Origin of the sequence: Frankia sp. R43, from assembly GCF_001306465.1 — a bacterium.
Lineage (GTDB): Bacteria > Actinomycetota > Actinomycetes > Frankiales > Frankiaceae > Parafrankia > Parafrankia irregularis.
On sequence record NZ_LFCW01000004.1, the window covers coordinates 346030 to 461372 of the forward strand.

Below are 115343 nucleotides of genomic sequence, written 5' to 3' on the forward strand. Positions count from 1 at the left end.
CGGCTCCGACCCGGTCCGGCTGCTGTCGAACATGAGCAGGGACAGCAGCCAGCGCACGATCGTCTCCACGATCTCGTCCAGATGCTGCTCGAGCCGGGGGTCGTAGTCCACCACCGGCGCGATGATCGGCCTGGCGATCGCCAGCGCCTCCACGGACAGCGCGTCGGTCGCGTCCCACGCCGGGCCGATGCCCATGATCGGCCGCAGCGCCGGCTCCGCGCGGAACTCCCGGCGGACGGCGACCAGCGCCTCGACCGCGAACTCGCCCGCCGTCGTGGCGCGACCGCGCGCGGTGACGGCGACCCGCTCGGCGATCTGCGCGCCGACCCGGCCCAGTGCCGCCGAGACCAACGCCTCGCGGGTGTCGAAGTAGGCGTAGACAGTCGGCCGGGACACCCCCGCGATCGTCGCGACCGCGCTGATCGACGTCCGCTCGACGCCACGGCGGCGGATACACGCCACCGTGGCGTCGAGAATCTTCTCCCGGGCCGGGACGGACCGGTCCACCGGCGACGCGGAGTGGTCGACGGGAACGGGCGCACGGCCGGACCAGGGCGCGCGCCGTGCACCGGCGGCGGCCTGGGTCTCGGTCTTGGATTCGGTCTCGTGCGCGGGTTCCACCCGTCTCCTCCCAGGCTCCGGCGAGCCTATCGCGCGGGGCGCAGCGTCGGGGGGCGCTACTAGGCCGGCGCTCGTCAGCCGGCGTCGGCCGGGTCCGCGGGCTTCGGCTCGGCGGTCAGCAGCGGCGAGTGGGTGTTCGACGGCCACTGCGGCCGGTAGTAGCCGCGGAAGTGCAGTTCGCCACCGCGCAGCTCACGGATCGTCAGGAAGTCGCCCTTGTAGCCGCGGTGGTCGTACGGCGCGAAGGTGATGTAGGCGCCCGGGCCACCGTTCGTGCACGGCATCCACTTGATCTTCTCGAGCCCGAGCCGGACCTCGCTCGGGATGGGGATCATCGCGTTCGCGATGCCGTGGATGCCGGCGCGGGCCGTGTCGTAGCCCAGCGCGACGACGACGTTGCGGGTCACCCGCCCGAACCTCGCCTCGAACCGGCGGACCATCGCCTCGTAGTTCGGGTTCGCGCCGTCCTCACCGAGCTGGTCGACGCCGTGCCAGCCCTCCAGCCCCTCCGCCCAGGCGTTGGAGTTGGAGTAGAACATGAACGCGGTGCCCATGAAGCGGGGCGGGTCCCAGTCCAGGGCCTTGAACGCGGCCGCGAAGTGGAACGTCGAGTAGCCGTAGCCCATGTAGACGATCGCCTCGGCGCCCTGCTCGCGCATCGTCGCCAGCTTCTCCTGGAAGCCGCGCGGGTTCGGCCCGAGGCTGACCTCCTTGACGATCTCCACGCCGACGTTCTGCGCGGCGAGCCGGAAGTAGTCCGAGTAGTGGTCTCCGGAGGAGCCCTTCTCCCAGAAGAAACCGACCTTGGTGTATCCCTGCTGCGCGCACCAGTTGGCGCCCATCACGGACTCGGTCGGGATGTCCCCGTTGGCGACCGTGAAGCAGTAGTCCCCCGCGAACTTCACGCTGCCGGTCCAGCCGATGCAGGCCACGCCGGTGGCGTTGACGACGTCCTGCAGGTTCAGCGAGTTGTCGGAGATCATCGGGCCGAGCACCACCACACAGCCTCGCTCGACCAGGCTCAGGTAGCCTTCGCGGACCTTGCGGTAGTTCTCCCGCGGCAGGCCGCGCGCGTCGACGGTGATGATCTCGACCGGCCGGTCGTAGACCCCCTCGTTCAGCGCGTCCTCGATCGCCAGGATGGTCGAGTCGATCCAGTCCGACAGCAACTGGCCGAGGTCCATGTCGACCAGGATGCCGATCTTGACGGGCTCGAACGGGTCCCCCTGGCCGACCACGCCGCGGGTCGGCGGGTAGACGACGATCGACTCGACCGCCTTCTCCCCGACCTGGCCGCCGCCCTCGTACCAGCGGCCCTGCGGGTCGTTGTAGGTGACCGCGTCCGTCCCGCGCTCCACCGTCGACACCGCCCGGTCGGTCCGGGCGATCCCATGGTCGATCGGCGCCGGGAACATCCGGTGCGCGTACTGCACGGGCTTTTCCTCGCTCATCAGCGCGACTCCTTATTTCCAAGGCCCGCCGCGACGGACCAGATCTTCATAACCGAAAGGGCTCGGACCAGCTCAGGATCGACACAGCAGCAGCTCAGGACCGATGGAGCAAGGTCATCACCTCGGTCACGACAAGCTCGCCGGCCTCGTCGCGGAACTCCGAGCGGACCCGGACGAACGTCCGGCGCCGGTCGTCGCGACCGGTCTTCACCTGGACGTCCTCGACAACACCGGTGAGGGTCAGGACGGCGCCGACGAGAACCGGCGCGTGGTAGGTGAACTCCTGCTCCGCGTGCAGGATCAGCCCACCGCCCGCGCGCAGCTCGCCGATCAGCTCGGTGAGATCCACCGCGCCCGGCGGCTGCTCCGGGCTCAGCTCCTCGTAGGCGGCGAGCAGGCGGGCGGCGAAGGTGAACGTGGGGGGCGCGGGAATGCCGGCGAAGCCGGCCTCGGCCGCCGCGTCCGGGCGCCGGTAGACGGGCGAGGTGTCGGTGACCGCGGTGGCGAACGCGGACACCTGCCCGCGTTCCACCACGACCGTGGACGACCGCAGCGCGCGGCCGGTCACATCAGGTGCACTCATGATCAGAACTCCCGGGGAAGGCGAGACGCGGTTCAGGCGGGCCGGAACACCGGCAGGGTGACCTCGCCGACGTCGGAGAAGTCGACCTTGAGGCGCATGCCGATGGTCAGGTCGGCCTCGGTCACGCCGACGATGGTGGTCTCCATCCGCGGTCCCTCGTCGAGGTCGACGATGGCCGCGAGGTAGGGAACCCGGTCCCGGAAGGGCGGGAGGTCGTTGGCATGGACCTGCGACCAGGTGTAGAGCGTCGCGGTGCCGGCGGCCTGCTCCCAGCTGACGTCCTCGCTCCAGCAGGTCGGGCAGAACGGCCGCGGGTACAGGTGCGCCCGCCCGCAGCCGCCGCACCGGCGCACCAGCAGCTCGCCGCGGCGCGCCGCCTCCCACCACGGCGCGGTCTCCGCCTCGATCGTCGGCAGGTCGTATCGTGCTCCGCCGCTCATGCCGACCGCCGCCGCGGTGCCGCGACCGCCGAACCGGTGAGGACGACCGCACCCTTCTCGGTGACCACCCGGCAGTCGAGCTCGACGAGGTGGGTGGCCTCGTCCTTGCCGCGCACCGTGATCTCGGTGGTCAGGATGTCGTCCGGCCAGGCCTGCTCGGTGAAGCGGACCTTGTAGCCGCGCAGGTTCCCGATGCCGACGAAGTCGGTGAGCGCGGTGGCCAGGAAGCCCGCGGTGAACATCCCGTGGCCGAACACCGAGCGCATGCCCGCGGCCTGGGCCTTCACCTCGTCGTGGTGCATCGGGTTGAAGTCGTGCGACGCACCCGCGTACCGCACCAGGTCGGTGCGGGTGAGCCGATGGCTGCGCGCCGGTGCCTGTTCACCCTCCCCGAGATCCTCGAAGAAGACTCCACCTTCGTCCATGTGCTCTCCTGACGGCGCTCCACCGGCCCCGGCACGGATCAGGCCCGGCCCGACGAGCGGAAGATTGGATAGTAAATACAGTCTGGCGGACCGGCCGGCTACCGGCGCGGGATCACGAGCGCGTCGACCGCGACGACACCCCGGCCGGCCGGCCGCACCATGATCGGGTTGATGTCGAGCTCGGAGATCTGATCGCCGAGGTCGACGGCGAGAGCCTGCAGACACATGATCGTCTCGACGAGCGCGTCGATGTCGCCAGCCGGGCGGCCGCGCGCGCCCCGTAGCAGCCGCACGCCCCGGGTGGACTCGATGACCGCCCGGGCCCGGTCCGCGTCGAACGGCGGCACCGCGAAGGCGACATCGGCGAACACCTCGGTGAACACACCACCGAGCCCGAAGGTGATCGTCGGGCCGAACGGCGGCTGGTGCGACAGGCCCAGAATCACCTCGGCGACCGCGTCGGTCACCATCTCGGCGACGACGACCCCGTCGATCCGGGCGTCCGGGGCCGCCGAGCGGGCGGTGGACGTCAGCCGGGTGTAGGTCGCCCGCACCTCGTCGGCGTCCCCGACACCCACGGCCACCAGGCCCAGGTCGGACTTGTGCGCGATGTCGGCGGAGGCGATCTTCAGCACCACCGGGAAGCCCAGCTCCGTCGCGGTCGCGACCGCCTCGTCCGGGGAGGTGGTGAGCCGCTCCGTCACCACCGGGATGCCGTAGGCCGCCAGCAGCTGCTTGGAGTCGACCTCGTTGAGCGCGCCGGAGCGGGTCGCCAGCAGCGCCCGCGCCCGTGTGGTGGCCCCCGCGGACGCCCGCGGCACGCTGCCCTCGGCCTCCGCGGTGAACGGACTGCGGTACTCACGGACCAGCCGGGAGAACCGCCCGAGCTCGCCGAGCCCGCGCACCGCGGCGCCGAACGAGTGGAACAGCGGCACACCGGCCGCGCACAGCGCGCGGTACGCGTCGTCGTCGCGGATCGGCGACGTCCAGGCGGCGACCACCGGCTTGCCCTGCCCGGCCTGCGCGCGCTCGTGCAACGCGATCAGGTCGCGGGCCAGCGCGTCGCTCATGCCCGGGAACACGCCGGTGATCGGCGCGAACAGCACGTCCACGTTCGGGTCGTCGAGCATGATCTCGAGTACCCGGCGATTCTCCGGACGCGCGGTGATCACACCGCCGGAGTCGACCGGGTTGTCGCGCTTGAGGTACCAGGGGATGTACTCGCCGAGGGCGGCGACCGTCTCGGGCGTGAAGTGCGGCACCGGCACGCCCGCCAGGCCACACAGGTCGGCGACGTGCGACGCGGTGCCACCGGACATCGCGTAGACGGCGACCCCACCGGCCCCCGGGAGCAGGCCGGCGTGGCAGAACAGGCCGGAGATCTCGATGACCTCGTCGATGTCGTCGACCCGGATCACGCCGTACTGCTCGAACACCGCGTCGTGCACGGCATCCGGCCCGGTCAGGTGGCCGGTGTGGGCGGCGGCCATGGCCCGGCCCTCCTCGCTGCGCCCGACCTTGATCGCGACGATGGGGATGCCGGCCCGCACACAGGCGTCGGCGGCCAGCATGAACGCGCGCCCGTCCTGGAAGCCCTCGACGTAGGTCGCGATCGCGCCGACGCCGGGCCGGGTGGCGAGATGGCCGGCGACGTCGGCCCATTCGATGTCGGTCTCGTTGCCCAGCGTCGCCCACATCTCGATGCCGATCCCGAGCACCTGGCCCTGGGTGATCGGCCGCCCCTGGTAGCCGGACTGCGTGATGATCGCGAGCTTGCGTCCAGGTAAACCCTGCTTCCAGGGCTCGAAGATGTTGAGGTTGGTGTTGGGGCCGATGATGCGGGTGGAGCCCGCGGCCAGCTCACGCAGCCGGGCCTCGGCCGCGTCGCCCTCGGCGGTGCCGAGCTCGGAGAAGCCGGCGGAGAAGACGATGACGAAGCCGGCCCCGCGGGCCACCGCCTCCTCGACGGCCGGCAGCGGGTCACGGACGAGCACGACCACCACGTCCGGGTCCGCGGGCAGCTCGGCGACGGACGGATAGGCCCGAACGCCGAGGATGTCGTTCTTCTTCGGGTGCACCGGGACGACGTCGGCGCCGAGCGCGCCGAGGCGCTCGCGGACCTGTGTCCACTGGGCCCGCTGCGGGCTACCCTCGGTGTCGGTCGCGCCGACGACGGCGACGACCCGCGGCGAGAACAGCCGCGACCAGTCGATCTGCCGCAGCGCCGGCGCCGCGGGCGAGGCCGAGTCCACGTCTGGTTCCGGCAAGGCCGACCTCCTCGAATCCGCACTCGAACGCTGCGGCCAGACCGTCTGACCTGCGACAGTTGGCTATCGATATCATATACATTATCCTCTCTGCAGCCGAGGCGATTCCTTGTTTCGCCGGCCCGGCACAGGCAGCAGCAGGCGAACCGGTCGACATGGCGAGGCGATCTTGACAGATCAGATGACGCATGACCTGACGCAGGCACCGGCCCAGGAGCCGGTCGACGAGACGTCGGTGGCCCGGATCCCGCGGCTCATCGACATGGACGCACATGTGGTCGAGCCTCCCGACGTGTGGAGCTCCCGGCTTCCGCAGCGCTACCGCGAGGCCGGCCCGCACGTCGTCCACGCACCGGCCGGCGAGGTGAAGCTGGTCGGGTCGAGCTACATCGAGGCACCCGGCACCGAGGGCCCGGACGTGGCCTGGTGGGTCTACGAAGGCCGCCACACCAGCCTCAAGCGCTACATCGCGGCCGCCGGCGTCCCGGCCGACGAGGTGACCATGGACGGCATCACCTTCGACGAGATGCGCCCCGGCTGCTGGAAGGTTCCCGACCGGCTGGCCGACATGGACCTCAACGGGGTCGAGGCACAGCTCAGCTTCCCGAACTACCCGCGGTTCTGCGGCCAGATGTTCCTGTGGGGCAAGGACAAGGAGCTGGCGCTGCTGTCCGTCCAGGCCTACAACGACTGGATGGTCGAGGAGTGGTGCGGCACCTCGGGCGGCCGGCTCATCCCGCTGTGCATCGTGCCGCTGTGGGACGTCGACCTGGCCGTCGCCGAGGTGCGCCGCAACGCCGCCCGCGGGGTGCGAGCCGTCGCGTTCAGTGAGCTGCCCGCCTACCTGGACCTGCCCAGCCTGCACTCCCGGTACTGGGACCCGTTCTTCGCCGCCTGCGCCGAGACCGGCACGGTCGTGTCGATGCACATCGGCTCGGGCACGAAGACCCCGCAGACCTCGGCGGACGCACCCGAGGCCGTCGCGGCCACCATCCTGTTCGGCAACAGCGCGGCCAGCCTGGTCGACTTCCTGTTCTCCGGGGTGCTGCACCGCCACCCGGCGCTGAAGCTGATGTACGCCGAGGCGCAGATCGGCTGGATCCCCTACGTGCTCGACCGCGCCGACGACGTCTGGCTCACCCACCGCGGCTGGGCGCACGGCCAGCAGAACTGCCCCGAGCCGCCGTCGACGTACTACCGCCGGCAGGTCTACAGCTGCTTCTTCAAGGACCCGGTCGGTGTCGGCCTGCTCGACCGGATCGGCATCGACAACGTGGTCTTCGAGACCGACTACCCGCACCAGGACGGCACCTGGCCGCGGTCCCGTGCCGCCGCGGCGAGCCAGTTCGGTCACCTGTCGGCGACCGACATTCACAAGATCGCGCGGGGGAACGCGGCCGGCCTGCTCGGGCTGACCATTCCCGGGCCCGAGACCGCCGGCGGTACCCGCCCATGAGGCTGGTCGACCTGCTCGAACCACGGCCGGACGACGAGACCACACCCGCTGTCTTCGTCGAAGAGCAGGTGGTCACCCGGGCGGCGCTGCGCACCGGCTCGGACGCGTTGGCCGAGCGCCTGCGCGCGGTCGGGGTGCGACCGGGCCACCCGGTCGCGGTGATGCTGCCGAACACCGCCGAGGTGGTCGCCGCGATGTTCGGCGTGTGGTCGGCCGAGGCGGTGTACGTGCCGCTCAACCCGCGCAGCTCCGACGCGGAGATCGGCCACCTGGTGGATGCCGTCCAGCCGGCGGCCGTCGTCACCCTGGCACCCTGGGCCGAGCGGCTCCAGGACACCACCCGGCCGGTGATCGTGGCCGTCGACGACGAGGCCGCCGGATCGATCGGATGGCGTAACGAGACGGGCACGCTCCAGGCTCCGGACGTGCCGGCCCACGACGCCGACATCGCGCTCGTGCAGTTCACCTCCGGCACGACCGGGCGGCCCAAGCCCGTTCTGCTGCGGCACTCCGGCTACCTGGCGCTGCTGGAACCGGTGCTGCGCAAGCTGGTCGGCGACGCCGCGGCCGGCGACCTCGCGCGGCGCAAGGCGCCGATGCCGAACCTCATCCCGACGTCGATGTCGCTGTCGGCCGGCATCTACAACGTACTGTTCGCGTTCCGGGTCGGGGCGCCGGTCGTGATCATGCCGACGTTCACGACGGCGGCCTTCGCCGCGGCCGTGGCCCGGCACGGGATCCGCTCGACGGTGCTCCCGCCGGCGGCGATGAACATGCTGACCGACGACCCGGCGATCACCTCGCTGGCGCCGCTGCGCTACGTGCGGGGCATCACCGCCCCGCTGTCCCCGCTGCGGGCCCGGATGTTCCGGGACCGCTTCGGCGTCATGGTGCTCAACTGCTACGGCCAGACCGAGATCGGCGGGGAGATCATCGGCTGGAACGCCGCCGACTCCCGCGAGTTCGGCGAGTCCAAGCTCGGTTCGATCGGCCGCCCCCACGCCGGTGTCACCCCGCGGATCGTCGGGGCGGACGGTGCCGAGCTTCCCGTCGACGAGCCCGGTGAGCTGCATGTCCGCACCCCCGCGGTGTCGGCCGGCTACGCCGACGGCTCGGCGCTGGGCGACCGGCTCACCGCCGACGGCTGGTTCCGCACCGGTGACATCGCCCGCATCGACCCGGACGGCTTCATCTGGATCGAGGGCCGGGTCTCCGACATGATCAACCGCGGCGGGCTCAAGGTCTTCCCCGGCGAGGTCGAGGAGGTGCTGCGCCTGGTCCCGGAGGTCGCCGACTGCGCGGTCGTCGGCGTGCCCGACGACCGGCTCGGCGAAGTGCCCTGGGCCTTCGTCGTGCCCCGCCCCGGCGCGGCGTTGGACCCCGACGCGCTGCGCGCCGCCGCCCGCGAGCGGCTCCTGCCCTACAAGGTCCCCGTCCGGTTCGTGCCGCTGGACGAGCTCCCCCGCACCGAGGTCGGCAAGGTCAGAGCGGGCGACCTGGTGCGCGCCGCCGAACAGGTGGCGGCCGAGACGACCGTCGACGCCGTCGCGCACCAGACCTGAGCTCCCCGGCTGGCATGGCCTCCGTGGTCCCACGCGGTTCCGCCGTTCTCAGCACCGTGTAGGTCAGTGATCGAACAGCCAGCCGCGGGCGGCGCGGGCGCCGGCCGCCGCGATCGTGGACGAGAAGGGAACCCGGGACCGGATCAGCCGTCCGGCCCGGCGTTCCACGGCCGGCGTGGTGGAAGCCCGGCCGACCGGCTGAGACCGGACGCCACCGAGACACGAATCAGCGGGTCAGCGCCGGCAGCACCTCCGCCAGCAGCCGGCGGCGGGTCTGCGGCGCACGGGCACAGGGCACCAGGACGAGGTGCTCGGCGCCGGCATCGACGAACGCGCGCAGCCGTGCGGTCACCTGCTCCGCCGTGCCGACGCAGGCGACGCGCTGCAGCATGGCCGAGAAGTCGCCCCGATACGTGCCGCCGAGGAACTGTTCCGCCTCCGCTCGGGCCTGCGCCTCGTCGTCGTCCAGGCTGACGAAGACGTACGCGTACCAGCCGAAGTCGCGCAGATCGCGGCCGGCGCGTTCGGCCTGGGCCCGGATCTCGGCCACCGAGGCCGCGTAACGCTCCGGCGAGTACAGGTAGGGCATCCATCCGTCGCCGAGCTGGGCCGCGCGGCGCATCGCCGGGTCACGGCGGCCGGTCACCACGATCGGCGGACCACCCGGCTGGGCGGGAGCGGGGTGGATCCGCACCTGGTCGTGACGGTGGTGGCGGCCGGCATGCGTGACCGGTTCAGCGGTCCAGAAGGCACGCAACAGCCCGATCGCCTCGTTGGCGCGGCTGCCACGCTCCTCGCGCGGAACCCCGCAGGCATCGAAGTCGGACGGGTACTCCCCGCCGACTCCCACTCCGACCGTGAGCCGCCCGGCCGATGCCTCGTCCAGGTCGGCGAGCTGCTTGGCAAGCAGGCCAGGCGGATACAGCGGCAGGATCAGGGTGGCGGTGCCGATGCGGACGGTGCGGGTCTGCTCGACCAGCCTCGCCAGCCAGACCAGGGGCTCCCGAGTCGGGTTCAGCGACGCGACATGCCCACCCACCCACAGCGAATGCGCGCCCAGGGCCTCCAGCTCCGCGACCTCCTCTCGGGACGTCGGCGCCAGAAACCCCATCCGGACAGGTTCGGCCATCCTGCGGATCACCTCATCTCATGACCACGGTCATTCTCCGTTGGCGCACATCCGCTCGCGAACGGGCTGGAACGCGTCGCCCGTCGGGTTCACCTGCACGAACGCGTAGCACTCCAGCAGGACATCGGAGTTGTTCCTCATGTTCACCGGGCTGACCAGGCCGCCGGCGTCGTAGCCGGTGAGATCGCGCAGGGCGCTGACGACACCGGCGCGGGTCGGGCAGGCACCGGCCCTCTCCAGCCCCTGCAGGAACAGGTCGGTGTAGATGTAGGCGTTCATCGAGTACTCCTGCTCGGCCCGGACGGCCTGCGGAGCGAAGCGGCTCATCGCCTCGCGATAGCGGTCGATGGCGGGACCGCCGGCCTCGAACGGCCGGAAGTAGACGGGAAACGACACACCGGCGAGCGCCGGCCCGAGCCTGGCCAGCCGCGCATGGTCGTACCCGCTCAGCGCGACGGTGACCACGAGGCGTGGCACGGTGGTTCGGATGGCGGGCAGGATCTCGGCGAGGTCCTCCGCCGTGGTCAGGCCGACGATGGAGTCCGCACCCAGGGCGGCGATCTTGTGGGCGATCTGCGCGGGGCTGTCGGCCAGGCGTGCGTAGGAGACCGCTCCCACCACCTTCAGTCCCACCGACTGCAGCGCCTGGGTGTAGCGATCGGCGGCTCCGGTGGTGTTGCCCGCGATCCCGGAGAGCACGAGGGCGACTTTCCTACCTGAACTGGCCTGGATGTAACGCCCGATCGTCACCGGTGACGCGTCATAGGCGTAGGAGAACATGTTCGGGTGCTCGGCCCAGTCCGGGCTCCCGGGCAGGCCCACGACGGGCACATCCTGCTCGGTGAGCGCGTCCGTCGACTCCTCGAGTGCCGTGGTGACGGTCACCAGGCCGATCACCTGTCTCGACCCGACGAGTTCCCTGGTCACCAGCGCGTTGCGGCTCTGCAGGTCCTCGTCGTCGCGCCACTCGTAGACGACCTGACGGCCGTGCACGCCACCCTCGGCGTTGGCCAGGCCCAGCCTCGCCTCCACCCCGGACCGGGCCGGGGAGAAGACGTCACCGGACGGGCCGGAGTCGGAGAGGACGAGCCCGAGCCGCACCTGGGTGCTGGTCACCCCGGGACTGGTGCAGGCGTTCGCCTCGACGCCGCCTGATCCGGACCCCGAACACCCCGCGGCGGCGGCGAGGACCAGCACGGAGGCCGACCCCAGCGACATCCGTCGCAGCAGACGATCGCGTACCCGGGTACCGCGCGGCGGGGGCGACGACTCGTCGGGTGGGGCGCATCGACGCGAAGGCTGACTCACACCAAATCACTCCACACGTCCCATGGTGAAACACAAGAGGGCGAGTGTCTCACCTCCACGAGAAGTCCCGGCGACAGGGTTGCCGACGCCACCCCTTCACGCATGTCTTCATTCGATGACATCATGCGATGACAAACCTGCTTCAGACGTTGGGACGCTACGTGCACGCGAAGCCGAACCCCGCCCGACCAGCACGAACCGACCGCACACGCCGCGACGAGCGGTCCGGAGCCCACCAGCAGCCGGGTGCGGTCGCCGCGCACACCCACCCCCGTCCCGGCCTGCTGCTCGGGGTCCTCATCTACTGCGGACTCGTGATCGCGGTCATCGGCACGCTGGGCACACCACTGATCCCGCTGATCGCGGACGCCCAGCACGTGTCGCTTTCCGACGCCCAGTGGTTGCTCACCCTGACCCTGCTGACCGGCGCGGCCTCCACTCCCCTGCTCGGCCGGCTCGGCGACGGGCCGCACCGGCGCACCGTGCTGCTCGCCGGGCTCGGCACCGTCGCGGCGGGCTCCCTCCTCGCCGCCACCGCGAACGGATTCACGCAGCTTCTGGTCGGGCGCGGCCTCATGGGCGTCGGCGTGGGCCTGATGCCGCTGGCGCTGGCGATCGCGCGCGACCTGCTGCCACCGCGCCAGCTGGCCGCGGGCATCGGCGCACTGTCGATCACGGTCGCGACCGGCGCGGGCCTCGGCTACCCGCTCAGCGGGCTGATCGCGGAATCGTTCGACTACCACGCCGGGTTCTGGGTGGCGGCCGTGCTCACGGCGGCAGCGATGGCCGCGGTGCTCGCCGTCGTGCCGGGCAGGGCGAGCACCCGAGCCGCCCGCGGGCCGGTCGACCTGGTGGGCGCGCTGCTGTTCGCCGCCGGGCTCAGCCCGCTGCTGGTCGCGCTGAGCGAGGGCGAATCGTGGGGCTGGACGTCGCCGCGGATCATCGCGCTGTTCGGCGCCGGAATCGTCTGCCTGGTTGCGTGGATCATGCTGGAGCTGCACAGCGCGCATCCGCTGGTCGAGCTGAAGTACCTTGCCGCCCGGCCGGTCCTCATCGCCGACGTCTGCGCGATTCTCGCCGGGTTCGGCATGTTCAACGCGATGACCTTGATCAACCGGCTCGCGCAGGCCCCGACGTCGACCGGCTACGGGTTCGGCGCGTCACCGGCCGTGCTCGGCCTGGTGATCCTGCCGCTGGCGGTCGGGACGGTGCTGGCCAGCCGGTGGTCACGTTGGCTGGGCCCACGCACCGGCGGCGGCCGTGGCCTGCTGCTGGTCGGCCTGTTCGCGGTCGCCCTCGCCGAGTTCGGCCTGGCCGTCCGGCACGACCATCTCGTCGAGCTGGGCGGGGCCACCTTCCTGTTCGGAGTGGGTATCGGGCTCGCCTTCGCGGCCATGCCCGGCCTCATCATCGGCTCCGTACCGCCGCATGAGACGGGCAGCGCCACCAGCTTCAACCAGGTGCTGCGCACCGTCGGCGGCTCGGTCGGCAGCGCGCTCGGAGCGGCGATGCTCGCCGCCCATACCCCAGCTGGTGCCACCGAACCCAGCAACAGCGGCTACACGGTGGCGTTCGTCATCGCCGGCGGCGTCGGCGTGCTGGCGATGCTCGCCGCACTGGCTCTGCCCAGCTCACCGCGCGCCGGCGAGCCCGCGGTGCCCGCCTCCCGGCAGGCGGAGCTGGAGACTCTGCAGGAGGAGGCAGCGGACGCCGCCGCCTCCGGACTCGTCATGGCCGATGATGTCGAACCATGAACACCACCCGACGGCGCGACGCGGCGCGTAGCCGTCAGGCTCTGCTGGCCGCGGCGGCCGATCTGTTCGCCGAACGTGGCTACGCGGGCACCGCCATCCGGTCGGTCGGGGATCGGGCGGGCGTCGACCCGGCCCTGATCGCCCGCTACTTCGGCGGCAAGGAGGGGCTGTACCAGGCCGTCCTGGCGGCCGATCCGCTCCTTGGCCAGAGCTCCGGGGATCATCCGGGCCCGCCAGCCCCCCCGTCCCCGGCGCAGTCGGGGAATGGCACCAGCGAATCCGCCGCGGGATCCGTCGCCCAGGCCGGCGACACCGCGACCAGCACGACTGGGACCGTTGGCACAGTCGGTACGGCTGGCACGACCCGAACCACCAGCGCAGTCGGCATGGCTGGCGCGGCTGGCTCCGCGAGGCCGAACGATGGGGAGCCGGTGGAGCCCCTGGCCGCGGTCAGCGCTCTGGTGGACCGAGCGATCACCAGGTGGACGTCCACCGGCGTGAGCGCCGCCGCCCAGAACGTGTTCCGACGCGAGGTGGACGCCGCCGCGCGCGAGGCGACCCGCGAACGGCTCGACACCGTGCTCCTGCCCCTGCGCGACACGATCACCGGCCCCGATCCGGAGCTTGCGGCCGAGCTCGCGGTGGCGCTGCTGTTCGGCGTCGGCGTCGCCAGGGACGCCGGCACCCTCCCCCGGCTGTCCACCGCCTCCGCCGACGAGCTGCGCGAACCCCTGATCGCCGTGCTCGCCACCGCCCTCGGCCTCACGGACGCCCCGCAGGCGTAACTGCCGCGTCACGACTCAGATGACGAGTCCGCTGCGAGCGCTGGAGGCGCTTATGCCTGCGGATATCCTCGGGGACCAGGGCTGTATATTTTATCCATCCAGTGACGCCCATCCTACGGCCGGCCCCGTTCCAACGGCCAGTGGCCGATGACGGGCTCGTCACCGGGCGGCGCCACCCGAGGGCCTGATGCGGGGCGGGCGGGCGGCGCCCGCCTCGACCATCGGCGTAGTGAGGCACACATGCGTCCAGCTCTGCCGTTCGTTCATCCAGCACCGTCGTTCGTTCGCCGGGCGGCGGGCCACCGTGCGGATCTCGGCCGGCCAGCACACATCCAGCGGGTGCGCTGGCTGGTACTCGTGGTGCTGTGCGCGAACCTCGCGCTGATCGCGCTGGACGCCACGATCCTGAACGTGGCGTTACCGACCCTGCGTGCCCCCGGCGCCGATGGTGGTCTTTCCGCTTCAGTGCGCCAGCTTCAATGGATCAACGAGGGCTACATCATCGTCTTCGCCGGGCTCCTGCTGACCACCGGCAGCCTTGGCGACCGCTTCGGAAGGGCACGCCTTCTCACCTGCGGCCTCGCCGCCTTCGCCGCGGGCTCGCTGCTGTCGGCGCTGGCCTCGTCACCTGACCAGCTGGTCGCGGGCCGGTGCGTGATGGGTCTCGGTGCCGCGCTCATCATGCCCGCCACGCTGTCGATCCTGTCGAACGTCTTCACCGACGACCGGGAACGCCGGGTGGCGGTCGGAATCTGGTCGGGGGTCTCGGCGATCGGCTCGGTGAGCGGGCCGATCGTCGGCGGGCTCCTGCTGTCCCGCTTCTGGTGGGGGTCGGTCTTCCTGGTCAACCTGCCGATCGTCGCCGTGGTCCTGGCGCTGGTGTTTCTGTACGTCCCCGAATCGCGGGACCCGTCGGCCCGACGGCTGGATCCCCTCGGAGCCGCGCTCTCGATACTCACCCTGGTCGCCCTGCTCTTCGCGATCATCGAGGCACCGACCCACGGCTGGCTCTCCCCCGCCGTCCTCGCCGCCTTCGCTGTCAGCGCCGTACTTCTCATCGCGTTCATAGCCTGGGAATTCCGCACCGGAGCTCCCATGCTCGATCTGGGCTTCTTCCGCGACCCGCGGTTCAGCGTCGCGAGCCTCGCGATCGCGTTGACATTCTTCGGCATGTACGGGACGTCGTTCATCCTGACGCAGTACCTGCAGGAGGTTCTCGGCCTCACCCCGCTCGGTGCCGGCACGCTGGTGGCACCGCAGGCCGTCGTCTTCTTCCTGGTCGCCACCCGGGTCGCGACGCCGCTGGCCGAGCGGGCCGGCGCCCGCGCGGTCATCACCGCCGGTCTCGGCGCACTCTCCGTCTTCTTCGCCGCGCTCGCGCTCTGCGACAGCGGGACGTCACTCGGCGTCGTCGTCGCGATCACCTGCGGGGTGGGGGTGGGAATGGGACTGACCCTCGGCCCGGCGACCTCGTCGATCATGTCGTCCGTGCCCCGCGAGCGGGCCGGCGTCGGTTCGGCGATGAACGACACCACCCGGCAGGTCGGCGGCGCGCTCGGCGTCGCGGTGCTCGGTACGATTCTCAGCAGCCGCCCGACGGACGACGAGTCGGTGACGACCGTGGCGAGCACACCTTCGCTGAGCGGCCTGCACGCCGCCGCCCTCACCGCCGGCATCGTCGTCGCCTGCGCGATCCCCCTGGTGGCGCGCTACCTGCCCGCCCGCCAACGAGCTCATCCAAGGACACACCTGATGAGGGACGCACATGGCCAGTCCTCCGCGGAATAGCAAGAACGCCAGGGTCGCCCTGGTCACGGGGGCGTCCTCGGGCATCGGCGCGGCCGTCGCCGAAGCTCTGGTCAGGCGGGGATTGCGCGTTGTCGGCACCAGCCGTGACCCGGCGGCGGTCGGCAGCCCGCCCGCGGGGGTGGAGCTCATCGCGCTCGACCTCACCGACGAGGCGTCCATCGAGCGCTGCGCCGCCGCGGTGGGGCGGGTCGACGTCCTGGTGAACAATGCGGGCGAAAGCCAGAGCGGCCCGTTGGAGGAGCTTCCGATCGAGGCGGTCAGGCGCCTCTTCGAGCTCAACGTCTTCGGCGCCATCCGGCTGACCCAGCTCGTGCTCCCCGGCATGCGTGAACGCGGCTCCGGCTGTGTGATCATGATCGGTTCGATGCTCGCGAGCTTCCCGCTGGCGTACCGCTCGTCCTATGTGGCATCCAAGGCGGCCATCAAGGGATTCGCGAACGCCGCCCGCCGCGAGGTCGCCCCCTACGGGGTCAGGATCAGCACGGTCGAACCGGGCTCGATCAACACCGGGATCAGCCAGCGGCGCACCCAGTACCTGGCCGCGGGCTCCCCCTTCACGGCGGAGTACCACACGATGCTCGCCGCCCTCGACGCGAACGAGGCGGGCGGGATCTCGGCCGCCGAGGTCGCCCGCACCGTGCTCCGGGCGATCGAGGCGCGCCATCCCAGGCCGCTCTACGCGGTCGGCAGCAACGCCGGGCTGGTTTTCGCGCTGCGTCGCCTGCTGCCCCGTGCCGTGGTCGAGAAGGCCGTCGCCCGCCGCCACGGCCTACGCTGACCCCGCCGTACACGGCCTACGTCCGCTGACGTCAGCTCAGCCTGTTCGGGAGGCAACATGTCCGGGTCCCGGCCCGTTCTGCTCGTCATGGACTTCCAGCACGGCATCGTCGAGCGCCTGGGCGCGGCGGGTGCACCGCCCGTGCTCGAGGCCGCCGGGCGCGCGGTCGGTGCCGCCCGGGACCGGGGGATTCCGGTCATCTTCGTCCGGGTCGCCTTCCGCGCCGGTTTTCCCGAGATCGCCGAAACCAATGCGAGATTCGACACGCTGCGCCGGGCTGGCGGCGCGCCGGTCGAGGACCAGCCCGCCGCCCAGATCCACACCTCGCTCGCACCCGGGCCCGACGAGCCGGTCGTCACCAAGCGCCGGGTGAGTGCGTTCAGCGGAAGCGACCTCGACGTACTGCTGCGCGCCACCAAGGCCGACACACTGGTCCTGGCCGGCATTTCCACCAGCGGCGTGGTCCTCTCCACCGTGCGCCAGGCCGCCGACCTCGACTACCGGCTGGTCGTCCTCCCCGATGCCTGCGCAGACCCCGACCCGCAGATGCACGGCTTCCTGACCGAGAAGGTCTTCCCCCCGCAGGCCCTGGTCACCACGGTCGACGACTGGGCCCGCACCGGCTGACGACCACCCGCGCCAGGCGTTCTCCAGCATTATTAGCCTTCGACGCCACCAGAGAGGGAAGCGATGTCGCGACTGTGCCAGACCGAGGGACTCACCGAGGACCAGATCGAGATCCTGAAGACCGTGCGGACCTTCGTGGACGAGCAGATCATCCCGGTCGCCCAGGAGCTGGAGCACGCGGACGAGTACCCGCAGGAGATCGTCGACGGGCTCAAGGAGCTCGGCGTGTTCGGGCTGATGATCCCCGAGGAGTACGGCGGCCTGGGTGAGTCGCTGCTGACCTACGCGCTGTGCGTGGAGGAGATCGCGCGCGGCTGGATGAGCGTGTCGGGCGTGATCAACACCCACTTCATCATGGCCTACATGCTCATGCAGCACGGCACCCCGGAGCAGAAGAAGAAGTACCTCCCGCGGATGGCGACCGGCGAGGTCCGCGGCGCCTTCTCGATGTCCGAGCCGGGCCTGGGCTCCGACGTGTCGGCGGTCTCGACCAAGGCGACGAAGCAGGCCGACGGGTCGTACTCGATCACGGGCCAGAAGATGTGGCTGACCAACGGCGCCACCTCGACGCTGGTGGCGTTGCTGTGCAAGACCGACGAGGGCGCGGAGTCGGTCTACAAGAACATGACGACGTTCCTCCTCGAGAAGGAGGCCGGGTTCGGCGAGACCGCGCAGGGCGTCACCGTGCCCGGCAAGATCGACAAGATGGGCTACAAGGGCGTCGAGACCACCGAGCTCCTCCTGGATGGCCACCAGATCGCGGCCGAGCAGATCCTGGGCGGGGAGCCCGGCAAGGGCTTCTTCCACGTGATGGACGGGGTCGAGGTCGGCCGGGTCAACGTGGCCGCCCGGGCCTGCGGCCTGGCCTGGCGCGGTTTCGAGCTGGCCGTCGCCTACGCCCAGCAGCGCAGGACGTTCGGCAAGGTCATCGCCGACCATCAGGCGGTGTTGTTCCGGATCGCGGACATGGCGACCAAGGTCGAGACCGCGCACACGATGATGGTGCGGGCCGCCCGGCTGAAGGAGACCGGCCGGCGCATGGACGTCGAGGCCGGGATGGCGAAGATGGTGGCCTCGGAGTACGCCAACGAGGTCGTCGAGGACTCCTTCCGGATCCACGGCGGCTACGGCTACTCCAAGGAGTACGAGATCGAGCGTCTCATGCGCGAGGTCAAGTTCATGCTCATCGGCGAGGGCACCAGCGACATCCAGAAGATGATCATCGGTCGTGCCCTGCTCAAGGACTACCAGCTCCGCTGAGCGGACGGCGGGCCGTCTCCCACGGCTCGGCGAACCCGTCGCGCCTCAGTAGACCCATCTGTAGGCCGCTGCCACCGCGGCGGGTTCGGCGTCCGCCATCCGGGCCGCCTCGCCGCGGCGGACCGCGACGATCGCCTCGGTCAGGGTCGGGCCGAGGCAGGCCTGCAGGTCGGGGCGGCGGGCGAACTCGTCCAGCGCGTGCGTCATCGTGGTCGGAAGGCGGCGGATCTCGTCGCGGGCCAGTTCTTCGTGGCTCAGGCAGGCAGGGTCGACGGTGACCTCCGCCGGCAGCTTCAGGCCTCGGGTCAGGCCGTCGCGGGCGGCGAACAGCAGCCCCGCCAGCAGCAGATACGGATTGGCCGCGAGATCGGCGCACTTCACCTCGATGTTCGCCGCGTCGGCCTGCTGCCCGATGCTCCCGCGGACCAGGCGGAGCGCGGCCTCCCGGTTCTCATAGCCCCAACAGCCGTAGGCGCCCGACCAGCGGGTGGGGCCCAGGCGCAGAAAGCTGGACGGGCTCGGCGTGGCGAGAACGGCCAGCGCCGGCAATGCCTCGAGAACACCCGCGGCCATTCCTTCCCCCGCGCCGGTCAGGCCGTACCTGCCGCTTCCGCCGGCGAACAGGTTGACCCCGTCGCGCCAGGCCGAGAGGTGGACATGCCCGCCGTTGCCGACCTCACCGGCCACCACCGACGGAGCGAAGGAAACACGCAGCGCATGCCGGCCGGCGATGGCCCGGACAGTCTGCCGGACGACGACGCTGCGATCCGCGGCGCGCACCGGGTCGAGTGCTCCCACCGACAGTTCGAACTGCCCCGGTGCATATTCCGGGTGCAGCTGGTGCACTTCTGTTCCCTGCGTGGCGAGGGCGGCCAACAGGTCCTCGGTGAACGCGGTCATCTCGATCATCCGCGTCATTCCGTACGCGGGTCCGCCACAGGCGGGGACGAATTCGTCGGCCGGCGTGTCGCCGCGGGCCAGCACGAACTCGATCTCGATGGCGGCCTGGAAGTCCAGGCCTTCGTCCTGCAGGCGGGACTGGAGGTGCCGCAGCAGCGTTCGGCTGCACCCGGGATGAACGGAGCCGCCCTGCTCGATCCGGTCGAGGGGGGCCCACGCCCATCCCGGCTGGCCTGCCAGCGCGGTGAGCTGGCCGAGGTCCGGATAGAGCCGGAGATCCCCGACCGGTCCACCAAGGCGATCCGCCGGCGGGATCGACCCGTCCGCGAGCATGATGTCGAAGATCGGGGACATGCCGACACCCCACCTCGCCGCCGCTGCCAGCGCGGCCGTGGCAACCCCTTTCACCCGGGTTATTCCCGCGGTGTCGACATAGCAGAAGGCGATCCCTTTCACGCCGGCACCGGCCAGCCGGGCGGACAGTTCTTCGGCGAGTTCGACGTCGCCGGGGCGGCCGCCGGGAACCGGATCGGCCAGCCCACCCGGACCCCCAGATTCCGACCGCACATCGCCTCCAGCCCAGGTCATGGCGCGAATCCAAATTTCGCATCCCGCGGCTGACACGAGGCGGCGACGGGATCGGGTGATCCTACCGTGACGGCGAGTGTTCTTTGCCTGCTCCGAACCATGTCCCGGCCGGACCCGACTGCCGGCAGACCGCCGTGCCCGATTTCTGGACAGATGGTGGGCAGTCTCGGCCTCGGCGATCCGGAGCATCGGCTGCGCGGGCCGAACCACGGCAGGCTGCAGGCTTATCCGCGTTCCCCAGGTTCTTCTGCATGTTCCTTAAGCTCCCGTTAGGGCTGCGGGCCTTTGCTGAGATGACGGGGACGACGGTCGCTCGGCGGCCATGCGGGGACAGGAGCCGGTGTGGGTATCAGGGACCGTTGGCTGCTGTGGCGGCACGCCGAACGGCGAACCGTCCTGGATCGCGAGGCGACCATCGGTGACCTCGCGGACCTGCGCCGCTTCGCATGCGAGCGGCTCGGAGTCGAGTTCTACGCGGAACCGGAGACGACCGCCACCGACGCGACGGTCGTGGCCGTCGACAGTGACGGCGCCTGGATCCGGCGCCGGGTGGGCGGGCCTGCCGTCGCCCGCCGGCTCGCCCGCGATCTCGCGCTCCCCGTGTACGACGCGGCGGTTGTCGGCTATCCCCGACGCATGCGGGAGTGGGACCGGCGGAACCGGACGTAGATCTCACCGGAACCCCTGCCGGCCATCGGGGGATTCCGCACCCGGTCGCCGGCTCCAGGCGGGACCATTGCCGAATGGACGCCCAGCGGGTTCTGGTTGTCGGTAGCGGCGGGGCGGGAAAGAGCACACTGAGCCGACGGCTCGGTGAGCTCTGGGAGCTTCCGGTGGTCCATCTCGACCAGCATTTCTGGAGCCCGGGATGGGTCGAGATGCCCGACGACGCCTGGCGCGAGGTTCTCACGCGGCTCCTCGGCGCACCACAGTGGATCATGGATGGCAACTACGCCGGCACGCTGGACCTCCGGCTCCCCGCCGCCGACCTGATTCTCTTCCTCGACCTGCCACGTCGCGTCACCGTCCCACGGGTGCTGTGGCGGCGGATCAGATGGCACGGCCGGACTCGCCCGGACGTGCGGCCAGGCTGCCCCGAGCATGTCACCGGGGAGTTCCTGGCCTGGCTGTGGACCTACCCCCGAAGCGGGCGGGTCCGCCTCGTCACCGCGATCACCGAGGCTGACGCCTGGTCACGCGTCGTCCGGCTGCGCAGCCCACGCCAGGTGCGCCGGTGGCTGGCGCTGGAGGCCCAACCGGGCCGCCAGGACCGCCAGGACGGGTGTTGACCCGCGCGGCGCCGATCTAGCCGACCTGATCGGCCCCGGCCCGCTGCTCCGCCGCGCGGACCCGGTCGCGCAGCTCGTATTTGACGATCTTGCCGGTGGCGTTCAGCGGGAGGGCGTCCACGACCTCGACCCGGCGGGGCACCTTGTAGTTCGCCATCCGCTCCCGGCTCCACGCGATCACCTCGGCCGGGTCGACGGTCACTCCCGCCCGGGGGATCACGAAGGCCATGCCGACCTCGCCGAGCCGTTCGTCGGGCACCCCGATCACGGCGACCTGCGCGATCCCGCCGTGTTCCAGCAGCATCGCCTCGATCTCCGCCGGGTAGGCGTTGAAGCCACCGACGATGAACATGTCCTTCTTGCGGTCGGTGATCCGGATGTTGCCGGCCTCGTCCTGGACCCCGATGTCGCCGGAGTGCAGCCACCCGTCGGCGTCGATCGCCTCGGCGGTCGCCTCTGGGTTGTCGAAGTAGCCGCGCATCACGTTGTAGCCCCGGATGACGATCTCCCCGGGCTCCCCCGGCGGCAGCGGGGCGCCGGTGTCGTCGACGACCCGGACCTCCACCCCCGGAATGGCCCGGCCGGACGTCAGTGCGATCGTCTCCGGGTCGTCGTTCTGCCGGCACGCGGTGGCGGTGCCGGTGGTCTCGGTGAGGCCGTACGCGGTGAGCACCGTCTGCAGGCCGAGCTCCGAGCGCAGACGGCGGACCAGCTCGACGGGTACCGCGGCCGCGCCGGTGACGGCCAGGCGAAGGCTGGACAGGTCGTAGCCGGCCAGGTCGGTGTTGAGGATGCTCTGGTAGATCGCCGGCGGGCCGGGCAGCATCGTGATCCGCTCCTGCTCGACGCGCCGCAGCACGCTCGGGACGTCGAACACCGGGTGCGGCACCAGTGTCGCGCCGACGAGCAGGCAGGCGAGCAGCCCCGACTTGAGTCCCGCGGCGTGGAAGAAGGGGTAGACGAGCAGGTAGCGGTCGCCGTGGCGCAGCCCGACGAGCTGTGACCAGGAGGTGTAGACACCGGTCGACGCGCCGTGGGTGAGCATGGCGCCCTTCGGCGCGCCGGTCGTCCCCGAGGTGAACACGATGTCGGACAGGTCGTCGCCGCTCAGCGCCGCCAACCGTTCCGCCACCTCGGCGTCGAGGGCTCCGCGCTGCCCCTCGGCGCGGGCGAGGAAGTCCGGCCAGCCGGTCGCCCCCGCCCTGCCTGCGGCTGAACCCATGAGCACGATTTCCGCCAACGCCGGCGGGGCCGGCTGCTCGGCGAGCATCGCCAGGTAGTCCGTGTCGAGGAAGCCGTCGACGACGAACAGGAGCCGGGAGCCGGCGGTACTCAGGATCCGGGCCGCCTCGGCGCCCTTGAAGCGGGAGTTGATCGGCGCGAGGACCGCCCCGGCCCGGTAGACACCCAGGGCGACCAGCGCCCACTCGCAGGTGTTCGGCGCCCACACCGAGACCCGGTCACCGGCGCGGACGCCCGAGGCCACCAGCGCGCGGGCCACCTCGGCCGTGCGCGCGTCGAGATCGGCGAAGGTGAGCCGCTGGTCACCGTCGACGATCGCCTCGTCGTGTGGCCACCGCGCCGCCGCCCGGGTCAGCGCCGCCGGGATCGTCGCCGGCACCTGCTCTGGACTGCCCGCGGTCTCCGGCGACGCCACTTCCGCCGAGGCCTGGTGCGCCGACGCCATGCCCCCCGGCGCCGGGTCCGCCGACGTGGTCACCGTTGTCGTCGCCGTGGTGTCTGCCGTCGTCACCGCAGCCTGTGGTCGCGTGCTCATGTGGCACCCTTCGCCGTCGGGAGGGCCGGCCCGGCTTCGAGCACCGATGTACGGCCCGGTGCCGCGGCCGCCGGGACGGGCGGTATCACCCACAACGCGACACGCGACAGTCGCAGATTATATAAGTTATTCAATCGAGTCCGGAAGAACGGAGTGCTGGGATGCCCGACGCGACAGCGCCGCTCGCCGGCGTCCGGGTTGTCGACGTGTCGATGCTCGGGCCCGGCGCGCTCACGACACACCTCGCCGACCTGGGCGCGGACGTCATCAAGGTGGAGCCGCCCGGCGGCGACTACGTACGGCGCATGGTCTGGCCCTTCGTCGACGGGGTGTCCCTGCTGCACCTGCACATCTCCCGGGGCAAGCGCAGCATCGTCCTCGACCTGCGCACGCCCGAGGGGGTCGCGGTGTTCCACGACCTGGTCCGCGGCGCGGACGCGGTGGTCGAGGCGATGCGCCCCGGTGCGCTGGAGCGACGCGGCCTCGGCTTCGCCGCCCTGCGGGAGCTGAACCCGCGGATCGTGCTGGCGTCGATCTCCGGCTACGGGGCGAGCGGTCCATACCGTGACCTGCCCAGCCACGGGATCGCCTACGACACCTGGGCCGGGGTGGTCGCCCCCGCCGTCGACGAGGACGGCTTCACCTACCTGCCCGACCACGCCTCGATCGGCATCCACGCGGGGCCCCTGTACGGGGCGCTGACGCTGGTCGCCGCGGTGCTCTCCGCCCGCGAGACCGGGCAGGGCCGGCACGTCGAGGTCGGCCAGTCCGATGCCGCGGCCGCGATGGACTGGCTGCGGATCGAGACGTACCGGGCCTACCAGCGCCCCGAGGACGAGGTCACCGGCAACCCGTCCGACAACTACGAGCGCCGCCCCCCGGGCACCGGCGGGATGCGCGACGCCGTGCGCTACCAGGTGTACGCGACGTCCGACGGCCACGTGCTGTTCATGGCCTCGGAGCGGCGGTTCTGGCGCAACTTCTGCGCCGGGGTCGGCCGGATGGACCTGTACGAGGCCCGGCCCGGCGCCGAGTACGCCGACCACGCCCGCGGTGACGTGGAGCTGCGCGACGAGCTGCGCAAGATCTTCGCCACCCGCACGACCGCCGAGTGGGTGCGCTTCGGTGGCGAGGTCGACACCACGCTGTCGCCGGTGAACTCACCCGAGGCGATCGACACCGACCCGCAGTTCGCCGACCGGCTGCCCTGGCTGCCGGCCGCCGACCTCGGGGTGGACGAGCTGCCGTTCCCGGTGCGCCTCGACGGCCGCAACCCGGTGCCGGCACGGCGGGCCCCGACCCCCGGGCAGCAGACCGCCGAGATCCTCGGCGAACTCGGCTACGACGACGAGCGGATCGCCGCCGCGCGCGCCGCCGGCGCGTTCGGGCCGATCGAAACACCAGACATCTGATCATCTGATCCTGTAGGCGAGAAGCCGACCGGGGTGGCGTTCCCACCCCGGTCGGCGCGGATGGGAGGGCACGCCATGGGGCTGCTCGACGGCAAGGTCGCGATCATCACCGGCGCCGGCCACGGCATCGGGCGCGGGCACGCGCTCGAACTGGCCCGCCACGGGGCGAAGGTCGTCGTCAACGACCTCGGTGGATCGGTGCGCGGCGAGGGGCAGGGGCGGGCGGCCGACGAGACCGTCGCGCTGATCGAGAAGCGCGGCGGCACCGCGGTCGCCGACTACTCCGACGTGGGTGACCACGAGCAGTGCGGCACGCTGATCAAGCGGGCCATCGACGCCTTCGGCCGGCTCGACATCCTCGTGAACAACGCCGGCATCGTGCGTGACGCGGCGATCTGGAACATGCCTCCGGAGGACTTCGACGCGGTCATCCGCGTCCACGTCCGCGGCACCTGGTCGACCTGCCACCACGCGGCGCGTTACTGGCGGGCGGCCGCCAAGAGCGGCGAGACCGTGCACGGACGGATCATCAACACCACCTCGGGCGCGGGCCTCGGCGGCAACTTCGGCCAGACCAGCTACGCCGCCGCCAAGGCGGCGATCGTCGCGATCACCCAGACGCTCGCGATGGAGCTGTACCGCTCAGGTGTCACGGTGAACGCGGTCGGCCCGTCCGGACTCACCCGGATCACCGCCAGCATCCCCGGCATGGGCGACTCGTTCGAGCCGGACGCGGTGGCCGACGACGAGTGGCACGCGATGGACCCGTCCAACAGCTCGCCGCTGGTCGCCTGGCTGGCCAGCGACGAGGCGGACCACGTGACCGGCCAGGTCATCCGCTCGATCGAGGACCGGATCATCTGGATGCAGGGCTGGAAGGAGCGCAAGGTCATCGCCGCCGGCCAGAAGCGGTGGGACGCGACGAAGCTCAGCGAGGTCATCAACCAGGACCTGTTCGAGACCCGCGCCCCCGGCATGCGTTTCTGACCCCAGGAACCGAGGAGCCGAGAGATGCCCGTCGACCTCGCCGAGCTGCTGCGCCCGGCGCACACGGTCCTGCTCACCCAGGAATGCCAGAACGGCGTGGTCGGGGCCCAGAGCTCGCTGCCGGCGCTCGCCGCGGCGGCCCGGGACAGCGGCATGCTGGCCAACGCCGGCCGGCTCGCCGCCGCCGCCCGGGCCGCCGGGGCGGGCGTGCTGCACGCCATCGCGGCCCGCCGGCCGGACGGCCGCGGCGCCAGCCACAACGCCAGGCTGTTCGCCGCGGTGGAACGCGCACCGGTCCAGCAGCTGCTCGGCACCCCGGCGGTCGAGGTCGTCGACGAGATCGGGCACGCCCCGTCCGATCTCGTCTCCACCCGGCTGGCGGGCCTGTCCCCCATCGCCGGCACGGACGCCGACACCCTGCTGCGCAACCTCGGCACCCGCACCCTGGTCATCGTCGGCGTGTCCGCCAACATCGCGATTCCCAACGCGGTGTTCGACGCGGTGAACCTCGGCTACCAGGTCGTCCTCCCCCGCGACGCGATCTGCGGGGTGCCCGCCGACTACGCCGACGTCCTCATCGCCAACACCCTCTCGCTGGTCGCGACGATCACCACCACAGCCGAGATCCTCGGAATCTGGCAGCCCTGACCCGCGTGGTCGGACGTCTCCAGGCGAGGTACATCCAGTCAGGAGATGGTCGGCCGACCGTCAGGGCACGCACGCGGCTGCGATCATTGCCGTTCCCACCCCCATCCAGAGAGATCGCTACTACGATCCGACACTGTGGTGGTTACGATGACCCGCCTGAGCGCAGCGTTGTGGGCCGGAGCAGCGGTGGCCCTGGCCATGCTCGCGGTCTGGGTAACCGCCCAGCTGGTGCAGGGCGTGCGTCTTGACGGCTCCACCGGAAGGCAGCTGCAGGCGCTCCTCATCGCCGGCGTCTTCGTCGCGGCCGCCGTGTGGCTCTGCGGGCTGGCGCTGCTGGGTGACTATCTGCTCACCGCAGTCGCGCTCGCGCTGCTGCCGTTGCTGCTCGAGGTCTCAGTGGTTATCTGCCGCTGGCTGGAGCTGCCACTGAATGTGTCCGGATTCTGGCCGCTCCTCCTCGCGGCCGCCGTCATCTACGTCGTGACCGTCGTCGTCCAGAGTGCGTTGATCGCGGTCACATCGATCGGACGGTTCTACGGGGTATCGACGAAAGCACTCCGTGTCGTGACCTCCTTCGGTGTTCTCGCACTCACCACTACCGTGTTCGACGATGTGTGTGTTGAAGCCGGGCCGATATGGCGCCAGCTGCTCACACTGGCAGTTCTTGCCGTCTTGTTCATCCTGCCCGATATACACCTGAAACTCCCGGGAAGCATCACAAGCAGCCGTACGACGAGTACGACGAGCTCCAATGGGATTAACATTTCAGGCTACGGCGGCAGGGTCCATTCGACCACCGCTTCCCGGACCGTGACGCACGGGACATCGGCGAACATGTTTCCTGGCCTGCTACCTCTCGGGGTGTACGCGGTCATCGCCAACGCACTGACACTATGGCTGGTCTCCTGGGCCAGCACCGCTATGGAAATCACCTTCAGCGTGGCAGGCTTCGACACATTCCTCCTTGCCTCACTGCTGGCGACGGCTGTGATGTGGCTGTCGGGCTTACCGTTCCTGCTCTACGGCGGAGAAAACTCAGTCACGCTAAAGACCAGCAGATTCGGCTTCGGGTGGCTCAGCGCCGCGGAGGAAGAGCAGGAGAGCCCGGAAGCACCGCGTTCGACAGCACGCTTCCGCCATATGGACATAGATTTACGGCGAGGCCGCATAGTGAGGCGTGGCCGGTCGGTGTCAAACGACATCGACGTGTCGTCGAGTTGGTGGTGAACCCGCAACCGGACCGCCGGTAGGTAGGTAGGTAGGAGAATCGATCCGGGTATGGCCAGGGATCCCTGGCCATACCCGCGCCCCCGCCGGGCGATCGGCGACCGACACCTCTCGGCCGGAGTCCGTGTCAGGCGGTGGCGTTGCTCGCGAGGGCGGACAGGTCGGTGCCGGCGCCGGTGCGCTCGAAGCGGCCCTTGTCGAAGGAGCGAGTCGAGACATCGTGCCCGGCGACCTCCGCGCGCAGCGCTCCGACCGTGGAGCGCTCGCGCGGGCGGTGCGCGAACGGGTCGAACGAGTACCAGCGCATCGCGTTCTCAAACGTGATCTTGTTGAGCTCGTCGTCGGGGACGTCGGCGGCGACCACGGCCAGCTCCTCGCCCGCGTTCGGCCAGGACGAGTCCGAGTGCGGGTAGTCGCACTCCCAGGCGATGTTGTCCAGGCCGATCATGTCCCGCAGCTTGATGCCCACCGGGTCGGCGATGAAGCAGGTCAGGAAGTGCTCGCGGAACACCTCGCTGGGCAGCTTCCCGCCGAAGTCCTGGCCCGTCCACAGGTGGTGCATGTCGTAGGTGCGGTCGATGCGGTCGAGGAAGTACGGAATCCAGCCGGTTCCGCCCTCGGACAGCGCGATCCGGATCCCCGGGAACTTCTTGATCACACGCGACCACAGCAGGTCGGCGGCGGCCTGGCAGATGTTCATCGGCTGCAGGGTGATCATGACGTCGACCGGGGCGTCGGCCGCGGTCACCGACAGCTTGCCCGAGGAGCCCAGGTGGATGGAGAGCACCACGTTCTCGTCGACCAGCGCCTGCCACAGCGGGTCCCAGTGCTCGTCGTGGAAGCTGGGCAGCCCGAGGGTCGCCGGGTTCTCGGTGAAGGTGATCGAGTGGCAGCCCTTGGCCGCGAGGCGGCGCACCTCCGCGGCAGCCAGGTGTGGATCCCACAGGATCGGCAGCGCCATCGGGATGAACCGGCCCGGGTAGGCCCCGCACCACTCGTCGATGTGCCAGTCGTTGTAGGCCCGCACGACCGCCAGGGCGAGATCCTTGTCGTCCGCCGCGGAGAACACCCGGGCGCTGAAGCCGGGGAACGACGGGAAGCACATCGAGCCCAGCACCCCGCCGGCGCTCATGTCCTTCACCCGCTCGTGGATGTCGAAACAGCCCGGGCGCATCTCGTCGAAGGCCGTCGGCTCGACGCCGTACTCCTCCTTGGGCCGCCCGGCCACCGCGTTCAGCCCGATGTTCGGGATGACCGACCCGTTGAAGGTCCACACATCGGAGCCGTCGTCGAGCCGGCGCACCCGCGGCGCCACGTCGGCGAACCGGGCCGGCAGCCGGCCCTCGAACATGTTCGGCGGCTCGACCAGATGGTCGTCCACGCTGATGAGAATGAGATCGTCCGCTTTCATGCCGAGCCTCCGCTCCTCGGTATGACATCACTGTCACACTTTTTCGCTGACTGTCTAGCGACCGGTCACCCGCTGCGGGCGGCTCGCAGCCGGTCACGTATTCCTCGGACGTGATCGGCGAAGCCGGGCCGGTCGACGGACCACTGCTGCACGACGAGCTCTGCCGCGACCGCCTCGTCCGCGTCCGCGAGCGCGGCCGTGGTCCGCAGCGTCTCCTTGGTGCGGGCCACCAGGTCGTGCTGGCGCCCGGCGGCCCGCCGGGCCAGCCGGGTCGCGGCCGCGGTCAGCTCGTCGTCGGGAACGCATCGCCAGGCCAGCCCGCTGCGGGCGGCCTCCGCACCGGTCAGCCTGTCCCCGCAGAGCACGAGCGCGGCGGCGCCCTGGGTGCCGATCCGCCCGGCGAGGCGCCACAGATGACCACCGCCGGGAGCGATACCGACGTCGAGGAAGCGCGGGTCGAACGACGCCGACTCCCCGGCGATGATGATGTCGCAGGCCAGCGGCAGGTTCACCCCCGCGCCGATGGCCGCCCCGCCGACGGCCGCGATCGTCGGCACCGGGGCGTGCGCGAGCGCGAGCATGCCCGCGTAGGTGTCGGCGAGCGGGACGCGCGGCGCGATCAGGTCGTCCAGGTTGCCGCCGGCGCAGAACACCGGCGGGGCCGCGGTGAGCACGATCGCACCGGCGTCCGCGGCGAGCACCAGCTCGACCGCCTCGGCGATCGCGCAGCTCATCTCGTACGACAGCGCGTTGCGATGCGCCGGGTCGTTCAGCGTGAGCACCGCGAACCCGTCCACCTGCTCGACGGTCACCAGCGGCCCCGGGGCCGGCGCCCCGCCCATCAGCCGGTGCTCCACTGGCCGGTCGTCCCGTCAGGCCGCTCGCCGGTGGCCGCGTGCGCGCCCAGTTCCTGCAGCGCCGCCGGATCGAGCGGAGCGCTGGCCGGGTTGAGCGTCACGTCGTCGAGTGCGATCCCGCCATACATGAGCGCGAGGGCCGTGCTCTGCGCGACCGCCGCGCCGACGTCGTCCACGTGCATGAAGTCGGCGGTGACCAGGCCGGAGGACGCCCATTTCGGCAGGAGCTCACCGAGGATGTCGTCGCCGAACTCCCGGTGGATCTCGGTGGGCATCGTCGCCCCGACCGAGAGGCGCAGGAACCGGTGCTCGGGGTGTTCGCGGCGCCAGCTGCGGATGGTGTGCTCGAGCGCGGCCTTGCTCGCCGTGTAGGCGCCGAGCCCGTGCACCGGGTTCCCGACCGAGTTGGACGACAGGTAGACGAACAGGCCCGGCTCGTCGCCCCGGGCGGTGACCGCGGCCGCGGTGACCAGCGCCGGTGCGGTCACGTTCGTGGCGAAGACGTCGGACCAGGTGGCCGCGTCCGTCCTCGTCAGCAGGCTCAGCGGCGAGTACCCGATCGGGAACAGCACCGCGTCCAGGCCGCCGAAGGCCTCGGTCGCCGCCACCACGGCACGCTCGCATTCGGCGTCCACGCGCAGGTCTGCGGGTAACGCGAGCCCGCCGTCCAGGGTGGCGACGACCTCGTCGAGCTGCGCGGCACGCCGCCCGACCACAGCGACCCGCCCGCCGGCGCGGCCCAGGGCCAGAGCGGTCGCCCGCCCGATGCCGGACGACGCCCCCACCACCAGGAAGCGCCGGCCGGTCAGATCGATCGTGATGCCCATCAGATTCCCGTCAGTAGGCCGGTGAACAGAGGAGAGGGCGCAGCGCCGGCGGCGTCAGCCACGCGGCAGGCCGAGGATGCGTTCGGCGATCACGTTCAGCTGGATCTCGACGGTCCCGCCGCCGATCAGCTTCGGCGGCACCGTGAGATAGCCCTGCGCACGGGCCCCGGCCGGGCCGTCGGCGACGGCGGCGCCGGGCCCGGTCCAGCGCATCGCCCGTTCGGCCACCCGGGTGGCCAGGGTGCCCGCCAGCACCTTGGAGACGCTCGACTCCGCACCGGGGCGCAGCCCCGACAGGCTGCGCAGTGTGGTGCGCAGCGCCAGCGCGGCGAGCGCGTGCGCCGGCCCGAAGGTCTCCCCCAGCTCCCGCAGGACGTCCGACTGCTCCGCCGCGAGGCCCGGCTCGCCGGCGAGCTCCACCAGACCGACCGGGATGTGCTGCATGCCGCTGATGCTGACCCGCTCGTTGCCGAGCGTGGTTCGGGCCAGCGTCCAGCCCTGGTTCACCTCGCCGACCAGCCGGTCGTCCGGCACGAACACGTCGTTGAGGAACACCTCGTTGAACAGGAACCCGCCGTTGGCCTCCTGCAGCGGGCGGATCTCCAGCCCGGGGGCGGCCATGTCGACCAGGAAGTAGGAGATGCCCTTGTGCTTGGGGGCGTCCGGGTCGGTGCGGGCCAGGCAGATGCCGTACTGCGCCTCGTGCGCCTTCGACGTCCAGACCTTCTGCCCGTTGAGCCGCCAGCCGCCGTCGACCTTCTCGGCGCGGGTGGACAGCGCGGCGAGGTCGGAGCCGGCGCCGGGCTCGCTGAACAGCTGGCACCATTCGATGTCGCCGCGCAGCGTCGCCGGGACGAAGAAGTCCCGCTGGGCGTCGGTGCCGTGGGCGAGGACCGTCGGCAGCGCCCAGTCACCGACGATGAGCATCGGCGGCGTCAGGCCGGCACGCTCGTACTCACGCTGGATGACGAGCTGCTCGATCGGGCTCGCGCCGAGGCCGTACGGCCGCGGGTAGTGCGGCACGACCAGCCCTTCCTCGGCCAGGCGCAGGCGCCGGGCGGGGCCGTCGGCGGGCAGCGCCGCGACCTCGGCGAGGATGCCGGCGATCCGCTCCCGGAACGCGGGGTCGGCGTCGGAGAGGTCGACGTCGAAGTCGCGGGACGTCGTCCGGACCCGCTCGCCGAGCTCACGCTGCCAGCGGCTGGCCGGGCCGAGCAGGTTCTCCAGCACCATCGCCCGGCGCCAGTAGAAGTGGGCGTCGTGCTCCCAGGTGTAGCCGATGCCGCCGAGCAGGGTGATCGTCGCGAGCCCGAGGTCGGTGGCACCGGGCAGGCAGACCGCCGCCGCCCCGGCCGCCGCGACCGCGAGCTGCTCGTCGCTCTCGTCGAGCGCCCGGGCACCGTCCCACGCGGCGGCGGCCATGGTCTGGACGTCGACGAACATCCGGGCGCACTTGTGCTTGATCGCCTGGAAGGAGCCGACGGGCCGGCCGAACTGCTCCCGCACCTTGACGTAGGCGACGCCGGTGTCGACGCACCACTGGGCGAGACCGGTCGCCTCGGCGGCGAAGAGCACCGCGGCGACGGCCCGCACCTGCGAGGAACCGACCGCGACACACCGGTCGGCGCTGATCAGCACGTCGTCCAGCGTCACCGGGCCGACCGCCCGGGTGTGGTCGACCGGCTCGCCGGCGCGGACGTCCACCCCCGGGCCGGGCTCCACGACGAACCAGATCTCGTCACCGGCCGGTGCGGTCGCGCCCAGCAGCAGCAGGGAGGCGCCGGGCGCGCCGAGCACCGGATCGGTCGTGCCGCTCACCCGGTAGCCGCCGTCACCGGCCGGCTTCGCCGCGAGCCCGGCCGCGGAGAGGGCGGTGGCCCCGACGGACCCTTCCGCCAGTGCCGGCAGGGTCCGCTTGCGCAGGTCGTCATCCCCGTAGCGGGCCAGCACCGAGCTGGTCAGCAGGGATGGCAGCAGCGGCCCGGGCAGCAGGCCGCGCGCGGCCTCCTCGACCACGACGGCCAGCGCCACCGGCCCGGCGCCGGCCCCGCCGTGCTCCTCGGGCAGGTGCAGGGCGGTCAGCCCCTGTTCGACGACGCCCGGCCAGTAGTCGGGCAGTGCGCCGCCGACCCACTCCGGCATCGCCGCCCGGACCACGGCGGACGGCGCGTGGCGGGCCACGAACCCCCGCACCGAGTCGGCGAGTGCCGCGTGGTCGTCGTCAAGACCGATGGACACGTCTGTCTCTCCTAGCTGCCGTCAGCTGCCGTGCCGCTGCCGGCTCAGGCGTCCAGTTTCAGAACTCGGCGGGCGTTCTCATGCAGGAACTTCGGCCACACCTCGTCGCGGAACGGGACGTCCTGCATGTCCCGCATGATGCGCTCGAGGGTCAGCCCCATGGGGAAGTAGCCCGCGTAGATGACCTTGTCGGCCCCGCGCCTGTTCGCGAAGTCGATGATGTCCTTCGGGTAGTACTTCGGCGCGAAGGCGGACGTCGAGTAGTAGAGGTTCGGCCACTTGAGCAGCAGCTTCACCGCCAGCTCCGTCCACGGCTCGCAGCCGTGCCGGGTGACGAACACCAGGTCCGGGAAGTCGTACATCACCTGGTCGATGAGCTCGACCTTCTGCGGAGCGAACGGCAGCCGCGGGCCGGGCACGCCGGCGCAGACGAAGATGGGAATCCCCAGCTCGACGCACTTGGCGTAGATCGGGTACATCTTCTCGTCGTTGATCGCGACCTGCGGGAAGGTGCCGGCGGGGAAGACACCCACCGCCTTCACCCCATGGGTCTCGTAATCGGCGACCAGACCGCGAACACTGCCCATGACATCGGACGGGTTCTCGATCGTCGCGCTCGGCACGAACCGGTCCGGGAAGGTACGCAGAGCCACCTGGGCGGCTTCACCGCGGCAGCCGATCAGGCCCTTCTCGACGTTGTAGCGGTCCATCTCGCCCAGGGTGACGCTGACCGGGTCATCCGTTGGCAGATCGTGCGGCACGCTCTTGAACATGTACTCGGCCGGGAACGCGAACGCCCTCGACTCGGAGTCCTTGAGCTGACGCCGGATGAAGTCGTACTGGGAGGAGTCCTTGGTCGGAAAGGCGATCATCGTGTCGATGACCGGGACTCCCAGGGGAAACGCCATGGCTTCATGATCCTTCGGAGGTCGGGAGGTGGTGGCGGGCAGGGCCGGCGGGCGTCGACCGGCGGGTCAGGTCCAGATCAGCTTCGTGGTGGTCGTCCGCGCCGAACGCTCGCAGCGCCTCATCCGCCATGCCGCACCTCTCCCGGGTCACGGTGACCTTCGACGATGCCCAGCAGACCAGCTGGCCGGCCGGCTGTCAGCACCGGAGGCGCCGTCGTCAGGTCGAATATAATATTCAAACTGCGAACTGGCACCTGCCGTGCCGCCGCAGACCTCCCGAGGAGACACCCGTGACCGACGCTGTTGTTGTGTCGACCGCCCGCACCGCCATCGGGAGGGCCCGCAAGGGCTCCCTCGTCGGGCTGGACGCCTTCGCCCTCGCCGAGGCGGTCGTTCCCGCCGTGGTGGAACGCGCCGGCGTGCCCGTCAGCGACATCGACGACCTCGTGCTGGCCGAGAGCTACCAGGGCGGTGGCGTGATCGCCCGGCACACCGCCGTCCGCATCGGCCTGACCGACGTGTCGGGCCTGGCCACCAACCGGCACTGCGCCTCCGGCCTGAGCGCCGTCGCGATCGCCGCCGCCGGCATCCGCGCCGGGATGGAGAAGGTCGTCGTCGCCGGCGGCACCGAAAGCCTCAGCAACCAGATCCTCGGCTCGCGCCGTGACGCCGACGGCAACCAGAAGATCTGGATGTCGCCGCCGAACCCGGACACCCCGGAGGCACCGTCGTTCGACATGCCGATCACCGTCGGCGAGAACACCGCCCGCGAGATGGGGCTGACCCGCCGCGACGTCGACGAGTGGACCGTCTACACCCAGGAGCGCGCGCTGGCCTCGATCGACGCCGGCGCCTTCGTCGACGAGATCATCCCACTGGACGTCACCCTGCCCGACGGCACGACCAAGCGGTTCGACACCGACGAACACCCCCGCCGCGGCACGACCCTGGAGCGCCTCGCCGAACTGCCGGTGATTCGCCCCGACTACCCGAACCCCACCGTCACCGCCGCGAACTCGGCCGGGCTCAACGACGCCGCCGCCGCGGTCACCCTGACCAGCGACGACTACGCCGCCGCCAACGGCCTCACCCCGCTGGCCCGGATCCGCTCCTGGGCCACCGCCGGGATCGACCCGGCCCTGACCGGCCTCGCCCCCACCCTGGCGATCCCCAAGGCCCTCGACCGCGCCGGGCTGACCATTTCCGACATCGCCCTGTTCGAGATCAACGAGGCGTTCTGCTCCGTCCCGGTCGCCGCGATCCGCAAGCTCGGCCTCGACCCCGCGATCGTCAACGTCAACGGCAGTGGCGCGAGCCTCGGCCACCCGATCGCCGCCACCGGCGCCCGCATGATCGTCACCATGATCGGCGAGCTGCGCCGCCGCGGCGCGAGCCTCGGCGTCGTCTCCATGTGCGCCGGCGGCGGCATGGGCGCCGCGATGGTTATCGAGATCGTCTGACGTCTCTTCATGTCACCGGACCCTCCATCCGATGACAGTCATTGATCGGCCGGTTCGGCGGCACACGCGTCGCCCTGACTGTCCAACAGGGCGTACGGCGCCTCGCTCCGCTTAGCGGGTCGCCGCTGAACCGGCGGATCTCCGACTGCTGTTGACGGGGCTCCGGCCAGCATCCATGACCGTCCACGCCCAGGAACCAAACCACCCGATGTCACATCGGGGCTGACCAGACACCGCCGGACCTCCGAGCCATGTCAACAATCCCTAGTCTGAGCTTCAAAATCTGCCGGATCCTGGAATCCCCTATCGGTCAGCACCTTGCCCGGCCGCAGGCTCTCAATGGTGAAGCCAGCGCTGACTCTGAGCCTCCTGTTTGTCGAGACCTCGAAGATTACCGGATCCCCTCGGTCGAACACCTTTAACGGAACAGTCGTGGTAAATCCGCCCGGTGGACCTCCAAGGCGAAAGATCGAGGTGTCCGCTCGATCCCCTCGATCCACTTGATCAATCTGCCACAAACTCTCAAGATCATCCGTGTTGCTATACAGGGTCAAACTTTCAATGTTCTCGTTAGGACAGCGGAGAAGCTGGAACAGGACTCGATCTCCGTCGACCATGACACCGGTGTCAGTACTGCGCGTTCCCGGATCGGAAGGAAAGAAGACTGCGCAGGAGCATACGCCGAGCAATATCCCTGCCACTGCCGCGGCGACGGCAGTGGATCTCACGGATTTTGCCACTCAGTATCCTCCGTCGCCAAGTCCAGCCCATCGCTCGAAGTAGCTCTTCCGTGGACCACCACGGAGAGCACTCTGGGCGGAGTCAAGACCGTAAGCCGCGGCGAATCCAAGTCCACCGAACAGGGCCCACTGATCCGAATGACGGCTCTCATGTCGCAGGCGTCTCGGGGAACGGTAGACGGGTGAACTCCCACTGTATATGTACACATTCCCATACGTCGTGCCCCCGCGACCGTGGGCCCAGCTCTTTCCGCCGCTGCACACAACCTGGAGGTTCGCGCGCCAGCTGCAATGGCTTCCCGACAGGCGCGCCAGTCCGTATCCTAGGGCGGTCACGCGGGCGTTCTTGACAAATCTTGCAACGTTGTAGACACGCCGGCACGCCTTGCATTTGATGCCGAACATGCGTCCGTCGAGGTCGAAGGTGTTGTAGGGGTCCTGGTGGGCGTAGTCGTAGGGGTTGTCGGAGCCGCCGGGGACGGGGTCGGTGGAGAGGAAGCGGCCGAGGTTGGGGTCGTAGAGGCGGACGCCCATGAGGGTGAGGCCGGAGAGGGTGTCGCGGGAGCGTTGTTTGGCGCCGAGCCATCCGTAGCGGGCGTAGGCCGAGGAGCTGAAGTAAGGGACGCCGAACTCGGTGGATTCGCTGTAGCTGGTGATGGAGCTGGCGGTGGTGGTGTCGTCGACGGTGGCGATGATGTCGCCGTGGAGGTTCGCCAACTGGAGGGTGACGGTGCCGGTGTCGGTCTGGGTGGCGGCGAGGTCTCCGCCGATGCCGGTGATGTTGCGGGTCCAGGTGGTGCCCGTACCGATCCAGGCGGGGCTGTCGGTGCCGGCGGAGGTGTAGTGGTTGGTTGTGGTCGTGCTGCCGACGGTCTGGGAGCGGAGCCGGCGGGCGGGGTCGAGGGCGTAGCTGCGGGTGGTGCCGGCGACGTTTTCGGAGGCGACCATGTCGTTCACGTAGTAGCCGATGGTTGCCGAGCTGCCGGCGGGTGGGTAGGGGTCGGTGGTGGTGCGGCCGAACAGGTCGTAGACGTAGCCGGTGGTGGTAAGCCGGTCGGCCTGGTCATAGGTGAAACCGTAGCCGGTTGGGGTGGTGGTGGTGGAGCAGGTTCCTGTTTCGCTGCCGCCGGCGTCGGGATAGCTGGTGAGCGCGGTCCGGTTGGATTCGGGGTCGTAGGTGTAGACGCGGGTGGTGCAGTTCGCGGGGCCGCCGTAGGCGACGGTGTCGGCGACGGAGGTGAGGCGTCCGGAGAGGTCATAGCCGAGGTTTTTCGCGGAGACGGGTGAGGTGTCGAGGCGGATCTGTTCGTGGATGGAGTTGGCCTGGGTGAAGGTGAGCCAGGGGGTTCCGCTTTTGGTGTAGGTGAGGCTGGTGGGTTCGGCGTTGTTGTCGTAGCGGGTGGCGGCGACCAGGCCGTTCGGGTAGGTCTGGGTGGTGAGTTTGCCGTCGGCGTTGTAGGTGGCGGTGAACGTGGACGGTGCCGTTCCGGCGCCGACGTTGAGGCTGGTCACCAGGCCGCGATGTTCGCTGGCGCCGTCGTAGGTGTAGGTGTAGGTGCCTTTTCCGTCGCCCGTCGTGGTGACCTGGCTGTCGATGTCGTAGCCGGTGGTGGAGGTGTTCCCGTCGGCGTCGGTCTGGGAGGTGACCCGGCCCCAGCTGTCGTAGCCGGTGGTCAGGGTGATCCCGCTCGCGGTGGTGGTCGTGGCCTGGCCGGACGCGGGGTCGTAGCCGTAGGTCGCGGTGGGGACCGTGGTGCCACCGTCCGCGGCCGGGCTCGCCACGACCGCCTCGGATGTCTTACGGCCGGCGGTGTCGTAGGCGTAGGTGGTGGTCCGGGTGGTGCTGTTGACCGTCTCGACCTCGGTCAGCACCTGGTTGAGGCTGTTGTAGGTGTACGTCGACACCGGCAGCGGGTTGCCCGAGGTGGGCTGGGCGGCGGGGCCGCTGGTGCAGGCCAGCCCGGTGCGGGAGGCGTTCACGCAGCTACCGGAGCCGGTGGCGGTGTAGTAGGTGGTCACGCCGGTGAAGGCGTCGGTGCCGGCGCTGTTCGCCTTCGGCTGGCGCGACTCGACCGTGTTCCCGGCCGCGTTGTAGTAGGTGGTGCGGACGATGTCGGGGGTGGAGCCGCCGCCCATCCAGGTGGCGACCGTCGTCGGCTTGCGCAGCGCCCAGCCGGAGGTCGACGGGTCTGCGCCGGTCTTCGCCTCGTAGCCGTTCACGGTCTTGCGGGAGTCGACATCGGTCCCGTTGGCCAGGCGGGTGCTGGTGGTGATCGTGGTCGCCAGCCGGTACGGGTCGGTCGAGGAGGGGGCGCCCTGGTCGTAGTCGGTGTGCACGTGCTGGCGGGCGGAGTAGCGGGCGCCGGCGTTGTCGACGATCTGGTGGGTCGGGCCGTAGGTGTCGGTGACGACAACCCCGTCGGAGCTGTAGACGGTCTGCTCGTCGAGCTGCTGGGAGCGGGCCGCGGAGCTGGTCAGGGCCGTCACGGTCATGTCGGTGTCGGCGGTCGGGGTGATCGCCTGGTTGCGGTTCTCCGCCGACAGGGTGCGGATCGTGTTGCCCTTGGCGTCGTGCTCGGTGGTGGCGATCTGCCAGGCGCCGTTGCCGTAGGAGGCGGAGTTGACCTGCTTGCCGTCGGCGTTGAGGTAGGTCAGGTTCGCGTACGGCCAGTCCGTCGAGGACGGGATCGCCGCCGGGACATGACTGGCGGGGAACACCGCCGCCCCGTACAGCGGGATGTCGGTCTGCGCCCAGTTCGCGACCTGGGCCGGGGCCAGGTCGATCGGCGCCCCCGTCCCGGTCACGGCCACGTCGTAGACGACCGTCTGGGTCGCGGTTCCGCCGCCGGGTACGGGCCGGGAGGCGGTGTACAGGCGGGCGGCGCCGTCGTAGGTCAGGGTCCAGGTCGCCTGCCCGGGTGGGGTGATCTGCGTGAGGCGGCCGGCGGCGTCATAGGCGTAGGTGGTGGTCAGGCCGGTGCGGGGGTCCTTCGCCGAGCGCAGTTTTCCGGCCGAGTCATAGGCGTAGGCGGCCACGTTGACCGGGGCGTCGCCGTTGAGGGACATCGCGATCGAGGTCAGCCGGCCGGTGTAGTCACCCCAGGTCGCCGGGTCGGTGCCGGTGCCGGTCGCGGTGGTCGAGGCGGCGTAGCCGATGATCAGCGCCCGGCAGCCGGCGACCAGGGTGGTGCAGGTGACGCCGGCGGGCACCGGGGCGAGGATGCGGGTGGTCCGCCCGGAAGAGTCGGTGGTGAAGGTGGAGGTGGTGTTCGTGCCCGGTTCGATGACCTGGCTGACCCGCCACACCGTCGCTCCGCCCACGGTCTGCGCGGTGTAGATCGTGCGGGTGCTGTCGACCTCGGTGAGGGTGAACTGGGTGGCCGAGTCCTTCGCCAGCTTCGACCCGTCCGCCGCGACGTCCCCGACACCGCTGTAGGTGTAAGGGTAGGTGCCGGAACCGGTGCGGACGTAGACGTCCTGCACGCCGTTCTCATCGGTGAGCGCGGCGTAGCCGTCGGTGGCGGTGTAGTCGGTGAGGGTGCGGTCCGCGGAGCCGGCGTCAGGGCCGGGCATGCTCGCCGTCCAGCCCGGGCCGAACACACCGGCTGTGCCACCCAGCGCGAGGGTGGTGAACGAGCGGCCGACGGTCAGCTCGCCCGTATAGGTCGGCATCGACACGTCGGTCGACGAGACCGAGTAGTCGCCGGTCAGCAGGGCGACGGTGCCGGGGCCGACCGCCTGGGTGGCGTCGGCGTCGGCGAACGCGCGCCGGGCGAACTGCACAGTGTGCAGCGGAGCGCACGACACGGTGTTCGCCGCGTCCCGGAAGCAAGCCTGGACCTGCACCGGTCCGTCGGGCGCGCCGAACCCGGTCAGGGTGGCGTTGAGGTCCCAGGTTAGCTTGTCGAACAGGCCCGACCCGTTACGGTTCATCGGCCAGGTCGGATGGGTCGACGTCCCGGCCACCGTCACGTCGGTGGTCGGGACGTCGACCCACGCCGTGGCGGTGTTGGTGCCCATCCGGTACTGGAAGGTCACCTTCGTCTGCGCCGCGGGGGCCTGCCCTTCCAGGGTGGTGTACCGCTGGACCCGTGCCCCCTCGGCGGGCTGCGCGAGCGCCCCTGAGCCGACCCCGAACCCGTACGACACCACCGACGAGAGGTTGCCCGACTTGTCCTTGGTCCGCAGGTAGAGGGTGTGCAGCCCACCGCCCGGGCTCAGCGTCGGGGTGGTGGTCGCCGTCGTCTCCGTGGCCGGTGAGGGCTGGTCGAGGCCGTAGAGGAACGACTGGGTGTCACCGCCCGGGGACGTCCAGGAGAAGGTGCCGGAGGTGGCCGTGCCCCAGCCCCCGGACGCCCAGGCCGCGGAGGTCAGACCGGTCGGCGCGGCGGGGGCGGTGGTGTCGACGGTGAAGGGGATCCACCCGGACCAGGCCTGTGAGTAGTCGACCCCGTCGTAGGCGCGCGACCGCCACTGGTACGCGGTGCCGTTGGTGAGCAGGCCTGAGGGCACCGTCCACGAGCCGACCGAGTTCGACGTCACGTCCGTCACCGACCCGCTGGTGACCATCGTCGTCCCGGCGGAGTTCCACACCTCGAAATCAAGCCGGACGGGGCTGCCTTCGGGGTCCAGCGAGCCACCCGACAGCGTCGGGGTGGTGGTGTTTGTCAGCACCATCGCAGGGGTGCCGCCGCACTGCGCCGAGCACGGCTTGGTGAAACGCCCGGCGACCGTGCCCGGATACGAGTTGTACGTGGTGGAGATGTGCGGGCCGAGGAACGTGTCGCCCGAGTAGAAGTACTTGAACTGGTTGGCGTCCGCCTCGTTCGGCGCCCGCAGGGTGAGGGTTTCCGGTGACGGGTAGCCGTTGTGCGCCCAGGCGTCGACCAGCCCGGTGATGTCGATGTTCGTGCCGCCCGAGGAGGTGCACGATCCGCCGTTGTTGAAGGTGGCGCTCCCCCAGGTGATCCCGTCCGCGCTGGGTTGGGTGGCCCAGGTGGTGCCCGCGCCCATCCCGCCGGCCCCCTGCACGATCGTCGGCTGGGTGGTGCAGGTCGCGGATCCCGCCTGCCACAGGTTCAGCACGGCGGAGGTGACGTGCTTGCCCTTGATGGCCGAGTCGTCGAAGCGCAGGAAGGACCGGTTCACCGCCGCGCCGGCGTAGTTCCCGACCCGCAGGTACTCGTAGGTGTCGTAGTTCGTGGTCGTGTAAACGTTGTTGACGTCGGTGTCGAGGTTGTCGGCGAGGGTGGCAGCCGGGTCGATGGTCACCGGGTACTGCCGGGCCGGGTCGGTGAGCCAGGCCTTGTCCGGCTTCAGCGCCAGCGTGGGCCTGTCCGCCTTCGCGGTGTCGAGCGTCGCGGCGACGTCGCGGACCCGGTCAGGAAGCTTGCTGGTCGGGTCGACATGGGAATCCCACATCAGCGGCACAGGCGAGCGTGCGGTCACCCTCCCGCCGGCGGACATCCGCAGCTCCCCACCGGGGGTGCGGGTGGCGGTGACTCCCTTCAGCCGCATCGGCAGGGACAGCGCCGCCTGCGCGGCGGCCGGGGTGTACGCGACGATCTGCACGTCGTAGCCGGTCGGGAAGACCTTGACGACCAGGTCGGTGTCCTTGGCGACGCCCTTGTAGGAGGCGGTGTTGTCCTTCAGCTCCGGAGTGGGCAGCGCACCTGGCCAGCCGAAGGCGATCTCCCGGTCACCGTCGACGAGCGTGGCGACGTCACCGGCCTTCGAACCACCAGCCGACAGCTCGACGCCCGCCTTCGCGACCTTCGGCGTGACCTTCCCGTCGGCGAGGACCAGCGTCGAGTCGACGTCGGCCCAGTCCTCCCCTCGACGCACCCGACGGATGCCCGAGTACGAGTCGACGGTGACCGTGCCATCCGGGTTCACGAACGTCGAGGTCGACTCCGTCCGCTCACCGGTCACCTCGATACGGCGCTTTTCCGCGCGTGCCGTGAGCTGCGCGGAAACAAAATCCGGACGTTCCGCGGGCCCGGTCGCAGCCGGCGCCGGGGCGGGCGTCGCAGCCGGAGTTGCGGCCTGGGCGGACTTCCCACCGGTCGGCAGGAAGTCGGCGACTGTTGCCGCCAGCAGTGCGACTAACAGCACACACAAGAACCGGGATGTCCACCCGCGACGCAACACGCCATGCCGCTGCACGCCAACTCCGTTCGTCCAGGCGAAACGCTGGAACAAAAGCAGGACAGCGCGGTCGGATGGCCGCTTCCGCCAAACACCGCGATGGGCACCAAAAAATGGCAGAAGCGAAGACCGGTGGACAAGTGTGGCCCGGACGGGAGACTCGGGGCAGCGGAACGGACGGTAGTGAGCCCATCGAAGGTGCTGGGCGCCTGATCACGGAAGGTAGGTCGGACGCAACGCCTTAATAGCTCATAACAGGCATTTCGCCCAGCAAATGCTGACGCTGAGCCATCACACCAGGCACGCTGCGTACCCTATGAGATGGAGCACACAGTGGTGAGTTACCTGGCTGAAACAATTATCTGCTGGCCGCATCCCTGAGAGTCGTTACCAGCCAACGGCCGAGCGGGTCGGTGTGGTCGCCCTTCCGGGGAGGACGGCGTACCGAGGAGGTGGCGGCGAGCCACCATGGTTCGTGAACTGCGGAAATGCATGAGCAGTACGGAATTTTTCTCGTTCCGGTAGCCGGGATTCCTAGCTCATGCCATAGTGCTCCGTCGGCCCACATGGGTGGGGGGTGGACGCGTCCGCAGCCGAAAACTGCAGGTCCGCTGTGTGGCCACAGGTTCAAGCCGGGAGCAGTCCATCACGTCTTCTCCGCAACGGCGAGCACCTGGAAGCCGAAACGCATGCGCGCCTAACCGGTTCGTGAGCACAGGAGCGTCCATCCATGAGCCGTCCGACCAGATATTCACCGCCGTTCCGAGCCCGGGCGGTGGCCCAGGTCGCCCAGGTCCGATCCCAGCACCGCTCGGAATGGTCGGCGATCGAGAGTGTCGCGGACGCCCTCGGCATCAGCCGCGAGGCGCTTCGGGGCTGGATCCGGCAGGCCGAGGCCGAACCCGAGGTCGAGCGGAGGCGACCGTCGACGTCCGATCGCCAGCAGGCGGAGATCCGCCGGCTCAGCGAGGACAACGCCAGGCTGCGCGCGGTTTTGCGCGCCCTGCGTGCCAGCAACGGCGATGGACGCACCACAGAACCCGGTCCGGGCCCCGTCGATGGTGGCGCGGATGGTCGCCAGGCCGGTGCGGCGCCGGTAGAGCGCCAGGAGGTCGACACGCGCATTTGACCTACGACAGGACGAACGAGCACCGCGTCCTGGTCACCAGCCTGAACGTCGGAGCCGGATCGGCACCGACGACGTTCACCGCCACCTACAACGCCGGCGGCAAACTCACCTCCCAGACCTTGTCCAGCGTCAGGTTCTTGGCCTGGACATCCTGACCTGAAGGTTGCGCCTGAGCTGGAGATGGTGTGATACCGCGCCGGAGAGAGAGTCGATGAAGGTGGCGCCCAAGACGAAGCTTCGACGACGGCGTCGTCGACAATCTCGAGAAGCTGTGGATCAAAAACACCCGAGGTCAGACGCTCCCGGTCCCCCCGGACGACGCCGGCGGCAGCGGGACGAGATCACACGGCGGCGCACCGTGAAACTTCATCTGAATCTACTTCATGAGGTCCGATAATGGACATCCCGGAATTCCTCTCCGACCTGCGGGCCACATTACCGCCAGAAGATCTGGTGACGTGGTACCACGCCTTCGGAGATCCCGATCTGGTCGACCTGTTCGTCGAACGTGGCGACGGATGCACGCTGTTCGCAACCGTCGCCACCTGGCTCGACGATGCAAGAGTCATGATCGAGGAATACAGATTCGAATCCATACCGAACGAAGCGCTCATGGACTTCATCCAGATGTTCACCGTCGACCTCTTCGCGATCCGCCTGGTACGGAAACTGTTCACCCGCCGGCTTGAGCTTTCACTCGTGATCCGCGGAGTTTCCTACACCTCGCTCAGAAGGGCCAGAGATATCGAGCCCTGGGAGGAGTCGCATCTGAATCTCGCGGCCGAATAGCCACTGTGTCGATTCAGGGGGCGGATGCGGGGAGGTACTCCGCCCGGAGCTGGCCCTTCGCGAGCTTGCCGGTGGGCATCCGGGGCAGCTCGGCGCGGAACGTGACGACGCGGGGAACCTTGTAGCCGGCGAGGCTGCCGCGCAGGTAGGTCCGCAGCTCCTCGGCGAGCTCGTCGGTGCCCTCGACACCGTCGGCCGGCGCCACGACGGCGTGGACGTACTCGCCCATCTCCGGGTCGGGCAGCCCGAACACCGCCACGTCGGCGACCTGCGGGTGCATGACCAGCGCGGCCTCGATCTCGGCGGGGTAGATGTTCACGCCGCCGGAGATGATGGTGAAGTTCTTGCGGTCGGTGAGGTACAGGTAGCCGTCGGGGTCGAGATAGCCCATGTCCCCGCAGGTCGTCCAGTTCGGGTGGTCGGGGTGCCGGCTGTCCCGGGTCTTCTGCGGGTCACCGTGGTACTCGAAGGGCGCCTCGGCCTGCTCGAAGTACAGCAGCCCGGCCGTGCCGGTGGGCACATCGGCGCCCTCGTCGTCACAGATGTGCGGAATTCCGACGAGCGCACGGCCCACCGAGCCCGGATGGTCCAGCCAGTCGGCGCAGCTGATGTAGGTGACGCCGCAGCCCTCCGTCCCGGAGTAGTACTCGTCGACGATCGGGCCGACCCAGTCGATCACGGCCTGCTTGACCGGGATCGGGCAGGGCGCCGCGGCGTGCATGATCCGGCGCAGGCTGGACGTGTCGTAGCCCAGCCGTACCTTCTCCGGAAGCTTCAGCAGCCGCACCAGCATCGTCGGCACCACCTGGACGTGGGTGATCCGATCCCGCTCGATCACGGCCAGGGTCTGCTCGGCGTCGAACTTCTCCAGGATGACGAGGGTGGCGCCGAGCTGGTGCACGCAGACGGCCCACTGCAGGCTGGCCGCGTGGTACAGCGGGGCCGGGCACAGGTAGACGGAGCTTTCGTCCATGCCGAACAGGAAGGTGCCCATGGCGGCGATGCCACCGCCCGCCGGCCGGTCGACCGGGTCGCCGCTGAGCCGTCGGCGAATTCCCTTGGGCCGGCCGGTCGTGCCGGAGGAGTAGAGCATGAACTCGCCGCGGGGCTGCTCGGCCAGTGGTTCGGTGGACTGGGTCGCCAGCGCCGTCTCGTAGTCGTCGAAGCCGTCGACGCCGCCCTCGGTTCCGTGACCGGTTCCGTCGATCATCAGGCGCAGGTCGCAGGCGGGCACCTCGGCGGCGATCTCCGCCGCCGTCGCGGCGAACCGCTTCGTCGCGATCAGCGCGCGGGCACCGGAGTCCGCGACGAGCCAGGCCGCCTCGGCGGGGGCGAGGTGCCAGTTCACCGCGGTCAGGTACAGCCCGGAACGCAGGGCCGCCCAGACCACCTCGAGGTAGCGGACGTGGTTCTCGGCGACGATCGCCACCGTGTCGCCCTCGCGCAGGCCGTGCGCCTGCAGCAGCCGCGCGAGGCGCAGCGAGCGTTCGTCGAGCTCCCGGTAGGTGATCCGCTCACCGGTACCACTCATGATCACGGCCGGGGAGTCCGGATGGGTGGTCGCGTGCGTGCCGGGGTACATCGTCGCACCTCCAACGTCCAGGCCCAGCTGCGGCGCGGCTGGTATCCAGGCGAACGGCGAACGGGCTCAGGTCGATGGTGCGGCCGTGCGGCGGTGGGTCGCCGGCTGGCGGACGAACGACCGGCGGCGTGCTGCGGCGTCGGTCAGGCGATCCGGCCGGGGTTGGCGGGCAGGCTCGCGAGCCGGGCGGGCCGGATCTCGCGGTACTCCCCCACGACGGACGTCAGCTCGGCCGGCGTCGCGCCATGCATGATCACCCCGGTCACACCGAGGTCGAACTGGCGGGCGATGGCTTCGGCGCACTGGCGCGGGCTGCCCGTCGCCGCGGTGGCCAGCCACTCCGGCGGAATCAGGGTGGCGATGTGTTCCAGCTGTTCCCGGGTCGCCTTCGTGTCGATCCCGCCCTTGATCGCGCCGACGACGTCGTCGGCGCGGAACCGTTCCAGCACCGCCGGGTCCCAGTCATTGACCCGGACCATCAGATCGCCGTAGCCCTGCAGGTAGGACCCGAGCCGGCCGACCGTCTTGAGCAGCCGCAGCTCCTCCTCGACCTCGTCGGAGACGGTGGCGAGCACCGACCAGACCCGCACGCTGGCCGGGTCCCGCCCGGCCGCCTTCGCGCCGCGTTCCACCGCGGCCATCGCCTCGGCGACCGCGGCGTCCGAGTAGAAGGTGTGCAGGATGACCCCGTCGAGGCAGCGCCCGGCGAGCTCCAGCGAACGCGGGCCGAGCGCCGCGAGCATGATCGGGATGTCCTCGTCGAAGTCGGCGTCCTGGTGCAGGTAGGGCCAGGCGCCGGCCGGCCCGTCGTGGCCCAGCACCATCTCACCGCGCCAGAGCCGGCGCAGGACGCCGACGACGTCCTCGATCTGCGCGCTCGTGATCGGGGTGAGTCCGAAGGCCTTGAACAGGCGGTCGAAGCCGCGGCCCAGGCCGAGGGCGAACCGGCCGCCGGTGAGCCGGTGCATGGTCGTGGCCATGGTGGCCGTGACGATCGGGTGGCGGGTGTTGTGGTTCGTGGCACCGGTGGCGATCCCGATCGTCTCGCTGACGGCGCCGGCCGCGCCGGAGAGCGTCGCCGCGTCCTTGGTGCTGAAGCGCTCGGAGATGAAGGCCGCGCCGATGCCGAGCTCCTCGGCGGCACGGACCTCGGTTACCAGGTCACGGGGCGCTGCACTGTGCCCGGCCAGGGTGTAGAAACCCAGCTCGTTCAGCGGTAAGCCGTCCGCGGTCACGCTCATACCGGTACCTCCCGTTCGACACGGTCAGGCCCGCCGCGATGTTGACGGGCCTGTGGTCTGATGTCCGGGCCGGGACCGGGCCGGACTCACCCGCAACCCATCGGTGGCCCGCGTCCGGGGGCGGGATCTGCGGACCACCGATGGATAAAATATATCGTAGCCACGAACGCCTCCCGACACAATTGACAGTTGATGGCAGAACTGTAAATATGCGGCCAACTGCCGTCCAGCCGTTGGGAGAACCCCGTGTCCTTGGAGACGATCGACGTCTACGACGCCGCCCGCTACGAGATCGGCATCCCGCACCAGGACTTCCAGCTCCTGCGCACGCAGGCGCCGGTGTTCCGGCACGCCGACCCGCAGGTTCCGGAAGGCTTCTGGGCCGTCACCCGGCACCCGGACGTCGTGCGCGTGTCCCGCAGCTCGGAGCTGTTCTCCTCCAGCCGGCGCACCGCGATCCTCGGCGAGATGTCCGAGGAGGCCCGCGCGCAGCAGCAGCTGATGATGCTGAACATGGACCCGCCGGCGCACACCCGGCTGCGCAGCCTGGTCAACCGCGGCTTCACCCCGCGGGTGATCGCCCAGATGCGGGAGCACCTGCGCCTGGCCAGCGAGGTCATCGTCGACAAGGCCCTGGCCGCCGGCACCGGCGACTTCGTCGAGCTGGTCGCCGCCGACCTGCCGCTCATCGTCATCGCCGAGCTGATGGGAGTGCCGCTGGAGGACCGCCACCGGCTGTTCGAATGGTCGAACCGGCTCGCCTCGGCCACCGACCTGCAGCTGGAGGAGGGCGGCGACGCCGCGACCGCCGTCTTCGAGATCTACGAGTACGCGAACAACCTGGGCGCGACGAAGCGCGCGAACCCGGCCGACGACATCGTCACGAAGCTGACCTCGCCGGACGAGAACGGCGAGGCGCTGTCCGAGCTGGAGTTCGACCTGTTCTTCCTGCTGCTCATGTTCGCCGGCAACGAGACCACCCGCAACGCCATCACCGGCGGCATGATCGCAATGATCAACAACCCGGGCCAGTGGGAGCGGCTGCGCGCCGACCCGGACCTCGCGCCGACCGCGGCCGACGAGATCGTCCGGTGGGTGAGCCCCGTCAATGCCTTCCGCCGCACCGCGACACAGGACCTCGAGCTCGGCGGCCAGCTCATCCGGGAGAACGACAAGGTGGTGATCTTCTACTCCTCGGCCAACTTCGACGAGGATGTCTTCACCGACCCCTACACGTTCGACATCGGGCGCAGCCCCAACCCGCACATCGGCTTCGGCGGCGGCGGGGCGCACTTCTGCCTCGGCCGTCATCTGGCGATCCTGGAGATCGAGCAGATGTACCGGGTCCTCATCGAGCGGGTGCGCCGGGTCGAACTGCTGGAGCAGCCGACTCGGCTACGCTCCAACTTCGTCAACGGTGTGACCGCCATGCCGGTCCGCTTCGTTCCCGCCTGAGCAGCCGCGGCCGCCCAGGCAACCCGCGAGGAGAGTCCGGGATGGATCTGAGCGCCACGTCCGCGATCGTCACCGGTGGCGCGTCGGGTCTCGGGGCCGCCACCGCGCGGGCACTCGCCGCCGCTGGTGCCCGAGTTCTGGTCGCCGACCGCGACGACGCCCGCGGGAGCGCCGTCGCCGAGGAGATCGGCGGCGTGTTCGCCCACGTGGACGTCACCTCCACCGAGCAGATCATCGCCGCCACCGAGCTCGCGAAATCGCTGGGCCCGGTGCGCTCACTGGTCAACTGCGCCGGCATCGGCTGGGCGTCGCGCACGATCGGCCGCGACGGCAGCTACGACTCGGCGCATAGCCTCGACGCCTTCCGCAAGGTGATCGAGGTGAACACGATCGGCACCTTCGACTGCGTGCGTATCGTCGCGACCGCGATGGCGGCCACCGAGCCGCTCGCCGACGGGGAGCGGGGAGCGATAGTGAACACCGCGTCGCTCGCCGCCTTCGACGGCCAGATCGGCCAGGCCGCCTACTCGGCGTCCAAGGGCGGTGTGGTGGGCATGACCCTTCCCATCGCGCGGGACCTGTCGGTGGCCGGCATCCGGGTGAACACGATCGCCCCGGGCCTGATCGACACGCCCATCTACGGGGAGGGCCCCGCCTCCGAGGAATTCAAGGACAAGCTCAAGCGGGACGTCCTGTTCCCGCACCGGCTCGGCACCGCCGACGAGTTCGCGTCGCTCGCGCTCGAGCTGCTGCGCAACAGCTACCTCAACGCCGAGGTCATCCGGATCGACGCCGGCGCCCGCCTCCAGCCGAAATAGACCGGCCTCCGCCACAGCGGATTGCCGCAGAGCACTGAGCGCATCCGGCGGTTCCGCGGATTCACGCTCACCTCCAGTCGTGCCCGCGTGCCGCACGGGATGCGGGCACAGCTCGACTACCTGCTGCGATACGGGCATCACCCGGCCACCGAACGCATCAATGCTTCGTCTGGGATTCACGTCGCGACGGGTCTGCCGTTACCGCGCCGTCCCCGGTTGCCGCCAGCGTGGTTCAGGTTTCGTCTTGACCACCGACAAACGGAGCATCCCATGCGGTTGCGAACCTCCCGGGTCACCCTGACCCGAGCCCTGGCCGGGTCTCTCGCGGTCGCCGCGCTGACCGTCACCGCCGCCACCACCGCGATCGCCGCCACCACCGCCGCCGGTGATGCCTCACCGACCCCCGCCGCGACGGCGGCGGCGACCGCGACTCCCACCGCTGCCGCGACCCCCGCCGCGACCGCGACCGCGACGGCGACCGCCGCAGCCGCAGCCGCAGCCGCGCAGCAGGATCTGACGGCGACGCTGATCCGCCGCTACGCCGCCTTCGACGCCAACCAGGGTGTCGCGGTCGACGGCAAGTACTTCTACGCGGTCGACAACCGCACCGTCACCAAGCACGACCGGGCCACCGGCGCCCCGCTGCTGCAGTTCGTCTCCGACGCGACCGGCCCGCTGATCCACTTCGACAGCGGCACGGTCGTCGACAACAAGCTCTACCTCGCCCACTCGAACTACAGCCAGGTCCCGATGGCGAGCTCGATCGAGGTCCTCGACACCCGGACCATGCGCCACATCGAGACCTTCAGCTTCGGCATCGCCCGTGGTTCGCTGACCTGGCTTGACCGCCACGACGGCGCCTGGTGGGCCGGCTTCGCCAACTACGACACCAACGGCGCCGACGGAAAGCCCTACGGCGGCGGCAGCCAGAACACCCAGGTCGTGAAGCTCAACGACAGGTTCGAGGTCATCGAGGCCTGGATCGTTCCGGCGGCCCTGGTCGACCGGTTCCGTCCGATGAGCAACTCGGGTGGCTCGTGGGGCCCCGACGGCCGGCTCTGGCTGACCGGCCATGACAACGCCGAGGTCTACGTCATGGAGCTCCCGGAGGCCGGCACCACGCTGACCTGGGTCGCCACCGTCGCGCTGCCCGACGTCGAGGGCCAGGCCATCGCCTGGGACCGCTCGGACAAGAAGCACCCGACGTTCTGGGCCATCAAGCGGACGACCAAGGAGGTCCTCAACTTCGAGGTGCCTTTCAAGTCGGTCAAGGACGCGCCCGCCGCACCGTTCCGCGTGGTCGGCCCGGGCTCGTTCGTGCCGTGATCACCGCCTGAACCAGCCACCGCCTGACACCACAGCGACAGGCAACAGCGACGGCGGCCGGCGGTTGCGCGCGGCCGGCGGTCCGCACCGACCACGGGTGCGGACCGCCGGCCACCAGCCACCGGCTCGGCTTCGGCTAGAGATCCAGCAGGTTGTGCCCGGTCTCGGTGGGGTTGAGGCCGGCGCCGAACCGTTCTGCGCGCACGCTCAGAGTCTTCGCGGCGTCGTCCCGCCCGAGCATGAGGCAGTACTCCCCCGCCGCGATGCCGCGCAGGACGTCGTCGGCGACCTCGTCGAGCGGCTGGATGGGAATCTCCCGGCCGTCCTTCGCCGCGGCGGCGACGAGCCCGGCGACCGTCATCGCCGGGGTCGATCGCGGCTTCTCCCGGGCCAGGTCCGTGGGCCGGTTGCGGTCCGCGGTCCACAGCCCGGTGTCGAGCAGCCCCTTGCCCGACGGCAGGAACAGCGACACCGCGATCGGATGTCCCTCCTCCGCGAGCTGGGCCCCCAGGCACTCGGTGAGCGTCGCCACCGCCGCCTTGCTCGCCGCGTACACCGACGCGTTCGGCATCGGCGCGACCGCCCCGTCCCCGGACGAGGTGTTGACGACGTGCCCGGGCTCCCCGGAGGCGATCATCCGCGGGACGAACGAGCGGATGCCGTTGGCGACGCCGTAGACGTTCACGCCGAACGTCCACCGCCAGTCGTTCGGTGTCGACTCCCACACCTTCGCCCCGGGCGGGCCGACGCCGGCGTTGTTCACCAGCACATGGGTGCGCCCGTAGCGGCGGAAGACCTCCGCGGCCAGCTCCTCGACGGAGGCCTCGTCGGAGACGTCCGCGACGATGCCGTCGACCTTCGCGCCGGTCTGTTCACGCAGCGCCTCGGCGGTCGCCGCCAGCGCGCCGGCCTCGATGTCGGAGAGCACCACGAGCGCGCCGGCGCGGGCGAACGCCTCCGCCAGCGCGCGGCCGATGCCGGCGGCCCCGCCGGTGATGACGACGACCCGGCCGGCGAAGTCGGTGATGGGCGCGCTCATGCCGCGCCGCCATCCCGGGCCGACCCGTGGATCTCCTCGACGGTCGGGCCGATCCGGTCGACGACCGGTGCGAGCTTCGCCAGGTCGAAGTTGTACAGCTCGGCGGCGTTGAGTCCGAGGATGCGCCGGGTGTCTGCCTCCGGCACGTCACCGAACCGGTCGCGCAGCCACTCGCGGGTGTGCGGCCAGGTGCCCTCCGGATGCGGGTAGTCGTGCCCCCACATCAGCCGGTCGACGCCGATGTCGTGGCGGCGGTCGATCTCCAGCGGGCCCATGACGGACGACGCCATCCACACGTTGCGCCGGTAGTAGTCCGACGGCTTCATCCGCATGCCGTCGCGGAAGGTCTTCGGGCCGAACTTGCGGGTCGAGTGGTCGCCCTCCCACTTCGCGTCCATCCGGGCCAGGATGTCCGGCACCCACCAGGCGCCGTTCTCGGCCAGCGCGTACTTCAGCTTCGGATGACGCTCGAACACCCCGCCGAGAAGCAGCGCCCAGAACGGCCGGGCCGCCCACCAGTACGACTCGGTGGCGTAGATGGACAGGAAGCCGGGTGCCCAGGTGTAGTCGGTGGGGCCGACACCGGAGTGGGTGTGCACGACCAGCCCGGCCTCGGCGCACACCGACCACAGCGGGTCGTACACCGGGTCGTTGTAGGCCGGGTAGGTGCCCCACTTCGTCGGGATCATGATCCCGCCGCGCAGTCCGTTCTCGGCCGCCCACTCGGTCTCCGCGACCGCGGCGGCCACGTCGTGCAGCGCCGGGATGATCGCGATGCCGTAGCGGCGGTCGGGCTCGCTCTGGCAGAACTCCGCGGCCCACCGGTTGTGCGCCTTCGCGCCGGCCATCACCAGCACGGGGTCGCTGTCACCGGAGGAGTTCAGACCGGATCCGAACGGCGACGCCGAGACGCCGCCGACACCGGCCGAGTCCGCGTCGGGGAAGACGACCTCGGCCGCCACACCCTCGGAGTCCATCTCCTTGGTGCGCACGGTCGGGTCCCAGGCGCCTTCCATCCCGCCGTGGTCGCCGATCTCGGAGTTCCACTCGGCGAGGAACTTCAGGTGGTCGTCGGCGGTCACCAGCGCGGACGCCTGGACGTCCGCGGCCTGGGCGTCGTCGAACGCCTGGCGGTAGCGGGGCTCGACGTACTCGCGGTACTGCTCCGGCGGGAGCCCGGCGTGGGTGTCGGTGGAGATGATTAAGTACCGGTCGCTCATGTCTGTTCCTTCGGCCTTCTCGTTCTCGTCGTCGGTCGCGCGGGCTCGGGCGTCAGGCTCAGGGACCCAGGCTCAGGACTCAGTGGTCGTAGCGGCTGAAGGCGTACGGCTCGAACGCCACCGGGTCGACGGGGCCGACGACGCTGGCCTTGTTGGCCGAGGAGCGCGTCGTGTAGGTGATCGACACCGTCTCCAGAACGGGCAGGTCGACAACGGGCGCGGTGGGCTCGTCGCGCAGCACCAGCTTGCCCTCGACGCGCTCGACGGTGACCGGGGTGCGCACCTGGTCGAAGCGGACCAGCAGCGGGTCGCCGTCGAAGCCCGACCCGGAGACCGCGGGCAGGAACTTGAACCACCACTGGGTCGCCGGGTAGGGCTCGGGCACGGGCAGGGTCTCGGTGACGTCCCCGACGATCTCGACGAAGGTGACGCCGTTGCGCTCGATCCGGCCCTCGACGTGGTCGCCGTCGCGGGTCAGCTCCAGGTTGGCGAGCTTCTTCGGCTCGCCGTGCTTCTCCCGGCTGATCGAGATCGCCGACTCCAGGTCGATCGGGATCAGCAGCGGGTACTCACCGGTCACCCCGTCGTAGACGGCGTCAACCGCGAAATAGCCGACCAGCTCCTTGTAGTGGTACTCACCGAAGTGCAGGTCGATGTCGGTGACCCGCACATGCACCCGTGGCTGCGCCGGTGGTGTGAGCGGCGGCGGCAGCACCTCGGCGAGGCGCGCCGGGTCGGTCAGGTAGACCACTTCCAGCGACGGGATCGGGGGTAACCCTGCGCCCACGTTCGACTCGGCCTCGGAGCTCTTCTCGATGGTGCGTACCCAACGGTTGCCCATCAGGCCCTCCTCATGATGGTGGCGGTGGCGGATTTCGGGCAGCACGAACAGAGCTCGCGTCACGCCGTCGCGTGCACGAGCTCCGTTACGGTGCGGCCGGGCTCGCGGTCAGTGCGCTCGCGGTCAGTGCTTCGTCGCGCCGTCCGGCCAGGAGTAGAACTGCTGGCACCAGCGGCGCTGCTCGGTGATCGCCTTCTCGGAGGGGCGCAGCACCGGCGGGTTCTTGTAGATCTTGTTCTCCCAGATCGGGAGGTCCTGGCTGATGCCGTCGGTGAAGGCACGCGAGGCCTTCTCCGCCGCGTCCTCCCCGTTCTTCGCCGGAGCGGTGAAGATCCAGCGGACGTGCACGTTCTCCTCGTCGATCGGTGTCGTCGAGGAGATGAAGGTCGTGTACTTCTTCACCCGCAGCACACCGAGGCCCAGCCCGTAGCCCTCGCGGACGAAGTTGCCGTCCATCGCGACCGCCCGCTTGTAGTGGCCGTCGATGACGAAGTCCTGCTCGGGGATGGCCGGTGTGCCGTGCACGTAGAGGAAGTGGGGGGTGTCGACGTTGTTCTCGGCCATCTCCTGGCAGCACGTCGCGATCTCGAAGTCCTTGACCACGATCGGCAGCCAGGCGGGGTCGTGGAACTCCTCGACCTCGGGCACCTCGTAGGTCGGCGCCTCCTTCTCCAGGTGGTGCCAGGCCCAGATCATGTGGTTGCGCTCGACGACCGGGTAGGTGCGGGCGGCGGCCGTCTTCGGGATGTAGTCGATGTCGTCGTAGGGAACCTCGACGCAGGAGCCGGTCGCGCCGTCGAAGCGCCAGCCGTGGAACGGGCACTGCAGCGACCCGTCGACGACCCGGCCACCGACGCCGAGGTGGGCGCCCAGATGCGGGCAGTAGGCGTCGAACAGGTACGGCGTGCCGTCGGTGCCGCGGAACAGCACCAGGTCCTTGCCGAAGTAGAACAGGGACTTGGTGCGCCCCGGCTCGACCTCGTCGGCCCGGGCGACGATGAACCAGCCGTTGGGAATCGGGAACGGGAAGCGGGGTGTGCTCTCCCGCCGGACCTTCGTTCGCCGGGAGAGGTCGGCCAGCGTGTCGGGGCGTAGCGGCATGGGCAGCCCGACGAGCTCGTCGTCGGCGGTCGTGGTGGCCGCGTTGGTTCCGTAGAGCTCGGCGCCGCGACGGCGGGCCGGGGCCCCGTCCGAGGTGGTCATGGCGTCTGCCTCCCAGAAAGGTCCGCACCGTAGCGTGACGTAGGTGGGATAAGATATACAATCTGTGGCGATCGGGAGGGGCTGAAACCGATCACTGAACCGACATTCAACATGAGCCTCACCGAGTTCACAAGCCCAAACGGCTCGACTTCCGAGGAGCGCACGTGACCGACGGCGTCTGGGGCAGCGCGCCCCGGCACACCACGACCGAGTTACTGCTGCAGCGGGCCGACAAGGAGCCCGACTCGGAGTACCTGGACGTCTGCGGGACCAAGCTGACCGCGGGCGAGGTCGTCACGGCCGCCGCCGCCCTCGGCGGCGCGCTGCGCGAGCTGGGCGTCGGGCCCGGCGACCGAGTCGCCACCCTGCTGGAGAACTCCCCGGAGGCGCTGCTGGTCTGGTGGGCGACCCAGTGGGCGGGTGCGGTCGCGGTGCCGGTGAACACCGCCTACAAGGGCGAGTACCTGCGCCACCAGCTGCGTGACTCCGGGTCGACGGTGCTGGTCGTGGGCGCGGACCTGGCAGACCGGGCGCAGGCGGTCAGCGCCGACCTCGACGGCCTGCGCCACGTCGTGGTGACCGGGCCCGACGCGCTGGAGTTCCCCGGCGCCACGGCGCACCGGCTCGACGACCTGCTCGCCGCCACCCCGCTCACCGCACCGGTGCAGCGCGACCCGTCCGACCTGGCCACCTTCATCTACACGGGTGGGACGACCGGGCTGTCCAAGGGCTGCATGCTCAGCCACAACTACCACGAGGCGCTCGCCCAGCAGATCGGCTACAGCTGGGGGCGCACCGCGTCCGACGTGCTGTGGACGCCGCTGCCGATGTTCCACTACAACGCGCTGGTCACCGCGGTGGTCGGTGCCCTGGTCTTCGGTGGCCGCTCGGCGATCTACCGGAAGTTCTCGGTGTCGAACTTCTGGCCCGAGATGAACCGCACCGGTGCCACGATCACCTCGACGCTGGGCACCATGGCCTACCTGCTCGCCCACGACGTCGACCGGCCGGAGATGCCGCGTTCCGGCGCGGCGCAGGCCAACAGCTCGCTGCGGCTGATGGGGGCGGCCCCGCTGCCGCCCGAGGTCGACGACGTGATCCGCGAACGGTTCGGCATCGAGACGTTCTCCGGCGCCTACGGCGTCACCGAGGCCAGCCTGATCTCCTGGCAGCCGCCCGGTGTGCGCAACCGGCCGCGGGCCGCCGGGGTCATCAACACCCACTACTTCGACGTCCGGATCTTCGACGACTCCGACGTCGAGCAGCCGCGCGGCACCGACGGCGAGATCGTCATCCGGCCGAAGCTCCCGCACGTCATGTTCGAGGGCTACTGGGGCCGACCCGAGGCGACGGTCGAGGCCAGCCGCAACTGGTGGTACCACACCGGCGACATCGGCAAGATCGACGAGGACGGCTACCTCTACTTCGTCGACCGAAAGGCCGACTACCTGCGCCGGCGCGGCGAGAACATCGCCAGCTTCGAGGTCGAGCGCATCCTGATGGGCCACGGCCAGCTCGCCGACGTCGCGGTGCACGCCGTGCCGAGCAAGCTCACCGAGGACGACGTCAAGGTCACGGCCACCCTCGCACCGGACGCGACGCTCACCGAGGAGGAGCTGTTCCGCTGGTGCGTCGACGCCCTGCCGTACTTCGCGCTGCCGCGCTACATCGAGTTCCGCGCCGAGCTGCCCCGCAACCCCGTCGGCCGGGTGCTCAAGCGGGAGCTGCGCGCCGAGGGCGTCACCGCCGGCACCTGGGACGTCGAGGCCGCCGGCATCACCTACGACAAGCGCTGATGGGCAGGACCGGGTGATGGGGCAGGATCGAATGACCGAGCAGGTTGTCATCGTCGGGGCGGCGCTGTCCGACTGTGGGCGGGTGGACTCGACGACGCCCTTCGCGCTGCACCAGCAGGCCGCGGCCCGGGCACTCGCCGACGCGGGGCTGAGCCACACCGACGTCGACGGCGTGGCCTCGACCGGTCTCGGCGTCCTCGCGCCGGTGGAGCTGGCCGAGTACCTGGGGCTGCGGCCGACCTGGACCGACTCCACCAGTGTGGGCGGCAGCGCGTGGGAGGTGATGCTCGAGCACGCCGCCGACGCGATCCGGGCCGGAACCGCGACCACCGTGCTGCTCGTCTACGGGTCGACGGCACGCTCGGACCTGAAGAACCGGCTGCGGACGGCGAACCTGTCGCTGTCCTCGCGCGGGCCGAGCCAGTTCGAGGTGCCGTGGGGGCACACCCTGATCGCCAAGTACGCGATGACGGCGCGGCGGCACATGCACGAGTTCGGCACGACCATCGAACAGCTCGCGAACATCGCCGTCGACACCCGGTTCAACGCGGGCCTCAACCCGGACGCGATGTACCGGGAGCCGCTGACGGTCGACGACGTCCTCGCCGCGCCGATGGTGGCGACGCCGTTCACCAAGCTGCACTGCTGCATCCGCAGCGACGGCGGCGGCGCGGTGGTGCTGACCTCCGCCCGGCGCGCCGCCGACCTGCCGGGCCGGGCGGTGCGGGTGCTGGGCACCGGCACCGCGAGCAACGTGACGACGATGTCGGAGTGGGCGGACTTCACCCGCTCGCCCGCCGAGGTGTCCGGCCGGCTGGCCTTCTCCCGGGCCGGGCTGACCCCCGCGGACGTCGACGTCTGCCAGTTCTACGACTCGTTCACCTCGACGGTGCTGCTGACCTTCGAGGCGCTGGGGTTCTGCGGCCGCGGGGAGGCCGGCGGCTACCTGGAGGGCGGCACGATGCGGGTGGGCGGTGCGATGCCCACCAACACCGACGGCGGCGGGCTGTCGGCCTGCCATCCCGGCATGCGCGGCATATTCCTGCTGGTCGAGGCCGTTCGCCAGCTGCGCGGGGAGGCCACCGGCCGGCAGGTTCCCGACGCCCGGGTGGCCTGTGTGAACGCCACCGGAGGCTGGTTCAGCTCGGCCTCGACGGTGCTGCTCGGAGTCGACTGAGCGCCGGCCGAGCGCCGCCTGGAGGGTCGGGCGGGGGAACGAACACCACCAAGGTGGTGCCGGTACACAAACCCTTGCCACATTCCGGCATATGTGATTGATTATACAATATCTAAAGATCACTGCGGTGACGCCACTTCCCGGGTCACGCGTGGTCACCCGCCCGCCCCGCCAGGGCCCGTGCCGATCCCGCACCGGGCCGGGACCCCTGGCACCGGGGGTGGCGCGCCCATCTCCACAGATCCAGCACAACTCCGATGAGACATCGCAGCCGAGTCGTTGCCGCCGACGGCGGTTTTGGAGGCATTATGCCGACGCCGACACCCACCGCGGCGCCGCCCGTCACCGGAGCAGCGCCGCTGTTACGCCTGTCCTCGGTCAGCAAGCGCTTCGGCGGGGTGCGCGCACTGACCGACGTCGACCTCACCGTCGCCGCCGGAACCGTCCAGGGCCTCATCGGGCCGAACGGCGCGGGCAAGACCACCCTTTTCGACATCATCTCCGGCATCACCCCCGCCTCCGAGGGAACCGTCCACTTCGCGGACCACGATGTCACCGCCGTCTCGGCCACCCGACGCGCGCGGCTCGGCATGCGCCGCACCTTCCAGCGGGCCCAGGTCTTCAGCTGGCTGTCGGTGGAGGACAACGTGCTCGCCGGGCTCGAGTGGCACGGCGGCGGCGGCGGTGTCCTCGCCGACCTGCTCTCCCTGCCGTCGCGGCGCACGCTGGAACACCAGCGCCGCGAGCGGGTCGCGGAGGTCCTCGAGTGGTGCGGCCTCACAGAGCTGCGCAAGGTCTCCGCCGGCTCGCTGCCGCTCGGCCAGCAGCGCCTGCTGGAGCTCGCCCGTGCCATCGCCGACCGCCCCCGGCTGCTGCTGCTCGACGAGCCGACGTCCGGGCTCGCCCACGCCGAGTCCGACCGCTTCGGGGAACTGGTGCTCTCGCTGCGGGGCGAGGGATGCGCGGTGGTGCTCGTCGAGCACGACGCCGCCTTCGTGATGCGGACCTGCGACCGCATCACCGTGCTCGACCTGGGCTCCGTCCTCGCCGAGGGCACCCCGGCCGAGATCCAGGCCAACCAGGCCGTCCGCGACGCCTACCTCGGCTGACAACGGCTCCCGCACCGCTCGTTCGTTTCAAGGAATCACCAGGGAGTGCATCGATGCGAACCATCCGATTAGTGGCGGCGGCAGCCACCGCGCTCGCGGTCATCGCGAGTGCCGTGGGGTGCTCGTCGGACGGCACACCGCAGGACGGCCCGACCGTCGCCGCCGACACGGTGAAGGCAGGCCCGCCGTCGGGCTGGAGTGACGGCGGCTACACGGTGGACGCGGCCAGCCTGAAGTGTGGCCAGACCGCCTCCAACCCCACCCGCGGCGTCACCGACACCGAGATCACCATCGGTGGCCTGGCCTATCTGACCAGCGCCAGCGGCAGCTCGATGGCCGGCACCGAGCTCGGCGCACAGGCCCGGTTCGACCGGGCGAACGCCGAGGGCGGCGTCAACGGCCGCAAGATCAACTACGTGGGCACCCTCGATGACGGCAACGACCCCGCGCGCAACAGCGCCCAGGCCAAGGCGCTGGTCGACAAGAACATCTTCGCCGCGGTCCCGGTGATGACCAGCAGCGCGAACTATCTCGACACCTTCTGCGGCGAGACGGTGCCCTTCTTCGGCTGGGGCTTCAACCTCGGCTTCTGCCAGACATCGATCGGCTTCGGTATCACCGGCTGCCAGTTCCCCGAGGGCGACGTCACCTCGACGACGTACGGCCTGATGATCCAGGCCATGTTCGGGGGTGACGCCACCGGCAAGACGACCGCTCTCGTCGGTGTCGACAACGACTCGGCACGGGCGGGCCTCAAGCAGCTCGGCGAACAGATCCGCTCCGTCGGGGTGAAGACCGTCTACGAGGAGAACCCGATCCCCGTCGCGGGCATCACCGACACCACCGCGGTGGTCAACGCCCTGATGACGTCCAACAACGGCGCCCCGCCGGACGTCGTCCTCTACGTCGCGGACTTCAACTCGGTCATCAAGATGACCGCCGCCATGACGGCTGCCGGGTACGAGGGCAAGAACCTCAACCCGGTCGGCTACGACCCGCGCCTCGCCGGATTCAAGGACCTGCAGAAGTCCTACACGATCGTGCAGTGGCAGCCCGGGGTCGACACCGACGTCCCCGCCATCAAGCAGCTCACCGAGGACTTCGCCAAGTACGCCCCGGACCAGGCCATCAGCCTGCCGGCAATGGCCGGGTACTGGGCGGCCGACATGTTCATCCAGGCAGCCACCAAGGTCGGCCCTGACCTCACCGTCGACAAGCTCCTGAAGGTGCTCAACTCCGACTACTCCTACTACGTCGAGGGCGCCGTGCCCGAGACGCGGTGGCCGCTCAACCACAACATCTCGGCTCCCTGCGCCTCGATCGTCCAGCTCAACGGCGACAAGTACGACATCACCAGCAAGCTCTCCTGCGGTTCCCTGATCAAGAAGTAGCTCCACCGCACAACAGCAAAAACCGCAACGCAAAAACAGCAACAGCAACAGAAACAGCAGGTAATCCCGCCTGGCCGGAGCCGGAACGAAAACTCCGCGCCCGGCCAGGCGGTCCCAGAAATGGCGGCGGCGCGGGCCGCGACCAAGGAGGAATCGCGTGACCGAGTTCTTCAACCTGGTGGTCGCGGGGCTGGTCACCGGCGCGTTATACGCGATCCTCGCGTCCGGCCTGACCCTCACCTACCAGACCTCCGGAGTGTTCAACTTCGGGCAGGGCGGCGTCGCCTTCTCGACGGCCTACCTGTTCTTCCAGCTCAACACCGGCCAGGGCCTGCCCGTCGTGCCGAGCGCGATTCTCTGCGTCGGCGTGTTCGCGCCGGCACTGGGCTGGCTGCTGCACCGGATCCTGTTCAACCCGCTACGCGACGCGTCCATCGCGGCGCGGATGGTCGCCACCCTCGGCCTGCTCATCGCGCTGCCCGCGCTGTGCCTGTGGATCACCGCCATGCTGCGGGAGAAGGCCAGCCTGGACCTGCCGACCGTCGAGGACGTCTTCCGGTTCCCGGGCCTGGGCCCCAGCCCCAAGGAGATCTACAAGCTCGGCAACGGCCTGATCCTGGACAGCGACAAGCTGGCCATTCTCGGCGCCGCGATCTTCTCCGCGCTGCTGCTGTGGTACCTCGTGCGCCGCACCCGCATCGGCCTGGAGATGCGCGCCTCGGTGAGCCGGCCCGCCATCGCCGCCCTGCGCGGCGTCGACCCGGACCGGGCGTCCGCGGTCTCCTGGATCACCTCCTGCGGACTGGCCGGCCTGGTCGGCGTCCTGCTGGCCCCGATGTTCGGCCTGGCCAACTTCACCTACAACACGCTGCTGTTCGTCTCGATCCCCGCGGTGGTGCTGGCGCGTTTCGCCTCCATTCCGCTCGCGATGGCCGGCGGCCTGCTGCTCGGCGTCGCGCAGAACCTGGTGGACGGCTACGTCGACCTCGACATCACGGGATTCCCGACCGCCGTCCCGTTCATCATTCTCTTCCTGCTGCTGTTCTTCTTCGGCGCCGAACGCGGCCGTTCCGCCGGCACCACCCTGGAGGAGAAGCCGCCCGCCGAGGACCCGACCGAGGTCTCGCCGTGGCGCCGGCGCGCGCTGTGGGGCGTCGTCACCGTCGGTCTGCTCTCCTACACCGCCTGGGGCGCCACCGACTTCTGGGCCGGTCTGCTCGCCGAGGGCCTGGCCACCGCCATCGTGCTGATGTCGTTCACGGTCGTCACCGGCATCGGCGGCATGGTCAGCCTCGCGCAGGTCGCCTTCGTCCTCGCCGGTGCCTTCACCACCGGCATCCTGATCTCCCATGACGTCCCGTATCTGCCCGCGCTGCTCGCCGGGGTGGTCGTCGCCGCCCTGACCGGCGCCGTCATCGCGCTGCCGACCCGGCGTCTCGGCGGACTGCCGCTGGCGCTGTCCACGCTGGCGCTGGCGTTCATCGGCCAGAACCTGCTGTTCCAGATCCGCGACATCTCCAACGGCTCCGGCGGCTGGGCGATCCCGGCGCCGGACCTGGGCATCGTCGACACCGCCAACCCCCGGTGGATGGTCGTGATGCTGCTGGTGCTGCTCGGGCTGACCATCTGGCTCGTCCACGCCCTGCGCACCTCCAGCACGGGCCGGGCGATGCTCGCCGTGCGCTCCAGCGACGTCGGCGCGCAGACCAACGGCATCGCCGTCGGGCGCATGAAGCTGCTGGTCTTCGTCATCTCCGCGGCCATCGCCGGGTTCGGTGGCGTGCTGCTCGCGACCACCCGCGGCCGGGTCACCAACACCGACTACGACGCGTTCCTCGGGCTGGTCTGGCTGGCGACCACCATCACCTTCAGCATCCGCCGCCCCGCCGGAGCCGTCCTCGCCGGCCTCGTCGCCGCGCTCGCCCCGCAGGCGTTCGAGAACATCCCGGACTCCACCCACTTCATGCAGATCCTCTTCGGGCTCGGCGCCATCGGCCTGGCCCGCGACCCGGACGGCGCGCTGGCCGCCATCGGCCGCGCCACCCAGCAACGTCGCCGCCGCCAGGCCAGCTCGACAGCAGGCGCGACCTCGCCTGCCGCGGCGGCTCCCTCGCCCGCGGTCGCTGTTCCGGTGGGCGGCGACGTGCCCACGGCCGCCGGTGCCCTCGAAACCGCGGTGGAGCCCGTCCTGCGGGTCCGTGGGCTGCACGCCGGCTACAACGACATCGAGGTCCTGCACGGCGTCGACCTCGTGATCGGCCCGGGCGAGGCGTTGGCCCTGCTGGGCAGCAACGGTGCCGGCAAGACCACGCTGTGCGCGGCGATCGGCGGCCTCGTCACCCCCACCGCGGGCATCATCGAGCTCGCCGGCGAGGACGTCACCGCGATCCCGGCGCAGCGCCGCCGGCGCGACGGCATCTACCTGGCGCCCGAGGGCCGCGGTATCTTCCCCGACCTCACCGTCGAGGAGAACCTGACGATCTGGCTGCGTGACCGGGACGAACGCGACCGCGCCTACGAGGCCTTCCCCTCGCTGGCCCGCCGCCGCGGGCAGGCCGCGGGTGCGCTTTCCGGCGGTGAGCAGCAGCAGCTCACGCTCGCCCCGGCGCTCGTCCGCCCGCCCCGCCTGCTCATCGCCGACGAGCCGTCGCTCGGCCTGGCGCCGCTGGTCACCGAGCAGATCTTCGCCGCGCTCGGCCAGCTGCAGCAGCAGGGAACGGCCCTGCTCATCGCCGAGGAGAAGACCCGCAACGCGCTGTCCGTCGCGGGGCGCGCCGCCTTCCTCACCGTCGGCCACATCACCTGGGCCGGCCCGACCAGCGAGCTGGACACCGAGGCGCTGGCCACCGCCTACCTCGGCACCGCCACCGCCGGCGCCACCGCCGGCGCCGCCCCGGCCGCCCCTGCCACAGCGGCGACCGCGGCCGTCCAGGTGGCTGAATGACCCGGACCAGGCAGCACATGGAACGTCGCAGCAGCGGACGTCAGGTCGCGGACCACATCCGCGGCCTGATCTTCAGCGGCGCGCTGCGCCAGGGTGACCGCGTCCGCCAGGACATGATCGCCGAGGAGCTGGGCGTCAGCCGCATCCCGGTGCGCGAAGCGATGATCACGTTGGAGAGCGAGGGCTGGATCGCGATCGAGCCGCACCGCGGGGCGTTCGTCCACGGCCTGGACCGCAACTCCGTCATCGACTACTACGCGCTGCTGGGCCACCTCTACGGTCTGGCGGCCGAGCAGGCCACCGAACGCGGTGACCCGGCCGGCTTCGCGGCGCTGGCCGCCGCGGAGCGCCGGCTGTGCCAGGCCGAGGACGCCGAGGAGCTTCTGCGGGCCAACGAGCAGTTCCTCCGCCAGATATTCGCGATGGCGAACTCGCCCCGGCTGTCGTCGTTCTCCCGGCTGATGACCGGGATCATCCCGGGCAACTTCTTCGCCCTCGTTCCCAGCACCATCGGGGGGCAGAAGAGCGGAGTGGCCGCCGTCATGCGGGCGATGGCGGCCGGCGACGGCGGCAGCGCGGCGGCGGAGTTCATCCGCATGCTGCGCAGCCACGGCGGGCATGTGGTGGAGCTGCTGGACGCACGCGACATCCTCTGGCACCCCGCGGCCTGACCGGCGGGCGGCCGCCGGCCGCCCGCCGCGCGCCGCCCGCCGGCGACACCCTCCACACGACCATCTCGTTGCAGGAACAGGAGCCAGCTCGATGTCCGACACCTCTGCCGCCCCGGCGGACACCTCCGTGTTCTCCGAGCCGCGGCTGCTGATCGGCGGCGCCCTGGTGCAGGCGCGGGCCGGCCGCACCTTCACCAACATCAACCCCGCGACCGAGCAGGTCCTCGGCCTGGTCGCCGACGCCGGCGCCGACGACATGGACGCTGCCATCGCCGCCGCCCGAACCGCGTTCGACGCCACCGACTGGTCGACGAACACGCAGCTGCGGCTGCGCTGCCTGCGCCAGCTCTCGGAGGCGCTGGAGCGCCACAAGGAGGAGCTGCGCGGGCTGACCGTCGCCGAGATCGGTGCTCCGGTCTCGCTGACCCACGGCCCGCACCTCGACGCGGCGTTGGGGATCGTCTCCTACACGGCGGACCTGGCCGAGAAGTACATCTGGGACACCGACCACGGCGTGTACGACTCGCCGGTCACGTACTCCACCAGCCGCCGGGTGGTGGCGCGGGAGCCGGTCGGTGTCGTCGCGGCGATCACGCCGTGGAACGTACCGATGCAGATCAACCTGGCGAAGGTGGTGCCCGCGCTGGCCGCCGGTAACACGGTGGTGCTCAAGCCGGCACCGGACTCACCGTGGACGGCCACCGTGCTCGGCCGCCTCGTCGCCGAGGAGACCGACATCCCGGCCGGGGTGTTCAACGTCGTGACGACGTCGGACAACCAGGTCGCACAGCGCCTCGCGGAGGACCCGCGGGTCGACATGATCAGCTTCACCGGTTCGACCGCGGTGGGCCGGCGCCTGATGGCCGCCGCGGCGGGAACCATCAAGAAGACGTTCCTGGAGCTGGGCGGCAAGTCCGCGCACATCGTGTGCGACGACGCCGACCTCGGCAAGGTCATCCCGATGGCGGCCACGGTCGCCTGCTTCCACTCCGGGCAGGGCTGCGCGATCGACTCCCGGCTGCTGGTGGCCCGCCCGCTCTACGACGACGCCGTCGCCGCCATGAGCGAGGCGCTGGCGAACTTCCCCTACGGCGACCCGACCGACCCGTCGGTGCTGATGGGCCCGCAGATCAGCGCCCTCCAGCGGCAGCGGGTCCTCGACCTGATCGCCGTCGGGGTGGCCGAGGGGCAGAAGGTCGCCGTCGGCGGCGGTGTGCCCGCGCACCTGCCGACCGGATTCTTCACCGAGCCGACCCTGTTCGTCGACGTCGACCCCGACTCGGCCATCGCCCAGCAGGAGTTCTTCGGCCCGGTCGCGGTGATGATCCCGTTCGACACCGACGACGACGCCGTCCGCATCGCGAACAACTCGATCTACGGGCTGGCCGGGTCGGTGAGCTCCGGTTCGCTGGACCGGGCGATGGGCATCGCGCGGCGGGTGCGCACCGGCTCCATCAACGTCAACGGCGGCCAGTACTACGCGCCCGACATGCCCTTCGGCGGGTACCGGCAGAGCGGGCTGGGCCGTGAGATGGGTGTGCCCGGGTTCGAGGAGTACCTGGAGACCAAGGTCATCGCCGTCGGAGTCTGACCCGGCCGCCGACCAGTCCCGAAAGACCGAAGACCGAAGCCTGGAGGAAACCATGGCAGGCTGGCCCGATCTCACCCGCATCCCGCCGTCGCTGCTCCCCGTCCTGACCGGGCCGGGCGCGCCGTTCGAGCTGGTGCGCGAGGACGTCCGCGGGGTCGAGATGGCGGTCTTCGCCCAGCGGCCGCGCAGCCTGCCGGAGCTGCTCGCCGCGGCCGCCCGGGAGCATCCCGACCGCCCGTACCTGGTGCTGCCGGAGCGGACGGTGACCTACCGTGAGGCCGCCGACGCCGCGCGGGCGGTCGCCGCGGTGCTGCGGAGCCGTCATGGGATCTCCGCCGGCGACCGGGTGGCCCTGGCCGGAGCCAACAGCGCCGAGCACGCGCTGACGATCTGGGGCGTGCTCCTGCTCGGCGCCGTCGTCGTCGGTCTCAACGGCTGGTGGACGGGACCCGAGCTCGCCGCCGGTCTGGCGCTGACCGAACCGGCGCTGCTGGTCGCCGACGAGCCCCGGCTCGCCCGCCTCACCCAGCTCGACGCCGACGCGGGCAGCAAGGTGGTCGCGGAAGCGGTCGCCGGCGCGGTGTCGTTCACCGACCTGGTCGCCGCGGCGGCGGGGACGGCCGGTGAGACCGGGGCACCGGCCTTCGCGCCGGCCACCGTCGGGGAGGACGACGCCTGCGCGATCCTGTTCACCAGCGGTACCAGCGGCCGTCCGAAGGGAGCGTTGATCAGCCACCGTGGGCTGGTCAACTTCGCGATGGACGCGGCGCTGCGCGGCGCGGTCGAGGCCGTCTCCGGGGCCGCTCCCCCGCCGGCGGGTACGCCCGTGTCGGTGCTGACCGGGCCGTTCTTCCACATCTCCGGGCTCGGGCCGCTGACGGCCGTGGCGCCCCGGTCCGGGATGACGCTCGTTCTTCCGGCGCCCGGCCGCTGGGATCCCGCTGTCCACCTGGAGCTGACCGCCCGCCATGGCGTCACCCAGTGGAGCGGCGTGCCGACCCAGATCCTGCGTCTGCTGGAGCATCCCGACCTGGACCGCATGGCCCGGCCCACGGTCAGGGGAGTCGGCTGCGGTGGCGCGACGATCTCACCAGAGCTTCCCCGCCTGCTCGAGCAGCGGATGCCGGGTATTCCGCTGACCAACGGCTACGGGATGACCGAGACCTGCGGCCTGGGCACGGCGATCAGCGGCCCACGCCTCGCTGCGCATCCCACCTCGGCGGGCGTGCCCACACCGACCGCCGAGGTCGCCGTCCGGGACGAGACCGGTGCCGAGATCACCGACGGACGGATCGGCGAGCTGTGGATCCGCTGCCCGAGCACCTTCCTGGGCTACTGGGGCGAGCCGGTCAGCCCGGTGGACGACCAGGGCTGGTACCCCACCGGGGACTACGGCCGGTTCGAGGGCGGACTGCTCCAGGTCGAGAGCCGGCTGCGCGACATGATCGTGCGCGGCGGCGAGAACATCTACCCGATCGAGATCGAGAACCGCCTCCTCCAGCACGCCGATGTCGCCGACGCCGCGGTGATCGGGGTGTCGCACCGGGAGCTGGGCCAGGAGGTGCTGGCCGTGATCGTCCCCCGCGACGGCGCCGTGATCGACCCGGCCGACGTCCGCGCCTGGGTGGGCACGTCGCTGGCGGCCTTCAAGGTGCCCGCACATGTCACGACCGTGAGCGATCTCCCCCGTAACACCACCGGCAAGGTCCTCAAGCAGGCCCTGCGTGAGCGCTTCGACGTCCCGCCCGGCGCCGACGCGGGCGCCGAGAGCCCGACCGCGGCGGCCCGATGACGACCGCCTCCCCGCGCGAGCTGCGCCAGCGTGAACAGGCCGAGCGGGTCCGTGAGCGGGTCCTCGACGCCGCGGAGGAGCTGTTCGGCCGGCACGGCTTCCGCGAGACCAGCCTGCGGCAGGTCGCCGAGCGGTGCGAGATGTCGGTCGGGGCACTCTACCTGCACCTGCCCAACAAGGACGAGCTCCTGCGGGCGGTCATCGATCGGCGCGGCCTGCCGCTGCTGGACCGGATCCGCTCCTTCGCCGAGGCGGACGGGGCGGGCATCGACCTGCTGGTGGGACTCGTCCGCAGCGAGATCATGTTCTATCGTGCCTACCCGGACTTCGGCCGGCTCATGAGCCGGCTGTACTCGTCGGGCCTCGCCGTCTCGCCTCAGCTCAGCGAGGACATCGCCAACGGGTACACGGACGCGATGCGACTGGAGGCCGAGGTGATCCAACGCGGGCAGCGCGACGGCACGATCTGCGGCGGCGACGCCGACAGTCTTGCCCGGATGCTCGCGTCGATGGTCGGGGCCTACCGCAACGCCGAGGCGACCCGTCCCGACGGGACGGCAGGCATCGCCGAGGAGCAGTTCGTCGAGATGGTCCGCCGCGCGTTCGCCACGCCGGCCACCGCCGGCTGACCACAGGTACGGCTCCCGCGCGAGCCCAGCAGAAGACGGAAGGATCTCGAGTTCATGACGGCAACGAGCGCCCACCAGCCAGCCGGTGGGGCCGGCGAGCAGCACGCCCGGCTGACCGAGCACGACGGCATCCTCACCGTGACGATCGACCGCCCCAAGCTCAACCTCATCAGCGCCCAGGTCACCAGCACCCTCTGGCACGCCGCCAACCTGCTCTCCGACCGGGACGACCTGCGCTGCCTGGTCATCACCGGTGTCGGGCGGTACTTCACCGCCGGCGTCGACCTGTCCGAGCCCGTCGGCAACCGGCAGGGAAACCCGGAGACGGAGCACCTGCACCCGGGCTGGAACATGCGGCGCAACTACCGCAGCCACCACGCGCTCTACGACGAGTTCGAGGCGATCGAGAAGCCGATCATCATCGCCGCCCAGGGCAGCTGCCTGGGCGGCGGGGTGGAGATGGCGGTGTCGTGCGACTTCCGGTTCTGCACCCCACAGGCCGAGTTCGCGGTGCCGGAGATCCACATCGGGGTGCTGGCCGGCAGCGGCGGCACCAGCCGGCTCACCCGCATCGTCGGCCCCGCCTGGGGCAAGTGGATGGCGATGGCCGGCCGCAAGGTCACCGCCGAGCAGGCGCTGCGGATCGGCCTGGTGCACGACATCTTCCCGGCGGAGACGTTCCTGGAAGACGTGTACGCGTTCTGCCGCGAGCTCACCACCATCCCGGCCGAGGCGCTCGGCGTGGCGAAGCTCGCCGTCGACATGTACGCCGACATCTCCGACCGCACCGCCCAGCGCCACCTCGACCGCCTGCTGGTCACCAATCTGCTGAACACCCCGGAGTTCAAGGAGCGCAGCGCCCGCCTCGGCTTCGGCGGCGCGAAGAAGCCGAAGGGCTAGGTAAAGGCCTTCGCCGGCCCCGTGCTCGCCGCCGACGGCCAAGGAGTCAGGTGTTGCGGCCCCCGTTGACTCCGATCACCTGGCCTGTGATGTAGCCGGCCTCGTCGCGGACAAGGAACGCGCAGGCCGCTGCTATCGACTCCGGCCTGGATGGCGGCGGAGTCCGTCACATCAACAGCCAGGCCGAGGGATCTGCCGCCGCCGGCCGCGATCAGGGCGGCGGTCTCCTCGGCGGTGGCGCCGTTCAGATCGAAGACCGCCACCGCGAGTCCGTCCACGGCCAGCCGGCGAGCGATCGCCGCGCCGATTCCCGATCCGCCACCGGTGACGATGGCCACCCGACTGTTCACTGACCGGCTCCCCTGTCGGCGCCGGGCGGCAGCTCGACCTCGGCCGTACAGTCCACCAGAACCTGTCCGTCCTGATTCACGAGCCGCAGCCTGATGTGGACGAGCGGGGCACCCCAGGCCGAGTCGGTTTCCTTACCGACGACTTCGGCGTCGAAGTAGGTGACGTCTCCCTCGAAGGCAGGAGCACGGAAGTTCGCCCTGGTGTGGCGCACCATGCCTTCGACGCCAGCCCAGTAGGCGAGGTAGTCGGTGCACCAGGCGCCCATCGTGGCGCCGTACCCGTAGGCACGGGACATGCCGATCTCGCCGGCCTTGTCCGCGTCGACATGGCCACGCGACGGGCCGACGTAGAGGCCGTCGCGCAACCGCGGATCGATCCGAGCGCCGTCCTCGTCGAAGCCGAACCCGTCCACCCAGCCCGGGTCCTGATTGATCCATGGATCCTCGACACCCGGCGGTGCCACCCAGTGCGCCGTGCCCCAGATGCCGAAGACGAACGCGCGGTACTCGGTGGTGAAACTCGCGATACTGTGCGGGCCGATCACTCGACGCGGCAGCCCGGCGCCGACTTCCACATCGTCGAACCGCGGCGAGACGCCCAGGCGGTTCGACAGGATCCATTCGTGGCGGACCCTTTCGATCTCCGCGAGTTCCCCGGCGGTCCAACGCTTCACCGCCCCGAGCTGCTTGTCGTACATGCCACGACGTTCCGCCTCCGCCGCCAGGTAACGGATCGCCGTCGAGCGCTCGCGCGCCACCAGGGTGCCGTGCTGGTTGGTGTGGATCGTGTCGCCGCGGGAGAACATCGTGGGTCCGGCGAACTTCGTCTCGACCACCTTGTAGTCGTGGAAGCGCCGCTGTTGGAAGAGCTGGTCGCCCACATGCACGCGCGCGCCGTAGAACCACCACTCCTCACCGCCGAAGATGAGATGGCTGCCCGGGATGTGGCCCACGCAGGCCGGCTGGGCGCCATGCCCGAAGTCCAGCGCGACCGCCATCGACTGAGGCGCGATGATGCGGCCGTATCTCGACCCGCGGGCGAACTCCTCGTCCCAGTGCAGCGGGTTCGGGTAGTCCATGGCCATCACCCAGCGGCGGATGTCCGAAGCGCTGCAGGGATCCCACAGCTGCCCGCCACCGACCAGCTGGCCCACACGATGGTCGACGTCGGACAGGTCGAGCCTGGCTCCTGACGAGTCCGCGCCTGTCGGTGCCGTCGTGCTCTGTTCACTCATCCTGCGCTCCCGACTGTCGGTTTGACGTCCACGGGAAATGCTCGCGCCGGCCACGAGCTGCTCACCCACGCCAGAAGGCCCGCCGCGCTGCTGACGCACCGGCCCGCGACCACGGCTGGCGGCTGCACCGCCCGCCGGAACGTGGCGCGTTGTACTGGCGACCGGGGCTGGGGGTCCCCCGCCGAGGCAGGTCGGGCGACCAGCGGCGGCACCAGGAAGACCGTATGGCGGATATTGACACCACGATGCGGTCTCGTCCAGAGTTCCTCGGGACAGAGGTCACCGACAGGACCCGCCACGAGCTGCTCTCGACAGCCCGACCTGCTACGCCCCGGCCTCCAGGACTCCCCGACCCTCCGGCGCCGACGACTCACATCCCTGTGACAATCCCGAACCGAGGATCTCGCATGCAGACCTGCGCACCGACCGAGACGCCCGAGGTCGACCAAGCGGCTCTCCGGGAGAAATACCTGACCGAGCGCGACAAGCGGCTTCGCCCGGAGGGACAGAAGCAGTACCTGGAAGCCGAAGGCGAGTTCGAGGATTTCTACGAGGCCGACCCGTACACGCCGGTCGTGCCGCGCCCGCCGGTCTCCGCGGATATCGACGTGGCGATCCTCGGCGGCGGCTTCGCCGGCCTCATCACCGCGACCAGGCTCAGGCAGGCCGGGGTCACCGATCTGAGAATCCTCGAGTTCGGCGGCGACTTCGGCGGCGCCTGGTACTGGAACCGCTATCCCGGCATCCAGGTCGACTCGGACAGCTACTGCTACCTGCCGCTGTTGGAGGAGACCGGGTACATCCCCACCCAGAAGTACACCTTCGGCGACGAGGTCCGCGAACACTGTCAACGCATCGGCCGGCACTTCGGCCTTTATGAGAACGCCATGTTCAGCACGCTCATCCGGTCGCTCGGGTGGGACGCCTCGACCAGCCGCTGGAAGATCGGCACCAACCGGGGAGACGAGATCCGGGCCCGTTTCGTCGTCATGTGCCAGGGGCCGTTCAACCGGCCCAAGTTACCCGGAATACCGGGCATCTCCGACTTTGCAGGCCATACGATCCACACGGCCAGATGGGACTACTCCTACACCGGCGGCGACGTCCACGGCGGTCTCGACAAGCTCGCCACGAAGCGGGTGGCGGTGATCGGTACGGGCGCCAGCGGTGTCCAGGTGGTTCCGCATCTCGCCCGCGCCGCCGAGCACCTCTATGTCTTCCAGCGCACGGCGTCCTCCATCGATCAACGCGGCAACGCGCCGACCGATCCCGAATGGGTGCGGACGTTACGCCCTGGCTGGCAGCGGGAGCGGCAGCGCAGCTTCCACACGGCTGCCTACGAGGCGTTCGGCCCAGGCCAGCCCGACCTTGTCTGCGACGGGTGGACCGAGATCAGCCGCAACCTGCAGGCGCATCTCGATGCCACCGACGGGTGGGCGGCCCTCGCCGACCCGGCGACGTTCCTCGCACTGCGCGAGACGGTGGACTACCAGGTGATGGAGAGGCTGCGCCAGCGCGTCGAGGCCATCGTCGAGGATCCGGTGACGGCTGAGGCCCTGAAGCCCTACTACCGTTTTCTGTGCAAGCGGCCGTGCTTCAACGACGACTACCTGCCAACCTTCAATCTGCCGAACGTCACCCTTGTCGACGTGTCGAGCACGAAGGGCGTCGAACGGATCACCGCGAAAGGCGTCATCGCCCATGGCATTGAGCATGAGGTCGACTGCATCGTCTTCGCGAGCGGTTTCGAGATCACCACCGATCTCGACCGGCGCCTCGCCATCCACCCGTTCACGGGCCGCGATGGCCTTTCACTCTATGACCACTGGGCGAAGGGCTATCGCACGCTGCACGGTATCACCAGCCACGGCTTCCCCAACCTCATGTTCACCGGGTACATACAGGGCGGTATCACCGCCAGCGTCACCTCCATGTTCGAGCAGCAGGCCGACCACATCGCCTACATCATCGCCGAGGCCCTTGCCCGCGGCGTCAGCACCGTCGAGCCCACCGCCGAAGCCCAGGACGAATGGGTCGCCACCATCAGGGCGACCGCGATCGACAACACCACCTTCGTTCGGGAATGCACACCCGGCTACTACAACAACGAGGGTGAGCAGGAGATTCGTTCGGTCCTCGGCGATCCCTACTGGCCCGGTTTCTACGCCATGGAGGACCTGCTGCGCGCCTGGCGTGAGACGGGCGAGCTGACCGGTCTCGCGCTGGGCCGGTGAGCACCTTGACAGCCCCACTGTTCTCCTACCTCGACCGCCGGGTCCTCGTCGTGGGTGGCGGGCGGGGCATCGGGCGGGCTGTCGCGCTGGCCCTGGCACGGGCCGGGGCAGATGTCGCGGTCGCCGCCCGCGGCCGTGAGCAGCTCGATGCCGTTGTCGCGGAGATCCAGGCACTGGGGCGGCAGGCATGGGCGTTACCGGTCGATCTGACCGAGCCCGGCGCGCCGGGCGACCTTGTCGAGCGTGCCCTCGCCGCGCTCGGCAGGATCGACGTCCTGATCAACTCGGCCGGCGACACCGGTCGCCTCGAACGTGGGACCTTCAACGTCACCACCGACGACTTCGACCACGTCTTCGGGCTGCATGTTCGCGCCGCGCTGATGACCTCCATCCGCGCCGCCGAGTCGATGAGGGACCGCGGCATCGCGGGCGCGATCCTCACCATCACCTCGGTCGGCGGGTGTTTCCCGTCGCCCGGGGCAGTGCTGTACGGGGCCGCGAAGGCGGCTCTCAACCACCTCACGTCGACCCTGGGCATGGAGTTCGGAACACACGGGATCAGGGTGAACGCGATCGCTCCGGGCCCGGTCGAGACCGAGCTCATCGCCGACCGGCTCACCACAGCCGAGGACCGGGCCGCGATGGCGTCCTTCTATCCGCTCAATCGGATCGGGCATGTGGACGACGTCGCCGCGGCGGCGCTCTACCTCTGCTCGGCAGAGGCGTCATGGGTGTCGGGTGTGACCCTCCTGCTCAACGGCGGGCAGCACGCGTCCAACGGCATGTTCCGCTGGCCGCGGACCCACAATCCGGTGCCGCCCGGGCGGCACATCTGACCCTGCCAGGGGACGGACGCATGACGCGAGCACCCGCCGGGCGACATCCCGCGGGCCGGACGAGACGACGCGAAGCCGGCCGCCGACGAGCCGGGCCGCGCAGGAAGGAGCACCAGATGGCCGCAATCGCGACGAAGAAGCTGTCGGAACGGATCGGGGTCGAGCTCCTGGACATCGATCGCGAGCGCCTTCTGCATGACGACGAGTTCCCGGACGCCTGCCTCGCCGCGCTGGCGGAACACGGTGTTCTGCTCTTCCGGGAAATTCATCTCGACGATGAGGCGCAGGTGGAGTTCTGCCGAAGGCTGGGCGAGTTGGCCCGCTTCCGCGGCTATCGGTTGCCGGAGGTAATGGAGATCAACTTCGAGCCGTCGAACCGCAACGCCGAATACTTCCGGAGCAACGACGGCTGGCACATCGACGGCTGCCTGGACGGCGGCCCGCCACCGAGGGCCGGGGTGCTGACAGCGCGCGTGGTCGCCGACCACGGCGGCGAGACCGAGTTCGCCAGCAGCTACGCCGCGTACGAGGCTCTCTCCGAGGCGGAGAAGGAGCAGTACGCGAAGCTGCGCGTCGTGCACACCTTCGAGGCGGTGCAGCGGCGCAGCTACCCGGACCCGACGCCGAAGCAGCTGGCCGAGTGGGCCTCACGCCCCATGCGGGAGCACCCGCTGGTGTGGGAGCAGCGGTCCGGGCGGCGGTCCCTCGTGTTCGGGCACACGGCTTCCCACATCGTCGGGATGGACCGTGACGAGGGGCGGGCGCTGCTGGCCGGGCTGGAGGCCCGGGCCACCGCGCCGGACAAGGTGCTCCGGCACAGCTGGTCCGTCGGCGACACGGTGATCTGGGACAACCGGGGCCTGCTGCACCGCGCCTGCGCATTCGACCGGACCCGGCCGCGCAGCATGCACCGCACCACCCTCCTCGGCGACGAACCGATCCGTTGAGGCACTACCCAGCGCTGTTCCAGCCGGGCAGGCTCGGGCCGCGCACCACCCGCAACCGGGTCTGGATGACGGCCCACGCCACCGAGTTCACCACCGACCACACCTACTCGGCCACGCATGCCGCCTACTACGGTGAGCGGGCCGCGAAGGGCGTCGCCGTCATCACGATGGAGGCGACAGCGGTCCATCCCACGAGTCAGCCCCGCACGGGCGTCGTGCTGGCCTACGAGCCCTCGGTGGTCGAGAGCTACCGCACGGTGGCCGCCGCGGTACAGCCGCACGGCACACTGCTCCTCGCCCAGCTCTGGCACCGCGGCCGGGAGACCGACAGCATCGTGAGCCGCCTGCCGGTGTGGGCGCCGAGCCCGGTCCCGTGCGCGGTCTACCGGGAGATCCCGCACGAGATGACGGCCGCCGAGATCGACGAACTGGTCGTGGGCTACGCCCGCTCCGCGGCTCTCGCGGTCGACGGCGGCCTCGACGGCGTCGAGATCCACGGCCTGGCACATGGATACCTGCTCGGCCAGTTCCTCTCCCCCGCGACCAACCACCGCACCGACGACTACGGCGGCTCCCTCGACAACCGGTTCCGCCTGGTCCGGCGCATCATTGAACGCGTGCGTGCGGCCGTACCGGCGACCATGGTGGTCGGCATCCGGATCAACGGGGACGACGGCGACGTCGAGAACGGGCTGCGGACCGCGGACTGGGCGGAGATAGCCCGGCGCATCGCGGCCACCGCGGCGGTGGACTACATCTCCGTCTCCCAGGGCACCTACCTCGACCGGATGCTCATCTACGGCGCGTCGCCCACACCCATGGGTCACCAGATCACGGCGACCTCGTCGATCAGGTCCGCCGTCGGCGAACTGCCCGTCGTCGTCGTGGGCCGCATCACCACGCCGGACATGGCCGAAGGGGTGTTGCTCCGCGGCGACGCCGACTTCGTCGGCATGGCCAGGCAGCTCATCGCCGACGCCGACTGGGTGCGGAAGGCGGCCGAGGGACGCGCGAACGACATCCGGCCCTGCGTCGGCGCGAACCACTGCATCGCGTCGATCGCTCGCACGGCGCTCTCCTGCATCCACAATCCCGCCGTCGGCCGGGAGGCCGTCCTCGCCGCGGCACCGGCCACGCCCTCGGCACCGGCCACGCCCTCGACACGTGCCTCGGTCAGGAGCGTCGCGGTCGTCGGCGCCGGGCCGGCAGGGCTACGGGCCGCCCTGACCGCCGCCGAAATCGGCCGGGAGGTCACCCTGTTCGAGCGTGCCGACACGACCGGTGGTCAGGTGCGCTGGCTCGGCGCCGTCGAGTCCTACCGGGAGTGGCTCGGCATCACGGACTGGCTCACCGATCAGCTGCTCAAGGCCGGTGTCACCATCAGGCTGGGCCATGCGGCGACGGCCGCGGACCTCGCCGGCCAGTTCGACGCCTACATCATCGCGACCGGATCGTCACCACGCCGGGACGGGTGGACGGCGTTGCGCCCGGCCCGCTGGGCGCCGGGCGCGCCCGCCGTGCCAGGGACCGACCAGTGGAACGTCTTCACCGTGCAGGACGTGCTCGGCGAGCAGGTGAACCTGCCGGCCTCGGTGCTCGTCGTCGACGACCTCGGGGATCGCCGGGCGCTCGCGGTCGCCGAGCATCTCGCCGGCGGTGCGCGGCGGCGCACCGTCGAGATCGCGACGCGGCTGACGCACGTCGGAGCAGGGCTCACCGACAGTCACGATCTGCCGTCCGTCACAGGTCGCCTGCGCCGGCTCGGCGTGCGGCTGTCCGCAGGCGTCGAGCTCGTCGAGATCAAGGACGACCGGGTCACGCTCGCGGACGTCCACAACGGCGAGCGGCAGCAGCGCGAGCCCGTCGACGCGGTGGTGCTGGTGACCGGACAGCGAGCGGACGACGGTCTGCTCCGGGAACTCAGCGCCATCGAGAGGCAGGTCGTGGGCGTAGGCGACTGCGTTGCCCCGCGCCGGGTGTTCGACGCGGTCTGGGAGGGCGAGCTCGCGGCCCGGCGGCTCGTGGGCGTGTCCGCGGCCAGCGTGTCATGAGTCTGCGCCGCGGGAGGTGCCCGCGTGGGCCGGGAGCACTCGCCGCGCTCCGAGGCACAGGGCGCCGACTGGTGCGTGTCCCTGGCGATCCGTCCCTCGCGACCAGGAGGCTGTGATGTCTGGCGATCCACTCGGCTACCGGGCCAGACTCGGTGTCGTGACGCCGTCGGTCAACACGGTGGTACAGCCCGAGTATGACGCGATGCGCCCCTACGGCGTGACGAACCACATCGCCCGCATCCACATCCCCGAGAAGCCGATCGACGGCGACGTGGGGTTCCAGGAGCTCGTCGACGCCATCGACCGCGGCCTGGACGATGCCGTCCAGCGGGTGCTCTGCGTCGAGCCGACGTGTGTCGTGATGGGAGTGTCCATCGAGGCGGTGTACCGGGGCGGTGTCGGCGCCGCGCGGGCCATCGAGCGGCGGCTCAACACCCGTTTCGGCGAGCTGACGCTCATCCATGCGGCGGACGCGCTGCCGGCCGCGCTGCGCGCTCTCGGTGTCGACGACGGGCCGATCTCCCTCGTGACGCCGTACATGCCGGACGCGGACGCGCATCTGAAGGCCTTCGTCGAGGAGATCGGCTACGGATACCAGCAGGCGATCCACCTGCGGGCGCCCACGCCCCTGCAGATCTCGCACACGCCCGAGGCGGACGTCCGCGCGGCGCTCACCGAACTCGCCGCCGGGCGACCGCGCGCGATCATCCAGTTCGGCGCGAACCTGTCCATGGCGCGGCTGGCCGACGAGGCGGAACGATGGCTCGGGCTTCCGGTCGTCGCCGTCAACACGGCGACGTACTGGCACGCGCTGCGCCGCCATGGGATCCCCGACCGGCGTGAGGGATTCGGCTCCCTCCTGCTCCGGCACTGACGGTCCCCGCGACGCGACGCGGCGGGCAGACGAACCGACGACCAGACGAGAGGCACCGGCAGGCGTGCACGACGACAACCGCAACGACACCGAGCAGGGCCCGCCCGGCGTGACGCGCGACAGTGACGCCGTCCAGGTGCTGCACCGCCAGGCTCTGATCCTGGACTGCTTCTCCCGGGGACAGCCGCGGCTGCGGGCCTCCGACGTCCGGGCCGCCACCGGCCTCCCGACAACGACGGTGGCCCGGATCCTGCGCTCACTCGTCCAGGAGAACCTGCTCCAGCGAACCGGCGACTACTACTCGATCGGGCTACGGGTGATGGCCTGGTCGGCCGCGGCGACCGCCGGTTCCGACCTGATCGACGCGGCCAGGCCCATCGTGCGAGACCTGCGTGACCGCACCGGCGAATCGTGCATCGTCTACGTCCGCCAGGGCGGCGCCCGAGTGGCCGTGCTCATGAGCCACTCAGAACAGTCGATCATCTACCAGGGCAAGGTGGGCCAGATCCAGCCGCTCAACGCGGGTGCCGCCGGCAAGATCTTCATGGCCCACGAGCCGGAGGCGCTCGCACTCGCGCTCGACGCCGGCCTGCCCGCGTTCACACCGAACACCGTCACCTCCGTCGACCGGCTCGCCGACGACCTGGCACTCACCCGCCAACGCGGCTGGGCGTACTCGCCCGAGGAGCGCGAGCGAGGGCTCAGCTCCATGGCGGCTCCGCTGACGGATGCACGCGACGCCCTCGTCGGGGCGTTGGCCATCGGCGCGCCCGCGTTCCGGCTCTCACCCGAGAGCGCCGCCCAGCATGCCCCGGCCCTCGTCGAGTGCGCCAAGGCGATCTCGCAACAGCTGCTCTGATGTCCACATATGACGTGCGCCGTGCCGACAGTCGAACCGGGCCGATGTTCGAACGAGACAAGTGATGTGGTGGGGTGACCGCAACAGATGACTGATGTGTCCGCGGCCACGAGCAATCCGCCCGGTCCCGAGGATCAGGGACGACGGGGCGACGGCCCGCTCGCGGGCCTACGGGTCCTGGAGCTTGGCCAGCTCATCGCGGGTCCGTTCTGCGGCCAGCTCCTCGGCGACTACGGCGCCGAGGTGATCAAAATCGAGGATCCGGCCGGCGGCGACCCGATGCGCCGGTGGGGCCACACCGACGGCACCGCAGCGCCGGTGCACTGGTCGGTGCTGGCCCGCAACAAGCGATCCTTCGGCTGCGACCTGCGCAGCCCCGACGGCCAGGACCTGGTGCGCCGCCTCGCCCTGACCGCGGACATCGTCGTCGAGAACTTCCGCCCCGGCACGCTGGAACGCTGGGGCCTGGGCTACGACGAGCTCTCGGCGGCCAACCCCGGGCTCATCATGGTCAGGGTGACCGGCTTCGGCCAGACCGGTCCCTACGCCGGCCGGGCGGGCTACGGCTCCATCGGAGAGGCGATGGGCGGGATACGGCACCTCATGGGCGAGCCGGACCGACCACCGAGCCGCTCCGGGCTGTCCATCGGCGACAGCCTCGCCGGCACGCTCGGCGCGCTCGGTGCCGTCGCCGCCGTGGTCGAGCGCGCCAGCAGCGGCCGCGGCCAGATCGTCGACTGCGCCCTGTACGAAGCCGTCCTCGCGATGAGCGAGTCACTGGTGGCCGACTACGCCGCGTTCGGCCATGTTCGTGAACGCACCGGCTCGGTACTGCCAGGGGTCGCGCCCTCCAACGTGTACCCGACCTCGGACGGAGCGGACCTGCTCATCGCGGCGAACCAGGACACCGTGTTCCGGCGGCTGGCGGCGGCGATGGACCAGCCCGCCCTCGCCGACGACCCGGACTACGCCACGCACGCCGACCGGGGCCGCCGGCAGCAGGCGCTCGACGACATCATCACCGCCTGGACGAGCACGCTGACCCGCAGGGAGGTCGAGGACCGCTGCCTGGCCCACGCGGTGCCCGTGGGCCTGATCTACCGGGCACCGGAAATGCTCGACGACCCGCACTTCGCGGCGCGGCGGTCCATCGTCGACGTCGAGGTCGGCGCGGACGGCACGACCCTGCCGATGCAGGCGGTGGTGCCCCGCTTCGGCCGCACGCCGGCGCGGATCCGCTGGGCCGGCCCGCCGCTCGGCGACGCCACCGACGAACTGCTCGCCGAGATCGACGTCGACGCCGACACGGTCGCCGATCTCCGTCGCCGCGGGGTGATCCGATGAGCTCGCTCGCGCTCCAGCCAGGTGTCAGGGTCGTGGAGGTGGGCCTGCGGGACGGCCTGCAGTCGGTCGAGCGGATCGTGCCGACGGAGGCGAAGATCGAACTCGTGGAACACATGATCGACGCCGGCGTCCGGGACATCGAAGTCGCCTCCTTCGCGCACCCACGGGTGCTGCCCCAGCTCGCCGACGCCGAGGCAGTCCTCGCGGCCGTGCCACGCCAGCCCGGGGTGCGGTACCGCGCGCTCGTCCCCAACCTGCGGGGCGCGCACCGCGCCGGGCAGTGCGAACTCGACTATCTCGTCGCCCTGACCTGCTGTGACGAGGAGGTCAGCCGCCTCAACCAGGGCAGCGGCGTCGCGCAGGTGCTTGCCGACCTGCCAGCCATCGGCGAGATCGCCCGGGCCGCGGGCGCGGCCCTCATCGTCGGGATCGCGATGGCCTACTTCACGCCCTGCGTGGGTGCCACCGATCCGGCGATCCGCCTGGAACTGGTGCGGCGGGCCGTTGACGCAGGGGCAGTGGGTGTCTATTTCGGCGACACCGTCGGCATGGCCAATCCGGTGCAGATCGTCGACTCCCTGGAAACCACCCGTGCCGCCTTCCCGACGCTTGAGATCGGCCTGCACCTGCACGCGCGCAACGGCTTCGCGCTCGCGAACGTGCTCGCCGCGCTGGGCGTCGGCGTCGACTGGCTGGAGTCGGCGTTCTGCGGGATCGGCGGCGACCTGTGGTTTCCCGGTGAGCCCGACGTCCTCGGGAACCTCCCGACCGAGGATCTCCTCGCCTTCACCGGCGCTCTCGGCGTCACCACCGGCATAGACGAAGAGGCCTACGCCCGGGTGTCGGAACTGGCCCGGCTGACGACCGGCCGGGAATCCCTCGACCACCGCAGCCGTGGCGGCTCCGCCGGCGAGATGACCAATGCCCGATGGAGCGACATCCTCCGCACCTTCAAGGGCGTGACCACGACCCGGCAGAGGTGACCACGACCCGGCAGAGGTGACCACGACCCGGCAGAACTGAACGCCGTCCTGGACCCTTCCCGCGCTCTGGTTGGAGATCATCCTCATGACCGTCATCTCGGCACCGACACTGTTACCGCTGGGCCATCCGGCCGGCGCCGACGACATTCGCGGGCTCGTCGATGCCGTCGCAGCGGCGGGCTTCAGCGGAGTCCAGATGACGAGATCCCACTTCGACGGCGCCGTCACCGCCGGAATGGCCCCGCAGGAATACTTCGACCGCCATCGTGATCGTGGGCTGTCGATCGCCACGGTGGAGGTGGCGATGGAGTGGGCCACCGCCGACCGGCCCGCGATCGCGGCGGAAGCCGCGCCGCTCGTGGACCTCGCCCGGCGCGCCGGGGCGGCGCACATCATCGCGATCACGACCTCGCGTCCCGGGACGGCAGACCTCGACGAGGTCGCCGCGCGACTGGCCTGCCTGTGCGATGTCGCGGCGGACCAGGGCCTGCGGATCAGCTTCGAGTTCCTGCCGTGGACGGTGGTGCCGACCCTTTCCGCGGCGGCACGGCTCCTGGACGCGGTGAACCGCGACAACCTCGGTCTCGTCCTCGATCTCTGGCATTGGTTCCGCCAGCCCGGCGGCCCGAGCGAAGACGTGCTGCGGACCGTACCCCCGGCACGGATAGACGTGGTCCAGCTCTGCGACGCGCCCGCTGCGCCGGCGCAGGACCCGGTCGTGGAGACGACCACCGCGCGGCTGTTGCCCGGCGTCGGCGACATTGACATCGACGCGGTTCTGGACGTTCTCGCCGCGAGGGGAGCCACGCCGATCATCGCGACCGAGGTGTATTCGGCCTCACTCGCGGCACTCGGACCGGCGGAAATGGCCCGCCGGGCATTCACAGCCACGTCGGCAGCGCTTCGCGGGAGGTTCTCGCCGAACGGATGAGGTCGGATCACGCCGCGGGGTGCGCGGAGCCCTGATTCCGCGGAACGTGCACCGACAGCAGCACCGTCATCCGTTTGCGCGGTTGACAGGGCTGGGGCGCGCGACCGGCATGGGAGCTGAAACCGCCGGTCACACGGTGCTGCGATCACATGGTGCTGCCACCGGCATGGGACGCCCCACCAGGTGGAACCATCCGCCGAAGCGCTCGATCAACCAGCTTCGGGGCCGGGTCCCAGGGTTTCCCGTCGCTGGGGTCCCAGGCATAACACGGGACCTGGTTCCGGATCAGCCCGGTGAGTGCGGGAATCGACAGTTCCGCAGCTGACCAGGAGTAGAGCGCGTCAAGGCGCGGCACGATCATCCCGACGTCCAGCAACCGACCGAGGCCGTGCTCGTCGTCGATATACCCCTGCAGGTCGCCCTCGAGCGGATACCGGTCAGGCAGCACCCGGGACAGCGACAGAAAGATACCGGTCATTCCCACCCGCGGGTCACCCAGCAGGGGCGCGACCGGCCCCAACCAGCCCATCGCGAGGCGCGGAGCGGCCACCAGCGCGTGCGCGTACAGTACGCGGACCAGCACCAGGTTCAGGAAGAACCGCTCCACATAGCTTTCGGCGTCGGCCAGCGCCCGGTGCTCGAGATACGCGGCCACGACGCTCGCGTTGTGCGCGCGGTACCACGCCCGTACCGAAGGCCGGCGGGCGAACGCCACCGACGACGCGGCGCTTGGCGAGGACATCGGACCACCCATGCCAACCACGTGGCCTCGCGCCTCGGCGGTGTCACGCAGAAGCCGCTCGTTGACGGCCCGCCACCAGGCACTGCCCGGCGCCGCACCGGCCACTGGGGCGAGCAGGCCGCGGCGTAGCTGCCAGCGCATGAACGCCAGTGCCGCCCGCCGATACGGCAGCCGCAGCTCGGGCCAACCCGGTGGCGCCGCGTAGAGAGAGCCCAGCAACGCCAACCGCCCCGCCGGATCGTCGCGCACCGCGTCCACCCGACCAGCTGCGTACTCGGCGGCAGTAGCCACCCGCGAACCCTACGCCCCGGGACCGCTTCCGCGGTGGTCGTGGCAGGCCCTGCCACGGATCGGAGGTCAGCGCCGAGCAGGCGCTACGGATCGGCCTGGTGCACGACGTCCTCCCGACGACTTCCGACACCTGCCAGTAAGCGGGTGACGACCGGCGCCAGATGTTCGGCATGCGGGCCGCTGCGGCACCCTGGCTCCGTCGCGGTGCCCACCAGGGTCATGCGGTCCAGTTCCGGAAAACGGCCGCCGCGGTCTCCGCCGCCGTCTGCGGCCTCGCGATGGCTGCTCCGGTCAGCGAGGCCCGGTATCTTCAGACCGGAGATGAGGCGGTCGGGCAGCCGGTCGCCGCACGGGAAGAGGCGCTGCACTCCGCCCGCAGGACCGACCGCGCGCTCCATCGGACCAGGGATTCCTGATGCGTCTGCCATACCGGTTCCGAGGCGACCTGACAGTTGTCGGTTATTCGCTGTTCTTCCTGGCCGGCCTCGCCCCTCTACTGCTCATGAACCGCTGGCTGCTCGACAATGCAGTTTCTGGTCTTTCGTTACGGAACAATGGCGTGCACACGACCGCGGTGGCAATCTCCACACGCTACGAGTGGCGGAGCGATGAAACCACGAGCTGGAAAGAACACGCCACCAGGGTGAGCTATACCGTCGACGGAGAGAAGTATGTCGGGGAGGTCTCCGGCTCCTACCCTGCAGGCGGGCAGGTTGACGTTGTCTACGACCGCAGCGACCCCGCCAATCTCGCCCACAGCCCCTCCGGTGCCGGCATCGCGAGGGTCATCATGGACTTCGCCTTCCTGGTCGTCGGGATCGGACTGCTGGGCGCCTTCATATTGTTTTTTGTCGGGTTGTGGCCCTTCAGGATGTGACGGGTGGTGAGTTCGCTGGCAACCCGGCGGGCCGCCCGTTCCCGTAATCCGAGCCTGCGGACGCCCGGGGACGCCCGGCCGGGCCCCGGCCCCGGCCCCGCGCGATCTGTCCGTCATGCGGCGATCGGGAGGTTCTTGTAGCCGCGCACGGTGCTGGTGTGCAGGCGCACGGCGCCGGCCCGGTCGACGTCCCAGCGCGGGAAGCGGGCGCAGGGTCTCCTCCGGTGAGCAGCAGGACGTTGCTCCCCGCGGGAATGGTGACGCCGTGCAGGGTGCCGCCGTGAGCCCGTAACCTGCGCCCGATGGCACAGCGGTCACCGTCCTTCGGCACGCCGCGCTCCGCCGCAGACCAGTGCACCTGAAGCAGCGACATCATCCGTCCGCTGCGCGGACCAGGATGCGCGCATTCGTCCAGGCCGGAAGAGCCGTGGCCCCGAGGACGGGTACCAACGTGAACGCGACGATTCCGGTGTACTCGGCCGGGTCGACGGCAGGCACGATGCGGTCGCCGTTGCACAGCGGGTAGATCATGGCAGCCGACCCCGGCAGCGCAAACACGGTCCCGACAATGCAGGCGCCGGCCTGGGTAGACGGCTCCCCAGCGCCAGGTCCCTCGACGTTGCAGCGGCGTGGCACCGATCGCCGGCAGCATCGCGAACTCGGACCGGCGGGAAAGAGTGGCGATGACGAGGAATTCGTCACGGCGACGGCGATACAGCCGAACACGATCATCAGCACCTCCCAACGAGGCTACTCTGATTGCCTGGTTTCCAGAGGTCGGAACGCCCCCACTCCGAGCCATACAGAACACCGCGGCGAGCGCAATCATCCTTACACGGAGGATCCCGGAACATCCACAACGACTCGATGGTCGACGACCGGCCACAGAGTCAAGGGCACATATGCCAGGCCGGCGTTTCAGCGCATCAAAGCCACACCCGACACATCGACATCAGAGCCGGCGAGCACGGAACGGCCTGACCGGCTCGGGTTCCATGGGCGGTCCGTCGCGATGGCGTCGACCCGACTGTCGCCGCCGGAGGGGCTGGCCGACTTCGCGCCTGGCGACCCACCGGCGAGCACGGGGCGCGGGATCCGGGGTCGGCCGCGGCGTCGCCCTACCACCCAGACCATCCGATCGTAACCGAAAGTAGTTGCCCGAACTGGTTGCGTCCACCCTCCCGACACACCTACTGTCTGCGACACGGAAATGGTTTCCGTTTTCATTACAGGTAGGAGGCAGTCGTGAGTGAGTTCCGAGTCGAACCCGTCGCGGCGGCGGCCCCGGTGGCGGCGCCGCAGGGGCCGGGCACCAACGCGCTGGTCCACAGCCCGTTCGTGATCGAGCCGGTCGCGGTAGCCGCCCCGGTGGCGGCGCCGCAGGGGCCGGGCACCAACGCGCTGGTCCACAGCCCGTTCGTGATCGCTCGCTGAGTCGGCGGGGGCCGGGTCGCGCCCAAGCGGCCCGGCCCCCGTGCGGTCGCCGCCACAGCACGGTTGCCGCCACAGCAATAAGGAGGGTTGTCGGTGAGGCTGGCTGAGGGGCATCACCTGTACGAGTTCCCGGACGGCAGCTGGCGTGTCCTGGGGCCGGGGGATGCGTTTCTGCGGGTGACGGGCCCGTCGGAGGCGGTCGCCCGGCTTCGCGAGCGTCTGTGCGGTCCCCCGCCGAGGAAGGCGGAGCCGGCGCGACTGGTCACGGACGGCGACGAGCGGTCCGACGCGGTCATCGGCCAGTTGGCCGAGGCGCTTCGAGGACGGGGCGTCATAGTCGACGCGGATTCGTCCGCCAGGGTCCGGCCGGGGCCGTCGGTGCTGCATGTGGCAGGGGATGGCCCGGTCGCGCGGCTCGTCGCGGATCTCGCGGCAGGGTGGGCGACGCGGGTGCGGCGCGGGCCGGTCGACGAGACCGTCGTGCGCGGCGCGGATGTGCTGGTGGACTGCGCGGGCTGGTTGCCGGACACGGACTGGCGGCGAGTGGAGCGATGGTGCGCGCAGCACGCGACAGCGTGGACACGTGCGCACATGGAAGGGCTGTCACTGTTCGTTGGTCCGCTGACGGTGCCTGGCCGCAGCGCCGGCTACGAGGACGTGCGGGGTCGTCGGCTCGCGGCTGCCGGCACGCCGGAGGAGTTGCTGGCGCACTGGTCCTGGCTGGGTGCTTCGACGTCCGAGCCTCCGCCGGTGCCATGGCCGGGGCGCGGTGTCGTGGCGGTCGCGGCCGGGCTGCTGCTGGGCGAGGTGGAACGCTGGTGGGCAACCGACCAGCTGCCGGAGATCGACGTCCAGGTCGAGGTCGGTCCCGACGGTGAGACGCGTCGTCATCCGGTCCTGCCGTTGCCAGTCGTGGCGTCACCCGCCGCGCCGCGGCGTGGTGCGCGACCCGCCGGGTCGGTGCGCACATGAGCGCGGCGCCGGGTGAGATGTGGACGAACCTACGGGTCGCCGGCGCGGACGGAACGCCGCTCGCGGTCGACGTCCACCTGCCGCCGCGGGTGGACTGGCCGGTCCCGGTGGTCGTGACGCGCACCCCCTACGGGCGCAGCACCCATCTCACCGAGGGCCAGGGCTGGGCAGCGCGGGGCTTCGGCTACGTCGTGCAGGACGTCCGGGGCCGGTACGACTCGGACGGGCAGTGGCGGCCCTACCGCGACGAGCGCGCCGACGGCGCCGCGCTGGCCGACTGGATCATCGACCAGCGGTGGTGCGACAGCCAGCTCGTGGCCTACGGGGGCTCCTACTCCGGGTTCACCGCCTGGGCCCTCGCGGTGGAGCGCCCCGACGCGGTACGGGCGGTGGTGAGCCTCGGCCCGTCGATGGGCCTGCACCGGACCAAGTTCGAGCCGAGCGGCGTCCTGCGCCTCGCCGAGCACGCCTACTGGTGGCTGGAACGAGCGGACGGACGGACCAGCCGGGACGGGCTGGTCCGCCTGGTGCACGCCCGCCAGCCCGACGTGCTCGACCACCTTCCCGTCTGCGAGCTACCCGAACGGATGGGCGCGTCCCTGCCGCACTGGGCCGACCTGCTGCACACCGGTCCCGAACCTGGTCCGGAGGTGCTGACCGACGAGGAGCTGGCCGGGGTGAGGGCGGCGGCGTTCCATGTCGGCGGCTGGTACGACCTGCTGGTCACCGAGACCCTCACCCATTGGGACCTGGTCGGCTCCGCGATCACCCCTCGGCCGCCGAGGCGAATGCTTGTCGGGGCGTGGGGCCACGATCTCGCGTTCGCCCCGACCAGCCGGGTCGGCGACCGCGACCACGGACCGACGTCGCGCTACGACTTCGGGACACGCTGCGTCGACTGGCTGCGCGCCGTGCTGCGGCCCGCACCCGCCTCCTCGGCCCTCCCCGTGGTGTCACCCGCGGCATCCGCACCGCACGCGCCGACGCCGCCGGCCTCGCAGGCACCGTCGGGAGCGGAGGTCTTCGTCCGCGGCGCCGATCGGTGGGTCGCGTGCACGGAGTGGCCGCCGACCCCGGCGACCGACACGGTCTGGTACGCCGGGGCCGACGAATCGCTGTCCGTCGAGGACTCCGGACCGGCAGGCGGGCGGAGTTTCCGCTACGACCCGGCGGATCCATTTCCCTCCACGGTCCCCGGCGCGGACCGCCGGCCCCTGCTCGGCCGGAAGGACGCCGTCCGGTTCGTCTCCGACCCGTTGCCCGCCCCCGTCACGCTCCTCGGCAGTGGACGGGTGGAGCTGTCGGCCGCCGCGGATGGCCCGGCGGCTGACTGGATCGTGCGGGTGCTCGGCTGGCAGGTCGACGGCGCGCTGTTCGAGATCGCCTTCGGCAGCGCCGTCCGGACGGCACCGGCCGGCACCAGCGGGGCCTTCGCCGTCACGCTGGCAGGTGCGGTGGAGCAACTGCCTACCGGTGCTCGACTGGTCCTGGAGATCACCGGCAGTGATCATCCGAATCTGGCCCGGAACCTGGGCACCGGGCAGGACCGGTACACCACCGCCGCGACACGGCCGTGCACGCAGACTGTGCTGTTCGAGCCCGCTCGCGCAGGAATCCGCCTCGTGCTCTCCGTGATGGGCCTCGGCGTCACCGCGGAGATCGAGCGGGACGGGAAGGCCGGGCGGGACAGGACGGCCGGGCCGGCCGAGCGTGCCTTCGGTTCCGGGGATGACCAGTTGCTCGCGGTAACGGGTGCAGGCGAAGGGCCACATCCATGAACGGCGAACCGCTCGTGGACGCCCGGCTGGGGCTGTTGACGGGAGTGGTCGACCAGCCACCCCCTCCTGGCATGCCGTCGGGCTGGCTGGGACGCAGCGCACGGGTGGCGCGCGCCGACCGGTTCGCCTGGTGGCGCGCGGACGGGTTCGGCTTCGGCGCGACTCTCGGCGATCCACGGCGGGCGCGGGCGGCGGCGATCGGTGAGGCGGTGGAGCGCTACTGCGGCAACGCGGTGCCCACCGACCTGCCGACAGCGAGCTGGGACGCGCTGACCGCGCGGGGTGTTCAGGCGGTCGACCCGAACGACCTGGCGTTGTACTCGGACCGGCAGTACTCGACACGTGGATTCCCGTTCGTCCCGTTCGCCCGGGAGCTGGAGGTCGCCTGGGTGCCCGGTACCGACCTGGCCGCCGGTGGGCCGGTCCTCGTCCCGGCGTCGTTGGTCTATCTGGACTATTTCCACGGCCCGCACCGCGCCGAGCCGCCGACACACGCGCTGATGTACTCCGGGATCGCCGCGGGGACGAGCCGGGGCGCGGCGGAGACGGCCGCGTTGGAGGAGCTGTTCGAGCGGGACGCGACGACGATCTGGTGGGCGTCCGGAGCCCCGGCCCGCACGGTTCTCGATGACGGCCGGGTGACCGGCCAGCTGGGCCGCCCCGACCCGAACCATCCGCTGACCGTGCGGCTGCTGGCGGTGCCCTCCGAGTTCGGCGTTCCGGTCCTCGCCGCGTTCCTCGCCGACGAGGCGGCGGGCGTCGTCGCATTCGGCAGCGCCTGCCGCGCGGACCCGTCGACCGCAGCGGTCAAGGCGTTGGTCGAGGCGCTGCAGCTGCTGACCCTGACCCGTCAGCTCGCCACCCCCGACAGCGACGTATGGCGCGCGGTCGCCGCCGGTGACATCGAGGACCACGTCTTCCTGCCGTTTCGCGCCGACCGCCGCTATGGCGCCTCGGTGAGTGAGGACTACCGGGAGCTGGTGGATCTGCCGGCCGTGGCCCAGCTCTATCTCGATCCCGACGTCCAACGCGGCGCCCTGGGCCGGCTGTGTCCGGACGAGGCCGTCCGTCTCGACGACCTGCCTCGAGCAGGCGGCCCGTCCCTCGACGGCACGCGCGCCGCCTACCTGGAGCGCCTGCACAGGCGTGGGCTACGGGCGGTGTCGATCGACCTGACCACCCCCGACGTGGCCCGCACCGGGCTGCACGTGGTCCGCGTCGTGGTGCCCGGGCTGGTCGGGAACGGTCCACCAGCCTACCCACTGCGCGGCGGCCGGCGACTCTACGACGTTCCGGCCGCGCTGGGCTGGAGCAGCCGTCCGCTGACCGAGGACGACCTCGTCCGCCACCCCCTGCCGCTCGCCTGACCGCGCGGTTCCTTTTCGGTGACCGGTGACGAAGGAGGCTGACCTCTCATGAATCCCACGACAACCGACCTGGTCCCCGAACCGCCCGCCGCGGACCTGCCGTACCCGTCGCTGTACGACGAGCGGACGGGAATCGTGCGCCGGCTGGCACCCCGCCGGATCCCGCCCTGGTTCCCGCCGTCGTTCAGCCTGACCCACGCCTGGCTGTGCGACACGACCTGGTTCGGGCCGTGGCCGGCGGACGCCACCGGGGCCGGCTACGCCTTCGCGGATCCACGGCGCGCCCTCGCCGCGGCGTTGGGCGAGGCCGCTGAACGGTACTGCGGCAACCTCGTCCCGGCGGGACTGACCACCGCCAGTTACCGGGATCTCGCCGACGCCGGCGTCGAGGCGATCGACCCGGACCAGCTCGCGCTGTACTCACCCGCTCAGTACGCGACGCCGGGGTTCCCCCTGGTCCCGATGAGCCGGGACCTCGAACAGCAGTGGGCGGCCGGCCGGGACCTGCGCACCGGCATCGCGGTCCTCGTGCCGGCGTCGCTCGTCTGGGTGTCCTGGAACGCTCCTGCCGCCGCCCATCCGGTGCCCCGGACCAACCCGATCATCCAGGCCGGTCTCGCCGCCGGCCCGGACCGCGCGAGCGCCGAGGGGGGCGCGCTGCTGGAAGTCGTCGAACGTGACGCGATGACCATGTCCTGGTTCGGCGGGCGGGGCCTTCGCGAAGCGCTGCCGCCGGGCTGGCTGCGGGACTTCTGCCGAGGGCCGCAGGGCGCGCTGGACGTCCGGTTCCTCGCCTTCGACGACGAGTTCGGCGTGCCGGTCGTCGGGGCGCTGGTCACCGACGACCGGACCGGCTACCTGACGTTGGGCATGGGGGTGCATCCGGACCCGGTGGACGCGGCGCTGAAAGCGTGCGGGGAGGCGCTGCAGCTGCAGTTGTTCGTCGCCGACTACGACGACCCCGACGGGCCCTACGCCCAGGTCGCGGCCAGCCCGTCCAGCCCGCTACGGCCCTGGCGGTCTGATCGGGCCTACCTCCGCTCCTACCGCGACGACCTGTCCGACGTCGTGGACTACGGCTGCCACCTCCAGCTCTTCCTCGACCCGGCCGCGCGGGAGAGGTTCCGCCGGACCGTTGCGGACACCATCGTCGGATGCGTCGAGCTGACGGATCTCGGATCCGCTCCGGCGCGCGCAGCCGGACCGGCAGCGGCCGACCTGTTCGACCTGGTCGACCGGCTCGCCGGAGCCGGTCACCGGGCGGTCGCGGTCGACGTGACCACACCGGACGTGCGCCGCGCAGGCCTGCACGTCACGCGGGTCGTCGTCCCCGGCCTGTACAGCAACACCGCGGTCGGGCTGCCGTTCCTCGGCGGACACCGACTGCCCGCGGCGCGCACCGCACCGCGCACCGCGGTCCTGCCGTCGATACCGCTGCCGCACTGACCGACGCCGGCTCGCGGGACCGCCTCGTGTGCCGACGTGAAAGCAGCCCACCGGCCCTTCGCCTGTCGGGCGCTCCGCGCCGCACCGTTCCTCCTGGGGGAGATCCTGTCCACCGCATCCTCGACCGCGCCACCGGTCGCCCGACCGCCGCGAGCGTCCCGCCAGCCGCGACGGCGCACACCCCTGCCGCGCCTGCCGGCGTCCCGGTCACGGACCGCCGGCCAGGGCCGGTTCCTGGTCCTTCTCGTGACACTCGTCGCCGCGACTCCCGTCGTCCTCGCGCTCGCCGTGAGCCTCGGCGCGGTCCGCCTCCCCGTGGGTGAGGTGTGGTCGAGCGTGCTCGCCCACACCGCGGCCGGCCTGGGTGGCGGCGAGCCGCGGACAGGCCTCCACGACCAGATCATCTGGCAGGTCCGGGTCCCCCGGGTCCTGCTGGGGTTCGTCGTCGGCGCAGGGCTCGCGGTTGCCGGCGCGACCCTGCAGGCCGTCGTCCGCAACCCGCTCGCCGACCCCTACGTGCTGGGGGTCTCCTCCGGCGCGGGGCTGGCCGCCGTCGCGGCGCTGACCCTCGGCGGCACCGGCGGCGTCGGCTGGCTGGCCCGGCTGGGTGTGTCGGGGGCGGCGTTCGCCGGCGGCCTGCTCACCCTCGGCGCGGTGCTGGTGCTCGGCCGGAACGGGGGCCGCGTCGACCCGGGCCGGCTGCTGCTGGCCGGCGTGGCGCTCGGCTACCTGTTGCAGGCGGCGACGAGCTACCTGCAACTGCGTGTCAGCAGCAACCAGCTGGCGCACCTGTTGTTCTGGCTGCTCGGGACGGTGTCGGGAGCGGACTGGCAGAAGCTCGGCCTGCCGGCCGCGGTCGTCGGTGTGTGCACCGGCTGGCTGGTTCTGCGCGGGCGTGCGCTCAACGCCCTGCTGCTCGGCGACGACCTCGCCGCGTCGGCGGGTGTCGCCGTCAGCAGGCTGCGCACCGAACTGCTCGTCGTCACCGCGCTGCTGACCGGCGCCGTCATCGCGGTCGCGGGAGGCGTGCAGTTCGTGGGCCTCGTCGCCCCGCACTGCGTACGACTGATCGTCGGCGCCGACCACCGGCGGCTGTTGCCGCTGTCCGCGCTGCTCGGGGGGAACTTCCTGGTCCTTGCCGACCTCGCCGCCCGGACGGTCGGCGTGCCGCTGGAACTGCCCCTCACCGTCGTGACCGCCGTCGTCGGGGTTCCGTTCTTCCTGGTGCTTCTGCACCGCGGCACCCCGGCGGGTACGCCGTGACCGGGCTGCGCCTCGACGCCGTCGAGGTTCACCTGGCCGGCGCGCCGATTGTGCGGGACCTGACGGTGGACTGCCCTCCGGGCACGTTCGTCGGCCTGCTCGGACCGAACGGAAGTGGCAAGTCCACCGCCCTGCGGACCGTCTACCACGCCCTGCGGCCCCGAGCCGGGGCCGTGCTCCTCGACGGTGTCGACCTGCACCGTGATCTCGGCCCGCGGGCCACCGCACGGCGGGTGGCCGCGCTCACCCAGGAGAACGCCGGGGAGGTCCACCTGCGGGTCCGCGACATTGTCGCCACCGGCCGGCTCCCGCACCAGAGCAGTTTCAGCCCGGCGTCCCAGAACGACCGGGCGGTCGTCACCGACGCGCTGAGCGCCGTCGGCATGACCGGGCAGGCGGACCGGCCCTTCGCCGGCCTGTCCGGTGGTGAGAAACAGCGCGTCCTGCTCGCCCGCGCGCTCGCCCAGCAGCCGCGGGTGCTCGTCCTCGACGAGCCCACGAACCACCTGGACATCGGCGCGCGGCTCGACCTGCTCGACCTGGTCCGTTCCCTCGGCATCACCGTCCTGGCCGCGTTGCACGACCTGGACCTCGCTGTCGCCTACTGCGACCTCGTCCACGTCCTCGCCGACGGCGAACTCCTCGCGGCCGGTCCCCCCGCCGACGTTCTCACCCCCGACCTGCTCCGTCAGGTGTTCAAGGTCGCCGCCCACCGGACCGTCCACCCCATCACCGGCCGCCCCCACTTCGCCTTCGCCTCCCTCACCGCGCCCCCTGTACCCCGGCCGGCCGATCCGGCCGACCGCCCGTCGCCCGCCCCTGTCCCCGCCGGCGACACACCGCTGTCATCACCCCCACGCCTCGAAGGAACCCCGTGAACGACCGCGCCTCTCGCCCGCACCGGCTGCGCCGCACCGCCCCTGCACTCGCCCTGGCGTTCCTGATGTCCGGTGCCCTGTTCGCCGCCTGTGGTGACTCCCCGGCCCCCGCCGCGGCCCCCTCCTCCGGCAGCCGCCCGGAAGGCTTCCCCGTCACCGTCACCAACTGCGGACGCACCCTGCACTTCGACCAGGCGCCGAGCCGGATCGTCTCGGGCTGGCCCACCAGCACCGACCTGCTCGCCGCGCTCGGCCTCACCGACCGGGTCGTCGGCCAGTACAACACCGGCAACGGCACCGCCGGGTCCGGCTACGCCGCGGCCGTCGCCGACATCCCTGTGCTCAGCGACGCCGCCCCGAGCCGCGAGCGGCTCCTCGCCGCCCGCCCCGACCTGATCTGGGCCGACGGCTCCTACCTGTTCGACGGCCAGCAGCTACCCACCATCGACGAGCTCGCCGCCCAGGGCACCCAGGTGATGATCCTGCGCGGTTTCTGCACCGACGACGCCACCCGCGCCCGGGTCTCCGACGTCAGGACCGACCTGGCCGCCCTCGGCCAGATCTTCGGCGTCGAGACCAGGGCACAGGAACTCACCGGCCAGATCGACACCCGCCTCGCCGCGGTGGCCGCGAAGGTGAACGCCACCCGACCCGTCCCCATCGCGATGATCAGCAGCTTCGGTGGGGCGATCTACACCTACGAAGGCGTCTACAGCGACATCGCCGCCCGCGCCGGCGCCATCAACATCTACGCCGGGACCCTGCCCGCCGGGCGGTACTACGGCGAGCTGTCGAAGGAGAGCCTCCTCCAGAAGAACCCGGGCACCCTCGTCTATCTGCTCAGCGGCGGTGAGACCGAGACAGCGGCTCGCACGACGCTCACCGAGACCCTGCCCGCGGTGACCGCGGTCCGCACCGGCAGGGTCGTCTTCCTGCCGCAGTGGAACTCGACCAACCTGGCCGGCGTCGACGGCGTCGAAACCCTCGCCGCCGCCCTGCATCCATGACCACCACGCCTCCGGCCGACGCGGCCCCGCCGGACCACACCCCCACCGGCCAGGCGGCAGGTGGTTACCGGCTGTTCCTTACCGCCCGCGCGATCTCCTGGACCGGCTCCGCGATCAGCCTTGTCGCCCTGCCACTGCTGATCTACCAACGCAGCGGCAGCCCAGCGCTCACCGGAGCGCTCACCGCCCTCGAAGCGACCCCCTACCTCCTGCTCGGCCTGCCCGCCGGGGCCTGGGCCGACCGCCTCGACCCACGCCGCGTCCTCGGCCTGTCCGCGCTGGCCAGCTGCCTGCTGCTGGCCAGCATCCCGCTCGCCGACGTCGCCGGCCTGCTGACCATCGGCCACCTGCTGGTCGCAGCCGCCGGGAGCGCGACCGCGCTGACCTTCTCCGACGCCGCCGGGTTCCGTGCCCTGGCAGCCCTCGTTCCGCCCGGCCTCATGGGACAGGCCACCGGACGCCTCAGCGCCGTCAGCACCGTCATCGCCCTGCTCGGCCCCGCAACCGGTGGCCTGCTCGCCACCGCCCTCGGAGCAAGCACCGCGATCGCCGTCGACGCGGCCAGCTTCGCCGTGTCCGCCGTGCTCATGGCCCGCCTACCGCTGACGCAGACGCTGACGCAGACGCAGACGCCTGGCGTGCCATCGGCGGGACGGTCGCTACCTGCGGAGATCGGCGAAGGACTGCGCTGGGTGTGGAACCACCGGCTGGTCCGCACCCTCACTCTCCTCGGCGTCGGCAACAGTCTCACCGCCGGCTTCATCACCGGCCTGATCGTCGTCGTCGCCGTCCGCCACCTCGACCTGCCCAGCGACGACGGACGAATCGGCCTGCTCTACGCCGCCGCCGGCGCCGGTAGTCTCCTCGCCAGCCTTCTCCTACCGCCCCTGCAACGACATCTACCGGTGGGATGGATCACCCTCGGCGGACTCGCCGCCGGCCTGCTCTTCCTCGCCGGCTGGTCCGCGAGCCGCACCCTCACCCTCGGCGCGCTCACCCTGCTCGGCTGGCAGGCCGCCAACACCCTCGTCAGCCTCAACGGAATCGTCATCCGCCAGAGCGTCGCGCCGCTCGGACTCCAGGCCCGCGTCAACACCACCGCACGGATCATCGCCTGGGGCGGCCAACCCGCCGGCGCCCTGCTCGGCGGGCTGGTCACCGAGCACGCCGGGCTCGGCCCCGCCCTCGCCCTCGGCAGCAGCGGACTCGCGGTCTCCCTGCTCACGGGAGCACTCACCCGGCTGCGCCACCGCGACCGCCTCGGCGCGCTCACGCCCGCCGCCCCGCAGCCAACCCGAGCACCGGCCTGAGTACACCGTCAGCACGCACGAACTGACCGTGTCCGACCAGGTCGGCACCGTTTCCGATATATCGCTGCTCCACTCACGGGCCGGTTCCAATCCCGGCTGCGCCACGTGGACCAGCGCGCTCACACGGCGATCGGGAGGTTCTTGTAGCCGCGCACGGTGCTGGTGTGCAGGCGCACGGCGCCGGCCCGGTCGACGTCCCAGCGCGGGAAACGGCGCAGGGTCTCCTCCAGCGCGATCCGCCCTTCGAGGCGGGCGAGCGCGGCGCCGAGGCAGTAATGCGCGCCGAGACCGAACGACAGGTGCGCCTCGATACGCCGGCGGACGTCGAGCACGTCCGGGTTCGGGAAGGCGCGCTCGTCACGGCCGGCCGAGCCGGTGAGCAGCAGGACGTTGCTGCCCTCGGGGATGGTGACGCCGTGCAGGGTGACGTCGCTGGTGAGCCTGCGACCCTGGCTCGGTGAGGGGGCCTCGTAGCGCAGCAGCTCCTCGACCGCGTTCGGGATCAGGCCCGGGTCGGCGACGAGCAGCTCCCGCTGGTCGGGGAAGTCGGCCAGGGCGAGCCCCGCCCAGCCGAGCAGGCGGGCGACCGTCTCGGTGCCAGCGGAGACGAGCAGCACACCGAAGTTGGCCGCCTCCTGGTCGTCGAGCCGGCGGGTGGTGCCGTCGTCCTCGGTGAGCTCGGCCTGGACGAGGGCGCTGAACATGTCGTCGCGGGGGTGCGCGCGCCGGTCGGCGAGCTGCTCGACGAGGTAGCCGTGCAGCTCGAACATCGCGTTGAGGGCGGTGTCGTTGATCATGCCGACGCCGGGCTCGATGTGGAACATCGTGTTGATGACGTCGAGGATCCGCGGCTGGTCGGTCGGTGACACGCCGAGCAGCGCCGAGATCACCCGCGACGGCAGCTGGGCGCCGAAGTCCGCGACGTAGTCGAACCCGGCACTGCCCACATGCGGGTCGAGCAGGGTGCGGCACTCCTCACGGATCTGCTCGTGCAGCGCCGAGATGCGCCGCGGGGTGAAGGCGCGGGAGAACAGCACCCGCAGCCGCGAGTGCTCCGGCGGATCAATGAAGATCATCATCCGGGGCGCCTCACCGCCGGAGGAGAGCAGCTCCAGCGTGGTCCCCCGCGCCGAGCTGAACGTCCGCGGGTCACGCGACGCCGCGTCGACGTCGGCGTGCCGCGACAGCGCCCAGAAGTCGTACCGGTCGTTGCGGTACACCGGCACCTCGTCGCGCATCCGCCGCCACACCGCATGCGGCTCGGCGTCGATCTCCGTGTCGTAGGGGTCGTAGTAGACGTCGGTGGCGGTGGACATGGTCTCCCCCTGCGTCATGGTCTCCCCCTGCTCAGAAGCCGCGGAAGCGGGTGGGGCGGCGTTCGACGAAGCTGCGCACGCCCTCGTCGGCGTCCTCGGTGTAGGACAGGGCCTCCACGACCCAGGCCTCCTCCTGCGCCAGGGTGTGCCGGTCGACGTCCAGCGAACGGTTGAGCAGCCACTTGTTGGCGCTGTGCGCGCGGGTCGGCCCGGCGGCGAGCCGGCCGGCCAGGTCGTCGACGGTCGCGGCCAGCTCCTCGGCGGGCACGGTCCGCGCGATCAGGCCGATCTCGGCGGCGCGGGTGGCCGGGATGTCCTCGGCGAGCAGGACCAGCTCGCGGGCGCGGGCGAGGCCGACCAGCCGCGGCAGCAGCCAGGTCCCGAGGCCGTCGACGGCCAGCCCGCGGCGGGCGAAGATCTCGATGAACTTGGCGTTGTCGGCGGCGACGACCAGGTCGCAGGCGAACACCAGGTGCGCGCCGATACCGGCCGCGGTGCCCTGCACGGCCGCGATCACCGGCTTCTCGCAGTCGAGGATCGCGTGCACCACGTTGATGCCGCCGGTGGTCATCGCCCGGCGGATGTCACCGACGAGCTTCTCGGGCACGCCCTCGGGGCGCGGACCGGCGCCACGCTGCTGGCGCAGGTCGGCGCCGGTGCAGAAGAAACGTCCGGTGCTGCCGAGGACGACGACGCGCACGGACGGGTCCGCGTTGAACCGGGCGAACCAGGTGAGCAGGGCGTCGCGCTGCCCCATGGTGAGGGCGTTGCCGGCGTCCGGCCGGTTGAGGGTGACCCGGGCGATGCCGTCGGCGGTCACCGTCAGGGTCAGCTCACCGTCCGCGGCCACCTCGGTCACGGCCGCGGGCGCACCGTCGGTGGTCGGGGTGGGCTCCGTCGGCGTGGAGTCCGTCGGGGTGGGGATCGATGTCGTCACGGCACTCTCTGCAGGCTCTGGGCGACCGCCTCGGCGGCGGCGTCGGACGTCGTGTAGGAGGTTTCCAGCAGCAGGGCGCGCTTGAGGTGCAGGTGGAGGTCCACCTCCCAGGTGAACCCCATCCCGCCGTGCACCTGGATCGCGTTCCGGCAGTTGAGCAGCGCCGCCTCGGCGGCCAGCACCCGGGCCGCGGCGACGGCGCGGACGGCCGACGCTCCGTCGGGCCCGGGCTCGGTGATGTCGAGCGCACCGGGTTCGTCGACGATCACGCCCGCGGCGTCGACCACGGCCCGGGCCACCTCGCCGCGGGCGAAGCAGTCCGCGAGCATGTGCTTCACGGCCTGGAAGGTCCCGATGGGCCGGCCGAACTGCTCGCGTTGCTGCGCGTACGTGACCGCCAGGTCGAGGACGCGCAGCGCGTGGCCCACCAGCAGCGCGGAGCTGAGCAGCGATCCCAGCAGCGACCACCGGGCGGCCTGCGCCGCGTCGCCGACCTCCTCGCCTCGCGGGAGGTCGGTCACCAGCGACAGTGGCGTCGTCGGGTCCAGCGGTGCGGTGACCGCCGTCGCGGTCAGTGCCGCCGGGTCGAGCCGTTCGATGCCGTGCGTGTCGAGGACGTAGACGACGTCGGCGTCGCGCAGATGCTCGACGAGCAGCGGCGCGCCCGGTTCCGGACGCACCACGACCGCCGGGACGACCTCCCCACTGCCGACCGCCCCGCTGTCACCGTCGAGATCGGCGGCGAGCGCCGCCGCGACCAGCGGGCCCGGCACCAGGCAGGCGCCGAGTGTCTGGTAGGCGAGGACGGCGTTGACGACCGGCAGCGCGAGCCCGCCGCGCTCCTCCGGCTGGTACACGGCGAACGTGCCGAGCTCGGCGAGCGCGCTCCAGGCCGCCCGGTCGAACCCACCCGGCTCGGCCCAGCCGCGGGTCCGCTCCACCGGGAAGATCTCCTCGGCCAGCCGGCGGACGGTGTCCTGCAACGCGCGCTGATCTTCATCCAGGTCGAAGTGCATGCTCAGCGCTCCTTGGGCAGGCCGAGGACGCGCTCGGCGAGGATGTTGCGCTGGATCTGCGACGTCCCGGCGCCGATGCTGATCGCGAACGCGTGCAGCTGGGCGTGCACCAGCTGGCCGGTGGGCAGGCCCGGCTTCCCAGGCAGAGCAGGCAGGTCGTCCATGCTCAGCGCGGCCCGGTCCAGCACCCGGATGATCAGTGCGCTCAGGTGGTGCAGCGTCTCCGAGTAGGACAGCTTGAACGCGGAGCCGCCGGCCGGCGGGATGACCCCGACCATGCCCCGGGTGACGTTGCGCTTGGTGAGCGCCCACAGCGCGTCCAGCTCGGCGGCGACCCGGCCGATGTCGCGGCGCAGGCCGGTGTCGTCCCAGGCGGTGCCGGCGCCCCGCGGCAACACCCGGGCGAGTGCGGCGAGGTCGGCGACGTGGGTGCGCGCGGTGATCAGCTCCCGGACGAACGCGGTGCCGCGCTCGAAGCCGAAGGTGACCATCGCGACCCGCCAGCCGTCGTTCTCCGCGCCGACCCGGTTGGCCACCGGGATGCGAACCTCGTCCAGGTAGACCTCGGCGAACTCACTGTCGCCGTGGATGGTCCGCAGCGGGCGGACGTCGACACCCGGACTGTCCATCGGCATGATCAGCCAGGTGATCCCGCGGTGCTTCGGCGCGTCGGGGTCGGTGCGCACGAGCAGCTCGCAGTAGTCGGCGACCGGGCCGTAGGACGTCCAGATCTTCTGCCCGGTGACGACGTAGTGGTCACCGTCGCGGACGGCCCGGGTGCGCAGACCGGCGAGGTCGCTGCCGGCGCCCGGCTCGGAGAAGCCCTGGCACCACACCGCCTCCCCGGACAGGATCCGGGGCAGGTGGAAGGCGCGCTGCTCGTCGGTCGCCTCGGCGATGAGGGTGGGCCCGGCGTGCAGCTGGCCGACGAAGTGGACGCCGAGGTCGGGGGCACCGGCCGCGGCGGACTCCTCCAGGAAGATCAGATGCTCGGCCGGGCTGGCGCCCCGGCCGCCGTACTCGCGGGGCCAGTGGATACCCGCGTAGCCGGCATCGGCAAGCATCCGTTGCCAGGCGCTGTCGTACCGCCGGCGGGCCTGCCAGTCCCGCTCGGGCGGGGGCCCGCCGAGCTGGGGAACAGCCTGCCGGACCCAGGCCCGGATCTCCTTGCGGAACTGGGCCTCGGACTCGGAGTCGAGGAGCAGCATCCGACCACCTCCATTGGATACATTATGCCAATTGGCGGCCAGACGTCCGGTCTCGCGGCGCCGGGCGCGGGAACTCGCCACGCCGACCGGTACGAGCGGCCCGCCGGGCGTGGCACTCGTACCGGTCGGCGTGGCGCTCGGCCCGCCGGGCGTGGCGAGCGGCGGGCCGAGCGGCCGTCAGGAACCCGCGATCAGGTCCAGCGACTCCAGGTCGCGCAGCGCCGCGCAGATCCCCCGGGCCATCGACAGGAACATCCGGTCGGAGTGCTCCGAACGCACTCCGGCGGCGAACATACAGCCCAGCACCGTGATCAGCGGGCCGTGCAGCATCCCGCTGCGGTAGTCGGTGAAGCACTGTTCGGCCGAGTAGCCCGTGACGCCGAGCTCGACGAGGCGCTCGTGATAGGCCGCCACCAGCCGGTGCTCGGCCGCGCGCCGCACGGCCGGCGGAAGCGCCGTGGACAGGAAGTACGCGAGATCGCGGGCCGGCAACCCGATGGTGATCGTCTGCCAGTCCACGGTCAGCACGCCCGGGCCCTGCGCCGGGAACATCAGGTTGTCCAGCCGGTAGTCCCCGTGCAGCAGGGTGAACGGGGTGCGCCAGGTGCTCTCCCACTGGTAGGTCAGCGCGGCGGCCTGGTGCAGCGTGTCGACGTCACGCTGGTCGAGCACACCGGCGAACCGATCGCCGAAGTCCTTCGTGGTCGCCACCAGCAGCTCGGCCAGGAACGCGAGCTCCGCGTCCTGCGGGCGGGGCAGCCAGTCGCTCTCGGCGGCGAGCAGCTCACTGTTCCAGAACGACGCGTGCAGCCCGGCGAGCGCGCGGACGGCGTCGGTGGCCTGCGCCTCGTCGCAGCCGTCCTCCTGGCTGCCCGGGCGCGCCGGGGCGGCGTCGGCCAGCACGAGGGTGAAGGCACGGGAGTCCGGGCTGATCGCGGCCTGCCAGCAGCGCGGGATGTTGATACGGGAGTCCCGGGCCAGCCGGGCGTAGAACCCGACCTCCTTGCGGTAGCCGCGGCGCACCACGTCCCGCCCGCCCGGGTCACCGGCTCCCATCTTGACCACGAGCGTGCGCGGGGCCGGTGCGCCGTCCGCCGTGGTGTCGCGCCCGGGGGCGTACTCCAACCGGAAGCGATAGCTGGAACCGATCTGACCGGTGCCGATCGGTTCGTGGCTCACGGCGCGGACCTCGACGTCGGCGGCACCGCCGGCACCATGAGCACCATCGGCACCGCGTAACGCCGCGGTCATCCACGCCGGAGTGATCTCGGCCGGATCATCGACGATCTGCTCCGCGGTGCCGACGCCCGGCGCGTCCGCACCCGCACCCGGCTCACGGCGCGCGCCGGCGTCGGCATCGGCGTCGACGGTCACGCCGCCGCCGACGCCGACGTCGACGGCGGCGGCAGAAGCGGAACCGGAACCGGACGCAGGGCCGGACAACGATTCAGGATAGGAAGGTTGCATAAAGTATCCCTCTATGTTTCGAGTGGGGAGCCCGCTCGACCGGATGCACCCGCCCCTCGGGGGAACCGCATCGTCGGCACCGCAGAGTACTTCCAAGCCCGCCGGACGTAAACACTCTTGCCATACAGCGTCAGGACTGTAAAGGGCCTCCGCCCGCTCAGCCCGCGGCTTCGGCCGGCTGGGCGGAGAGCCAGGCCGCCACCTGGGCCCGCGAGGTGAGCCCCAGCTTCTTCAGGATCTGCTGGACGTGCGTCTCGGCCGTCCGCGGGGAGATCACCAGGGTGGCGGCGATGTCCCTGTTGCTCAGGCCCTGCGCGACCAGCTGGGCGACCTGCCTCTCCCGCCGCGTCAACCGCACACCGCCCAGCCACCCGCCGGCAGGCACAGCGAGCGGTCCGGTACTCGACCTGCTGGTGGATCCGGGGACCGGCCCAGCGGTCGGTCCGCTCGGCGATCCGCTGACCGGTCCGGTGGCCGCCTCGGCGGCGGAAGCCGTCGCCGAACCGGTGGCGCAGGAGGTGGCCCAGGCCTCCGCCGGTGCGAGCGCGGCTCCCCGTGCCCAGGCCGCGTCGAAGGCCCGCGGGCCCAGGCCCTCCCGGCACGCCGCCTCGCATTCCTGGCGGAGCCGGAACAGCGCGGGCAGCGCGGCGGTGGACGTCCCCATCCGCTCCCAGAGATGGTCCGCCGCGCCGAGCAGGACCGCCGCGCCGGCGAACTCCTCCAGGCTCGCCCGAATCCAGGCCAGCGCCTCCAGGCACAGGGTCAGACCCAGATGGTCGGGCAGCCCGCTCTCCCCGAAGAAGGCGGCGCGCACGATCGCCAGCGCGCCCTTCGGGTCACCGGCCCGCCAGGTGGCCAGCGCGCGGGCCCATTCCGCGTACGCGCGCAGCCGGCGGTCCCGGCGCAGATGCGCCAGGGCGACCCAGTCCTGGTAGTAGCGCTGCGCCGCCCACGGAGTGCTCCCCAGCGCGGTGGCGAGCGTGAGCACCGCGAGGGTCTCCTGCTGCCGGTTCAGGTCACCGTCCCGGCGGAACTGGGCGAGGGCCCGTTCCAGGTTCGCGACGGCGTCGGGCTTGTCGGTGTACACCGCGTCGAGGCCGGTGAGCTGGGTGATGAGCGCCGCTTCGGCACCCGCGCCACCGGCCGCCACCAGCTCGCTGCCATGCTCCAGCATCCGTTCGGCGTCGCCACGGTCACCCTGCAGAGTCGCGAGCCAGCCCGCGGTGTGCAGCGCACGGACCCGGCCGGGGACGTTGTCGCCACCCCCGCGGCCGGCCTCGTCACCACCCACACCTCCGGCGCCTCCGCCGCCGCCTCCGGCACGGCGGGAAGCGCCCGAGCCACCGCCGGTACCCGAGCCGCCGTCGTCGAGCAGGCGGGCCAGCCAGTACCGCCCCTCGGTGAACCATCCGTCCGCGACCCAGTAGCGGTGCAGCGAGTGCGCGAGCGCCAGGTTCGCCGCCAGGTCGGGGGTGGCGGCGCAGAACTCCAGCGCCAGCTGCAGGTTCGCGTGGTCGGCGCGCAGCCGACTGACCCAGGACCGCTGCGCCGGGCCGGTCCACTCCGCCTCCGCGCGGGCGGCGAGCCCCGCGTACCAGTCGTGGTGGCGGCGGCGCAGCACCTGCCACTCGCCGCGCCATTCGAGGTCGTGCTCCAGCCGCTCCTGGCCGTACTGGCGCAGCATCTCCAGCAGCCGCAGCCGCCCGCGCTCCGGACCCGGCTCGAACGTGAGGATCGACTTGTCGACCAGCGCGAAGATCAGGTCGAGGAACGGTTCGGCCAGCCCCTCACCGCAGACCCCCTCCGCCGCGTCGAGCTCGAAGTCACCGGCGAACACCGACAGCCGGGCCCACAGCAGCCGCTCCTGCGGGGTGCACAGGTCGAAGCTCCATGCGACGCAGGCACGCAGGGTCCGCTGCCGGTCGGCGACCATCCGGCCGTCGTGGCGCAGCAGCGCGGTCGGCGTGGTGAGCCGCGCCAGGATCTCCGTCGGTGACAGCGCCCGTGTCTTGACCGCGGCGAGCTCGATGGCCAACGGGATGCCGTCGAGGCGACGGCAGATGTCACCGACCGCGGCCCGGTTGTGCCAGGTCAGCGCGAAGTCCGGGCGGACGGCACGGGCCCGTTCGACGAACAGCGTCGTCGCGTCGCAGGGCAGGTGCGCGTCGGCCCCAGCACCATCCCCGTTTCCGTTCCCGCCGCCGACCGGCAGGGGCGCCACCACGTACGTCGCCTCACCCTCGACCCGTAACGACTCCCGGCTCGTCGCGAGGATGCGCAGCCGCGGGCAGCGGGTCATCAGCAGGTCCGCCAGCTCCGCGCAGGCCTCGACGACGTGCTCGCAGTTGTCCAGGACGAGCAGCGCATCCCTGGCTTCCAGGTACGCCCCGAGCGCGACGGCCGACGGTTCGGCGCTCCCGCGCGGCTGGCAGCCGAACGCCGCGGCGACGGTGTGCGCCACCAGCCGCGGATCCCGCAGCCGCGCCAGCTCCACGACGCACACCCCGTTCGGGTAGGCGCGGCGCGTCTCGGCGGCGACCCGCATCGCCAGCCGGGTCTTGCCCACACCACCGACTCCGGTGACCGTGACCAGGCGAAACTCACCGAGCAGCTCACGCAGCTCCGTGCGTTCCGCACGCCGGCCGACGAAGCTCGTGCGTTCGGTGGACAGCCGCTCGCCCCGGAACCGAAGCTGCGCGGAGACTGCCATGGATCATCTTTGGCGGGCGTCTGCCACGACGTCAAGACGCACCGACACCCGCGACGATCCCGGTAGCCATCCCGGTACTTCTACGGATGCCCGCCCCGTGACCGGCCCCCGATCCTGGTCACGCCCACCCGTCGGTGCGGCACAGGCAACGGACTGCCGGGCCGCCGACATGACGGACGGCCGAGCGGATGGAGGGAAAGAAGGCCATGCTCACGCCGTTCGACGACTATCCGATCCATCAGAGCGCGCTGCCGGTCGCGCACGCCGGCGGTGGGCATCCCGACCACTACGACCGGTTCTGGTTCAACGGCTACGACGAGGACGTCTACTTCGCGCTCGCGTTCGGCCTGTACCCGAACCGTGGCACGATCGACGGCGCGTTCAGCGTCGTCCACCAGGATGTGCAGCGCTCGGTCTTCGCCTCGGGACGCATCCCGCTGGATCGCACCCGCACCAGCATCGGCCCGATCACGGTCGAGATCGTCGAACCGCTGCGGGTGAACCGGATCATCGTCGACGCACCGGAGCACGGCCTCGCCGCCGAGCTCACCGCCACCGCGCGCACCCCCGCGCACGAGGAGCCCCGGGCCACCCAGTACGACGGGCCGACGCTGCTCACCGACTCCACCCGGGCCACCCAGATGGTCACCTGGAGCGGGTGGGTGGAGTCCGGCGGCGAGCGCATCGAGATCACCCCGGTCACCTACGGAACCAAGGACCGTTCGTGGGGGATCCGCGGTGTGGGCGAACGGACCCCCGCGGCGCCCCGCACCGCGCTGCCGCAGGTGTTCTTCCTGTGGGCCCCGCTGAACTTCGCCGACCGGGCCCTGCACTACGTCGTCATGGAGGACGAGACGGGCCGGCCGTGGCTGGAGCGCACCGCCATCCTGCCCGTGCTCGGCGACGGCGACCCGGTGTTCGGGCCGGACACCGGCATCAGCTGGCTGCACGGGGTACGCCACCAGGTGCGCTGGGCACCGGGCCTGCGCCGCTCCGACGGCGCCACGCTCCTGCTCGGCCCGGACGAGACGGTGGAGCTCGAACCGCTGCGCACCTTCCGGATGAAGGGCGTCGGCTACCTGCACCCGCACTGGAAGCACGGCCGCTGGCACGACGAGCTCGCCGTCGGCGGCGAGGTCCACAAGGTCGCCGAGCTCGACACGCTTGCACCCGAATGCGTGCACGTCCAGCAGGTGGTGCGCGCGACCTGGGGCGAACGGGTCGGCCTCGGCGTCCTCGAACAGCTCGTCATCGGGCCGTACGCGCCGGGCGGCTTCCAGAGCATGCTCGACGGCGCCCCGGCCTGAGCCGACCGGCGAGCAGCGGCACATTCTCAGTAGCTTCGAGGGATTCTGACAATGCCTGTAGAACCGGCGATGGCGCATGGATGGGGTGACGGCAGGCCCTGCCGGCCATGGCGCTAAAGGCGGGCCAGCAGTTCGGCCTTCTTCGCGGTGAATTCGTCATCCGAGAGAATGCCGCGGCGGTGCAGGTCGCTCACTTTCTCGATTGCCGCCAGAATCGCCTCCGGGTCGGTGCCGCCGGCGGATGCCGGGGCGGGCTCGGACGGGTTCGCAACCGGGTGGGGCCGCTGCGGCACCGGGGTCACCAGCGGCAGGCTCTCCACCGTGAAGGTACCGTGCTGGCTGGAGAAGGACAGCGTTCCGCGCGGGCCGCCCTGCTGCTGGACGCCGGCGATGCGGTGGTCGAGGGTGTCGTAGACGCGCACCTCGCCGTCGCCGCCGCGCACGGCCAGCCGCCGCGCGGCCGGGAAGACGGCATATCGGGATTCGTTCTGGCTGCCGGTCGAGCTGGGCTGGCCCAGGCCACCGGGCCACCAGTTGTTCAGGTTCGCCCGGTGGGCCGCGCCAGGCTGCCCGCCCGCGGCCGGCGGCGAGGCGGGCGCATACAACTGTGTCGAGCTCAGCAGGCTGGAAAGCTCCGTGGCGAGGCCGCTGACCGTTGCCTGCAGGCCGTGGTTGAACATGTCGCCGACCATCGTCATGCCCCCGGCCATCCACTGCCCGCTGCCGCCCAGCTCCGGATGGGAGAACTGAGCCTGGGTGCCGCCGCCGAGCAGCACCGCGTCCAACAGGGCTCGCACCGCGTCGGCGCTCACGCCGTACCGGCGGGCGAGATCCGCGATGGCCTGCTCACCCTGGCCGTTCAACCTGCGCATGGTGAATCCCCTCGTCCCGGCGCCACGCCGTCTCGACGAAAGCCGGGCGGTGTCACCGGCGTCTTGCCACCACCCGAGTCTGCCAGCCTCGTCGCGGCCGCCGTGGCGTTACTGGTCGCCCCGGCGATACCGGCCGGGCCGAGGGCTGCGGCCAGGGGTGCCGGGGCTTCTCCCCGCGACCCGGGGACGGCGGCCGGGGACTGCGCGAATGATGAAGGTGCCACGGGCGTCTCGTGCGCCGGGATGCCGCGGCTGGCGACCGGATCCGCTCGTCCGAAGGGACCGCCATGTCCGACCCCCACATCTCTCCCGAACCGCCGGCCTCACCCGAACCGCCGGCATCCTCCGGCCCCGGCCCGAAGCCCGACCCAGGCGCCGAGTCCGGCACCGGTACCTCGTCGTCGTCCGAGCCGCGGGCCGTGGTCCGGGCGTTCCTGGTGGCGTTGGAGCGGCTCGACGCCGACGCGGCGCTGGCGCTCGTCTCGGATGACGTCGTCTACCAGAACGTTCCGCTGCCGCCGGCCCGCGGGCGGGCGGCGGTGGAGAAGCAGCTGCGCTGGATGCTGCGGTACGGCACCGGGTTCGAGGCGCGCATCCACCATCTGGCCGCGGACGGCCCGGTCGTGCTCACCGAACGCACGGATGTCCTGCGTGCCGGCTCGTGGGAGGCGGAGTTCTGGGTCTGCGGCACGTTCGAGGTGCGAGACGGCCGGGTGGTGCTGTGGCGGGACTACTTCGACTGGGCGACGTTCCTCGCCGCCAGCGCCCGCGGTGCGGGGAGGGCACTGTTCTTCCAGGCCGCCGCGGCTGTCGCAGCCCGGCGCCGAAACTCGCCCTGACCGCGTTCTCCCCCGCAGCGGGCGCGCAGCCGCCACGGAGCCTCCCCCGGAAGCGGGCCGCCCGCCGACAGCCAAGCCGTTGCACCAGGACATACTTCTAGATAATTTCTGGGCTCAGGGCGCATCGGGTGCGGTCCTGCCGATCGACCGTGAATCCCCCGGGGCCGACCGAGTGCCTCCCTCCTGTGTTCGAGACCGCGGCACCGGCCGCACGGCGGCCCCGCCGCCGGCAGCGAGAAGGACCTGATCATGAACCTTGACGAGGCCGGCGGCGTCTTCACCGACCCCACCGCCTACGCGGACGAGCAGCGCTTCCACGCCGCCACCGCCGTGCTGCGCCGCGAGTCCCCGGTCCACCGGGTCGAGACCGAGGGCTTCGCCCCGTTCTGGGCGATCACCCGGTACGACGACGTCATGGAGATCTCCCGCGACTCCGAGCTGTGGCACAACGCCCCACGCACCGCCGTCCAGCAGGACCCGGACGCCCCCGCACCACCCATCCGAGCCCTCGTCCAGATGGACGCCCCCGACCACCCGATCTACCGCCACATCAGCGCCGACTGGTTCAAGCCCGCCGGCGTACGGCGACTGTCCGACCGCATCACCCAGCTCGCGAAGCGATACGTCGACCACATGGCCGACCTCGGCGGCGAATGCGACTTCGTCCAGGACGTCGCCGCGCACTACCCCCTCTACGTCATCCTCTCCCTGCTCGGCCTGCCGGAGGAGGACTTCCCCCGGATGCTGAAGCTCACCCAGGAACTGTTCGGCGCCGAGGACCAGGACATGGCCCGCGCCGCCGACGGCGACGCCGCCGCGATGGAAGCCCTCCTCGACTTCTTCCAGTACTTCCAGGGTGTCATCGCCGACCGCCGCGAGCACCCCACCGATGACCTCGGCTCGGTCATCGCCAACGCCACCGTCCACGGCGACACCATCGGCGAACTCGAGGTCGTCGGCTACTACGTCCTCATCGCCACCGCCGGCCACGACACCACCAGCGCCGCGATCTCCGGCGGCCTGCACGCCCTGCTCGACAACCCCGACCAGTGGCAGCGCCTCACCGCCGACCCCGCCGCCCTCGTCCCCACCGCGGTCGACGAGATGATCCGCTGGACGTCCCCCGTCAAGCACTTCATGCGCACCGCCACCCGCGACACCACCATCCGCGGCGTCCCGATCCCCGCCGGCGACGCCGTCCTGCTGTCCTACCCGTCGGCCAACCGCGACGAGGACGTCTTCACCGACCCCCAGACCTTCGACGTCGGCCGCACCCCCAACAAGCACGTCGGCTTCGGCTTCGGCGCCCACTACTGCCTCGGCACCCACCTCGCCCGCCTCGAAGCCAGAGCCCTCTACACCGAACTCGTCCCCCGCCTGCGCGAGGTCGAGCTCGCCGGCACCCCCGAGTACATGCAGACCGTCTTCGTCGGCGGCCCCAAGCGGCTGCCGATCCGCTACAAGATCTCCTGACGACATCCGGCCCGGCCGTCGCAGCCCTGGGCGGCCCACACGCCGCGGAACCACCAGGGCTGCCGGAGGGCACACAGGATGAGCGAGTCGGAAGGCGCTACGCTGGCGGCGGGCACCGGCCCCTTACCGGGCACAGGCGACGGGGCGGGAGCGGGCGACGTCGCATGGATCGTCGACGACCCACACCACGTCACACCGCAGTGGATGACCGCCGTGTTACGCCACGGCGGGACGGACACCGAGATCACCGGCCTGCGCCACGAACCCGTCGGCAGTGGCCAGCTCAGCTCCAGCTACCGCTTCCACCTCACCGGCGCACCAGACGCAGCCGAGACTGCGCCGCCGTCGGTGGTCCTCAAACTCGCCGCCGGCACCCCCGCCGGACGCGCCCAGATCGCGCCCGGCTACCGCAGCGAGGTCGGCTACTACCGCAGCTTCGCCACGGGCGCCCAGATCCGGGTTCCGCGCTGCTGGAGCGCCGCCATCACCACCGACGGCCACAGCTTCACCCTCGTCCTCGAGGACGCGCACCCGTCCCGGCCCGGCTCCCAGGTCGACGGCGCCACCCTCACCCAGGCCCACGCCGCGATCCGCAACCTCGCCGGGCTGCACGCCCCCTTCTGGGGCCAGGACGGTCTGCGTGACACCGCCAGCTGGCTGCGCCACAGCGACGAGGCCGCCCTCAGCTTCTTCGGCGAGCTGTTCGCGACCGCCACCGGACCCTTCATCGACCGCTTCGGCCCAGACCTCTCCCCCAGCGACCTCGACACCCTCCATCGGACGGCCGATCTGTTCGGCCGCTGGGGCAGGCACATCGGCGGCCGGCACAGCCTGATCCACGGGGACTACCGGCTCGACAACCTGCTCTTCTCCAAAGCCACCGACGGGGTGCCCCCCGAGGTCATGGCGGTCGACTGGCAGTCGCTCGAGGTCGGCTTCCCCGGCCGTGACGTCGCCTACTTCCTCTCCACCGCCCTCGCCCCGGAGCTTCGCCGGTCACATGAGAAGGCACTGGTCCGCGCCTACCACGACCGTCTCCTGGAGATCGGGGTGCCGGACTATCCGTTCGAGGCGTGCTTCCACGACTACCGCCTCGGGATTCTCCAGGCACCGTTGATCACCGTGCTCGGCGCCGTCTACGCCACGAACACGCCGACCGAGAACTCCCATCGGATGTTCCTGTCGATGATCACGAACGCGTGTGCGGCGATCCGCGAGCTGGGCACCCTCGACCTGCTCGCAGCCTGACCACCTCCCAGGGGTCCGGCACCATCGCGCCGCGCCGGCATTTCACCGCAAGAGAGACAAAAGAGGCGCAGGCGCTTTTGACAATTCGCAAGAGTTGAGGATTTTGGCTGTCAGAACGACCGAAATCCTCAACTCTTGCTCGGCAGCAGCCAAAATCCGAGGCTCGGGATTCTGCTACCCGCTCCGGAATCCGGAACGCCGAAAATCGTTCACACCTGCTACTCGCCAAACGGGCCCGCGGCGGCGTTCACCCCGGCTCGGGCCGACGGTCAACGCCGCCGCCGGCCCGAGCCCGGATCTGCTAACCGAACGGCAGCACGACCGTGCGGGTCTCCAGGTAGGCCTCGACACCCTCGGGGCCCATCTCCCGCCCGACCCCGGACTGCCGGAAACCCCCGAAGGGACTGCGCGGCTCGACGATCGCGACGGAGTTGACCGCGCAGACGCCGGTGCGGATCCGGTTGGCCAACGCCACCCCGCGGGCCACGTCGGCGGTCCAGACCGAGCCGGACAGCCCGTAGTCGGAATCGTTGGCGATCGCGACCGCCTCGTCGTCATCGTGGTAGCGGATCGCCGTCACCACCGGCCCGAAGATCTCCTCACGGGCGATCCGGCTGGCGTTGTCGACGTCGGCGAACAGAGCCGGCTCGACATAGTGGCCGGCGTCCAGCCCGGCCGGACGGCCGCCGCCGACGACAAGCCGGGCCGTGCTGGCCCGGCCGTCGGCGATATAGCCCTCGACCCGGTCACGCTGCCGCGCCGAAACCAGCGGGCCGATCGCGGTAGCCATGTCACGCGGGTCACCGACGGTCAGCCCGCGGATGTGGTCGGCGAGCGCGTCGATGACCTCGTCGTACCGCGACGCCGGCACCAGGATGCGGCTCTGCGCCGCACACACCTGCCCGTTGTTCTGCAGCCCCGAGTCGAGCAGCTGCGGGACGACCGTCGCAAGATCCGCGTCGTCGAGGATGACACCGGCCGACTTGCCGCCCAGCTCCAGCGTGACGCGCTTCATCAGCTCGCCGCAGGTGGCGCCGACCGTCCGGCCGGCCGCGCTGCTGCCCGTGAACGACACCTTGTCCACACCCGGATGCCCGACCAGGTACCGGCCGAGCTCCGCGCCGCCGGGCAGGATGCTCACCAGCCCCGGCGGGACGTCCGCCGCGAGCAGCACCTCGGCCAGCAGGAACGAGCTGGCCGGTGCCTCCGGAGGCGGCTTCAGGATGATCGGGGCACCCGCGGCGAGCGCCGCACCCAGCTTCATGCCCGACAGGAAGATCGGCACGTTCCACGGCACGATCCCCACCGCGACCCCGACCGGGACCTTCTGGATCAGGCAGCGCCCCATCAGCCCGGGGCGTTCCTGCTCGAAGGGGAAGCTCTCGGCGACGTCCGCGAAGCCCTCGATGACCATGGCGGAGCCGATGGCCTGCCCGAACAGGGAGAACGCCGCCGGCGAGCCCATCTCGTCGGTGATGATCCCGGCGAGCTCCTCGGCCCGGGCCTGCAGGCCCGCCGAGACCTTCCTAATCAGCTCCGCGCGTTCCTTGCCGGCACTCGGTGACCAGGTGCTGGCCGCCAGCGCCGCCGACGCGGCGGCGATCGCGGCGTCGGCGTCGGCACGGGTCGCCTCGGGAACGGTGGCGACGAGGTGCCCGTCGTGCGGCGAGCGGACCTCGATCCGCCCGGAGCCGGCGGGCTGGCGCCAGGCGCCGCCGATGAAAAGCTGGTCACGTTCGATGACGCTGGTCATGCGGAGGCCTCCGACGGGAGCAGGACCGGCTTGACGACCTTGCCGGAAAGGGACGCCTCCTCCGCGGCGTTGATCTCCGCCAGCGGGAAGGTCTCGATCAGCCGGTCGAACGGGAACCGGCCGGCGCGCCACAGCTCGATCAGCCGCGGGATCACCACCTGCGGATCGGCGCCGCCCTCCAGGATGTTGGAGATCCGCTTGCCGAGCAGCGTGATCGTGTCGAAGGTGATCGGCTCGGTCTGGATGCCCACCATTCCGCAGTGCCCGCCGGCGCGCAGCGCGCCCACGGCGTTGCCGATCACGGTCGCGTTGCCGGTGGTGTCGAAGGTGTAGTCGGCACCACCGCCGGTCAGCGCCTGGATCTGGGACACCAGATCCGCGCTCTGGCCGTCCAGGGTGTGGGTCGCGCCAAGCTCGACAGCGAGGTCCAGCCGGTGCTGGTGCAGGTCGACCGCGATGATCGGGTCGGCGCCGGCGACCTTCGCCGCCATCACGGCCGCGAGCCCCACCGCCCCGGCGCCGAACACCACGAAGCTGGCACCCGCGCGGACGTCCATGGCGACGAGCACGGAGCCCGCGCCGGTGAGGATGCCGCAACCGAGCGGCCCCAGCTTCTCCAGTGGCAGATCACGGTCGACGACCACCACCCCGCGCTCGGCCGCGACGCAGTACGTGGCGAACGAGGACTGGCCGAACCAGCGCGAGGCGATCTCGCCGCCGGCCGCGTCACGCACACCGGTGGTGCCGTCGAGACGCCGGCCGAAGAAGTTACGGAACAGGAACAGGTCGCAGTAGGGCGGCACGCCGCGCTGACAGCTCGCGCACTCGCCGCACGAGTCGAAGGACAGCACCACGTGGTCGCCGACCGACACCCGGGTCACCCCGTCGCCGACCGCCTCGACCACGCCGGAACCCTCGTGCCCGGTGATGACCGGCGGCTGCGCCGGCGACATCTCCTGACGCGGCACGACGTCCGTGTGGCACATACCCGCGCCGACGACCCGGACGAGGACCTCGCCCGGCCCCGGCGGGTCGAGCTCGACCTCCTCCAGGGCGTAGGGGCCGTCCGCCTGCCGCAGCACCGCCGCGGTCACCTTCATCCGGCACTCCCGTTCTTCAAGGTCAGCAGTTCAAGATCAGTGATTCACCGATCGGCCTGTCGAGATCAGCGCGTCCAGGGCCGGTGCGCCGAGGAGGCGACGAGGCGACGGGCTCACCAGGCAGCGGACCTGCCGGCTGCCGGGAACACCGCAACAGCGATGCGCGAAACCCTAAGGCACAGATCTACATGTTTCAACTGATCGCGGACTCGGCGGGAGGTAGGCCGACAACCAGCCCAGGCCCAGTCGGGGAAAAAATATATAGATATTTAGGCTACGCTACGTGGTGGTCGAGGCAGGCATGCAGGAAGACACCCAGGTCCTCGTCGGAACGCAGCTGGGTGGTCTCGTCGAGCAGCAGCGACTGCAGCAGCCGCACCATGTGCTCGGCGAGCGCCGCCCGGGCCTGCTCACCCAGGTCGAGAGCGATCGGCAGCCGGTCGAGCACCGCCAGGGTGAGCCGCGGCGCGTCCGCCGTGGTGATCAGCGCGTCACCGCGGCCCGGCTGCGCGATGAAGGACAGGCCCGGGTCGTTCGGCAACGTCCGGACGCAGTGCAGCATCAGCCGGACGAGCGCGTCCCGGGGATCGTCGACACCGGTGAGGCTCGCGGCCATCCCGGCCACCAGCGCCTCCACACCCTGCTCCGCGACAGCCTCGAACAGGGCCCGCCTGGTCGGGAAGTAGCGGTAGACCGTCTGGCGGGTGACCCCGACGCGCCGGGCGACCTTCGCCAGGTCCGAGCCGGTCCCGTCAACCTCGATGCACGCCCTGGCCGCGGCGACGATCCGGGCGGCGGCCTCCTCGTCCGTCGCCGGCGGATCCCCGGCCCAGCCACCTCTGTGCACCCCACACAGCGTAGGCGGACACCGCGGGACAGACCCGAAGGAACCGGCAGCCCCGCGCGGGGCGGTCAGCCCGGGGTGTCCAGCAGCTCGAAGTCGGCGAAGTCGAACCCGGGCGCCACCACGCAGCCGACCAGGACGTGTTCCGCACCGGCCGGCCGGGCGGTCTGCCAGACGTTCGCGGGCACCAGGTGCTGCACCCGCTCGGCGCCGCCCACCGCAGGCTCCGGCCCCAGTCGGTACCCGGTCGTCGCGCCCGGGGCGCCCTGCGTCCCACCCTCGGTCAGCAGCAGTGCTCCGCCGCCCTGCCAGAACCACAGCTCGTCCGAGCGCACCCGGTGCCAGTGCGAGACCTCCCCCGGCAGCAGCAGGAAGGAGATCGCGGTCGCCACCGGCCGTACCCCGCCATGCGCGTCGAGCTCGAGCGGCGACTGCCAGGTCCGCCGGTACCACCCGCCCTCCGGATGCGGCTGCAGACCGAGAGCCTCGATCAGCGGATGCGGCACGGGCACCGGGCGCGGTTCAGCCATGCCGTCATCCTGCATCGGGCGCCGCCACACCACACCGCTGGTACCCGCGGCACCTGCAACCCCTCGTACCGCCGGGTCGCTGTGCCGTTCTGCCGTTCTGCCGTTCCGCCGTCCCGCCGTCGACTTTCAAGATCGACAATGCGCATCGGCGGTCGTCAACAATGTTGATTATCTTGACGATGGACGGGCTGGCAGCACCACCCGCCGACAGGGCTGTGCGACTGTGGACGCGCCGGAGGAACGCGTCCACAGAGGAGCCTGACGTGGTGGACCCGATGCCGCGCCCCGGCGCGGTCGAGGTGCTGCGAGCGGCGGGGGTGGGCCGGGGCACGCCGGTGGCGGTGGTGGCCGTCCCCGGGGTCGGGGTCGCGCTGGCGCACGCGGACGCCGGCTGGGCCTGGCCGGCGCAGGCCGCGGCCGTCCTGGCCGAGGTGGAGTCGGCCCTGGCACCCCGCTGGGTGTGGTGGTCGGCGCATGGCGGCGGGACACCGCTGACCGGGCTGCCCGACGCCCCCGGCAGGGCCACCGTGACCGCTGCGACCACCGTGACCGCTGCGACCACCGTGAGCGCTGTGAGCGCTGTGAGCGCTGTGAGCGGCCTGGCCGGCGGTGCCCGTGCGGCCGGCGGCAGCGGCGCAGCTTCCGGTGGGCGAGGTCCGGGGGCGTCCGGCCGGCGGCGCGCCCCCGCGCAGTGCTGGGACCTGGCCGCGGTCCACCGGCTCCTGCACGGCGGCGGGCGGGATGACCCGGGCGTGGTGTGGGCCGCGGCCCGTGGGCTCGCGGCGCCGCCACCGCCGCCGCGGGTCCGGCGTGACGGCCAGCTCGACCTGCTCGCGGCCCTCGAGGACGACCCCCGGGAGCGCCAGGACGCCCAGGGCCCCCGCGCGCCGGACACACCGCGCGACGCTCCCGCGGGGGACCCGCGGGACGCACCTGTGGGAGACCCGCGGGAGGCTTGGCCGGCCGGCGGGCGGCCCGACGACCCGGTCGGGCCCGACGGCCAGCTACGGCCGGTCTGGGTCCAGGAGACGCTGCTCGGCCTCGCACCGGGTGGTCTGGCGACCAGGCTGGAACGGGCGGCCCGGTTCGCGCGGCTGGCGCTGACCGTGCGGGCGGCGCAGGAGCGGGCGCTGCGCGCGCTGGCCGACCCGCGGGCCCGTCCGTCCGGGCTCCCGCTCGCGGTGCTGACCGCGCGGGCGGAGTCGGGCGCCGAGTTGCTCGCCCATGAGCTGTGGCGGTACGGCCTGCCGGTGGACCGCCCGACCGCCGAGGCGACGATCACCGGCCTCGTCGGCCCACGGCCCCGCGACGAGGCTGGCCAGCTGGCCGCGCGGCGGGCCCGCGACGCTCCGGTGCTGCGCCACCTCGGCGGCTCCGTCGATCTGCGCAACCCTGCCTCCGTCCGGGCCGGGCTCGCCGCGGTCGGCATCGATGTGCCCGACACCCGGTCGTGGCGGCTGACCGCCCTGCGAACGGCGCACCCGGCGGTCGACGCCCTGCTGGTCTGGCGCCGGGCCGAACGGGTCGCGACCACCTACGGTTTCCGCTGGCTCGACGAGCACGTCGGGGCCGACGGCCGGCTGCGCGGTGAGTGGCGCGGCAGCGACGGCGCCGCCGGGCGGATGACGGCCGCCGCCGGGCTGCACAACCTGCCGGCCGACCTGCGGGTCGTGGTGGTCGCCGAGCCCGGCCACCAGTTCGTGCGGGCGGACCTCGGCCAGATCGAGCCGCGGGTGCTGGCGGTCGTCTCCGGTGACCGGGAGCTGGCCGCGGCGACCGGGCAGGACGACCTGTACGCGCCGGTCGCGGCCCGGCTCGGCGTCGACCGGCCCACGGCGAAGGTCGCGGTGCTCGCGGCGATGTACGGGCAGACCTCCGGCACCGCGGGCCAGGCGCTGCGCCAGATGCGCCGGTCCTACCCGGTCGCGCTCGCCTACCTCGACGCGGCCGAGTCGGCCGGCCGTGCGGCGGCGCGGGGCGGCTCCGACGGGCCGCCGCTGCGCACGTTCGGCGGGCGCCGGCTTCCGCTGCGAACCGGCGCCGCCGGGACGGGCGGCGGCACGCGCTCGGGCACAGCCGCGGTGGCGGGAGCCGACGCGGGGGGCGCGGACGATCGCGGCCCGGACCCGGGAGCCGTCGGCGGCGCCGATCCTGACCGGGCCGCCACGGCGTGGGGCCGGTTCGCCCGCAACGCCGTCATCCAGGGTTCAGCCGCCGAGCTGTTCAAAGCCTGGGCGGTGACGGTACGCCAGCTGCTCGTGCCGCTGGGCGGCGAGATCGTGCTCTGCCTGCACGACGAGCTGTTGCTGCACGTTCCGACCGCCCGGGCGGCCGAGGCGGTCGCCGCGACCCGCAGGGCCCTGGAGTCGACCGCTGCGTACTGGGCGGCCGGAAGCGACG

94 protein-coding genes and 2 pseudogenes (2 of these 96 only partly in view) are annotated in these 115343 nt (G+C 71.2%); 55 read left to right on the top strand and 41 right to left on the bottom strand.

Annotated elements, in window-relative coordinates; translation table 11 throughout:
* The 6 genes from ACG83_RS18870 to ACG83_RS18895 all read right to left on the bottom strand — a co-directional run.
* Positions 1-621, bottom strand: the 5' portion of a protein-coding gene (locus ACG83_RS18870) for a TetR/AcrR family transcriptional regulator (protein ID WP_054567535.1). 69 nt of this gene lie to the left of the window's left edge; the window shows 621 of its 690 coding nt (coding positions 1-621); the start codon lies at positions 619-621; the stop codon falls past the left edge of the window.
* A 74-nt stretch (positions 622-695) separates the two neighbouring features.
* On the bottom strand, positions 696-2072 hold the full coding sequence (locus tag ACG83_RS18875; RefSeq protein WP_054567536.1) for an ABC transporter substrate-binding protein: 1377 nt from the start codon (positions 2070-2072) through the stop codon (positions 696-698).
* A gap of 94 nt (positions 2073-2166) precedes the next feature.
* A complete protein-coding gene (locus tag ACG83_RS18880; RefSeq protein ID WP_054567537.1) occupies positions 2167-2655 on the bottom strand; it encodes a MaoC family dehydratase N-terminal domain-containing protein in 489 nt (162 codons plus the stop codon).
* A 32-nt stretch (positions 2656-2687) separates the two neighbouring features.
* A complete protein-coding gene (locus ACG83_RS18885) occupies positions 2688-3095 on the bottom strand; it encodes a Zn-ribbon domain-containing OB-fold protein (RefSeq protein WP_054567538.1) in 408 nt (135 codons plus the stop codon).
* Positions 3092-3520 carry a MaoC/PaaZ C-terminal domain-containing protein gene (locus ACG83_RS18890; RefSeq protein ID WP_054567539.1) on the bottom strand — a complete coding sequence of 143 codons (429 nt, stop codon included), beginning with the start codon at positions 3518-3520 and terminating at the stop codon, positions 3092-3094. The genes ACG83_RS18885 and ACG83_RS18890 overlap by 4 nt, the downstream gene beginning before the upstream one ends.
* Before the next feature lie 98 nt (positions 3521-3618).
* A complete protein-coding gene (locus ACG83_RS18895; RefSeq protein ID WP_054567540.1) occupies positions 3619-5787 on the bottom strand; it encodes an acetate--CoA ligase family protein in 2169 nt (722 codons plus the stop codon).
* A 181-nt stretch (positions 5788-5968) separates the two neighbouring features.
* Between ACG83_RS18895 and ACG83_RS18900 the strand changes: the two genes are divergently transcribed.
* Both ACG83_RS18900 and ACG83_RS18905 read left to right on the top strand, forming a co-directional pair.
* A complete protein-coding gene (locus ACG83_RS18900; protein ID WP_054567541.1) occupies positions 5969-7243 on the top strand; it encodes an amidohydrolase family protein in 1275 nt (424 codons plus the stop codon).
* Complete coding sequence (locus ACG83_RS18905) at positions 7240-8805, top strand: class I adenylate-forming enzyme family protein (RefSeq protein ID WP_054567542.1); 1566 nt, start codon at positions 7240-7242, stop codon at positions 8803-8805. Before ACG83_RS18900 ends, ACG83_RS18905 begins: the two co-directional genes overlap by 4 nt.
* 226 nt (positions 8806-9031) lie before the next feature.
* On the opposite strand, the gene ACG83_RS18910 is transcribed toward ACG83_RS18905, so the two are convergent.
* Positions 9032-9934, bottom strand: a complete 903-nt coding sequence (locus ACG83_RS18910; RefSeq protein WP_054567543.1) for an LLM class flavin-dependent oxidoreductase — start codon at positions 9932-9934, stop codon at positions 9032-9034.
* A 30-nt stretch (positions 9935-9964) separates the two neighbouring features.
* Complete coding sequence (locus ACG83_RS18915; RefSeq protein WP_083473365.1) at positions 9965-11242, bottom strand: ABC transporter substrate-binding protein; 1278 nt, start codon at positions 11240-11242, stop codon at positions 9965-9967.
* A gap of 128 nt (positions 11243-11370) precedes the next feature.
* Here ACG83_RS18915 and ACG83_RS18920 point away from each other — a divergent pair, with 128 nt between their 5' ends.
* The 6 genes from ACG83_RS18920 (at position 11371) to ACG83_RS18945 (ending at position 18255) form a co-directional block, all read left to right on the top strand.
* On the top strand, positions 11371-12996 hold the full coding sequence (locus ACG83_RS18920) for an MFS transporter (protein WP_235498012.1): 1626 nt from the start codon (positions 11371-11373) through the stop codon (positions 12994-12996).
* On the top strand, positions 12993-13781 hold the full coding sequence (locus ACG83_RS18925; protein ID WP_054567545.1) for a helix-turn-helix domain-containing protein: 789 nt from the start codon (positions 12993-12995) through the stop codon (positions 13779-13781). The genes ACG83_RS18920 and ACG83_RS18925 overlap by 4 nt, the downstream gene beginning before the upstream one ends.
* Positions 13782-14021: 240 nt before the next feature.
* Positions 14022-15569, top strand: a complete 1548-nt coding sequence (locus ACG83_RS18930) for an MFS transporter (protein ID WP_161934773.1) — start codon at positions 14022-14024, stop codon at positions 15567-15569.
* Positions 15547-16368: an SDR family oxidoreductase gene (locus tag ACG83_RS18935; RefSeq protein ID WP_054567547.1), complete on the top strand. Its 822-nt coding sequence runs from the start codon at positions 15547-15549 to the stop codon at positions 16366-16368. Before ACG83_RS18930 ends, ACG83_RS18935 begins: the two co-directional genes overlap by 23 nt.
* A 57-nt stretch (positions 16369-16425) precedes the next feature.
* Positions 16426-16995 (top strand): cysteine hydrolase family protein, encoded by a 570-nt coding sequence (locus ACG83_RS18940; RefSeq protein ID WP_054567548.1) that lies wholly within the window; start codon positions 16426-16428, stop codon positions 16993-16995.
* Positions 16996-17058: 63 nt separating this feature from the next.
* The gene (locus tag ACG83_RS18945; protein ID WP_054567549.1) at positions 17059-18255 is read left to right on the top strand and encodes an acyl-CoA dehydrogenase family protein; all 1197 of its coding nucleotides are present in this window, start codon (positions 17059-17061) and stop codon (positions 18253-18255) included.
* A gap of 45 nt (positions 18256-18300) precedes the next feature.
* Here the strand turns inward: ACG83_RS18945 and ACG83_RS18950 are convergent, their stop codons facing one another.
* Positions 18301-19722: a glutamine synthetase family protein gene (locus tag ACG83_RS18950; protein ID WP_235498013.1), complete on the bottom strand. Its 1422-nt coding sequence runs from the start codon at positions 19720-19722 to the stop codon at positions 18301-18303.
* A 363-nt stretch (positions 19723-20085) separates the two neighbouring features.
* Here ACG83_RS18950 and ACG83_RS18955 point away from each other — a divergent pair, with 363 nt between their 5' ends.
* A complete protein-coding gene (locus ACG83_RS18955; protein WP_054567551.1) occupies positions 20086-20412 on the top strand; it encodes a hypothetical protein in 327 nt (108 codons plus the stop codon).
* Between the two features lie 74 nt (positions 20413-20486).
* Entirely contained in the window at positions 20487-21032 is a 546-nt protein-coding gene (locus ACG83_RS18960) for an adenylate kinase (protein WP_054567552.1), read from the top strand.
* 16 nt (positions 21033-21048) lie between these two features.
* Here ACG83_RS18960 and ACG83_RS18965 read toward each other — a convergent pair whose 3' ends face one another.
* Entirely contained in the window at positions 21049-22809 is a 1761-nt protein-coding gene (locus ACG83_RS18965) for a FadD3 family acyl-CoA ligase (protein ID WP_235498014.1), read from the bottom strand.
* 161 nt (positions 22810-22970) lie between these two features.
* Between ACG83_RS18965 and ACG83_RS18970 the strand changes: the two genes are divergently transcribed.
* From ACG83_RS18970 to ACG83_RS18985, 4 genes are all read left to right on the top strand, one after another.
* Positions 22971-24221, top strand: coding sequence for a CaiB/BaiF CoA-transferase family protein (locus ACG83_RS18970; protein ID WP_054567553.1), 1251 nt, complete (start codon positions 22971-22973; stop codon positions 24219-24221).
* Between the two features lie 75 nt (positions 24222-24296).
* The gene (locus ACG83_RS18975) at positions 24297-25208 is read left to right on the top strand and encodes an SDR family NAD(P)-dependent oxidoreductase (RefSeq protein WP_054567554.1); all 912 of its coding nucleotides are present in this window, start codon (positions 24297-24299) and stop codon (positions 25206-25208) included.
* Between the two features lie 24 nt (positions 25209-25232).
* Positions 25233-25856, top strand: a complete 624-nt coding sequence (locus ACG83_RS18980) for an isochorismatase family protein (RefSeq protein ID WP_054567555.1) — start codon at positions 25233-25235, stop codon at positions 25854-25856.
* Positions 25857-26003: 147 nt separating this feature from the next.
* Positions 26004-27083 (top strand): hypothetical protein, encoded by a 1080-nt coding sequence (locus ACG83_RS18985; RefSeq protein ID WP_152991441.1) that lies wholly within the window; start codon positions 26004-26006, stop codon positions 27081-27083.
* A 127-nt stretch (positions 27084-27210) separates the two neighbouring features.
* Here the strand turns inward: ACG83_RS18985 and ACG83_RS18990 are convergent, their stop codons facing one another.
* The 6 genes from ACG83_RS18990 to ACG83_RS47615 all read right to left on the bottom strand — a co-directional run bounded on the left by ACG83_RS18990 (position 27211) and on the right by ACG83_RS47615 (position 33454).
* Entirely contained in the window at positions 27211-28494 is a 1284-nt protein-coding gene (locus ACG83_RS18990) for an amidohydrolase family protein (RefSeq protein ID WP_054567557.1), read from the bottom strand.
* Positions 28495-28559: 65 nt separating this feature from the next.
* Positions 28560-29336, bottom strand: coding sequence for an enoyl-CoA hydratase-related protein (locus ACG83_RS18995; protein ID WP_054567904.1), 777 nt, complete (start codon positions 29334-29336; stop codon positions 28560-28562).
* Complete coding sequence (locus tag ACG83_RS19000) at positions 29336-30178, bottom strand: SDR family oxidoreductase (protein ID WP_054567558.1); 843 nt, start codon at positions 30176-30178, stop codon at positions 29336-29338. The genes ACG83_RS18995 and ACG83_RS19000 overlap by 1 nt, the downstream gene beginning before the upstream one ends.
* Positions 30179-30232: 54 nt before the next feature.
* Entirely contained in the window at positions 30233-32416 is a 2184-nt protein-coding gene (locus tag ACG83_RS19005; protein WP_054567559.1) for an acyl-CoA dehydrogenase, read from the bottom strand.
* 44 nt (positions 32417-32460) lie between these two features.
* Positions 32461-33324, bottom strand: coding sequence for an amidohydrolase family protein (locus tag ACG83_RS19010; protein ID WP_054567560.1), 864 nt, complete (start codon positions 33322-33324; stop codon positions 32461-32463).
* 4 nt (positions 33325-33328) lie between these two features.
* Positions 33329-33454 carry a hypothetical protein gene (locus ACG83_RS47615; protein ID WP_255354758.1) on the bottom strand — a complete coding sequence of 42 codons (126 nt, stop codon included), beginning with the start codon at positions 33452-33454 and terminating at the stop codon, positions 33329-33331.
* Between the two features lie 160 nt (positions 33455-33614).
* Between ACG83_RS47615 and ACG83_RS19015 the strand changes: the two genes are divergently transcribed.
* Positions 33615-34784, top strand: a complete 1170-nt coding sequence (locus tag ACG83_RS19015) for a thiolase family protein (protein ID WP_054567561.1) — start codon at positions 33615-33617, stop codon at positions 34782-34784.
* Between the two features lie 254 nt (positions 34785-35038).
* On the opposite strand, the gene ACG83_RS44315 is transcribed toward ACG83_RS19015, so the two are convergent.
* Positions 35039-35524: a hypothetical protein gene (locus ACG83_RS44315; RefSeq protein ID WP_152991442.1), complete on the bottom strand. Its 486-nt coding sequence runs from the start codon at positions 35522-35524 to the stop codon at positions 35039-35041.
* Positions 35525-41638 carry a DNRLRE domain-containing protein gene (locus ACG83_RS47620; protein WP_255354759.1) on the bottom strand — a complete coding sequence of 2038 codons (6114 nt, stop codon included), beginning with the start codon at positions 41636-41638 and terminating at the stop codon, positions 35525-35527.
* A gap of 763 nt (positions 41639-42401) precedes the next feature.
* On the opposite strand from ACG83_RS47620, the gene ACG83_RS19025 reads away from it, so the two are divergent.
* The 3 genes from ACG83_RS19025 to ACG83_RS19030 all read left to right on the top strand — a co-directional run bounded on the left by ACG83_RS19025 (position 42402) and on the right by ACG83_RS19030 (position 43589).
* Positions 42402-42800, top strand: a complete 399-nt coding sequence (locus tag ACG83_RS19025; RefSeq protein ID WP_054567562.1) for a transposase — start codon at positions 42402-42404, stop codon at positions 42798-42800.
* Entirely contained in the window at positions 42797-42955 is a 159-nt protein-coding gene (locus ACG83_RS45435; protein ID WP_161934774.1) for a hypothetical protein, read from the top strand. Before ACG83_RS19025 ends, ACG83_RS45435 begins: the two co-directional genes overlap by 4 nt.
* A gap of 241 nt (positions 42956-43196) precedes the next feature.
* Positions 43197-43589, top strand: a complete 393-nt coding sequence (locus ACG83_RS19030) for a hypothetical protein (RefSeq protein ID WP_054567563.1) — start codon at positions 43197-43199, stop codon at positions 43587-43589.
* Between the two features lie 13 nt (positions 43590-43602).
* On the opposite strand, the gene ACG83_RS19035 is transcribed toward ACG83_RS19030, so the two are convergent.
* Complete coding sequence (locus tag ACG83_RS19035) at positions 43603-45171, bottom strand: acyl-CoA synthetase (protein WP_054567564.1); 1569 nt, start codon at positions 45169-45171, stop codon at positions 43603-43605.
* 143 nt (positions 45172-45314) lie between these two features.
* Complete coding sequence (locus ACG83_RS19040; protein ID WP_054567565.1) at positions 45315-46412, bottom strand: TIGR03857 family LLM class F420-dependent oxidoreductase; 1098 nt, start codon at positions 46410-46412, stop codon at positions 45315-45317.
* A gap of 246 nt (positions 46413-46658) precedes the next feature.
* On the opposite strand from ACG83_RS19040, the gene ACG83_RS19045 reads away from it, so the two are divergent.
* The 3 genes from ACG83_RS19045 (at position 46659) to ACG83_RS19055 (ending at position 50011) form a co-directional block, all read left to right on the top strand.
* Positions 46659-47867 carry a cytochrome P450 gene (locus ACG83_RS19045; protein ID WP_054567566.1) on the top strand — a complete coding sequence of 403 codons (1209 nt, stop codon included), beginning with the start codon at positions 46659-46661 and terminating at the stop codon, positions 47865-47867.
* Between the two features lie 41 nt (positions 47868-47908).
* Positions 47909-48685, top strand: coding sequence for an SDR family NAD(P)-dependent oxidoreductase (locus ACG83_RS19050; RefSeq protein WP_054567567.1), 777 nt, complete (start codon positions 47909-47911; stop codon positions 48683-48685).
* A 270-nt stretch (positions 48686-48955) separates the two neighbouring features.
* Entirely contained in the window at positions 48956-50011 is a 1056-nt protein-coding gene (locus ACG83_RS19055; RefSeq protein ID WP_054567568.1) for a hypothetical protein, read from the top strand.
* Between the two features lie 136 nt (positions 50012-50147).
* On the opposite strand, the gene ACG83_RS19060 is transcribed toward ACG83_RS19055, so the two are convergent.
* The 4 genes from ACG83_RS19060 to ACG83_RS19075 form a co-directional block, all read right to left on the bottom strand.
* Positions 50148-51050, bottom strand: coding sequence for an SDR family NAD(P)-dependent oxidoreductase (locus ACG83_RS19060; RefSeq protein WP_054567569.1), 903 nt, complete (start codon positions 51048-51050; stop codon positions 50148-50150).
* On the bottom strand, positions 51047-52270 hold the full coding sequence (locus ACG83_RS19065) for an amidohydrolase family protein (RefSeq protein ID WP_054567570.1): 1224 nt from the start codon (positions 52268-52270) through the stop codon (positions 51047-51049). Before ACG83_RS19065 ends, ACG83_RS19060 begins: the two co-directional genes overlap by 4 nt.
* A 79-nt stretch (positions 52271-52349) precedes the next feature.
* A complete protein-coding gene (locus ACG83_RS19070; RefSeq protein WP_054567905.1) occupies positions 52350-53111 on the bottom strand; it encodes an acetoacetate decarboxylase family protein in 762 nt (253 codons plus the stop codon).
* A gap of 123 nt (positions 53112-53234) precedes the next feature.
* Complete coding sequence (locus ACG83_RS19075; protein ID WP_054567571.1) at positions 53235-54314, bottom strand: Rieske 2Fe-2S domain-containing protein; 1080 nt, start codon at positions 54312-54314, stop codon at positions 53235-53237.
* 164 nt (positions 54315-54478) lie between these two features.
* Here ACG83_RS19075 and ACG83_RS19080 point away from each other — a divergent pair, with 164 nt between their 5' ends.
* The 10 genes from ACG83_RS19080 to ACG83_RS19125 all read left to right on the top strand — a co-directional run bounded on the left by ACG83_RS19080 (position 54479) and on the right by ACG83_RS19125 (position 68314).
* Entirely contained in the window at positions 54479-56110 is a 1632-nt protein-coding gene (locus tag ACG83_RS19080; RefSeq protein ID WP_054567572.1) for an AMP-binding protein, read from the top strand.
* Between the two features lie 31 nt (positions 56111-56141).
* A complete protein-coding gene (locus ACG83_RS19085; protein ID WP_054567573.1) occupies positions 56142-57287 on the top strand; it encodes an acetyl-CoA acetyltransferase in 1146 nt (381 codons plus the stop codon).
* 308 nt (positions 57288-57595) lie between these two features.
* Positions 57596-58396: an ABC transporter ATP-binding protein gene (locus tag ACG83_RS19090; RefSeq protein ID WP_054567574.1), complete on the top strand. Its 801-nt coding sequence runs from the start codon at positions 57596-57598 to the stop codon at positions 58394-58396.
* Positions 58397-58449: 53 nt separating this feature from the next.
* Positions 58450-59787, top strand: a complete 1338-nt coding sequence (locus ACG83_RS19095; protein WP_054567575.1) for an ABC transporter substrate-binding protein — start codon at positions 58450-58452, stop codon at positions 59785-59787.
* A 157-nt stretch (positions 59788-59944) separates the two neighbouring features.
* A complete protein-coding gene (locus tag ACG83_RS19100) occupies positions 59945-62731 on the top strand; it encodes an ATP-binding cassette domain-containing protein (RefSeq protein ID WP_054567576.1) in 2787 nt (928 codons plus the stop codon).
* Positions 62728-63402 (top strand): GntR family transcriptional regulator, encoded by a 675-nt coding sequence (locus ACG83_RS19105; protein WP_054567577.1) that lies wholly within the window; start codon positions 62728-62730, stop codon positions 63400-63402. The genes ACG83_RS19100 and ACG83_RS19105 overlap by 4 nt, the downstream gene beginning before the upstream one ends.
* A 91-nt stretch (positions 63403-63493) precedes the next feature.
* On the top strand, positions 63494-64993 hold the full coding sequence (locus ACG83_RS19110) for an aldehyde dehydrogenase family protein (RefSeq protein ID WP_054567578.1): 1500 nt from the start codon (positions 63494-63496) through the stop codon (positions 64991-64993).
* Between the two features lie 52 nt (positions 64994-65045).
* Positions 65046-66785, top strand: coding sequence for a class I adenylate-forming enzyme family protein (locus ACG83_RS19115; protein WP_054567579.1), 1740 nt, complete (start codon positions 65046-65048; stop codon positions 66783-66785).
* Positions 66782-67414, top strand: coding sequence for a TetR/AcrR family transcriptional regulator (locus tag ACG83_RS19120; protein WP_054567580.1), 633 nt, complete (start codon positions 66782-66784; stop codon positions 67412-67414). Before ACG83_RS19115 ends, ACG83_RS19120 begins: the two co-directional genes overlap by 4 nt.
* A 54-nt stretch (positions 67415-67468) precedes the next feature.
* Positions 67469-68314: an enoyl-CoA hydratase/isomerase family protein gene (locus ACG83_RS19125; RefSeq protein ID WP_063793131.1), complete on the top strand. Its 846-nt coding sequence runs from the start codon at positions 67469-67471 to the stop codon at positions 68312-68314.
* A 46-nt stretch (positions 68315-68360) separates the two neighbouring features.
* Here ACG83_RS19125 and ACG83_RS47990 read toward each other — a convergent pair.
* From ACG83_RS47990 to ACG83_RS19135, 3 genes and pseudogenes are all read right to left on the bottom strand, one after another.
* Positions 68361-68462, bottom strand: a pseudogene (locus ACG83_RS47990) (SDR family oxidoreductase); the annotation flags it as partial.
* A 43-nt stretch (positions 68463-68505) separates the two neighbouring features.
* Positions 68506-68664, bottom strand: a pseudogene (locus tag ACG83_RS47995) (SDR family NAD(P)-dependent oxidoreductase); the annotation flags it as partial.
* Positions 68661-69899: a MaoC family dehydratase N-terminal domain-containing protein gene (locus ACG83_RS19135; RefSeq protein WP_054567582.1), complete on the bottom strand. Its 1239-nt coding sequence runs from the start codon at positions 69897-69899 to the stop codon at positions 68661-68663. The gene ACG83_RS19135 and the pseudogene ACG83_RS47995, both read right to left, overlap by 4 nt.
* Positions 69900-70306: 407 nt before the next feature.
* Between ACG83_RS19135 and ACG83_RS19140 the strand changes: the two genes are divergently transcribed.
* From ACG83_RS19140 to ACG83_RS19180, 9 genes are all read left to right on the top strand, one after another.
* Positions 70307-72133: an NAD(P)/FAD-dependent oxidoreductase gene (locus ACG83_RS19140; protein WP_054567583.1), complete on the top strand. Its 1827-nt coding sequence runs from the start codon at positions 70307-70309 to the stop codon at positions 72131-72133.
* Complete coding sequence (locus tag ACG83_RS19145) at positions 72130-72969, top strand: SDR family NAD(P)-dependent oxidoreductase (RefSeq protein ID WP_054567584.1); 840 nt, start codon at positions 72130-72132, stop codon at positions 72967-72969. Before ACG83_RS19140 ends, ACG83_RS19145 begins: the two co-directional genes overlap by 4 nt.
* Before the next feature lie 116 nt (positions 72970-73085).
* The gene (locus ACG83_RS19150) at positions 73086-73916 is read left to right on the top strand and encodes a TauD/TfdA family dioxygenase (protein WP_054567585.1); all 831 of its coding nucleotides are present in this window, start codon (positions 73086-73088) and stop codon (positions 73914-73916) included.
* Positions 73913-75967 carry an FAD-dependent oxidoreductase gene (locus ACG83_RS19155; RefSeq protein WP_054567586.1) on the top strand — a complete coding sequence of 685 codons (2055 nt, stop codon included), beginning with the start codon at positions 73913-73915 and terminating at the stop codon, positions 75965-75967. Before ACG83_RS19150 ends, ACG83_RS19155 begins: the two co-directional genes overlap by 4 nt.
* 115 nt (positions 75968-76082) lie before the next feature.
* The gene (locus ACG83_RS19160) at positions 76083-76841 is read left to right on the top strand and encodes an IgiC (protein WP_054567587.1); all 759 of its coding nucleotides are present in this window, start codon (positions 76083-76085) and stop codon (positions 76839-76841) included.
* Between the two features lie 64 nt (positions 76842-76905).
* Positions 76906-77700 (top strand): IclR family transcriptional regulator, encoded by a 795-nt coding sequence (locus tag ACG83_RS19165; RefSeq protein ID WP_054567588.1) that lies wholly within the window; start codon positions 76906-76908, stop codon positions 77698-77700.
* Between the two features lie 87 nt (positions 77701-77787).
* Positions 77788-79044 carry a CaiB/BaiF CoA-transferase family protein gene (locus tag ACG83_RS19170; RefSeq protein WP_083473367.1) on the top strand — a complete coding sequence of 419 codons (1257 nt, stop codon included), beginning with the start codon at positions 77788-77790 and terminating at the stop codon, positions 79042-79044.
* Positions 79041-80027 (top strand): pyruvate carboxyltransferase, encoded by a 987-nt coding sequence (locus ACG83_RS19175; RefSeq protein WP_054567590.1) that lies wholly within the window; start codon positions 79041-79043, stop codon positions 80025-80027. Before ACG83_RS19170 ends, ACG83_RS19175 begins: the two co-directional genes overlap by 4 nt.
* A gap of 85 nt (positions 80028-80112) precedes the next feature.
* Positions 80113-80958, top strand: coding sequence for a sugar phosphate isomerase/epimerase (locus tag ACG83_RS19180; protein ID WP_054567907.1), 846 nt, complete (start codon positions 80113-80115; stop codon positions 80956-80958).
* Positions 80959-81103: 145 nt separating this feature from the next.
* Here ACG83_RS19180 and ACG83_RS19185 read toward each other — a convergent pair whose 3' ends face one another.
* Entirely contained in the window at positions 81104-81991 is an 888-nt protein-coding gene (locus ACG83_RS19185; RefSeq protein WP_054567591.1) for a hypothetical protein, read from the bottom strand.
* An 83-nt stretch (positions 81992-82074) separates the two neighbouring features.
* A complete protein-coding gene (locus ACG83_RS19190) occupies positions 82075-82389 on the bottom strand; it encodes a hypothetical protein (RefSeq protein WP_054567592.1) in 315 nt (104 codons plus the stop codon).
* 17 nt (positions 82390-82406) lie between these two features.
* Between ACG83_RS19190 and ACG83_RS19195 the strand changes: the two genes are divergently transcribed.
* A complete protein-coding gene (locus ACG83_RS19195) occupies positions 82407-82868 on the top strand; it encodes a DUF3592 domain-containing protein (protein WP_083473368.1) in 462 nt (153 codons plus the stop codon).
* Between the two features lie 372 nt (positions 82869-83240).
* Here ACG83_RS19195 and ACG83_RS45440 read toward each other — a convergent pair whose 3' ends face one another.
* Positions 83241-83399 (bottom strand): hypothetical protein, encoded by a 159-nt coding sequence (locus ACG83_RS45440; RefSeq protein WP_161934775.1) that lies wholly within the window; start codon positions 83397-83399, stop codon positions 83241-83243.
* Between the two features lie 714 nt (positions 83400-84113).
* Here ACG83_RS45440 and ACG83_RS19200 point away from each other — a divergent pair.
* The 9 genes from ACG83_RS19200 (at position 84114) to ACG83_RS19240 (ending at position 94323) form a co-directional block, all read left to right on the top strand.
* On the top strand, positions 84114-84302 hold the full coding sequence (locus ACG83_RS19200) for a streptamidine-related RiPP repeat protein (protein WP_054567594.1): 189 nt from the start codon (positions 84114-84116) through the stop codon (positions 84300-84302).
* Positions 84303-84395: 93 nt separating this feature from the next.
* Complete coding sequence (locus tag ACG83_RS19205) at positions 84396-85274, top strand: hypothetical protein (protein ID WP_054567595.1); 879 nt, start codon at positions 84396-84398, stop codon at positions 85272-85274.
* Complete coding sequence (locus tag ACG83_RS19210; protein WP_054567596.1) at positions 85271-87052, top strand: CocE/NonD family hydrolase; 1782 nt, start codon at positions 85271-85273, stop codon at positions 87050-87052. Before ACG83_RS19205 ends, ACG83_RS19210 begins: the two co-directional genes overlap by 4 nt.
* Positions 87049-88419, top strand: coding sequence for a YcaO-like family protein (locus ACG83_RS19215; RefSeq protein WP_054567597.1), 1371 nt, complete (start codon positions 87049-87051; stop codon positions 88417-88419). Before ACG83_RS19210 ends, ACG83_RS19215 begins: the two co-directional genes overlap by 4 nt.
* Positions 88420-88467: 48 nt before the next feature.
* On the top strand, positions 88468-89865 hold the full coding sequence (locus tag ACG83_RS19220; protein ID WP_054567598.1) for a YcaO-like family protein: 1398 nt from the start codon (positions 88468-88470) through the stop codon (positions 89863-89865).
* A gap of 246 nt (positions 89866-90111) precedes the next feature.
* Positions 90112-91128: an iron ABC transporter permease gene (locus tag ACG83_RS19225; protein WP_083473420.1), complete on the top strand. Its 1017-nt coding sequence runs from the start codon at positions 90112-90114 to the stop codon at positions 91126-91128.
* On the top strand, positions 91125-92006 hold the full coding sequence (locus ACG83_RS19230) for an ABC transporter ATP-binding protein (protein ID WP_054567599.1): 882 nt from the start codon (positions 91125-91127) through the stop codon (positions 92004-92006). Before ACG83_RS19225 ends, ACG83_RS19230 begins: the two co-directional genes overlap by 4 nt.
* Positions 92003-93013, top strand: a complete 1011-nt coding sequence (locus ACG83_RS19235; protein ID WP_235498016.1) for an ABC transporter substrate-binding protein — start codon at positions 92003-92005, stop codon at positions 93011-93013. The genes ACG83_RS19230 and ACG83_RS19235 overlap by 4 nt, the downstream gene beginning before the upstream one ends.
* Positions 93010-94323: an MFS transporter gene (locus tag ACG83_RS19240; RefSeq protein WP_054567600.1), complete on the top strand. Its 1314-nt coding sequence runs from the start codon at positions 93010-93012 to the stop codon at positions 94321-94323. The genes ACG83_RS19235 and ACG83_RS19240 overlap by 4 nt, the downstream gene beginning before the upstream one ends.
* 119 nt (positions 94324-94442) lie before the next feature.
* On the opposite strand, the gene ACG83_RS19245 is transcribed toward ACG83_RS19240, so the two are convergent.
* The 6 genes from ACG83_RS19245 to ACG83_RS19270 all read right to left on the bottom strand — a co-directional run bounded on the left by ACG83_RS19245 (position 94443) and on the right by ACG83_RS19270 (position 102977).
* Positions 94443-95657, bottom strand: coding sequence for a cytochrome P450 (locus ACG83_RS19245; protein ID WP_235498017.1), 1215 nt, complete (start codon positions 95655-95657; stop codon positions 94443-94445).
* Between the two features lie 13 nt (positions 95658-95670).
* Positions 95671-96576 (bottom strand): enoyl-CoA hydratase/isomerase family protein, encoded by a 906-nt coding sequence (locus ACG83_RS19250; protein WP_198955450.1) that lies wholly within the window; start codon positions 96574-96576, stop codon positions 95671-95673.
* Positions 96573-97592 carry an acyl-CoA dehydrogenase family protein gene (locus ACG83_RS19255; protein WP_054567601.1) on the bottom strand — a complete coding sequence of 340 codons (1020 nt, stop codon included), beginning with the start codon at positions 97590-97592 and terminating at the stop codon, positions 96573-96575. The genes ACG83_RS19250 and ACG83_RS19255 overlap by 4 nt, the downstream gene beginning before the upstream one ends.
* Positions 97593-97594: 2 nt before the next feature.
* Positions 97595-98800, bottom strand: coding sequence for an acyl-CoA dehydrogenase family protein (locus ACG83_RS19260; RefSeq protein WP_054567602.1), 1206 nt, complete (start codon positions 98798-98800; stop codon positions 97595-97597).
* Positions 98801-98977: 177 nt separating this feature from the next.
* The gene (locus ACG83_RS19265) at positions 98978-100267 is read right to left on the bottom strand and encodes a phosphotransferase (protein ID WP_054567603.1); all 1290 of its coding nucleotides are present in this window, start codon (positions 100265-100267) and stop codon (positions 98978-98980) included.
* A gap of 157 nt (positions 100268-100424) precedes the next feature.
* Positions 100425-102977, bottom strand: a complete 2553-nt coding sequence (locus ACG83_RS19270) for a LuxR C-terminal-related transcriptional regulator (protein WP_054567604.1) — start codon at positions 102975-102977, stop codon at positions 100425-100427.
* 206 nt (positions 102978-103183) lie between these two features.
* Here ACG83_RS19270 and ACG83_RS19275 point away from each other — a divergent pair, with 206 nt between their 5' ends.
* On the top strand, positions 103184-104284 hold the full coding sequence (locus ACG83_RS19275; protein ID WP_054567912.1) for a hypothetical protein: 1101 nt from the start codon (positions 103184-103186) through the stop codon (positions 104282-104284).
* Between the two features lie 113 nt (positions 104285-104397).
* Here the strand turns inward: ACG83_RS19275 and ACG83_RS19280 are convergent, their stop codons facing one another.
* A complete protein-coding gene (locus ACG83_RS19280) occupies positions 104398-105156 on the bottom strand; it encodes an SHOCT domain-containing protein (protein WP_054567605.1) in 759 nt (252 codons plus the stop codon).
* 419 nt (positions 105157-105575) lie between these two features.
* Here ACG83_RS19280 and ACG83_RS19285 point away from each other — a divergent pair, with 419 nt between their 5' ends.
* The 3 genes from ACG83_RS19285 (at position 105576) to ACG83_RS19295 (ending at position 108716) form a co-directional block, all read left to right on the top strand.
* Complete coding sequence (locus tag ACG83_RS19285) at positions 105576-105995, top strand: limonene-1,2-epoxide hydrolase family protein (protein ID WP_054567913.1); 420 nt, start codon at positions 105576-105578, stop codon at positions 105993-105995.
* Positions 105996-106244: 249 nt separating this feature from the next.
* Entirely contained in the window at positions 106245-107468 is a 1224-nt protein-coding gene (locus ACG83_RS19290; RefSeq protein ID WP_054567606.1) for a cytochrome P450, read from the top strand.
* A 78-nt stretch (positions 107469-107546) separates the two neighbouring features.
* Entirely contained in the window at positions 107547-108716 is a 1170-nt protein-coding gene (locus ACG83_RS19295; RefSeq protein ID WP_054567607.1) for an oxidoreductase family protein, read from the top strand.
* A 301-nt stretch (positions 108717-109017) separates the two neighbouring features.
* Here the strand turns inward: ACG83_RS19295 and ACG83_RS19300 are convergent, their stop codons facing one another.
* The 4 genes from ACG83_RS19300 to ACG83_RS19315 form a co-directional block, all read right to left on the bottom strand.
* The gene (locus tag ACG83_RS19300) at positions 109018-110469 is read right to left on the bottom strand and encodes an aldehyde dehydrogenase (RefSeq protein WP_054567608.1); all 1452 of its coding nucleotides are present in this window, start codon (positions 110467-110469) and stop codon (positions 109018-109020) included.
* Positions 110466-111569, bottom strand: coding sequence for an NAD(P)-dependent alcohol dehydrogenase (locus ACG83_RS19305; RefSeq protein ID WP_054567609.1), 1104 nt, complete (start codon positions 111567-111569; stop codon positions 110466-110468). Before ACG83_RS19305 ends, ACG83_RS19300 begins: the two co-directional genes overlap by 4 nt.
* Before the next feature lie 274 nt (positions 111570-111843).
* Positions 111844-112416: a TetR/AcrR family transcriptional regulator gene (locus ACG83_RS45445; protein ID WP_054567610.1), complete on the bottom strand. Its 573-nt coding sequence runs from the start codon at positions 112414-112416 to the stop codon at positions 111844-111846.
* Between the two features lie 65 nt (positions 112417-112481).
* A complete protein-coding gene (locus ACG83_RS19315; protein WP_054567914.1) occupies positions 112482-112943 on the bottom strand; it encodes a cupin domain-containing protein in 462 nt (153 codons plus the stop codon).
* A 263-nt stretch (positions 112944-113206) separates the two neighbouring features.
* On the opposite strand from ACG83_RS19315, the gene ACG83_RS19320 reads away from it, so the two are divergent.
* A protein-coding gene (locus ACG83_RS19320) for a DNA polymerase (protein WP_369812901.1) crosses the window boundary here: on the top strand, positions 113207-115343 show its 5' portion. The gene runs 56 nt beyond the window's last position; 2137 of the gene's 2193 nt are visible here — the first part of the coding sequence; it begins with the start codon at positions 113207-113209; its stop codon lies off the right edge, out of view.

Bases quoted from the DNA above. Each gene is read 5' to 3' on its own strand.
- ACG83_RS19035 (WP_054567564.1), bottom strand. From the start codon at position 45,171: ATGTACCCCGGCACGCACGCGACCACCCATCCGGACTCCCCGGCCGTG.
- ACG83_RS19190 (WP_054567592.1), bottom strand. From the start codon at position 82,389: ATGGAGCGCGCGGTCGGTCCTGCGGGCGGAGTGCAGCGCCTCTTCCCG.
- ACG83_RS19105 (WP_054567577.1), top strand. From the start codon at position 62,728: ATGACCCGGACCAGGCAGCACATGGAACGTCGCAGCAGCGGACGTCAG.
- ACG83_RS19240 (WP_054567600.1), top strand. From the start codon at position 93,010: ATGACCACCACGCCTCCGGCCGACGCGGCCCCGCCGGACCACACCCCC.
- ACG83_RS19075 (WP_054567571.1), bottom strand. From the start codon at position 54,314: ATGACCACCTCGGACGGGGCCCCGGCCCGCCGTCGCGGCGCCGAGCTC.
- ACG83_RS19220 (WP_054567598.1), top strand. From the start codon at position 88,468: ATGAATCCCACGACAACCGACCTGGTCCCCGAACCGCCCGCCGCGGAC.
- ACG83_RS19090 (WP_054567574.1), top strand. From the start codon at position 57,596: ATGCCGACGCCGACACCCACCGCGGCGCCGCCCGTCACCGGAGCAGCG.
- ACG83_RS18940 (WP_054567548.1), top strand. From the start codon at position 16,426: ATGTCCGGGTCCCGGCCCGTTCTGCTCGTCATGGACTTCCAGCACGGC.
- ACG83_RS18985 (WP_152991441.1), top strand. From the start codon at position 26,004: ATGACCCGCCTGAGCGCAGCGTTGTGGGCCGGAGCAGCGGTGGCCCTG.
- ACG83_RS45440 (WP_161934775.1), bottom strand. From the start codon at position 83,399: ATGATCTACCCGCTGTGCAACGGCGACCGCATCGTGCCTGCCGTCGAC.
- ACG83_RS19050 (WP_054567567.1), top strand. From the start codon at position 47,909: ATGGATCTGAGCGCCACGTCCGCGATCGTCACCGGTGGCGCGTCGGGT.
- ACG83_RS19115 (WP_054567579.1), top strand. From the start codon at position 65,046: ATGGCAGGCTGGCCCGATCTCACCCGCATCCCGCCGTCGCTGCTCCCC.
- ACG83_RS19175 (WP_054567590.1), top strand. From the start codon at position 79,041: ATGAGCTCGCTCGCGCTCCAGCCAGGTGTCAGGGTCGTGGAGGTGGGC.
- ACG83_RS19215 (WP_054567597.1), top strand. From the start codon at position 87,049: ATGAACGGCGAACCGCTCGTGGACGCCCGGCTGGGGCTGTTGACGGGA.
- ACG83_RS19315 (WP_054567914.1), bottom strand. From the start codon at position 112,943: ATGGCTGAACCGCGCCCGGTGCCCGTGCCGCATCCGCTGATCGAGGCT.
- ACG83_RS19070 (WP_054567905.1), bottom strand. From the start codon at position 53,111: ATGGGCAACCGTTGGGTACGCACCATCGAGAAGAGCTCCGAGGCCGAG.
- ACG83_RS19305 (WP_054567609.1), bottom strand. From the start codon at position 111,569: ATGAAGGTGACCGCGGCGGTGCTGCGGCAGGCGGACGGCCCCTACGCC.
- ACG83_RS19275 (WP_054567912.1), top strand. From the start codon at position 103,184: ATGCTCACGCCGTTCGACGACTATCCGATCCATCAGAGCGCGCTGCCG.
- ACG83_RS18925 (WP_054567545.1), top strand. From the start codon at position 12,993: ATGAACACCACCCGACGGCGCGACGCGGCGCGTAGCCGTCAGGCTCTG.
- ACG83_RS19110 (WP_054567578.1), top strand. From the start codon at position 63,494: ATGTCCGACACCTCTGCCGCCCCGGCGGACACCTCCGTGTTCTCCGAG.
- ACG83_RS19125 (WP_063793131.1), top strand. From the start codon at position 67,469: ATGACGGCAACGAGCGCCCACCAGCCAGCCGGTGGGGCCGGCGAGCAG.
- ACG83_RS19065 (WP_054567570.1), bottom strand. From the start codon at position 52,270: ATGAGCGACCGGTACTTAATCATCTCCACCGACACCCACGCCGGGCTC.
- ACG83_RS18900 (WP_054567541.1), top strand. From the start codon at position 5,969: ATGACGCATGACCTGACGCAGGCACCGGCCCAGGAGCCGGTCGACGAG.
- ACG83_RS19295 (WP_054567607.1), top strand. From the start codon at position 107,547: ATGAGCGAGTCGGAAGGCGCTACGCTGGCGGCGGGCACCGGCCCCTTA.
- ACG83_RS18970 (WP_054567553.1), top strand. From the start codon at position 22,971: ATGCCCGACGCGACAGCGCCGCTCGCCGGCGTCCGGGTTGTCGACGTG.
- ACG83_RS19290 (WP_054567606.1), top strand. From the start codon at position 106,245: ATGAACCTTGACGAGGCCGGCGGCGTCTTCACCGACCCCACCGCCTAC.
- ACG83_RS19085 (WP_054567573.1), top strand. From the start codon at position 56,142: ATGACCGAGCAGGTTGTCATCGTCGGGGCGGCGCTGTCCGACTGTGGG.
- ACG83_RS19210 (WP_054567596.1), top strand. From the start codon at position 85,271: ATGAGCGCGGCGCCGGGTGAGATGTGGACGAACCTACGGGTCGCCGGC.
- ACG83_RS19010 (WP_054567560.1), bottom strand. From the start codon at position 33,324: ATGGCGTTTCCCCTGGGAGTCCCGGTCATCGACACGATGATCGCCTTT.
- ACG83_RS19195 (WP_083473368.1), top strand. From the start codon at position 82,407: ATGCGTCTGCCATACCGGTTCCGAGGCGACCTGACAGTTGTCGGTTAT.
- ACG83_RS19055 (WP_054567568.1), top strand. From the start codon at position 48,956: ATGCGGTTGCGAACCTCCCGGGTCACCCTGACCCGAGCCCTGGCCGGG.
- ACG83_RS19030 (WP_054567563.1), top strand. From the start codon at position 43,197: ATGGACATCCCGGAATTCCTCTCCGACCTGCGGGCCACATTACCGCCA.
- ACG83_RS47615 (WP_255354758.1), bottom strand. From the start codon at position 33,454: ATGGCGGATGAGGCGCTGCGAGCGTTCGGCGCGGACGACCACCACGAA.
- ACG83_RS18990 (WP_054567557.1), bottom strand. From the start codon at position 28,494: ATGAAAGCGGACGATCTCATTCTCATCAGCGTGGACGACCATCTGGTC.
- ACG83_RS18890 (WP_054567539.1), bottom strand. From the start codon at position 3,520: ATGGACGAAGGTGGAGTCTTCTTCGAGGATCTCGGGGAGGGTGAACAG.
- ACG83_RS18965 (WP_235498014.1), bottom strand. From the start codon at position 22,809: ATGAGCACGCGACCACAGGCTGCGGTGACGACGGCAGACACCACGGCG.
- ACG83_RS18920 (WP_235498012.1), top strand. From the start codon at position 11,371: ATGACAAACCTGCTTCAGACGTTGGGACGCTACGTGCACGCGAAGCCG.
- ACG83_RS19040 (WP_054567565.1), bottom strand. From the start codon at position 46,412: ATGAGCGTGACCGCGGACGGCTTACCGCTGAACGAGCTGGGTTTCTAC.
- ACG83_RS18980 (WP_054567555.1), top strand. From the start codon at position 25,233: ATGCCCGTCGACCTCGCCGAGCTGCTGCGCCCGGCGCACACGGTCCTG.
- ACG83_RS19160 (WP_054567587.1), top strand. From the start codon at position 76,083: ATGTCTGGCGATCCACTCGGCTACCGGGCCAGACTCGGTGTCGTGACG.
- ACG83_RS19120 (WP_054567580.1), top strand. From the start codon at position 66,782: ATGACGACCGCCTCCCCGCGCGAGCTGCGCCAGCGTGAACAGGCCGAG.
- ACG83_RS19265 (WP_054567603.1), bottom strand. From the start codon at position 100,267: ATGCAACCTTCCTATCCTGAATCGTTGTCCGGCCCTGCGTCCGGTTCC.
- ACG83_RS19180 (WP_054567907.1), top strand. From the start codon at position 80,113: ATGACCGTCATCTCGGCACCGACACTGTTACCGCTGGGCCATCCGGCC.
- ACG83_RS18910 (WP_054567543.1), bottom strand. From the start codon at position 9,934: ATGGCCGAACCTGTCCGGATGGGGTTTCTGGCGCCGACGTCCCGAGAG.
- ACG83_RS19170 (WP_083473367.1), top strand. From the start codon at position 77,788: ATGACTGATGTGTCCGCGGCCACGAGCAATCCGCCCGGTCCCGAGGAT.
- ACG83_RS18975 (WP_054567554.1), top strand. From the start codon at position 24,297: ATGGGGCTGCTCGACGGCAAGGTCGCGATCATCACCGGCGCCGGCCAC.
- ACG83_RS18875 (WP_054567536.1), bottom strand. From the start codon at position 2,072: ATGAGCGAGGAAAAGCCCGTGCAGTACGCGCACCGGATGTTCCCGGCG.
- ACG83_RS19270 (WP_054567604.1), bottom strand. From the start codon at position 102,977: ATGGCAGTCTCCGCGCAGCTTCGGTTCCGGGGCGAGCGGCTGTCCACC.
- ACG83_RS18905 (WP_054567542.1), top strand. From the start codon at position 7,240: ATGAGGCTGGTCGACCTGCTCGAACCACGGCCGGACGACGAGACCACA.
- ACG83_RS18995 (WP_054567904.1), bottom strand. From the start codon at position 29,336: ATGGGCGGGGCGCCGGCCCCGGGGCCGCTGGTGACCGTCGAGCAGGTG.
- ACG83_RS19260 (WP_054567602.1), bottom strand. From the start codon at position 98,800: ATGCTGCTCCTCGACTCCGAGTCCGAGGCCCAGTTCCGCAAGGAGATC.
- ACG83_RS19025 (WP_054567562.1), top strand. From the start codon at position 42,402: ATGAGCCGTCCGACCAGATATTCACCGCCGTTCCGAGCCCGGGCGGTG.
- ACG83_RS18960 (WP_054567552.1), top strand. From the start codon at position 20,487: ATGGACGCCCAGCGGGTTCTGGTTGTCGGTAGCGGCGGGGCGGGAAAG.
- ACG83_RS18930 (WP_161934773.1), top strand. From the start codon at position 14,022: ATGCGTCCAGCTCTGCCGTTCGTTCATCCAGCACCGTCGTTCGTTCGC.
- ACG83_RS19300 (WP_054567608.1), bottom strand. From the start codon at position 110,469: ATGACCAGCGTCATCGAACGTGACCAGCTTTTCATCGGCGGCGCCTGG.
- ACG83_RS19060 (WP_054567569.1), bottom strand. From the start codon at position 51,050: ATGAGCGCGCCCATCACCGACTTCGCCGGCCGGGTCGTCGTCATCACC.
- ACG83_RS18945 (WP_054567549.1), top strand. From the start codon at position 17,059: ATGTCGCGACTGTGCCAGACCGAGGGACTCACCGAGGACCAGATCGAG.
- ACG83_RS18935 (WP_054567547.1), top strand. From the start codon at position 15,547: ATGGCCAGTCCTCCGCGGAATAGCAAGAACGCCAGGGTCGCCCTGGTC.
- ACG83_RS19135 (WP_054567582.1), bottom strand. From the start codon at position 69,899: ATGAGTGAACAGAGCACGACGGCACCGACAGGCGCGGACTCGTCAGGA.
- ACG83_RS19095 (WP_054567575.1), top strand. From the start codon at position 58,450: ATGCGAACCATCCGATTAGTGGCGGCGGCAGCCACCGCGCTCGCGGTC.
- ACG83_RS18885 (WP_054567538.1), bottom strand. From the start codon at position 3,095: ATGAGCGGCGGAGCACGATACGACCTGCCGACGATCGAGGCGGAGACC.
- ACG83_RS19140 (WP_054567583.1), top strand. From the start codon at position 70,307: ATGCAGACCTGCGCACCGACCGAGACGCCCGAGGTCGACCAAGCGGCT.
- ACG83_RS19280 (WP_054567605.1), bottom strand. From the start codon at position 105,156: ATGCGCAGGTTGAACGGCCAGGGTGAGCAGGCCATCGCGGATCTCGCC.
- ACG83_RS19150 (WP_054567585.1), top strand. From the start codon at position 73,086: ATGGCCGCAATCGCGACGAAGAAGCTGTCGGAACGGATCGGGGTCGAG.
- ACG83_RS19245 (WP_235498017.1), bottom strand. From the start codon at position 95,657: ATGACGCAGGGGGAGACCATGTCCACCGCCACCGACGTCTACTACGAC.
- ACG83_RS19255 (WP_054567601.1), bottom strand. From the start codon at position 97,592: ATGCACTTCGACCTGGATGAAGATCAGCGCGCGTTGCAGGACACCGTC.
- ACG83_RS18880 (WP_054567537.1), bottom strand. From the start codon at position 2,655: ATGAGTGCACCTGATGTGACCGGCCGCGCGCTGCGGTCGTCCACGGTC.
- ACG83_RS19000 (WP_054567558.1), bottom strand. From the start codon at position 30,178: ATGGGCATCACGATCGATCTGACCGGCCGGCGCTTCCTGGTGGTGGGG.